Here is a 110,040-nt window from a genome sequence, read left to right on the forward strand (position 1 = left end):
ATCGCCAGATCGACGTCGTGGCGGGCGAAATCGACCACCTGAGATGTGCTGTGCACCCGCACGTCCATTTCCGGATGGCGCTTCTGGAAACGCATCAGCCGCGGTACCAGCCATTTCGACGCGAAGCTCGGCATGGTGGAAATGGTCAGGGTGCCGCTGCTGTCGGCGCGGATCAGCCGGTCGGTCGCCTGGGACAGGGTGTCCATCGCCTCGCGCACCGGCGGCAGATAATTCTGCCCGGCCTCGGTCAAGGCCAGCGCCCGGTTCATTCGGCGAAACAACGGTAATCCGAGCCATTCCTCCAGCGCCTTGATCTGGTGGCTGACGGCAGCCTGTGTCACATGCAGCTCGTCTGCGGCTTTTGTGAAGGAAAGATGGCGCGCGGCGGCTTCGAAGGCGCGCAGCGCATTCAGCGGGGGCAGGCGGCGGGACATGGGAGGGGCGGACCGGAGAGTGGCTTCGGATTAGTTCAGCTAATCGATTCTATGAGAAACCGTCGTTTGTCGGCAAGCGGCCTCTGCCCCATCCTCAACTCCACAAGCGAACACACGAACCGGAGCGGCGAGGCGGATGCCCCGCTCCCTTTCCCCGGAGGAGACCGGATCATGGCAAAGGCTACGCAGTCGTTCCTCTCCAGCACCGACCTGTCCCACCGCGCTCCCGTCCGGGAGGGCAAGGGGGCCGGTCAATGGATGATCAGCCTGTTCGACCGCTTCGCGACCTGGAGCGAACGGCGGCGCCAGCGTCGGGCGCTGGAGGCTCTGCCCGACCATCTGCTGTCCGACATCGGCATTTCCCGCGTCGATGCGGAGCAGGAAGCCCACAAGCCCTTCTGGCAGGGCTGACCCCATGGCCGGCACGTCGAACGTCATGACGGAGCAGGGCAGGGAGGAGGGTCGGGTCTGGACCGGCGGCTGCCTGTGCGGTGGCGTGCGCTATGCCATCGATGTCCGGCCGGAACCGATCTCCTTTTGCCACTGCGCCCAATGCCGCCGCCAGCACAGCCATGTGGGGGCCTATACCGGAGCGCCGCGTGCGGCGTTGCGCCTGCTCAACGACGCGACGCTGACGTGGTATGCCTCTTCCAGCCGGGCACGCCGTGGATTTTGCGCGTGTTGCGGTGCCGGGCTGTTCTGGGAGGCACTGGACCAGGATCCGGCGAACGGCGATCCGCGCATCACGGTGACCGCCGGCAGCCTCGACGATGCGACCGGCCTCCGGGTGGAGCGGCACATCTTCGTCGACCACAAGGGCGCCTATTACGACATCGGCGCTGACGGCGTCGAACAGCGGACCAGCACGGGAGAAATCGTGGCATGAGCGGCAGTGGGAACAAACGGGAAACGCTGTCCGGAGGCTGCCTGTGCGGTGGCGTACGCTTCCTGCTGGCCGAGCGGCCGGACGGTGTGGTCACCTGCCATTGTGGGCAGTGCCGACGCTTTCACGGCCATATCGGCGCCTACATCACCGTTCCGCGCGATACCGTCATCTTCGACGCCGACGAGACATTGACCTGGTACCGCTCGTCCGATTTCGCGGAGCGGGGCTTCTGCGGCCGTTGCGGCTCCTCCCTGTTCTGGAAGGGCGACGGCAAATCGGAGATCGAGATCGCCGCCGGCAGTCTGGACCAGCCGACCGGACTGACGACGCTCTGCCACGGCTATGTCGAGGACAAGGCCGATTACTACGAGATCACCGACGGGCTGAAGCAGTTTCCCGGCTCGTCCGAGGTCGAATAACGATACGTCGTCACGGGTGATCCGGTGAAGGGCGTGGGCGGCCGCATCCGCGAAGGATGCGCGTTTCCGTCGCAGGTGCGTTGCAGCATCCGCGGGAGCCTTTTGTTTGACCATTGGCGGGTGGGGTGAGAATGATTTTCATAAGCAACGCCCCTACCAGCCCCGAGGTCTTCCGCGAATGCGCCGTCCATCGCTGCTGTCCGCCGCCTGCGCCGCCCTTTGGGCAATCGGCCTGACCGGTGCCGTCCTGATCCCCGCCGGTCCCGCACGCGCCGACGACATGGTGACCATCGTCATCAAGGACCACAAATTCGATCCGGCGGAGGTGAAGATCCCCGCCAACAAGCGCGTGACCCTGCTGGTCGACAACCAGGACGCCACGTCCGAGGAGTTCGAAAGCAACGAGATGAAGGTCGAGAAGATCGTCGGCGGGCGCAAGCAGATCAAGGTGATGGTCGGCCCGCTGAAGCCCGGGCGCTATCCCTTCTTCGGCGAGTTCCACGAAGCGACGGCGCAGGGCGCCGTGATCGCCGAGTGACGCGGTCCTGACCGCCCGCCAGTTCCGGAGACGACCATGCTCGCCAGTCTGATCATTGTGTTCCGCGAGGTCCTGGAAGCGGGCCTCATCGTCGGCATCGTGTTGGCCGCGACCCAGGGGGTGGTCGGGCGCGGGCGCTGGATCGCGCTCGGCATCGTCGGCGGCATCGTCGGCTCCTGCATCGTCGCCGCCTTCGCCGATGCCATCAGCGCGTTGTTCGCCGACACCGGGCAGGAGCTGTTCAATGCCGGGGTCCTCCTGATCGCGGTGGTGATGCTCGCCTGGCACAATGCCTGGATGGCGCAGCATGGCCGCGAACTGGCGCGCGACATGAAAGCTGTCGGCCATGCGGTGCGGAGCGGCGAGAAGTCGCTGGCGGCGCTGGCAATTGTCATCGGTGTTGCGGTGCTGCGTGAGGGGTCGGAGGTCGTGCTGTTCCTGACCGGCATCCTGGCGTCGGAGGAGGGCGGCATCGCCACCGTCGCCGCCGGCGGGCTGGGCGGCATGGCGCTGGGCGCGCTGGTGTCCGTGCTTCTCTATGCCGGTCTGGTGCAGATCCCGACGCGCCATCTGTTCTCCACCACCACATGGCTGCTGACCCTGCTGGCCGCCGGCATGGCCGCCACGGCGGTCAATTTCCTGGCGCAAGCCGGCATCCTGATGGCCGGCGGCACCATCCTGTGGGACAGCTCCGGCATCCTGCGCGACAACAGCCTGATCGGGCAGGCCCTGCATGTTCTGGTCGGCTACACCGACCGTCCGACCGAGGCGCAACTGGTCGCCTACGTCGCGGTGGTCGCCGGAATCCTGCTGCTGACCCGCTGGGCTGCCCGCGGTTCCTCCCGTGTGGCCAGCCCTGTCCGGTGATTCAATAGACACAAGGTATAGCCGGGCTGACGGTGAAGCGTCTGGTGCCGGCCCTTGAAATCACGCCATAGTCCCCCGGTGACAGACGAACGGCGGGGGACATGGCGGAGCTGGTGACTTTGGTCGTGCTGCTGGCGGCGATGGTGGTCGCGGTGCCGGTGGCGAAAAGGTTCGGGTTCGGTGCACCGCTCGGCTATCTTGCCGCCGGTCTCGCGGTGGGTCCGGCGGGTCTGGGGCTGGTCACCAACGTGTCGGCCATCGCCCATGCCTCGGAACTCGGCGTCGTGATGCTGCTGTTCCTGATCGGGCTGGAACTGCGCCCGGCCCGCCTGTGGGTGATGCGCAAGTCGGTGCTTGGGCTGGGCGGCGCGCAGGTGGCGGTCACCGGTGCCGTCATTGCGGGATTGTGCGGCTGGATCCTGGGGCTGGCTTGGCCGACCGCGGTCGTCCTCGGCTTCGGCTTCGCCCTGTCCTCCACCGCTATGGCGCTGCCGATGATGGCGGAGCGCGGGCTGCTCGCCAACCAATCGGGACGCAATGCCTTTTCCGTCCTGCTTTTCCAGGATCTCGCCATCATTCCCGCCGTGGCCCTGCTGCCGCTGCTGGGCAACGGCGCCGTGCCGCAGGCCGACGGGGCGTGGCTGGCGGTCGGCAAGGCGGCGGTCGCCGTCGTCGTCGTGCTGATCGGTGGGCGCTATCTGCTGCGCCCGATCTTCCGCGCGGTCGACCGCGCCGGGGCGCCCGAGATATTCACCGCCACCGCCCTGCTGATCGTCATCGGCACCGCCGTGCTGATCCAGGAAGCCGGGCTGTCCATGTCGCTGGGCGCCTTCATGGCCGGCGTCCTGCTGTCCGACTCCGAATACCGGCACGAGGTGCAGGCCGATATCGAGCCGTTCGAAGGGCTTCTGCTCGGCCTGTTCTTCGTTTCGGTGGGGATGGGCGCCGATATCCCGGCCATGCTCCAGCATCCGATCCGCTTCCTCGGCCTCGCCCTGGCTCTACTGGTGGTAAAGGCGCTGGTGATGCTGGTGCTGGCCCGCATCGCCGGGGTGCCCTGGGCCGGCGCGATGCGGATGGCGACAGTGCTGAGCCAGGGCGGCGAGTTCGGCTTCGTGCTGTTCGGGCTGGCGGTCGCGGGCGGAGCCATGGCGGGGGAACAGGCGTCGGCGGCCATGCTGGTGGTCACCCTGTCCATGCTGGCCACCCCCTTCCTGTTCGCGGCGGAGGAGCGCTGGCTCGCGCCGCGGCTGATGACGGCGAAGCCAAAGCGGCCCTTCGACTCGCCGCCCGACGACAACCCGAGGGTCATCATTTGCGGCTTCGGCCGGGTGGGGCAGGTGGTCGGCCGCGTATTGCGGATGCGCGGCATTCCCTTCACCGCGCTGGAGCAGAGCGCCGCCCAGGTCGATTTCGTCCGCAAGTTCGGCAGCCAGGCCTATTACGGCGATCCGACCCGGGTGGAGCTTCTGCGTGCCGCCGGTGCGGACAAGGCCAGGATTCTCGTTGTGGCGCTGGACGACATGGAGCAGTCGCTGCGCGTGGTGGAGGTGGCGACGCGCCATTTCCCCAACCTGACCGTCTTCGCCCGCGCCCGCAACCGGCGCCATGTCCACCATCTGATGGACCGCGGCGTCACCCACATCGTACGCGAGACCTTCGATTCCAGCCTGCGCATGACCGGCGACGTTCTGCGTCAGATGGGGTTGGCGGAAGGGGAGGTGACGCGGACGCTCGACACCTTCCGCGCCCATGACGAACGCACCCTGATCCACCAGCATGCCGTCCACAATGACGAGACCAAGCTGATCCAGACCTCCCGCGACGCCGCGGCGGAGCTTCAGGCGCTGTTCGAGGCCGACCGGGAGGACGATGTTGACGGCAAAGCCCAGGTGACGGCCAAGGCCTAGCCGATCAGCAGGCTGTCGTCGCTGATCTCCGCGCCGCCGCGCTGCTTGGCGAACAGCGCCAGCAGGTGCGGGACGTCCAGGCCGGCGCGCTCGTCGCCGGCCACGTCCAGCACGACGCGGCCCTCGTGCAGCATCAGCGTGCGGTCGCCATAGTCCAGCGCCTGCCGCATGGAATGGGTGACCATCAGCGTTGTCAGCCGGTTGTCGCGGACGATGCGCCGGGTCAGGTCCAGCACGAAGTCGGCGGTGGCGGGATCGAGCGCGGCGGTGTGTTCGTCCAGCAGCAGGATCTTGGACCCGGCCAGCGTCGCCATCAGCAGGCTGACCGCCTGACGCTGGCCGCCCGACAGCAGCCCCATGCGGTCGTGCAGCCGGTTCTCCAGCCCGAGGCCGAGTGCGGCGATGCGGTCGCGGAAGCTCTTGCGCCGGTCACTGCCCAGCGCCAAACCCAGGCCGCGTCGGCGCCCGCGGGCGGCGGCGAGCGCCATGTTCTCCTCGATGGTCAGGGCGGCGCAGCTGCCGGCCATCGGGTCCTGGAAGACGCGGGCGACCAGCCCGGCGCGGCGCGGCGTGTCCCAGCGGGTGACGTCGGTGCCGTCGATGGAGATGCGCCCCTGCTCCGCCAGCACGTCGCCGGCCAGCGAGCCGAGGAAGGTCGACTTGCCGGCCCCGTTGGAACCGATGACGGTGACGAACTCGCCCTTCGGGATGGTCAGGTCGATGCCGCGCAGCGCATGCTTCTCCAGCGGCGTGCCGCGGCCGAAGGTGACGTGGATGTCCTCGACGACGATCATTTGGCGGCACTCGGATTGCGGGGCGCGCTGCGGGACGCCTTGGCCTTCAGGCGCGGCAGGATCAGGGCGACGGCGACCAGCACCGCGGTCACCAGATTGAGGTCGGAAGCCTGCAGGCCGATGCTGTCGGCCGACAATGCCACCTGCACCGCCAAGCGGTAGAGGATCGACCCGGCGACACAGCCGATCAGCGCCAGCGCCAGGGCGCGGGCGGGCAGCACCGTCTCGCCGACGATCACCGCGGCGAGGCCGACCACGATGGTACCGATGCCGGTGGTGACGTCGGCGAAGCCGTTGGTCTGGGCGAACAGCGCGCCGGCAAGGCCGGTCAGCCCGTTGGACAGGGCGATGCCGGCATAGACATGGGCGTCGGTGTCGACGCCCTGGGCACGCGCCATCCGGGCATTGACGCCGGTCGCCCGCATCGCCAGCCCGAACTCGCTGGACAGGAAGCGGGCCAGCAGCAGAACCACCACCGCGATGATGATGCCGACCACCAGCGGACGGACGATATGGTCCGGAATCCCGAGGCCGTAGAAGGGCGTCAGCACCGTCTCCTGCATCAGCAGCGCCACGTTCGGCCGCCCCATCACCCGCAGATTGACGGAGAACAGCGCGATCATCGTCAGGATGCTGGCGAGCAGATGCAGGATCTTGAAGCGTACGTTGAGCGTCGCCGTCACCAGCCCGGCCACCGCGCCGGCCAGCGCCGCGGCGAGGCTGGCAAGCCAGGGATTGACGCCGGCGATCAGCAGCACCGCGCAGACGGCCGCGCCCAATGGGAAGCTTCCGTCGACCGTCAGGTCGGGGAAGTCAAGGATGCGGAAGGACAGATAGACGCCGATGGCGACCAGCGCATAGACGAGGCCGATCTCGATGGCGCCGAAGAGGGCGATTTCGGTCATTGCGGTGCTTATGTTAGGTGCAGGCACTTGCCCCCACCCCGACCCTCCCCCGCTGGGCGGGGGAGGGGGCAGGATGCTTGTCGGCGTTCGGCGGAGTTCCCTCCCCTGCGAAGCGGGGGAGGGTTAGGGTGGGGGCGTTCGGAGCCGGCGGCCTTACTGCCCGACCACCTTCGTCGCGCGCTTCACCACCGCCTCGGGCAGGGTGACGCCCATGGCGGCGGCGGACTTGGGGTTGACGAACAGGTCGGTGCCCTTGGCCAGCGCCACCGGCAGGTCGCCGGGCTTCTCGCCCTTCAGGACACGGGCGACGATGGCGCCGGTCTGCTTGCCGACCTGGAAGTAATCGAAGCCGATGGAGGCCGCCGTGCCGCGGGACACGCTGTCGGTGTCGGCGGAGAAGATCGGCAGCTTGGCCTGATGGCCGACGGCGATCACGCTTTCCAGCGCCGAGACGACCGTGTTGTCGAGCGGGATGTAGACGGCATCGGCCTTGCCGACGAGGCTGCGCACCGCCGGCTGTGCATCGGAGGATTTCGGGACGGAGGCCTCGACCACGCTCAGCCCGGCCTTCGCCGCCTCGTCCTTCAGCGCCTTGACCAGCACGACGGAGTTCGGCTCACCGGGGTTGTAGAGCACGCCGATGCGCTTGGCCTGCGGAACGATCTCGCGGATCAGGGCGACATGCTCGGCCACCGGGGCCATGTCGGACAGGCCGGTGATGTTGGCGCCGGGCTTGTCCATCGACTTCACCATCTGGGCCGACAGCGGATCGGTCACCGCGGTGAAGACGACCGGGATGTCGCGGGTCGCCGCCGCCACCGCCTGGGCCGAGGGGGTGGAGATCGGAACGATCACGTCGGGGCGCGATCCGGCGAACTGGCGGGCGATCTGGGCGGCGGTGGCCGGGTTGCCCTGCGCGCTCTGATATTCGACCTTCAGGTTCTGACCCTGGACGAAGCCGGCCTCCTTCAGCGCCTCCACCACGCCGTCGCGCGTCGCGTCGAGCGCCGGGTGCTGGACGATGGCGGTGATGGCGACGGTCTTGCTCTGCGCCAGCGCCTCGACCGGGGCGGCGAACGGACCGACGAATGCGGCGAGTGCCGCGGCGGCGCACAACAGACGGGTGAAGGACATGGCTGCGGATCTCCTGGACACGGAAGGCCTTCCCCCTAGACCGCGCCGGCCCTGCCGTCAACTCAACAGCAGGGCGCGGGCGGCCGGGGATGGAACATTTGGAACGCTATGAAACACATTCCGCAGACTGTTCCACTGTTTCATAGGGTAGGCGATCCATCATGCCCCTCCACAGCCGCAACCGGTCTGTACCGTCATACCACGAGCCGGAAAGCTGGATAAGGACAGCCTGGAAAATGCGCTCCCGCCGCAATGGGGGGACTTGGCATGGCCGACCCGCCTGCAATCGGGGGTGTGGTTTGGCGGGCAAGAGGCTATATTGTCCGCAGCACGGAAGGAGTGGTCATGACCGTTGGAACCGAAGCGGCCCCGTCGAAGTTTCTCGCCTCCTTTCGCGGCCTGATCGGCTGCTGCCCCAACTGCGGGCAAGGCCGGCTGCTGCGGAACTTCCTGAAGCCGGTCGACCGCTGCTCCGCCTGCGGCGAGGCCTATGGGCATCTGCGCGCCGACGACGCTCCGCCCTGGATGACGATCCTGATCGTCGGGCACATCGTCATCCCGGCCCTGCTGTCGGTCGAACAGAGCTACGAGCCGCCGACCTGGGTGCATCTGGCGGTGTGGCCGCTGTTGACCCTGGTGCTGACGCTGATTCTGCTGCCGCGCTGCAAGGGTCTGGTGCTGGGGCTGCTGTGGAGCACCGGCGCACCGGGATCGGAACAGGCCTGACCACGGGCAGCGCTGCGGCTTGTAATGGACGGGTTGGAAATGGATAACGGCACCGCACGGTGTTGCGCAGTGCCGTTATTTTGACGTCCGGCTGGACCTCCGACCTGAACCTGCCGCCGGGCGGACGGATCGGCCGGGCGGATGGATCGGTCAGCGTGCGCTCGGGCTCAGCGCCGCCGGGCCATGGCCGGCACGGTCGCCGGACAGGGTGGCGCGCAGCTTGCCGAACAGCTCGCGCAGATACTCGGCGCGCATCCGGCGGGCGGCCAGCATGATTTCCTGGTGGCTGCGGGGATCGCGGACTTCGTTGAAAATCGTGTTCATGGCTCTGGGAATCTCCACGTGAGGTGAGAGACGTCCACTCCCTTGGAATTTGTTTGCCTTGTGAGGCTTAAGATAGGGCAGAGCCATTGCCCTAAGAAGCGCGGTACACGCAATGCCGCCCGACGTTTTCCGTATCAGCTTCCCCAATTAACGGAGGTGCGAACTATTGTCGCAGGCCATGGTCGGTCAGCCGTCGGCAACAGTTCGCCTTTCCCATTATTTGCGGTCCCTGGCTCCGTCGACGGCAACGTTCCGGTCGGAGACGATCCGGTCGTCGGGTGCCCCCTCCCTTTGGCCCTCCGCTTGCCCCATCGGGTGATCGGGCTGGCGCGGCGGCAGCGGGCCGGTGCCGAGACCGCTTGCCTCCTCGCTGCCGGGGATGCCGAAGTCCTCGTCGGGCTGGTCGATGGGACCGCCGGCGCCGGGGCCGATGACGCGCTGGAATCCCTCGATCTCTTCATCGATGTCCAGGTGATCGCGCGTTTCGGCAATGTCGAGCGGGATGGGACGTTCGTCGATGCCGCCGCTGTCGCTGGGACCGGTGGCATTGCCGACGTCTCTGTCGTCACGCGGCCTGTCATCACCGCGCCGGTCGTCGGCTTTGCGGCTGTCGCTGTTGCGGTCGTTGGAGGCCATGGGCGCTCTCCCGTCTGCTGTGTGAGGTCTCGGTCTTCCTCAACAGGGCGGAAGCGCGCTCGTCACCGCATGCAGGTCGAACCAGCCGCCGACGCTGTGGCGCAGGTCGAGCCGACGGTCCTGTTCCGGTGCCGGGGCGATGTCCCACAGCCAAGACATGTCGGGCGCGGGCAGGGGAAGGCCCCAGGTCGATTCCTCCACCTCCGTCACTGTGCCGCGGTGCAGCCAGGAACTGTCGACGTCCGTGAACAGCGCCGCCCTCTCGGCAATACCGGACAACCAGCACAGATGCCCCTGGACCATGCGCCGCGCGAAGGCCAGCCTATCCGCATCCTGTGTGTGCGGCGCGCGGCGCTCCACCGCCTCCAGCGGCAGAAGCGGAAGCTGGGACAGCAGGTTGCAGGACAGGGCGAAGCGGAAGTGAGCGCCGTCGATCGACGGCGGTTCGAAGCCGGTGGGCAGCGGCGCGCGGCGGTCGAGCGCCTCGGCGAGCGGGGCGAGGGCGCCGCTGACGTCCAGTTCCACCAGCCGAACATTCGGCAGACCCGCGGCGCGGCGGCGGACCGCCCGGCTGTGCAGCATGTCCACCAGCACCACCTGGTCGAATCGCGCGGTCAATATCTCCAGGGGGACTTCGATCAGCAGCCCCGATCCGGCGACCAAGGCCCGGCCGCCCGGCTCAACCCGCTGGATCGCCTGATCGACGAAGCGGTGGCAGGCGGCCACATGCGGGGCCCAGGCCCGCCGCTGCCGCCGGTAGCGGGCGCCGAGCGCCACCATTTCCGCCAGATAGCCGAAGCGGCGGGCCAACGGTTGGCAGGGCGTGGTCAGATATTCGATCGCTTCGCGCAGCATGGCCGGTCGCTTCTCCCCCTTGACCCGCGGCGATGGCAAGGTACCTATGGCGGCATGGTCGAGATCAAGAGGAAAGCGGTCCTGGTCACCGGGGCCGGCAAACGCATCGGGCGGGCCATCGCGCTCGATCTGGCAGGGCAGGGGTGGGACGTCGCCGTCCATTACCGAAGCTCCCGCGAGGAGGCCGATGCCGTCGTCGCCGAAATCGGTCGGGCGGGTGGCAGGGCCATGGCCTTCGCCGCCGACCTGGACCGCGAGGCGGAGGTGAAGGCGCTGGTGCCCGCGGTCACCGAGCAGCTCGGCCCGCTGACCCTGCTGGTCAACAACGCCTCCCGCTTCGAGCGCGACGAGGTCGCCGACGTCACCCGCGAATCGTGGGATGCGCATATGGAGGCGAACCTGCGGGCGCCCTTCGTGCTGTCGCAGGATTTCGCCTTACGGTTGCCGGAGGACGAACGCGGGCTGATCGTCAACATCATCGACCAGCGCGTGTGGAATCCCACTCCGCATTTCATCTCCTACACCCTGTCGAAGATGGGGCTGTGGGCGTTGACCCGCACGATGGCGATGGCGCTCGCCCCGCGCATCCGCGTGAACGGCATCGGCCCCGGTCCCATCCTGCGCAACGACCGCCAGACCGAGGAGGAGTTCTCCGCCCAGTGGGACTCGACCCCGCTCAGGCGTGGGAGCACCCCGGAGGAGATCTGTGCCGCCATCCGCTTCCTGATCGCCGCCCCGGCGGTGACCGGCCAGATGATCGCGCTGGACGGTGGGGAGCATCTGGGATGGGCGCAGCCGACGCATGGCTTCGTTCCCAGCGAATAGATGCCTGTTACAACTCGGAAACCGCACTGAGCCAAGCCGGGAAGGGCCGGATCGTCACCCCGGCGTTCCTGCCGCCAGGAAAATGACCGCGCGTTTTACACAGGTGCCCCACCCGGCGCAAGAGGCGCCTGCGACCCCGCGACAATTTTGTGTCCACGCGTCAATTCCCGCCCTTGACTCGGGCCTGACCTAAGGAAATCAATGGGTTGGCGAAAATGCCCAAAAAATAGGCGGATGCATGGCAGCCCTTGCTGCGCCTAGCTCCGGACGAGCTACCCCCTCCGTTATCGACAAACTTATCCACAGGTTTCGTGGATATTCTTCGGGAGGGGTGAGTCGCTCCATTTGTTCCCTGCCTGTGCCCAACGGTTGACCCGCGCCGGCCGGTCGACGACATTCTGGTCATGTCCGAAACGCAATCCTCCGCCCCCCAGGCTCCCGTCGCCACGGAACCGGCAGACGCCGCCGATGTCATGTCCGCTGCCGATGCGGCGGCCGGCGAAAGCGGTGCCGCACGGCCGAAGCGCCGCCCGGCCGACATCAACCGGGGCGTCGAGATCATTCGTGAGCATCTGAAGACCCTGCCGCAGACGCCGGGCGTCTACCGCATGCTGGCGGGCGACGGGGCGGTCCTGTATGTCGGCAAGGCGCGCAACCTGAAGCGCCGGGTGACCAACTACACCCAGGTCGGAAAGCTGCCGGTCAGGCTCCAGCGCATGGTCGCGGAGACCGAGACGATGGAGTTCGTCAACACCCACACCGAGGTGGAGGCGCTGCTTCTCGAATCGAACCTGATCAAGAAGCTGATGCCGCGCTACAACGTGTTGTTGCGGGACGACAAGACGTTTCCGCACATCATGATCACCAGGGACCACGATTATCCGCAGTTGACCAAGCACCGTGGCGCCCGCGGGCGCGACGCCGATTATTTCGGCCCCTTCGCCTCGGCGGGGGCGGTGAACCGCACCATCACGGCGCTGCAGCGCGCCTTCCTGCTGCGCAACTGCGCCGACACCGTGTTCGCCAGCCGCACGCGGCCCTGCCTGCAATACCAGATCAAGCGCTGCACCGCGCCCTGCGTGGAGCGTGTCAGCCCGGCGGAGTATCGGGCGCAGGTCGATCAGGCCCGCGCCTTCCTGGCCGGCAAGAGCCGCGACATCCAGACGGAGTTCGCCGACCGGATGATAGCCGCCTCCGACGCCATGGATTTCGAGACGGCGGCGCGCTACCGCGACCGTATCCGCGCGCTGACCGCGATCCAGGCCCACCAGGACATCAATGTCGAGGGGGTGGTGGAGGATGCCGACGTGATCGCCGCCTATGCCGAGGGCGGCGTGACCTGCATCCAGGTCTTCTTCTTCCGCGGCGGTCGCAACTACGGCAACCGCGCCTATTTCCCCAGTCACGACAAGGCGGCGGAGACGGAGGAGGTGCTGGCCGCCTTCATCGCCCAGTTCTATGAGAACAAGGCCGCGCCGCCGCTGGTGCTGGTCAGCCACGCCCTGCCGGAACTGGATCTGCTGAGCGAGGCGCTGGCGGTGCGCGCCGGCCACAAGGTGGAGCTGGCCGAGCCCAAGCGCGGCGAGAAGCGCCGGATCGTCGAGCACGCACTGACCAACGCGCGCGAGGCGCATGGGCGGCGTCTGGCCGAAAGCTCCAGCCAGGCGCGGCTGCTGGACGGGGTTGCCGCCGTCTTCGGCATGGATGCGCCGCCGGAGCGGGTCGAGGTCTACGACAACTCCCACATCCAGGGAGCCCATGCCATCGGTGCGATGATCGTCGCCGGGCCGGACGGCTTCATCAAGAACGCCTACCGCAAGTTCAACATCCGGAGCGAGGGTGCGGCCGGCGACGACTTCGCCATGATGCGCGAGGTGCTGACCCGCCGATTCGGCCGGGCGGTGAAGGAGGACCCGGAGCGCAGCCTGGGAAGCTGGCCCGATCTGGTGCTGATCGATGGCGGGCTGGGCCAGTTGAACGTGGCACTGGAGGTGTTCGCGGAACTGGGGATCGACGACGTGACTCTGGTCGGCATCGCCAAGGGGCCGGACCGCGATGCGGGCCGAGAGCATTTCTTCATGGAGAATCGCCCGCCCTTCCAGATGGAGCCGCGCGACCCGGTGCTGTATTTCCTGCAACGGCTGCGCGACGAGGCGCACCGCTTCGCCATCGGCACCCACCGGGCCAAGCGGACCAAGGCCATCGGAAAGTCGCCCATCGACGAAATTGCGGGCATCGGCCCCGCCCGGAAGAAGGCGCTGCTGCACCATTTCGGCAGCGGGGCGGCGGTCGCGCGGGCCGGGCTGGCCGATCTTGAAGAGGTGGAAGGGATCAATCGTGCCGTTGCGAAAAAGATATACGATCACTTCCATCCCGATGGTTAGAATGCGGGCACCTTCAAACGGGCGGCTTCCTCACGGGCGCCGTGCGGCGACATCCTCCAGCGGTTCGAGTTTTCCGTCATGCTGACCAGCCTGCCAAACCTGCTGACCCTGTCGCGCATCGCGGTGATCCCGGTGGTGGTCGGGCTGTTCTATGTGCCGGAAGCCTGGGCCGCCTATACTGCCTGCTCGCTCTATGCCGCGGCCTGCATCACCGACTGGTTCGACGGCTATCTCGCGCGCGCCTGGGCGCAGGAAAGCGTCATCGGCAAGTTCCTGGACCCCATCGCCGACAAGTTGCTGGTCGCGGCGACGCTGATCATGCTGGCGGGATTCCACCGGCTGACCGGCCTGTCGATCCTGCCGGCGGTGGTGATCCTGCTGCGCGAGGTGTTGGTGTCGGGCCTGCGCGAGTATCTGGCCGGCCTGCATGTCGGCGTTCCGGTGACCTGGCTGGCCAAATGGAAGACGACGATCCAGATGATCGCGCTGGGCTTCCTGATCGTCGGTGATTATGGTCCGGCCGAACTGCCGGTGACCATCATCGGCACGGTGGGTCTGTGGATCGCAGCGGCCCTCACCTTCTACACCGGGTGGGATTACATGCGTGCCGGACTGACCCACATGATGGCCGAACAGCCGGCGAAGCCCGGTTCCGCCCGTTCCGCCCGCAGCGCCGGTTGAGAGTTTCCAAAATGAAGATTTTCGGGCTGACCGGCTGGAGCGGCAGCGGCAAGACCTCGCTGATGGTGCGTCTGATCCCGGCGCTGACCGGGCGGGGCCTGCGCGTCTCGACGGTCAAGCATGCCCACAAGGGCTTCGACATCGACCATCCCGGCAAGGACAGCCACAACCACCGCGTCGCCGGCGCGACGGAGGTGGTGGTCAGCTCACCACGCCGCTGGGCGCTGATGCACGAGCTGCGCGACGGCGAACCCGAGCTGACGCTGGAGCAACTGATCGGCAAGGTCGCCCCGGTGGACCTGCTGCTGATCGAGGGCTTCAAGCGCGACCGGCACGAGAAGATCGAGGTCTGGCGCGCCGACGTGGACAAGCCCCTGATCGCGCCGGACGATCCCACCATCGTCGCGGTGGCGAGCGACGGCCCGGTGCCGGGATGCCCGGTGCCGGTGCTGGACCTGAACGACGAGGAAGCGGTTGCGGCGCTGATCGTGAAGCGGTGCGGTTTGGGGTGATCGAAGCGTCTGTTTGGCGTCCGCCGGATCGCCGCGGCAATCAACTCGCCATCTTCGACTTCGACGGCACCTTGGCCGACTCGTTTCCCTGGTTCATCGGCGTTCTGAACGATGTGGCCGACCGCTACGGCTTCAACCGGGTGCGGCCGGACGAGGTCGAGCAGCTGCGCGGTTACGATGCGCGGCAGATCATGCGGCACCTGCGCGTCCCGAACTGGAAGCTGCCCTTCATCGCCAACCATATGCGCCGCCTGATGGCGCGCGACATCGACGGCATCCGGCTGTTCGACGGGGTGCCGGACATGCTGCGCACGCTGAACGACCGGGGCGTGACCGTCGCCATCGTCAGTTCCAATTCGGTCGAGAACATCCGCACGATCCTGGGACCGGAGGCGGCGGGGCAGGTTGGCCATTACGGCTGCGGTGCCTCGCTGTTCGGCAAGGCGGCGAAGTTCCGCAAGATGCTGCGGACGACCGGCATTCCGGCCGGCCGGGCCGTCGGCATCGGTGACGAGGTGCGCGACATCGACGCGGCGCGCAAGGTGGGGATGGGCTGCGCGGCGGTCACCTGGGGCTATGCCCGCGGCGATGCCTTGGCGGCGCGGCGGCCGGATCGGCTGCTGAGCCGGGTGGAGGAGATCGCCGGGCTATTCGGCGGCTAAGTGCCACGCTCTGGAAAGCATGCCTTTTCCCTCTTCGCACCGGACGCCGCGACGGACTAGAGTGGCGGCTATGGTGCAACTCGACAATGATTGCTTCGCCTTCGGCGGGCCGATGATGGCGGTGGAGCCGGCGCTGGCGCTGCTGGCCGGACGGGTCGGGCCGGTGACGGCGACCGACACGGTTCCGCTGACCGATGCGCTGGGCCGGGTGCTGGCCGCCGATCTGATCGCGCCCTTCAATGTGCCGCCGCACGACAATGCCGCGGTTGACGGCTATGCCGTGTTCTTCGACGACCTCGCCGCCGATGGTCCAACGGTCCTGCCGGTCACGGCGCGGGTCGCTGCCGGGCAATGGCTCGGCCGGCCGGCGGTGCGGGGGGAGGCGGTGCGCATCTTTACCGGCGCGCCGATGCCGGCGGGGATGGACACCGTCTTCATGCAGGAGGATTGCCGCACGGATGGTTCCTCCGTCACGCTGCCTGCCGGCGGTCGCCGCGGCGTCAATCGGCGGCTGGCCGGCGAGGATGTGCGCGAGGGCTCGGTCGTGCTCTCTGCCGGGCGCCGCCTGCGGCCAGAGGACATCGCGCTCGCCGCGTCGCTCGGCCATGCGACGCTTCAGGTGCGCTGTAGATTGCGGGTGGCGGTGTTCTCCACCGGCGACGAGCTGCGCCAGCCGGGGCAGGCACTGGAGCCGGGCGCCGTCTATGACGCCAACCGCTACGCCCTGATCGCGCTGCTGTCCCGGCTGGGCTGCGCCGTTACCGACCTCGGCATCCTGCCCGACCGGTTCGAGGCGATCCGCGATGCGCTGGCGGAGGCCGCGGCCGGCCATGACGCGCTGATCACCTCCGGCGGCATGTCCACCGGCGAGGAGGATCACGTCAAGCCGGCGGTGGAGGCGAATGGGCGGCTGGATTTCTGGCGGCTGGCGATCAAGCCGGGGAGGCCGGTGGCGCTGGGCCGTGTCCGCGATTCTGTCTTCGTCGGGCTGCCCGGCAATCCGGTCGCGGTGGTGGTCACCTTCCTGCGCATCGCCCGGCCGATCCTGCTGCGGCTGATGGGGGCGGCGGATGAGACGCCGCGCCTCATCCCGGTGCGCGCCGCCTTCGCCCACAAGAAGAAGCCGGGCCGGCGCGAGTTCCTGCGCGGGTCGCTGACGCGGGGTGACGATGGCGCGCTTGCCGTTACCAAATACCCGCGTGACGGGGCGGGCGTCCTGTCGTCGCTGGTCGAGTCCGAAGGCCTGATCGAACTGCCGGAGGATCTTGCCCAGGTCGAACCCGGCATGATCGTCGACTTCGTGCCTTTCAAAGAATTCCTCTAGGGGACGCGTGATGAAGATTCTGTATTTCGCCTGGCTGCGCAGCAAGATCGGCGTGCCGACGGAAACGGTGGATTTGCCGGCGGAGGTCGCCACCGTCGGCGATCTCGTCGAGTGGCTGAAGACCCGCAGCCCCCGCCATGCCGAGGCTCTGGCCAACAGCAAGGTGGTCAAGGTGGCGGTGAACCAGGAGCATGTGCCCTACGACCACCCCATCGCGGCGACCGACGAAGTGGCCCTGTTCCCGCCGGTGACGGGGGGCTGACGCCATGGCGATCCGCGTCCAGGCCGAGGATTTCGATGTCGGTGCCGAATATGCCGCCTTCACCGCCGGCCGCACCAGCGTCGGCGGGGTGGCGATGTTCGTCGGGCTGGTGCGCGACATCGCCGGCGGCGAGGCGGTCAGCGCCATGACGCTGGAACACTATCCCGGCATGACTGAAAAGCAGCTGGAGGCGATCGAGGAGGAGGCGCGCAGGCGCTGGCCGCTGGACGACGTGCTGGTGATCCACCGCCATGGCCGGCTGGAGCCGGGCGACCGCATCGTCATGGTCGCCACCGCCTCGGCCCATCGCGACGCCGCCTTCGAATCCTGCCGCTTCCTGATGGACTGGCTGAAGACCAAGGCGCCGTTCTGGAAGCTGGAGGCCACGCCGGAGGGCGAGCGCTGGGTCGAGGCGAAGGACAGCGACGATGCCGCGGCGGCGCGGTGGAGCGAGTAGGGACCGGGGCGGGCGGGGCCGGTCAGGCGTGACCGGCTTCACCCGACAGCATGGAGACGCTGACGCCGAGCTTGCCGATGGCGCGTTCCCACTTGGCATCCAGGTCGGTGTCGAACAGAAGCTTTTCGTCGCAGGGCACGTTCAGCCAGCCGTTGGCCTGGAATTCCGCGTCCAGCTGGCCCGGCCCCCAGCCGGCATAGCCCAGCAGCAGGATGTTGCGGCGCGGGCCGCGGTCTTCGGAAATGGCGCGCAGGATGTCGATGGTTGCGGTCAGCGCCACGTCGTCGTTCACCACCAGCGTGCCGTCACGGACATAATCGGTGGAGTGCAGAACGAAACCGCGGCCCGATTCGACCGGCCCGCCGTAATGGACCGGCAGGTTGTTCATCGGCTGCGGAATGTTCATGTCGAGCTGTTCCAGCAGGTCTTCGAACGTGATCGACCCGAACAGCCGGTTCACCACCAGTCCCATCGCTCCATCTTCATTGTGGGCGCAGACATAGATGACCGTGCGCTGGAAACGCGGGTCCTCCATTCCGGGCATGGCGATCAGCAGCTGGCCGGTCAGCGATTCCGTCGTCTTGGAGTCCGGAGACTTGGTCAGGCGCGGCATGGTCGAATATCCTTGTCGTCGGTACGGTGCGGAAGACCGCCTCCGTCCGTACGGTCGGTTGTGGTTGGCGCTCTGGTGACGCTTTCACCGGAGTGTGACAGCACCGGTCGAGCTTTGTCACCTATATATGGGCTATCATATAGGGTGTCGGGGACGCGGTTGCGCCCCTTCCCGGGAAGAGAACAGTGCGCACCATGAAAAGACATGCCTCCCTCCTCTTGCTGCTGCTGGCCGTTCTGGCGGGCGGCGTCATTCCCGCCGCGGCACAGGATGGCGTCGGACCTTGGGTCAAGGCCGGGCAGGTCGAGGCGCGTCTCGTCTCCGCCGTGCGCGGCACCGGCACCCTGACGGCGCTGCCGCTGGGGCTGGAATTGCGGCTGGAGCCGGGATGGAAGACCTATTGGCGTTCCCCCGGCGATGCCGGATTCGCCCCGCGGCTGGACTGGAGCGGCTCCGGCAATCTGGCCGAGGCGACGCTGTCCTATCCGGCTCCGCACCGCTTCTCGGTTCTTGGATTCGAAACCGCAGGCTATGACACCGCGGTCCTGTTCCCGATCCAGGGCAAGCCCGCCGAGCCCGGCAAGCCGGTCGATCTGGCGCTGACCGCCGAACTGCTGGTCTGCTCGGACATCTGCGTACCGCAGACGCTGAAGCTCGCCCTTGCGTTGCCGGAAGGACCTGCCGACCCGAGCGACGCCGCGAATGACGTGGCGCGCGCCCAGGCGCTTGTCCCACGCGGGCCGAACGGCCTGCTGCGCATCGATGCGGTGCGCGCGACCGGCATTACGCTGGAGGTGGAGGCGACCGCCGCCGACGGCTTCGTCAGTCCGGACCTGTTCGTGGAGACCGAGCCGCCGCTGACCTTCTCCGCACCCAAGACCGTCTTTTCCGATAACGACCGCCATGTCCGCCTGACGCTGACGGTGACCGAACCCCAGCCGGGGCTGGAACTGGCGGGGCGTGCGCTGACCCTGACGCTGGTCGACGGCGAGAAGGCGGTGGAGGCGCCGGCGACAGCCTCGGCCGGCGGCGCCCTGTCGGTTCCCGCCGGCACCGGATTGGCGGCGATGCTGGGCGTGGCGCTGCTCGGCGGGTTGATCCTGAACCTGATGCCCTGCGTGCTGCCGGTGCTGTCGCTGAAGCTGATGTCGGTGGTCAAGCATGGCGGGCGGGCACCGGCCGCAGTGCGTGCCGGTTTCCTGGCGAGTGCCGCCGGCATCCTGACCTCCTTCCTGCTGATGGCGTCGGTGCTGGTCGGCGTGAAGGCGGCTGGCGGGGCGGTGGGCTGGGGCATCCAGTTCCAGCAGCCGCTGTTCCTGGTCTTCATGGTGGTGCTGGTCACCCTGTTCTCGGCCAACCTCTGGGGATTGTTCGAGGTGCCGCTGCCGCGCGTCCTGGCCGACCGGCTGGGCGGGGAGGGGCTGGCCGGTCCCTTCGCCACCGGCATGTTCGCCACCCTGCTGGCAACCCCCTGCTCAGCGCCGTTCCTGGGTACGGCGGTCGGCTTCGCGCTGTCCAAGGGGCCGGTGGAGGTCTATGCCATCTTCGCGGCGCTGGGAGTCGGGCTGGCTCTGCCCTATCTGGCTGTGGCGGCATGGCCCCGTGTGGCCGGCTGGCTGCCGCGGCCGGGGCGCTGGATGGCGACGCTGAAGATCGTGCTGGGCTTCGCGCTGATGCTGACGGCGGTCTGGCTGCTGACGGTTCTGACCGCGCAGATCGGCGAGGTGGCGTCCGCCACGGTCGGGCTGCTGATGGCGGGGCTGGTGCTGGCGCTGTGGATCGGGCGAAGCGCCCGCGGCGCGGCACGAACCGCCGGACCGGCGCTGGCCGGCTTGCTGGCGGTTGCCGCCTTCGCGATGCCGGCGGTAGTCGGCCCATCCGCCGGCGCAGCACCGGTAGTCAGCGACGCCAAGACACGCTGGGTGCCCTTCGTCGAATCCGCGATCCGCGAGCATGTGGCGGCCGGCCGTATCGTCTTCGTCGACGTCACCGCGGATTGGTGCATCACCTGCCAAGCCAACAAGAAGCTGGTGCTGGACCGCGACGAGGTCGCCAAGCGGATGGAGGACCCGTCGCTGGTGGCGATGCAGGCCGACTGGACCCGCCCGGACGCGACGATCGCCAAGTTCCTGGCCGACCACGGCCGGTACGGCATTCCCTTCAACATCGTCTATGGCCCCGGCGCGCCGTACGGCATCGCCCTGCCGGAACTGCTGAGCGACGGCGCGGTTCTGGAGGCACTGAACAAGGCGGCCGGACAGGGGACGGGCAAAGGAGTCTGACCAGCATCCGGAAAAGGCCTATGGCCGCTGCGGCTATTCTGCGGTAACAGGGCGCCTCCGGGAGGCACTCCCGCGCCATGAGGACGATGATGGACGATCAGATCAACTGCCCGCAGTGCAACTCCGAAAACGCCTACAATGACGGGAGCCTGTGGAACTGCCCCGATTGCGGGCACGAGTGGAACCCCGACACGGCCACGGCCGCTGCGGACGTTGAGGCCGGGCAGGGCGTCCGGGATGCCAACGGCAACCCCTTGGCCGACGGCGACAGCGTGACCGTCATCAAGGACTTGAAGGTCAAGGGATCGTCGCTGGTGGTGAAGGGCGGGACCAAGGTGAAGAACATCCGTCTGGTCGACGGTGCGGACGGGCACAACATCGCCTGCAAGATCGACGGCATCGGCGCCATGAACCTGAAGTCGGAGTTCGTGAAGAAGGCCTGATGCCGCCCGCGGGGCACGCGAACCCTACCTTGCGGCCATTGGCCGCGGGGGATAGAAGGATGCAGGGCCGGGCGCCGCCAGGAGGTTCCGGCCCGACCCAAAGGGACAAACCCAAGAACGGGAAGGGTTAGAGACGATGAGCATCCAGGTTGGCGATACCATTCCGTCCGTCACGCTGAAGTGGCTGACCGACAACGGCATGCAGGACGTGACCACCGACGAGCTGTTCAAGGGCAAGAAGGTCGTCCTGTTCTCCGTCCCCGGCGCCTTTACCCCGACCTGCTCGGCCAAGCATCTGCCGGGCTTCGTCCAGCAAGCCGACGCGCTGAAGGCCAAGGGCGTCGACAGCATCATCTGCCTCGCGGTCAACGACCCGTTCGTGATGCGCGCCTGGGGCGACAAGGGCGCTGTCGAAGACAAGGTCGTGATGCTGCCGGACGGCAACGCCACCTTCACCACGGCTCTCGGCCTGACCATGGACGGTTCGGGCTATGGCCTGGGCACCCGCGGCCAGCGCTTTGCCCTGGTGGCGGAGGACGGCAAGGTCACCCACGTCGCCGTCGAGGCCCCCGGCAAGTTCGAGGTGTCGTCGGCCGAGGCGGTGCTGGAAAAGCTCTGAGTGTTTTGACGCGCTGTGCGGGACTCAATCTCCCGCGCAGCGTTCTCTTTTGGCTGACCGATCAGATCGCCAGCTTCGCTTCGATGGTCGCCATCCGCCCGTCCAGTGTCGCCAGGACGCTGTCGAACTGGCTCATCACTTCGGTCTGGGCCAGCATCATGCTGCGGGTTGCCGCGTTCTGCTTCAGCCACGAGACGTCACTGCGCAAGGTGTTGATGTCGTCGTGGATGCGCCGCTGACCGGCGATAATCTCGTTGACGCGCTCCATCAACAGGCTGAGGTCGGCATTATCGGCCATGCTGCGGCATCCCAGGCATCAGGTCTTACCGTCACAACCATAGCGCACATTGGTGTGCGATTGCCAGCGCGAGTATCTGCGTTCAACTCCGCGCCCGCACGTCAGCCACCCCGCGCCGGGCCAGTTCGTCGGCGCGTTCGTTCTCCGGATGGCCGGCGTGGCCACGGACCCAGTGGAATTCGATCTGGTGCTGCCGCTTCGCCTCTTCCAGGCGTTGCCACAGGTCGACGTTCTTCACCGGCTTGCGGTCGGCGGTCATCCAGCCCTTGGCTTTCCAGCCATGGATCCACTTGGTGATGCCGTTCTTCACATATTCGCTGTCGGTGAAGAGCCGGACGGTCACCGGCTTCTTCAGCGCTTCCAGCGCCATGATGGCCGCCATCAGCTCCATGCGGTTGTTGGTGGTCGCCGGCTCGCCGCCATACAGCTCTTTCTCCACCTCGCCATAGCGCAGGATCGCGCCCCAGCCGCCGGGGCCGGGATTTCCGCTGCAGGCACCGTCGGTGAAGATGTCGACGGTCTTGCGGGCGGATTCGGTCGGGGGGCCGTCGTCGGTCATCGCCCGCCCGCTTCCGAGTCGTCGAGGAAATAGTCGCCCAGGCCGCGGACCGACTGGTGGAAGCGCAGCTTGCGCAGATATTCAAGCGGATCCTTCGGCCGCACGAAGGCGCCAGGCGGATGGTTCAGCCAGTCATAGAGCCGGGTCAGCAGGAAGCGCACCGCGCTGCCGCGGCAGAGCCAGGGCAGGGCGTCCAGCTCTTCGCGAGACAGAGGGCGGACCTTGCGGTAGTTGGACAGCAGCAGCCGCGCCTTGGTGGCGTTGAAGGACCCGTCGATCTCGAAGCACCAGGCGTTGATGCAGATCGCCACGTCGTAGACGAAGAAGTCGTTGCAGGCGAAATAGAAGTCGATCAGACCGGACAGGCTGTCGCCGCGGAAGAAGACGTTGTCCGGGAACAGGTCGGCATGGATGACGCCGGCCGGCAGGCCCACCGGCCAATTGGCCTCCAGCGCCGCCAGTTCCGCCTCCAGCGTCGCGCGCAGGCCGGGTGCCACCTCGTCGGCGCGCTCGGCGGACTTGGCGAACAGGTCTTTCCAACCGGGCAGAGCCAGCGCGTTCGGCCGTTCCATGCGGAAATCGCCGACCGCCAGATGCAGGCGGGCCAAGGCCTCGCCCAGCTGGGCGCAATGCTGCGGCGTGATCCGGCGCGGCCACATGCCGGCCAGGAAGGTGACGATCACCGCCGGACGGCCGCACAGCTCGCGCAGCGCCACGCCATCGCGTGCCGGCACCGGCAGCGGGCAGGCAATGCCCTTCTCCGCCAGATGCTCCATCAGGCCGAGGAAGAAGGGCAGATCCTCTTTCCGCGTGCGCTTCTCGTAGAGCGTCAGGATGTAGGGGCCGCGTTCGGTCACCAGCAGGAAGTTGGAATTCTCCACCCCCTCCGCGATGCCTTTGCACGACAGCACCGCGCCCAGATCGTACTGGGCGGCGAAGGTGCTGAGATCCTCGTCGGTGACTTCGGTGTATACGGCCATGATGTGCAGCGCCTTACCGGGTTTCCGGCTTGCGGTCAATTTCGGGCGTGATCGGCTCGTAATATTCCGGGCCGAAACCGGCGAGTTGGCGGCTGGTGACGTTGAAGGGGCGCTTCAATCCGCCGCGAAAATGGCGTCCGACCAGCTCCTGCCACAGGGCGACCGGCTCCGCCCCGCGCTCGGCGCAGAGATGGACGAACCAGCGGCGGCCGGCGGCGACATGGCCGATTTCCTCGTCATGGATGGTCTGCAGCAGGTCGGCGCTCTCCGCGTCGCCGAAATCGCGCAGGCGGCGCACCGTCTCGGGCGTCACGTCCAGCCCGCGCGCCTCCAGCACCATCGGCACCACCGCCAGCCGGGCGGCGAGGTCGTGGGCGGTCTCCGTCGCTGCCTGCCACAGCCCGTCATGGGCCGGAAGATCGCCGTAGGAGGAGCCCAGGGCGTTCAGCCGAGTCTCCAGCATCTGGAAATGCCGCGCCTCGTCGTCAGCCACCTGGACCCAGTCGTCGGTGAAGCCCTTCGGCATGCCGAGATGCGCGAATCGGGCGACGATGTCCCAGGCGAGGTCGATGGCGTTCAGTTCGATGTGCGCCAGCGCGTGCAGCAGGGCGATGCGGTTCTGCGCGCTGCCGCCGCGCCCGCGCTTGGGCATGTCGCGCGGAAGCTTCAACTCCGGCCGGTCGGGACGGGCAGGGCGGTCGGGCGGCGGCGTCGGCACGTCGGGCGACAGCAGGCCGTCGCGCCAAGCGGTGGCGTGAAGGCGGGTCAGGCGCACTTTCTCCAGCGGCGCCGCGGTGGTCAGCACCGCGGTCGCCGCCTCGCCCAGACACGTAACGGAAGAGGTCATTTCCAGCCGTAGGCGACGAAGTTCGGGTTACGGATGTCGTCCTTGCCATAGACGATCGGCGAGCCGTCCGGCTGCTCCACCCGGCCACCGGCGCCGATCAGCACGGCATGGCCGGCGGCGGTGTCCCACTCGCTGGTCGGTCCGAAGCGCGGATAGAGATCGGCCTTGCCGCTGGCGACCGTGCAGAACTTCAGCGAGCTGCCGCAGGACACCCGATCCTTGACGGTGAACTGGCCGAGGAACTCGTCCAAGGCCGACCCGCTGCCGTGCGAGCGGCTGGCGACGACGGTCAGCCCGTCGGGCGGCGGGTTGCGGACGGAGATGGCGTGGTCGTGCCTCCCTTCCGCGCAATGGACCGCGGTGCCGGGGCCGGCCGCGGTGTACATGTCGCCGGTGGCAGGCGCATAGACGACGCCCAGCACCGGCGCGCCATTCTCGATCAGCGCGATGTTCACCGTGAACTCGCCGTTGCGGGAGATGAACTCCTTGGTGCCGTCGAGCGGATCGACCAGCCAGAAGCGTCCGCCGGAGATGTCGGGCCGGTGGCCGGCGGCCACGGCCTCCTCCGCCACAACCGGCACGCCGGGCAAAAGGTGGTGCAGGGCCGGGATGATCACCGCCTCCGCCGCCTGATCGGCCTGCGTGACAGGGCTGCCGTCGACCTTGGTGGCGACGTCGATGCCGTCGTTGTAAAAGCGCAGGATGACCTGACCGGCCTCATGGGCGATGGTGCGGACCGTCGGCAGCAGGCTCGCCACAGCGGCATCGGGCATGGGGTGAACTCCCTTTGGTATGATCGGTCAGCATACCGTGCCCGCCAGCGGGCCGGAAGCTTTTGAACGGGTGTGGAACGGAGAAGGCGGATGACGGTGCAGGAGCGGTCGGAGGGTTGGCGGGTGGTCGGTGCAGGCGCATCGGCCCTATGGCGTGCTATGACGGCGTCCGATCTGGACCGGCTGCTTGCCATTGCGGACATCGTGCATCCGGCCTACCCGGAGGACCGCAGCGTGTTCGAAGAGAGGCTGGCGCTTTATCCCGCCGGTTGCCGCGTGGCGGAATGCCGCGGCGAGACCATCGGCTATGGCGTGATGCATCCGGGCAAGCTGGGCGTCCCGCCGCCCCTCGACACGCCGCTGGGGGAATTGCCGCCGGATGCGGACTGCCTTTACCTGCACGACATCGCGCTGCTGCCGGAGGCGCGCGGCACGGGGCTGGGCGCGGCGGTGCTGGCCTATGCGCACGGGCTGGCGGCACGGGAGGGCTGGAGGTGGCTGGCGCTGACCTCGACGCCGGGCGCGCGGAGCTATTGGGACCGGGTCGGATTCATGTCCTACCGGGACGGCGGACCGGCACTGGCGGCGAAGTTGGAGAGCTACGGCGGTGGGATGAGCTACATGACGGCGCCGGTGCGGTCTTAAGCCGCCAGCATCGACAGTTCCGGATCGGTCACCACCGCCTCGAAGGCCGGCTTGGCGAACAGATAGCCCTGCATCAGGGTGACGCCCAGATCGCGCAGGGTCTTCGCCTCGTCGGCCGTCTCGATGCCTTCGGCGATGGGGGTGATGGCGAGATCCTCGCACACCGACAGGATGGCCTTGACGATGCTGCGCCGTGCCCGCTCGGTGTCGATGCTGCGGGTCAGTTCCATGTCCAGCTTGATGATGTCGGGCTGGAATTCGGCCAGCAGGTTCAATCCGGAATAGCCGGAGCCGAAATCGTCGATGGCGGTCAGGAAGCCCTGGCGCTTGTATTCGTTGAAAATGCTTTTCAGGTGGTCGTGGTCCACCACCCGCTCGTTCTCCGTCACCTCGAAGACGATGCGGTCGGTGGGGAAGCCGGTGCGGCGGGCGGCGGCCAGGGTCGTGCGGATGCAGGCCTCCGCCTTGTAGACTGCATTCGGCAGGAAGTTGATCGACAGGCGGGCGCCGTTCATCGGCAGGGTCGAGGCCAGCTCGATTGCCTTGACGCGGCAGGACTGGTCGAAGGCATAGCGGGTGGCATCGGTCACCTGCCCCAGAACCCAGCCGGCACCCTGGCCGGCGGTGCCGCGGACCAGCGCCTCATGCGCCCAGACGGCACCACTGGAGACATCGACGATGGGCTGGAACGCCATCGTGAAGTCCATATCGAGCCTGTCCGCGCACTGTCCGCCACACCCGCCGTCCCCAAACACCATCGCCTTACCCTCGTCCGCCCAGTAACTACGCCGCATAGGTAAGCGACAATGCCACGGTTTTCATCAGACGGAGGTGCGGCAATTGCCACACCTTCCGACTGGTACTTGCCCTTATGCCCACAGCAGGGTGGTGAGAACGGCCTATTCCGCCGCCAAGCGCGTTTCGGCGCCGCGGATTGCCGTCCACACGGCTTCCGGCGTCGCCGGCATGTCGATGTGGGTGATGCCGAGGTCGGACAGCGCATCGACCACCGCATTGATGATCGCCGGCGGCGCGCCGATGGCCCCGGCCTCGCCCGCGCCCTTCATGCCCAGCATGTTGGTGGTGCTGGGAACGCTGTTCAGCTTCACCTCGATCGGCGGCATGTCGACCGCGCGCGGCATCTGGTAGTCCATGAAGGACCCGGACAGCAGCTGCCCACTGTCGGGATCGAACACCACCCGTTCCTGCAGGGCCTGACCCAGCCCCTGGGCGACGCCGCCGTGGATCTGGCCGATCACCAGCATCGGGTTGATGACCGTGCCGAAATCGTCGACGACGCTGTAGCGCACCACCTCGATCACGCCGGTGGCGGGATCGACCTCCACCTCCGCGACGTGGCAGCCGTTGGGGAAGGTGCTGGCCGGCGGAGTCCAGCGCGCCATCTCGGAAAAGGCGATGCCGGCGCCACCCTCGGCGGCCTTGGCCGCGACCTCCTTCAGCGACACCGCGCGGTCGGTGCCGACGACGGTGAAGCGGCCGTCGGCGAACGCGACGTCGACCTCGGCGGTCTCCAGCAGGTCGGCGGCGACGGCCGTGGCGGCCTTCACCACCTTGGCCGCCCCCTCCGCCAGCGCCGAACCGCCGACCGGGACCGAGCGCGAGCCGCCGGTGCCGGAGCCCCAGCTGACGCGGTCGGTGTCGCCCTGCACAACCTCGACATCCTCCGGCGGGACGCCCAGCCGGTCGGCGAGGATCTGCTTGTAGGCGGTCTCGTGGCCCTGGCCGTTGGTCTGGGTGCCGATCATCAGCACGACCTTGCCGTCGCCGTTGACCTGGACGGTCGCCTGCTCCGGCCCGCCGCCCGAGCAGGCCTCGATATAGGTGGCCAAGCCGGCGCCGCGCAGCTTGCCGCGGGCCTTGGCCGCCGCCTTGCGGGCGGGCAGGCCGGCCATGTCGGCGAGGATCAGCCCGTCCTCAAGATTCTGAGCGAAGTCGCCGGTGTCGTAGACCTGCCCCATCGGCGTGGCGTAGGGCATGGCACTGGGCGGGATGAAGTTGCGCCGCCGGATCTCCGCCGGGCCGAGGCCGGTGACCCGCCCGGCATGGTCGATCAGCCGTTCCAGCAGATAGGCGGCTTCCGGCCGCCCGGCGCCGCGATAGGCGTCGACCGGCTGGGTGTTGGTGAAGACGCCCTTCACCCGCACATAGACCGCCGGCGTGCGGTAGGAGCCCACCAGCATCGCCGATCCGGCATCGGTCGGGATGAAGGGGCCGTAGTTGGACAGGTAGGCGCCGAGATTGGCGACGGTGTCCACCCGCAGGCCCAGGAAGCGGCCGTCGGCGTCGAGCGCCAGACGCGCCTTGCTGACATGGTCGCGGCCGTGGTCGTCGCTGATGAAGCCCTCGATGCGGTCGGCGGCCCATTTCACCGCACGGTTCAGCTGGCGGGCGGCGAACAGGCAGGCGACATATTCCGGATAGTTGAACAGCTTCATGCCGAAGCCGCCGCCGACATCGGTTGTCAGCACGCGGATGCGGGAGTCCGGCTCGTTCAGGATCTTGGCGAACTGCTTCTGCAGGCCGTGGACGCCCTGGCTGGTGACATAGATCAGCAGCCGGCCGGGCGCGCCGTCGGCACCGGATTCGACCCCGGCGACGCAGGCGCGGCCCTCCATCGGGTTGGCGACGACGCGGTTGTTGACCAGTTCCAGCTCCACCACGCGGTGGGCGCCGGCGAGCGCCGCCTCCACCGCCGCCTCGTCGCCGGTGTCCCAGTCGAAGCAGAGGTTGTTCGGCGCCGCGTCCCACACCAGCGGACGGCCGGGCTCCAGCGCATCCAGCGTTCCGGTGACGGAATCGCGGTCCTCGTAATCGACCATCACCAGTTCGGCCGCCTCGCGCGCGGCCTCCAGCGTCTCCGCCACCACCATGGCGACCGGATCGCCGACATGGCGGACGAAGCCGCGGGCCAGCGCCGGGCGCGGCGTGCGGACATAGTTCGATCCGTCACGCTGCTTCAGCGCCGCCTGACAGGGGATCATGCCGACATTCTCGGCATCCAGGTCGGCGACGGTGTAGACCGCCAGCACTCCGGGCTGCGCCAGCGCGTCCGACGCATCGACCGATCCGATGGCGGCGAAGGCATGGGGGGAGCGGACGAAGGCCGCATAGGCCTGTCCGGGAAGAGACACGTCGTCGGTATAGCGGCCGCCGCCGGTCAGCAGCCGGGCGTCTTCGGTGCGCGGAACCGCCTGTCCGATGCCGAACTTCATGGGTGAACTCCCGCCTTCCGGTTCGATGCGATTGTTGTGCTCCGCGAAGATAGGCTGGCTAAAGCGTCAGGAAAACCCCCGGCGGTGGCCGGCAGCACTGCCATTGCGGACTGGCGCCGGCAATCCGCAGGGACCATATTCCCCCGCATGTGTGGACGCATGCTACTCACCACCCCGGTCAGCGAGGTCCAGCGCCTGTTCGGCGTGCCCGAACGGCCGAACTTGATGCCGCGCTGGAACATCGCCCCGACGCAGGACATCCCCGTGATCCGGCGCGAAGAGGACGGTCGTCATCTGTCGATGGTCCGCTGGGGGCTGGTGCCGCCCTGGGCCGACGATCCGTCCATCGGCGGACGGATGATCAACGCCCGCGGCGAATCGGTGGCGGATAAGCCGGCCTTCCGCGACGCCTTCCGCAAGCGCCGCTGCCTGATCCCGCTGGACGGATTCTATGAATGGACCAGCGTGGGGGAGGGGGCGAAGCCGCGCAAGCAGGGGCATGTCATCCGCCGCCGCGACCGCGGCCTGTTCGCGCTGGCCGGGCTGTGGGAACGCTGGCGCGGACCGAAGGGCGCGGCACCGCTGGACCCGCCGCTGGAAACCGCGACGGTGGTGACGACGGCGACCAACGCCGGCCTGTCCTTCCTGCACGACCGCATGCCGGTGGTGCTCGCCCCCGCCGACTGGGACGCATGGCTCGACCCGGCGACCCCGCTGCCGGTGGTGGAGGGGCTGATCCGTTCGGCGCCGGACGACTGGCTGGATGTGGTTCCGGTGGGGCCGCGGGTGAACAGCGTGCGCAACGACGACTGTTCCTGCCTGGATCCGCCGGAAGAGGCGGCGGCCGTCACGAAACCGGCCAAGGGGAAGCCTGACGATGATCAGCCGAGCCTGTTCTGAGGCGGTTCCGGTGAAGGGAATCGCCCCGTTCCTGCTCTGCGGTCTGGTTCTCGCCGGTCCTGCCATGGCCCAGACCAACCAGGCTGCCAAGGGGCGCGGCCCAATCGCCAACACGCCGGACCAGACCCTCAAGGGGTCCGCCATGGCGGTAGAGGGGGATCTGCTGACCGTCAATGGCACGGCGGTGCGGCTGATGGGCATCGACGCGCCCGATCCGGGGCAGAAATGCAAGAACCGCTACGGCCATGAACTCGACTGCTTCAAGGTCGCCACCGCCGTGCTCGCCAACATGGTGAAGGGCGAGGAGGTGATCTGCACCGTCACCGAACAGGACCGCACCGGCGAGAAAAAGGGCGAATGCCGGGTGCGCGGGGTCGATCTGGGGGCGGCGATGGTGTCGCGCGGCTGGGCCTTTCAATATGCCAGCCTGTCGCCCGTCTACCAGAAGGGCGAAGCCTATGCCCAGAGCAAGCGTATGGGGCTGTGGGCCGGGCAGGTGGAGAAGCCCTGGCAATGGCGCTCGCGCCAGCTGCGCGAGAAGGCGAAGTGAACGGATGGCCTTTCGGTCAACCGGAGTTTGCCGTTCGGTTCTGGCCCTGTGGCGCTGACCGTCGGGTTGTCGCCGTTCGTTTGCTTTGCGCACCCCCATTTCCCATTCGACCGCACCGATTGGCATGATAGGATTCGGCCAAGACGTATAACGACCTCCACAGGCCGGCAGGTATCCCCGGCGAACGATCGGAGCGGCTGAATCCCAAGAACGGCAACTCCCGGCAGGGAGCGGAGTCACGGGTATGCTCGTTTACGAATGTGAACTGTTCGAGGTGGTGCCGATCCTGCGCCGCTATGCGCGGGCGCTGACGGGTGCCACCGACCGTGGCGACGCGCTGGTGACCCGCTGTGTCGAAGCGGCGGTGATGGCACCGTCGCGGTTCGGCCTGGATCGCGGCGGCGATGGTTCGCGGCTGTCGATGTATGCGCTGCTGAACCTGCTGTTCGACCGTTCTCCGGAGGAATTCGGCCCGCCCGGCCGGCCGCTGCGGTCACCCCACCCCATCGAGCGCGCCCTGGCGGACCTGCCGGAGGCCGACCGCCGCCTGTATCTGCTGACCGCGCTGGAGGGGTTGAGCATCCGGCAGGCGGCGAAGGTTCTGCAGCTTCCGGCGGGTGAGTCCATCGACCGGCTGAAGGCCGCCCGCGCCCGCGTGCGCTCCGCGATGGTGCAACGGGTCATGGTGGTCGAGGACAACGCCCTGCTGGCGATGGAGCTGGGGGAACTGGTGGCCGACATGGGCCATGTCGTCTGCGGCACCGCCGGCAACGAGACGGAGGCGCTGGCCCTGCTGAAGGCGGAGAAGCCGACGCTGGCCCTGCTGGACGTCCGGCTGGCCGATGGCGGCAGCGGGATCGAGGTCGCCCGCCGGCTGAAGCGCGTGCGTGACCTGCGCACCATCTTCGTCACCGCCTTCGACGACGACATCCGCGCGTTGGACGCCCGCCATCTGGGGCAGATCGTGCGCAAACCCTTCACCAACGCGGGCATCCAGGCGGCGATTTCCCGCGCCATCTTCATGCCGCAGCCGGTGGCCCTGGCCTGAGCGCCGCCGACCGATCAAGCCCATGGAAAAAGGGACCGCCGGCGATCCGATGGTCCCTTTTTGCGTAAGGCGGCTTTCAGGCAAGCCGTCTCCGTCAATCGTCGCCCGTCATACCGTGTGCCGGCGGCCGGCGATCATGCGGTAGATGGCAAGGATGACGATCGCGCCGACGATGGCGCCGATGAATCCCGCTCCTTCACCCGGCCGGTACCAGCCGACGGCGGCGCCCAGATATGTCGCGACGAAGGCACCCGCGATGCCCAGCAGCGTGGTGATGATGAAGCCGCCCGGATCGCGACCCGGCATCAGGAACTTGGCGACGATGCCGGCGATGAAGCCGATGATGATCGTCCAGAGAATGCCCATGGTTGTTTTCCCTTCCGTTGCGGGACCGTCTTCCCATGCCCAATAACGGGCAACGAGGCGATTGGTTCTCTTTCCCGGCGGATCTTTTGGCACAATGCTCTTTTGGGCAGCCGGAATTTGACCACCGGCATTGCTGGCGGCAGCATGGCCAATCAGGGCAACACCGCCCGAATCCCGCCAGCGCCCACTGGTGCGGCCGAACTGTCAGGCCGAAAAAGGAAAAGCCCCGCACCGCTCCCCATGGGGGCGGCGCGGGGCCGTGCCTGTTCTCAGTCGCGGCTCAGCGCAGGGCGCTGATGTTGGCGGCATACCGGTCCGGACCGCCGGTGAAGGTGGCGGTACCGGCGACCAGGACATCGGCGCCGGCCTCGATCGCCAGACGGGCGGTTTCCGGGTTGATGCCGCCGTCGACCTCCAGGTCGATCTGCTTGCCCAGCGCGTCGATCCGGGCGCGCAGGTCGCGGATCTTCGGCAGCTGGCTCTTGATGAAGCTCTGGCCGCCGAAGCCGGGGTTGACCGTCATCACCAGCACGAGGTCGATGTCCTCCAGCACATGCTGGATGGCATCAACCGGGGTGGCCGGGTTCAGCGACACGCCGGCCTTCTTGCCCAGCGACTTGATCAGCTGGATGGTGCGGTGCAGGTGCGGCCCGGCTTCCGGATGGACGGTGATGATGTCGGCACCGGCCTTGGCGAAGTCCGGGATGAACAGATCCACCGGCGAGATCATCAGATGGACGTCGAAGACCTTGGCGGAATGCGGCCGCAACGCCTTCACCACGCCCGGCCCGATGGTGATGTTCGGGACGAAATGGCCGTCCATCACGTCGATGTGGATGTAGTCGGCGCCGGCGGCATCGACCGCGCGGACCTCCTCGCCCAGCCGGGCGAAGTCGGCGGAGAGAATCGAGGGGGAAATCTTCACGGCGCGCATGGGAAGTTCCTGAAGCAGAGGGAGGGCTGGGACCGGGTCCGATTCGCCGCACTTCCTATCACGGGCCGGCGCGGCAAGTCATGACATGATGTGAATTGCAGCGGACCTCTCCGCAGGGTCCCGCAAGCGCGAACCCGGGCGTTTGCGCTTTACCGCAACCGCGAAGCGCTGTATCCATCTGTATATAGGGTGGCCGTCAAGCATGGCAGGAGGTGGCGATGGTCGGTGTGCGTTCGATCCTGGGGCGGAGCGGGTTCAGGCTGGCGATATCGGCGGCGGTGTTGGGTTTCGGCCTGACCCTTGCGGCCCCGGCGGCGATGGCGCAGGACGTGCTGGTTCTGGCCGCCGCCTCCACCAAGAATGCGGTGGACAAGCTTGCGTCGCAGTTCAAGGCGAAGTCCGGCCTGTCGGTGACCTCGTCCTTCGCCGCGTCCTCGGCCCTTGCCAAGCAGATCGAGAATGGCGCGCCGGCCGACATCTTCATCTCGGCCGATCTCGACTGGATGGATTATCTGCAGCAGCGCAATCTGATCGTGGCCGACAGCCGCACCAACCTGCTGGGGAACGAGCTGGTGGTGGTGGTGCCGAAGGGGACCGCGCTGAAGCCGGACCTGTCGAAGGGCGGCAAGCTGGCGGAGCAGCTGGGCGACGGACGGCTGGCCACCGGCGACCCGTCGAACGTTCCGGTCGGGAAGTACGCCAAGGCGGCATTGGAGTCTCTCGGCCAGTGGAAAGCGGTCGAGCCGCGGCTGGCGCGGGCCGACAGCGTGCGGGCGGCGCTGGTGCTGGTCAGCCGGGGCGAGGTGCCGATGGGCATCGTCTATCGCACCGATGCCGCCATCGATCCGGGGGTGGAGGTCGCCGCCGTGTTCCCGCCGGACAGCTATCCGGCAATCATCTATCCGGCCGCGCTGGTGGCAGCGTCCAAGAGCCCCGGCGGCGCCGCTTTCCTCGACTATATGAAGTCGCCGGAGGGGATGGCGGTGTGGAAGGAATTCGGCTTCGTTCCGGCTCCCAAAGCACCGTAAGCTCTGCGGCATGGATATCCTGACGCCGATGGAGACCACCGCGTTGCTGCTGAGCCTGCGTGTCGCGGGCGTCGCCATCGCGTTGGGGTTGCCGGTTGCCGTGCTCGCCGCCTGGGTGCTCGGGCGCTATAGCTTTCCGGGCAAGACGCTGGTCGATGGGCTGGTCCATCTTCCGCTGGTCCTGCCGCCGGTGGTCACCGGCTATATCCTGCTGGTGACCATGGGGACCAAGGGGGTGGTCGGCGGCTGGCTGTATCAGACCTTCGGCATCAAGCTGATCTTCACGGCGGAAGGCGCCTCCCTGGCGGTCGCCGTGACGTCCTTCCCGCTGATGGTGCGCGCCATCCGCCTGTCGGTCGAGGCCATCGACGGCGGGCTGGAGGCGGCGGCGCGCACCCTGGGCGCCGGGCCGGTCGACCGCTTCTTCACCATCCTGCTGCCGCTGATGGCGCCGGGGCTGCTTTCGGGTGTCATCGTCGCCTTCGCCGCGGCGATGGGGGAGTTCGGGGCGGTCATCACCTTCGTCTCCAACATCCCCGGCCAGACGCAGACCCTGCCGCTGGCGATCTATGCCGCCACCCAGGAACCGGGCGGCGACGCGGTGGCGGCGCGGCTGGCGTCGATTTCCTTCGGCGTCGCCCTTGTCGCGCTGATGCTGTCGGAGTTCCTGGCGCACCGGGTCCGCCGGCTGATCGGGCAGACTTGACCATGATCGACCTTGCGATCCGCCAGACGCTTGGCGCCTTCACGCTCGACATCGCCTTCACCGCCGAGGAGCGCGGGGTGACGGCCCTGTTCGGCCGCTCCGGTTCCGGCAAGACCTCCGTCATCAACGCCATCGCCGGGCTGACGCGGCCCGATGCCGGGCGCATCCGCATCGGCGATACCGTGTTCTTCGACAGCGCGCGGCGCATCGACGTGCCGGTGGAAAAGCGGCGCATCGGCTATGTCTTCCAGGATGCGCGGCTGTTTCCGCACATGACGGTGCGCAGCAACCTGGAATTCGGCCTGCGCCGCGTGCCGGCCGCAGAGCGGCACATCGCCTTCGGTCCGGTCGTGGAGTTGCTGGGGTTGGGCCATCTGCTGGACCGCCGCCCGCGCGGGCTGTCCGGCGGCGAGAAGCAGCGCGTCGCCTTCGGGCGCGCCCTGCTGGCCCAGCCGCGCCTGCTGCTGATGGACGAGCCGATGGCCTCGCTCGACGCCGCTCGCAAGGCGGAGATCATGCCCTACATCGAGCGGCTGCGCGACGAGATGAACATCCCCATCGTCATGGTCAGCCACGCGCTGGACGAGGTCGTGCGGCTCGCCACCACCATGGTGCTGATCGGGGAGGGCAGGGTGCGGGCCGTGGGGCCGGTGGGCACGGTGATGGGCCGGCTCGACCTGTCGGCGGTAACCGGCGCGCAGGACGCCGGTGCCGTGCTGGACCTGACGGTGGAGCGCCATATCCCCGACGATGGGCTGACCGTGCTGGCCTTCGACGGCGGGCATCTGACCGTGCCGCGGGTGGAGCGTGCGCCGGGCGCCTCGGTGCGCCTGCACATCCATGCCCGCGACGTCATCGTCGCCCTGCAGCAGCCGGTCGGCGTCAGCGTACGGAATGCGCTGGCGGCGACGGTGGTGGAGGTCGCCGGGTCGGGACCGTCCTCCGCCGACGTGCGGCTGGCGGTGGGCGGCTCCTTCCTGATCGCGCGCATCACCCGCGCGGCCGTCCGGGAACTGGACCTGACGCCCGGCCGCCCCGTGGTGGCGCTGGTGAAGGGCATCGCCTTCGAACCGGGCAGCACCGGCGCGGCCGCGGAAGGGCGGCGGGTGGTCGATGTGTGACTAAGGTCCGGCCGTTGACAAAGCCCCTCTCCCCCTGCGGGAGAGGGGTTGGGGTGAGGGGTGGCATACCTCTGATTTTCAATGGATTTCAGCAGCCTGCACCCCTCATCCCAACCCTTCTCCCGCAAGGGGAGAAGGGCATTTGCTGACCGCCGGCTTACTGGCCGCCGGACGGGGTGGCCGAGCCGCCGGTGCTGGCGCCGCCACCGGCAGACCCGCCGGCCGTAGAGCCGCCCGGCACCGTGGTGGTGGCGCCGCTGGTCTCGTTCATCGAATTGCCGGAGGTACCGCCTTGAACCGGCACACCGGTGGAGGGCGGCGGGACCGTGGTGGAGTCGCTGCTGGACCCGCTGCTGGTGGTCGGGCTGGTCTCGTTCGCCGCGTTGGAGTTCTGGGCGTTCTGGTCGTCGCAGGCCGCCAGCCCCAGAAGCAGGGCGGGAAGGGCCGCGATCAGAAACTTGCTGCGCATGGAGTGCATCTCCTCAGCCATTGGGCGGCGCCGCTCTGCAAGCCGGCAACCGGGAGCGCTTTCACAAACCCCGGTACGGCTCCGGCAACGCCGTGTGTGGGTCGAAACACGCCACCGCCGGTTTCATTCCATTTCCCCTTGGCACTATACCGAGTGGGTGCCGTCCGGCCGCAGGGAAGGGCGCACCCGAGGGAGCGCCGGGCTTGTCCTGCCGGCGGGTAAGGAGAACTTTCACGGAACGTTCTGGCAACTTGTGGCGCGGGCGTGGTCGGTGCCCATTACTGGGTTGCGCAAAGAACACGACACTTTTGCGACTTGCCTGTTCCATCTTTTTCGTTTGACCGGTGGAAAGTCGCTGTGATTCCATCCTCCGACCATGACGATGATCGCCGACTTCACCGACACGCTCGCCCGCGCTGCCAAGAGCGCGATCCGCCAAGCCATCATGCCGGCGCTGTGCGCCTGCGTGGTCGCCTATTTCGCCTACTACGCGATCCATGGCGATCGCGGGCTGGTGGCGATGAAGCAGATCCAGGGGGAGATCGCCCAGGCCGAAGAGGTCCTGAACCAGCTCCGCACCGAACGGGAGGAGATGGAACGGCGCGCCCAGCTTCTGCGCGGCGACGGGCTGGACCGCGACATGCTGGAGGAGCGGGCTCGGCTGATGCTGAATTTTTCCAACCCGCGCGACGTCATCGTGAAGCTGCCCAAACTGGCCGACCCAGAAGGGGGTTCGGTGCAGAAGTAAGGGGAAATCAGCTGATTAACCGAAATTCGGTTAATCGAAAATAGCGCTGCAAAAACAGATATTTGCGCGGGCTGTAAAGCTCGTGTAGTGTGCGCGCCATATTCGCTTCCGGTGCGGGTTTTTCTCATGCCCGCAACGCGTGGCGGCAAGGGTTGTTCTAAGGCCCAATGCCGCTTGAACCCTGGGGAGGAATCATGGCCGCGTCCCGACGCCGTCCGACCAAGGCGCAGACCGACACCGCGCCCGCTCAAGCCGTCTCTTCCGAAGAGCTTCTTCATTATTACCGCGAGATGCTGCTGATCCGCCGCTTCGAAGAGAAGGCGGGCCAGCTGTACGGCATGGGCCTGATCGGCGGCTTCTGCCATCTGTATATCGGCCAGGAAGCCGTCGTGGTTGGCGTGCAGGCCGCCCTGAAGGATGGCGACACCGTCATCACCAGCTACCGCGACCACGGCCACATGCTGGCCTGCGGCATGGAGGCCAAGGGCGTGATGGCCGAGCTGACCGGCCGCATCGGGGGCTACTCCAAGGGCAAGGGCGGCTCGATGCACATGTTCAGCCGCGAGAAGAACTTCTACGGCGGCCACGGCATCGTCGGCGGCCAGGTTCCGCTCGGCACCGGTCTGGCCTTCGCGCACAAGTACCTCAATGACGGCGGCGTCTCCGCGGTCTATTGCGGCGACGGCGCCATCAACCAGGGCCAGGTGTACGAGAGCTTCAACATGGCGGCCCTCTGGAAGCTGCCGGTGCTGTTCGTCATCGAGAACAACAAATACGCCATGGGCACCTCGCAGGAGCGCGCCTCGGCCGGCGAGCTGCATCAGCGCGGCGCCGCCTACGGCATCCCCGGCTATCAGGTCAACGGGATGGACGTGCTCGAGGTGAAGGCCGCCGCCGACCAGTGGGTGAATTACATCCGCGAAGGCAACGGCCCGGTCATCCTGGAGATGAAGACCTACCGCTACCGCAGCCACTCCATGTCCGATCCGGCCAAGTACCGGACGAAGGAGGAGGTCGAGAAGATGCGGTCGGAGTCCGATCCCATCGACCAGCTGAAGTCGAAGCTGCTGGCCGGCGGCCATGCCGACGAGGACAAGCTGAAGGAGATCGACCGCGCGGTGAAGGCGATCGTCACCGAATCGGCCGAGTTCGCGCAGCAGAGCCCCGAGCCCGATCCGTCGGAACTGTGGACCGACATCCTGGTCGAGACCTGATCGTCGAATCCACCGTCTGGTCCTGACGTCAACGATAAGCAGGAGCGGCGCCGACCGGAACGGGTTGCCCCCATTTCAGGGAGCGGCAACCGGTTTCCCCGCGCCGCCGGAGGTTGAGGAATGCCGATCGAAGTGCTGATGCCGGCCCTGTCGCCCACCATGACCGAGGGCAAGCTGGCCAAATGGCTGAAGAAGGAAGGCGACGCGGTGAAGTCCGGCGACGTGCTCGCCGAGATCGAGACCGACAAGGCCACCATGGAAGTCGAAGCGGTCGATGAAGGCCGCATCGGCCGGATCCTGGTGCCGGAAGGCACCGACAACGTCGCGGTGAACACCCCCATCGCCGTGCTGCTGGAAGAGGGCGAGGACGAGAGCGCGCTGACCAAGGGCGGCAACGCCCCGGCCGTCGCCGGCCCGACCAACGCCGTCCCGGCTTCGGAAGAGACCAAGGCCGCCCCGTCGGCGGTGCAGGCCGCTGCCCCGGCCCCGGCGCCCACCGTGCCGGCCGCCCCGGTGTCGGTTCCGGATTCGGACGAGGACAGGTTCTTCGCCAAGACCGTGAAGAAGACGGTCCGCGAGGCTCTGCGCGACGCGATGGCCGAGGAAATGCGCCGTGACGAGAAGGTCTTCGTCATGGGCGAGGAGGTCGCGCAGTACCAGGGCGCCTACAAGGTGACCCAGGGCCTGCTGCAGGAATTCGGCGAGCGTCGCGTCATCGACACGCCCATCACCGAGATCGGCTTCGCCGGTCTGGGCGTCGGCGCCTCCTTCAAGGGGCTGAAGCCGATCGTCGAGTTCATGACCTTCAACTTCGCCATGCAGGCGATCGACCACATCATCAACTCCGCCGCCAAGACGCTCTACATGTCCGGCGGTCAGATGGGCAGCCCGATTGTCTTCCGCGGCCCGAACGGCGCCGCCGCCCGCGTCGCCGCCCAGCATTCGCAGTGCTATGCCTCCTGGTACGCCCACTGCCCGGGCCTGAAGGTGGTCTCGCCCTGGTCGGCGTCCGACGCCAAGGGCCTGCTGAAGGCGGCGATCCGCGACCCGAACCCGGTCGTCTTCCTGGAGAACGAGATTCTCTACGGCCAGAGCTTCGAGGTGCCGGAGGACGAGGAATTCGTCCTGCCCATCGGCAAGGCCAAGATCGAGCGCGCCGGCAAGGACGTGACGATCACCGCCTTCTCGATCATGGTCGGCCATGCGCTGGCCGCCGCCGAGGAGCTGGCGAAGGAAGGCATCGACGCGGAGGTCATCAACCTGCGCACGATCCGTCCGCTGGACACCGCCACCATCGTCAACAGCGTCAAGAAGACCAACCGCCTCGTTTCCGTCGAGGAAGGCTGGCCCTTCGCCGGCATCGGTTCGGAAATGTGCGCGCTGATGATGGAGCAGGCGTTCGACTATCTCGACGCGCCGGTGGCCCGCGTGGCCGGCCTGGACGTGCCGATGCCCTACGCCGCCAACCTGGAAAAGCTGGCGCTGCCGCAGGTCGCCGACATCGTCAAGGCCGCCAAGCAAGCCTGCTATCGTTGAGAGGAGGGCTGATAGGATGACCGTTCAGATTCTGATGCCCGCCCTCTCGCCCACGATGACCGAGGGCAACCTCGCCAAGTGGCTGAAGAAGGAAGGCGACACGGTGAAGTCCGGCGACGTGCTCGCCGAGATCGAGACCGACAAGGCCACCATGGAAGTCGAAGCGGTCGATGAAGGCCGCATCGGCAAGATCCTGATCCCGGCCGGCAGCCAGGGCGTGGCGGTGAACACCCCCATCGCCATCCTGCTGGAAGAGGGCGAGGACGAGAGCGCGCTGGCTTCGGCCGGATCCGCTCCGGCCGCTGCTCCTGCCCAGGCCGCTGCGCCTGCCGCGGCTCCCGCTCCGGCGGCTGCCCCGGCCGCCGCGGCTCCGGCCCCCGCCGCCGCTCCGGCTGCTGCCCCGGCGGCTTCGGGCGAGCGCGTGTTCGCCAGCCCGCTGGCGCGCCGCATCGCCGAACAGGCCGGCGTCGACCTGAAGACCGTCAAGGGCAGCGGCCCGCACGGCCGCATCGTCAAGGCCGACGTGGAGGCCGCCAAGGCCGCCGGTCCGGCCAAGGCCGCGGTCGCTCCGGCTGCCGCCCCGGCTCCGACCGCCGCCGCTCCGGTTCCCGCCGCGGCTCCGGCCCCGGCGCCCAAGGCCGAGGGTGTGGATGCCAAGGCGCTCGCCGACAAGCTGGGCATGGCCTACACCGCCGTTCCCAACAGCGGCATGCGCAAGACCATCGCCAAGCGCCTGGGCGAGGTGAAGCGCACCGTCCCCGACTATTTCCTGACGGTGGATGTCGAGATCGACGCGCTGATGAAGGTCCGCGCCGAGCTGAACGGGCGTTCCGACGCCTACAAGCTGTCGGTGAACGACTTCATCATCCGTGCCGTCGCGCTGGCGCTGAAGAAGGTCCCGGCGATCAACGCCGCCTGGACCGACGAGGCGATGCTGCAGTTCCAGCATGCCGACGTGTCGGTTGCCGTCGCCACCCCGACCGGGCTGATCACCCCGATCGTCAAGAAGGCGGAGACCAAGGGTCTGGCCGACATCTCCAACGAGATGAAGGCGCTGGCCAAGAAGGCGCGCGACAACGCGCTGAAGCCGGAAGAGTATCAGGGCGGCACCATCTCCATCTCCAACCTGGGCATGATGGGGATCAAGCAGTTCCAGGCGATCATCAACCCGCCGCAGGCCTGCATCCTGGCGGTCGGCGCCAGCGAGCAGCGCCCGGTGGTGAAGGACGGCGCTCTGGCCATCGCCACGGTGATGAGCCTGACCGGCACCTTCGACCACCGCGTGGCCGATGGCGCCGTCGGTGCGGAATTCCTTGCGGCGGTGAAGAAGCTGCTCGAGGATCCGCTCTCGATGCTGCTCTGACGGCTTGAAGGATCGGATCCATGTCGAAAAGCCTTGCCCCGCTCCGCGCCGAGATCGACGCCATCGACGACGAGATCGTCGCGCTGCTGGGCAAGCGCCTGTCCGTCGTCCACCGCGTCGCTGCGGTGAAGATGGCGGAGGGCCTGCCGGCCGTGCTGCCCGACCGCGTCGAAGCGGTCAAACGGCGGGCGGCCGAGGCGGGGCTTGCCTACGGCCTGGATCCGGACTTCATGGCCACCCTGTACCAGACGATCATCGACGAGGCGTGCCGGGTCGAGGAAGGCATCTTTGCCGCCGGCCGCGAGGATGCGCCTCGCTCCTGAATGGGGAGAACACCCTTGGCCGACATGAATTACGACGTCATCGTCATCGGCGGCGGGCCGGGCGGTTACGTGGCGGCGATCCGCGCCGCGCAGCTGGGACTGCACACCGCGGTCATCGAGCGTGAGAATCTGGGCGGCATCTGCCTGAACTGGGGCTGCATCCCGACCAAGGCGCTGCTGCGCTCGGCCGAGGTCCTGCATCTCGCCAAGCATGCCGCCGACTATGGCCTGGTCATCCAGAACCCGTCCTTCGACCTGGACAAGGTCGTCGCCCGCTCGCGCAAGGTCGCCGGCCAGCTGAACGGCGGCGTCAAGCATCTGCTGAAGAAGAACAAGGTCGCTGTGATCGAAGGCTCGGCCAAGCTGGCCGGCAAGGGCACGGTGGCGGTGACCAAGGGCGACGCCCCGGTCGGCACCTTCGGCGCCAAGCACATCATCATCGCCACCGGCGCCCGTGCCCGCACGCTGCCGGGCCTGGAGGATGACGGCAAGCTGGTCTGGACCTATCGCAAGGCGATGACTCCGGACACCATGCCGAAGTCGCTGCTGGTCATCGGGTCCGGTGCCATCGGAATCGAATTCGCCAGCTTCTACAATGCCTTGGGCGCGAAAGTTACAGTGGTCGAGGTGATGGACCGCATCCTTCCGGTAGAGGATGAGGAAATTTCCGCAATGGCCCGGAAGGCTTTCGAAAAGCAGGGCATGCGCATCATCACCGGCGGCAAGGCCGGCAACCTGCGCAAGGCCGCCGACAGCGTGACCGTGGCCGTCGAGGCCGGCGGCAAGACCGAGGACATCACGGTCGACCGCGTCATCGTTGCCGTCGGCATCAGCCCGAACACCGAGGGGCTGGGGCTGGAGAACACCAAGGTCAAGACCGACCGCGGCCACATCCAGACCAACGGCATGTGCGAGACCGATGAGCCGGGCGTGTACGCCATCGGGGACGTGACCGGCGCCCCCTGGCTCGCCCACAAGGCCAGCCACGAAGGCGTGATCGTGGCCGAGCACATCGCCGGCAAGCATCCGCATGCGCTGAACGTCCGCAACATCCCGGGCTGCACCTACTCGCATCCGCAGATCGCGTCGGTCGGCCTGACGGAGAAGAAGGCCAAGGAAGCCGGCTACGAGATCAAGGTCGGCCGCTTCCCCTTCGTCGGCAACGGCAAGGCCATCGCGCTCGGCGAGCCGGAAGGCCTGATCAAGACCATCTTCGACGCCAAGACCGGCGAGATGCTGGGCGCCCACATGATCGGCGCGGAAGTGACCGAGCTGATCCAGGGCTATGGCATCGCCAAGTCGTCGGAGCTGACCGAGGCCGAGCTGATGCACACGGTGTTCCCGCACCCGACCCTGTCGGAAATGATGCATGAGTCGGTCCTTGATGCCTATGGCCGGGCGATCCACTTTTAAATAAGATTTTCCGAGGTGACGTTTTTCCCGACCGGACGGAGCCATGGACCGCAGCAGCGCCGCGTATGACGAGGATTTCTACGCCTGGACCCAAGCCCAGGCGCAGGAGCTTCGCCGTGCGGGCGCCGAGCGGAACAACGCCCCGGTCGACTGGGAGAACGTCGCCGAGGAGATCGAGAGCATGGGCCGCAGCCAGAAGTCCGAGATCGACAGTCGCCTTGGCGTTCTGCTGGTCCATTTGCTGAAATGGTTGTTCTGTCCTGACCTTCGGGAACGGTGCGAGCGTGGCTGGCGCCTGACCGTCCGGGAGCAGCGCAAGAAGCTGCTCAAGGATATCAAGGACAGTCCCAGCCTCCGGCCCTACATCGCCGATGTCTTCGCCGAGGTTTACTCGGATGCCCGGCTGCGGGCCGCCGTCGAGGCGGATGTCCCCGATGGGCATTTCCCGGTCGAGCCGCCTTTCACGCTTGACCAGGCGCTCGATCCGGCCTATCCGGCCGAGCTGTTTCCGCCGGAATGGCGGGTTTGACACCCTCATCGCACCTATTGTCGGGGCCGGGGCATCGCGTCGGCCATCGGGAGCTTTAGACCATGACCCTCGTCGACCAGACCGAGAAGCTGCGCCACCCCGAGAAGGCCCATAAGCCCGACAATCCGATCCAGCGCAAACCGGCCTGGATCCGGGTCAAGGCGCCGATGAGCCAGGAATACAACGAGACCCGGCAGCTGATGCGCGGGCTGAAGCTGAACACCGTGTGCGAGGAGGCCGCCTGCCCGAACATCGGGGAGTGCTGGAAGCACAAGCACGCCACCTTCATGATCCTGGGCTCCATCTGCACGCGCGGCTGCGCCTTCTGCAATGTCGAGACCGGGCGTCCGGACCTGCTGGACCCGCATGAGCCGGACAATGTGGCCGAGGCTGTCGGCAGGCTGAAGCTCAGCCACGTCGTCATCACCTCCGTCGACCGCGACGATCTGGCCGACGGCGGTGCCGAGCATTTCGCCCGCACCATCCGCGCCGTCCGCGCCGCGTCGCCGACGACGACCATCGAAATCCTGACCCCCGACTTCCAGAAGAAGAAGGGCGCCGTCGAGGTGGTGGTGGAGGCCAAGCCCGACGTCTTCAACCACAATCTGGAGACGGTTCCGCGCCTGTACCCCAACATCCGTCCGGGTGCGCGCTATTTCGCCTCGCTGCAGCTGCTGGCGCGGGTGAAGGAGCTGGATCCGACGATCTTCACCAAGTCGGGCCTGATGGTCGGGCTGGGCGAGACGAAGGAGGAGATCGGGCAGGTGATGGACGATCTGCGCTCCGCCGATGTGGACTTTCTGACGATTGGGCAGTATCTCCAGCCAACGCCCAAGCATGCGGCGGTGGATCGCTTCGTGACTCCTGAGGAGTTCGACGGTTATTCCACTGTTGGCCGCGGCAAGGGCTTCCTGCTGGTGGCCTCGTCGCCGCTGACGCGCTCGTCCTATCATGCGGGTGCGGATTTCGAGAAGCTGCGCGAAGCCCGGCTGCGCAAGTTGGGGGCCGCGGCCGCCTGATGCAGGCGGTTCAATAACAAAGGAAATGGTACGGGCATGCCCACGCACGCGGAACAGAAGGTTCTTCCCTACACCCCCCGGCAGATGTACGACCTTGTCGCCGACGTGGAGAAGTATCCGGAGTTTCTGCCCTGGTGCCTGGCGGCCCGCATCCGCAAGCGCGAAGGAAACGTCATGTTCGCGGACCTGATCATCGGTTTCAAGATGGTCCGCGAACGCTTCACCTCGCGGGTGGAGCTGAACGAATCCGCTTGCCGCATCGACGTGCAGTACACCGACGGGCCGTTCCAGTACCTGAACAACCACTGGATCTTCAACGATCATCCCGGCGGCTGCTGCGTCGACTTTTTCGTCGATTTCGAATTCCGCTCGAAGATGCTGCAGAAGATCATGGGCCTGCTGTTCAACGAGGCGGTGCGCCGCATGGTGCAGGCCTTCGAGACGCGGGCAGCCCAGCTGTATGGGCCGGGCAGGGCGACGCAACCGGCGTGACGCCCTGCGGGCCTGGGTGAGGCAGGGGCGGGTCAGGTCTTGTCCGACCACAGCTCCCCGCCGCTGGCCCAATCGCTTTTCTTCACGTCCTGGAAGATGATGTCCACCGCCGAGGGCGAGCAGCCGAGAACCTTCACGGTCGCTTCGGTCAACGCCTTGGCGTATTCGCGCTTCTGCTCGACCGTGCGGCCTTCGAAAAGCTGGATGTTGATGGTCGGCATCGGGCTTTTTCCTCTGTGTGTGAAGTGCTTACAGGCGTTTTTTCAGCGCAGGCTTCCGGTCGGGCGGGCCAGCCGCAGCCGCTCCAGCGCCGCCTGGACGGTCGCCATGCGCACGGCGTCGCGGTCACCGGGGAAGGTGTATTCCTTGGCCTTGGCCGCACCGCCGCGCACCGCCGTGGCGACATAGACCCGACCGACCGGCTTGGTCTCGGTCGCCCCGCCTGGCCCGGCGATCCCCGTCACCGCCACCGTTACATCGGCCCGCGACTTCGCCAGCGCGCCCACCGCCATGGCGACCGCCACTTCGGGGCTGACAGCGCCATGCGCGTGCAGCAGGCTGGCCGGGACGCCGAGCAGTTCGGTCTTGGCGATGTTGGTGTAGGTGACGAATCCGCGGTCGACCACCTTGGACGATCCGGCGATGTCGGTCAGTGCGCCGGCGATCAGCCCGCCGGTGCAGGACTCGGCGGTCGCGATCATGTAGCCGGCAAGGCCGTATTCGGCCAGCGTCTGGGCGGCAAGGTCGCGGATGGTCTCGGGAAACATGCGGCCTCTCCCGGCTCGTGGTGTCGGGTTGGATCTTAGCCGGGAAGGCGGACGGTCGCCACCGCTTGCGCGGCGATTCCCTCGCGGCGGCCGGTGAAGCCCAGCTGCTCGGTGGTGGTGGCCTTGACGCTGACCCGTCCGACCTCGATGCCCAGAATTTGCGCAATCCGCTCGGCCATCGCGGCCCGGTGGGGGCCGACCTTGGGCCGCTCGCAGATGATGGTCACGTCGGCATGGGCGATGACGCCGCCGCGCTCCGCCACCAGATCGGCGGCATGGCGCAGGAATTTGGCGCTGTCGGCTCCGCGCCAGCGCGGATCGGTGGGGGGAAAGTGGCTGCCGATGTCGCCGGCGGCCAGCGCGCCGAGGATGGCGTCGGTCAGGGCATGCAGGCCGACATCGGCATCGGAATGCCCTTCCAGCCCATGGCTGTGCGGAATCTGCAGGCCGCAGAGCGTCACGAAGTCGCCGTCGGTGAAGCGATGGACGTCGAAACCGCTGCCGGTCCGCACGTCCCACAGGCTGCTCATGATCGCGCGGGTGGCGCGGGTCAGGTCATCGGGGGTGGTCACCTTGAAATTATCCTCCTTGGACGGCACCAGGGCGACGGCCAGCCCGGCGCGCTCCGCCACGGCGGCATCGTCGGTCAGCGACAGGCCGGCGGCGGCGCGATGCGCCTCCAGGATTGCGGGGAAGCGGAAGCCCTGCGGGGTCTGCGCCCGCCACAGCCCCTCGCGGTCGACCGTCGCGCCGATGCTGCCGTCATTGCCGCGCTTCAGCGTGTCGGCCACGGGCACCGCGGCGATGGCTCCAGGCTTGTCGGCCAGCGCTGCGATCACCGCGCCGATGGTGGCCTCGTCGATCAGCGGACGGGCGGCATCGTGGATCAGCACGAAATCGGGGATGCCATCGGCGGCCAGCGCCTCCAGCCCGTTGCGCACCGAGTCCTGCCGGCTGGCTCCGCCGGCCACCGGGTCGGGCAGGCCGAGCCCCGCGACCGCCGCGTCATAGGCGTCGCGCCAGGCCTGGTCGATGACGACGCGGACGCCGCCCACCTGTGGATGGCGCAGGAAGGCCTCCACCGTGCGGCGCAGCACCGGCTTGCCGGCAAGGTCGAGATATTGCTTCGGCCGTTCGGCGCCGAACCGCTGGCCGGATCCGCCGGCGACGATCAGTGCGATGCAGGTGGGCGCGATGCAGGTGGGCATGAGGCAAACCGTAAGATATGATAGCCACTTGACGGAAACGTCGCGGAGCCTAGCCTGTCGCCGTGGTTCCGCCAAGTGCCGAGCCTGCCTGTTTCATCGCCGGACGGCTTCCGGCGGGTCAATGGCCACAGATGGGGCCACATGACGGACGGGGCGGCATGTCGGGGCGGAAAGACGGGAGTGCGTTCGGGTCCATGTCGCAGAACATTCTCTTGAGCCTGACGGCGCTGGTGACCCTGGTGCCGGCCGCCTTCTATCCCTACCGGCGCATCGCGGGGCAAGGGGCGGAGGGGCGCGGCTGGTCCTTCTGGGGCGCTCTGGTGCTGGCCGCCGCCGGACCCGGCATGTGGGCGATCCTGCAGGTTGCGGGACAGTGGCAGACCGGCTTTTCCACCGCGCTGTGGGTGACCACTGCCGCCTGCATGGCGCTGTTCATCGGGCTCAGCCTGTTCCATGGCACGGCCTGGAGGCTGGCGCCGCTGCTGCTGCCCTATCTGCTGGTCGTCTGCCTGTTCGCCACCCTGACCGAGGACGCCCCGGCTCCGGTCATGCGCGGCAACGCTCCCGGCATTTGGATCGATCTTCACATCGGGGTGTCGGTCTTCACCTATGCCCTGCTGACGCTCAGCGCCGTGGCGTCGCTGGCCGCGGTGCTGCAGACGCGGGCCTTGAAGACCAAGCGGCCGACCCCGCTCAGCCGTTTCCTGCCGCCGGTGGCCGAGAGCGAACGTCTGCAGCTTCGCCTGCTGATCGCGTCGGAGGTGGTGCTGGGTGCCGGCCTCGCCACCGGCATGGCGGTTTTGTATTTCGAGCAGGGACAGCTGTTCCGCACCGATCACAAGAGCCTGCTGTCGCTGGCGACCTTCGTGGTGATCGGCATCCTGCTGCTGGCGGAATACCGCACCGGCGTGCGCGGGCGGACGGCGGCGCGGACGATGCTGATCGTCTATCTGCTGGCGACGCTCGCCTATCCCGGCGTCAAGTTCGTGTCCAACGTGCTGATCGGGCAATGGACCTGGTAAAAGGGCGGACCTGGTAAAAGGGCGCTCCGCAGCGGTCGCGGGCTTCGCCCTTGCACCGCGCCGTATCTGCATGATAACTTGCTTAAAATGTTGGCACTTTGTTGATTTGCCCATCAATCGGGCAGGTGAGAATGACCATACAAATCGGACCCATCACGCTCGCCGGACCGGTGATCCTGGCGCCCATGTCGGGTGTCTCCGACCTGCCGTTCCGCCGTCTGGTGAAGCGCGCGGGCTGCGGTCTCGTGGTGTCGGAGATGATCGCCAGTCAGGCGATGATCCGCGAGAACCGCCAGACCCTGCGTATGGTGGAGACCGAGCCCGAGGAGTTCCCGATGGCCGTCCAGCTCGCCGGCTGCGAGCCGGAGGTGATGGCCGAAGCGGCGAAGCTGAACCAGGACCGCGGCGCCGCGGTCGTCGACATCAATTTCGGCTGTCCGGTGAAGAAGGTGGTCAACGGCCATGCCGGCTCCTCCCTGATGCGGGACGAGGCCTTGGCCGGCCGCATCCTGGAGGCGGTGGTGAAGGCCGTCGGCATCCCGGTGACGCTGAAGATGCGGCTGGGCTGGGACGAGACCAACCGCAACGCCCCGAACCTCGCCCGCATCGCCGAGCAGTGCGGCATCAGGATGGTGACGGTCCATGGCCGCACCCGCATGCAGTTCTACACCGGCACCGCCGACTGGACCTATGTCCGCCATGTGAAGGACGCGGTGTCGATCCCCGTCGTGGTCAACGGCGACATCACCAGTTTCGAGGCGGTGGACCAAGCTTTGACCGAAAGCGGCGCCGACGGCGTGATGATCGGGCGCGGCAGCTACGGCCGCCCCTGGTTCCCGTCCCAGGTCATGCATTACCTGCGCACCGGCGAAAGGCTGCCCGATCCGCCGTTGCACGAGCAGATGAACACGCTGCTGGAGCATTTCGACAGCATGCTGAGCCATTACGGCAAGGACGGCGGCATCAAGGTCGCCCGCAAGCATGTGTCCTGGTATTCGACCGGCCTGCGCGACTCCAACGAGTTCCGGCAGGAGGTCAACCGGCTGGGCGATCCCGACGCGGTGCGTGACCGTATCCGTGCCTTTTACGAACCGGCAATCGAAAGGATGGCCGCCTGATGGACCCCGTACCGATGACCGCCCCGGGCAAGCGTGGCCGCAACCGGTCGGGTGCCGCACGGGCGCCGCGGCTGGACTCCCTGGTGGTGCTGAACAGCCTGCCCGATCCGGTTCTGGTGGTGGACGGCAACGGCGAGATCCGTTTCGTCAATCTGGAAGGACAGGAGTTCTTCGACCTGTCGGCCAACGCCATGGAGGGCATGCCGCTGCCCGATCTGCTGCCGCCGGACAGCCCGGTGATGGGGCTGATCGAGCAGGTGCGGCGCGGCAGCCGCCGGGTGTCGCAGGACGGCGTCGTCATCGACACGCCCCGCATCGGCCCGCACCATGTGACGGTGCAGGTGGCGGCCATGGGCGATCCGCCCGACCATGTGGTGCTGACCATCCATGAACGGTCGCTGGCCCGCAAGATCGACCATTCGCTGACCCATCGCCACGCCGCGCGCTCCGTCACCGCCATGGCGGCGATGCTGGCGCATGAGGTGAAGAACCCGCTGTCGGGCATCCGGGGCGCCGCCCAGCTGCTGGAGGAGAATGCCGGCGACCAGGACCGCGTACTGACCCGCCTGATCTGCGACGAGGCCGACCGCATCGTGGCGCTGGTCAACCGGATGGAGGTGTTCTCCGACGAACGGCCGCTGGAACGCGCCGCGGTGAACATCCACACCGTGCTGGAACATGTGCGCAAGGTCGCCCAGAGCGGGTTTGCCCGAAAAATACGCTTTGTCGAGCGTTACGACCCGTCACTGCCTCCCGTTTACGGCAATCGCGACCAACTTGTGCAGGTTTTCCTGAATCTGATCAAAAATGCGGCAGAGGCTGCACCGGAATCAGGCGGCGAGATCACGCTGACCACATCCTACCAGCATGGTGTGCGCATGGCCCTGCCGGGCGGCGACGTGCGCCGGCATCTGCCGCTGCTGGTCACGGTTCAGGATAATGGCGACGGCATTCCGGAAGACCTGCAGTCGAACCTGTTCGATCCCTTCGTGACCAGCAAGGTGAACGGGACTGGCCTTGGTCTTGCATTGGTGGCGAAACTCATAGGCGACCATGGCGGAACCATCGAGTTCGACAGCCAGCCTCGCCGGACAGTCTTCAAGGTGTCGCTGCCGATGTACGATGATTCGAAATACGAAGACTCGAAACTTTCCGGGAATTCGAAGATTTCTGACGCTGGCTCGCAGTCCAAGGGCGGCCGGGGGAGTCGTTGATGAGCGCGGCGACCATTCTCATCGCGGATGACGACCGCGCCATCCGCACCGTCCTGACGCAAGCCCTCGCCCGCCTGGGGCACGAGGTGCGCACCACCGGCAACGCCGCGACCCTGTGGCGCTGGGTTGCGGACGGACAGGGGGATCTGGTCATCACCGACGTGGTGATGCCGGACGAAAACGGCCTGGACCTGATCCCGCGCATCAAGAAACTGCGGCCGGAACTGCGCGTCGTCGTGATGAGCGCGCAGAACACGCTGATCACCGCGGTGAAGGCGGCGGAACGCGGGGCCTTCGAATATCTGCCCAAGCCCTTCGACCTGAAGGAGCTGGTTTCCGTCGTCGAGCGCGCGTTGAACGCCAACAACGCGCCGGCTCCCATGCCCGGCGGCGACCAGGAGAGCGAGGAACAGCTTCCCCTGATCGGCCGTTCGCCGGCCATGCAGGAAATCTACCGGGTGCTGGCGCGCCTGATGGGCACCGACCTGACGGTGATGATCACCGGCGAGTCCGGCACCGGCAAGGAGCTGGTGGCCCGCGCTCTGCACGATTACGGCAAGCGGCGCAACGGCGCCTTCGTCGCCATCAACATGGCGGCCATCCCGCGCGAACTGATCGAATCCGAACTGTTCGGGCATGAAAAGGGGGCCTTCACCGGCGCGACCAACCGGTCGACCGGCCGGTTCGAGCAGGCGCAGGGCGGCACCCTGTTCCTGGACGAGATCGGCGACATGCCGCTCGATGCCCAGACCCGCCTGCTGCGCGTGCTGCAGGAAGGGGAATACACCACGGTCGGCGGGCGCACCGCGATCAAGACCGACGTGCGCATCATCGCCGCCACCCACCGCGACCTGCGCACCCTGATCCGCCAGGGCCTGTTCCGCGAGGATCTGTTCTATCGCCTGTGCGTGGTGCCGATCCGCCTGCCGCCGCTGCGCGAGCGGACGGAGGACATTCCGCTGCTGGTTCGCCATTTCCTGAACATCGGCATCGCCCAAGGGCTTCCGGCCAAGAGCATCGACCAGGGGGCGATGGACCGGCTGAAGCGCTACCGCTGGCCGGGCAATGTCCGCGAACTGGAAAACCTCGTCCGCCGGCTGGCCGCCCTCTATTCGCAGGAGGTCATCGGCCTGGATGTGATCGAGGCGGAGCTTGCCGACGCCACCCCGGCCGCCCAACCGGTGGAGGAGCCGCAGAGCGAAGGGCTGTCGTCGGCGGTCGAACGCCATCTGAAGGACTATTTCGCCGCGCACAAGGACGGCATGCCGTCCAACGGTCTCTATGACCGCGTGTTGCGCGAGATCGAACGGCCGCTGATCTCGCTGAGCCTGTCGGCGACCCGCGGCAACCAGATCAAGGCTGCCCAACTGCTGGGGCTGAACCGCAACACCTTGCGCAAGAAGATCCGCGATCTCGACATTCAGGTGATGCGCGGGATCAAGTAACGGTCCCGCCACCCTGCCACAACCGGTCAGTGCCAAAATTGTGACACAGGCCCGGCGCGGACGGATGCGCATCTTACGGCCCGCATCCGTCCCCACAGCCCATATCGGCCGGCATATCGGCGCCCTGTCCGAAAGACAGAGCCATTGCATCTTGGCAGGGCCGCAACAGAGGTGTATCTTTCCGGCAACAGATTAGCGCCGGACCATGCCCCTGACTTCCGACAATCCTGCGGCCGGCCAGATGCCGGTTTGGCAGAAGCTCCTTCAATGGTCCCGGCGGGTCGGCCTGGGCAAGCGGCTGGCCTTTGCGCTGTCGCTGGCGGCGCTGGCCGCCGGCTTCGCCACCTATGCGGCGATGACCGAAAGCGCGCCCTTCGGACAGGCCAATCCGCGCACGGTCACGCTTCTGCTGACCCTCGACCTTGCGATCCTGCTGACTCTGGGCGTGCTGATCGCCCGGCGCATCGTGGCGATCCTGATCGGCCGGCGGCGCGGACTTGCCGGCTCGCGGCTGCACACCCGTCTGGTGCTGGTGTTCAGCGTGCTGGCGGTGGCGCCCGCCATCATCATGACCGTCTTCTCGACCTTGTTCTTCTATGTCGGGGTGCAGAGCTGGTTCAGCGACCGCGTGCGCACGGCGGTGAACGAATCCCTGGTGGTGGCCAGCGCCTATCTGCACGAGCACCAGCAGAACATCCGCGCCGACGCCCTGGCCATGGCCAACGACCTGTCGCAGGAGGCGCGCTTCTCCAGCGACCCGCAGCGGTTCGAGCAGGTTGTCGCCACCCAGGCGATGCTGCGCGCCCTGTCGGAGGCCATCGTCTTCAACGGCACCACCGGCGCCATCGTCGCCCGCATCGGTTACACCTTCACCCTGGAATTCGAGCCGATCCCGGAGGAGAAGCTCCAGCAGGCCCGCAATGGCGAGGTCGCGCTGATGGTCAAGGAATCCGACGACCGCGTGCGCGCGCTGGTCAGCCTGGACCGGATGTCCGACACCTTCCTCTATGTCGGCCGCATGGTGGAGCCGCGGGTCCTCCAGCACATGGCGGCGGCCGAGGGCGCGGTGAAGGAATACAGCGCGCTGGAGAACCAGCGCGGCAGCCTGCAGATCACCTTCACCCTGATCTTCCTGGTCGTTGCCATGCTGCTGCTGCTGGCGGCGGTGTGGGCTGGGCTGAATTTCGCCACCCGGCTGGTCCGCCCCATCAGCGCGCTGATCGGCGCCGCAGAGCGGGTGCGTGCCGGCGACCTGACCGTTCGCGTGTCGGAACCGCCGGGAGAGGACGAATTCGTCCTGCTGTCGCGCGCCTTCAACCGCATGACGACGGAGATCGAGGGGCAGCGGCGGGAACTGCTGTCGACCAACCGGCTGCTGGACGAACGCCGCCGCTTCACCGAGACAGTGCTGTCGGGCGTGTCGGCCGGCGTGCTGGGATTGGATGCCGACGGCGTCATCAACCTGCCGAACCTGTCCGCCGCGCGCCTGCTGGGCGAGGACGATCCGGAACGGCTGGTCGGCCTGCCGCTGGTCGAGCTGCTGCCGGACATGGGCGACCTGCTGGAAAACGCGCCGAAGAAGCCCGGCCGCGTCGTGCAGGACCAGATCCATGTCCGCCGTCCCGGCAAGCCGATGCTGACCCTGCTGGTCCGCATCGCCGCCGAGGTGCGTGACGGCAATGTCCGCGGCTATGTCGTCACCTTCGACGACATCACCGAACTGGTGTCGGCACAGCGCAAGGCGGCCTGGGCCGACGTGGCGCGCCGCATCGCGCACGAGATCAAGAACCCGCTGACGCCGATCCAGCTGTCTGCCGAACGGCTGCGCCGCAAGTACCTGAAGGAGATCTCCAGCGACACGGAGGTCTTCACCATGTGCACCGACACCATCGTCCGGCAGGTGGACGACATCCGCCGCATGGTGGACGAGTTCTCCGCCTTCGCGCGCATGCCGCAGCCGGTGATGAAGCCGGTCAACATCAACGATCTGGTCCGGCAGGCGGTGTTCCTGCAATCCAGTGCGCACAGCGGTAAGATCCGGTTCGAGACGCGGCTGCCGGCGGGACCACTGACGGTGGCCTGCGACAGCCGGCAGATCTCGCAGGCGCTGACCAACCTGCTGCAGAACGCGGCGGACGCCATCGAAGGGCGCGGCCAACCCGCCGACGGGTCGGAACTGCCGCCCGGCGAGGTCTCCATCGCGGTGGAGGACGACGGCGAGAAGGTCGTCGTCACCGTCGAGGACAACGGCAAGGGCCTGCCCGGCGGCGAGCAGCGCGACCGGCTGACCGAACCCTATGTGACGACGCGGGCCAAGGGCACCGGGCTGGGGCTCGCCATCGTCAAGAAGATCATGGAGGACCATGGCGGCGTGCTGACCCTGGAGGACCGTGAAGGCGGGACCGGGGCGCGCGTGACGCTGGTCGTTCCACACCCGGTTACGGCCGCGAACGACGCGGGCGGCCGTGACGTCAGGCCGGCGGAGACCGGCGGAGAGTTGAGGCACGAAGCCCATGGCGCATGACATTCTGATCGTCGACGACGAAGCTGATATCCGGATGCTGATTTCCGGCATCCTGAACGACGAAGGCATCAAGACCCGCGAGGCCGCCGACGCCGATCAGGCCTTCGCCCAGGTGGCGGCGCGCCGGCCGAGCCTCGTCGTGCTCGACATCTGGTTGCAGGGCAGCAGGCTGGACGGTCTGCAGATCCTCGAACAGCTGATGCGCGACCATGCCAACCTGCCGGTGATCATGATCTCCGGCCACGGCAACATCGAGACCGCGGTGCAGGCGATCAAGGTCGGCGCCTACGACTTCATCGAGAAGCCGTTCAAGGCCGACCGCCTGCTGCTGATGGTGGAGCGCGCCATCGAGGCGGCGCGGCTGAAGCGCGAGAACCAGGAACTGAAGCTGCGCGCCGGCGGCGATGTCGAACTCATCGGCCGCTCCTCGGCGGTCAATCAGGTGCGCCAGTCCATCGACAAGGTGGCGCCCACCGGCAGCCGCGTGCTGATCTCCGGCCCGGCGGGCGCCGGCAAGGAGGTGGTCGCGCGCCTGATCCACGCCCGGTCGCGCCGCGCCGGCGGTCCCTTCGTCGGGCTGAACTGCGCCACGATGCGGCCGGAACGGCTGGAGATGGAGCTGTTCGGCACCGAGGCCGGCGTCGACGGCCCTGGCCGCAAGATCGGCACCTTCGAGCAGGCCCATGGCGGCACGCTGCTGCTGGACGAGGTCGCCGACATGCCGCTGGAAACCCAGGGAAAAATCGTCCGCGCCCTGCAGGAGCAGGTGTTCGAGCGGGTAGGCGGCGGCCAGCGCGTCGAGGTCGACGTGCGCGTCATCGCCACCTCCAACCGCGACCTGCAGGCGGAGATCGAACAGGGCCGCTTCCGCCAGGACCTGTTCTACCGCCTGTCGGTGGTGCCGATCCGCGTGCCGTCGCTGGCCGAACGGCGGGAGGATATCCCGGTGCTGGCCCGCCACTTCATGCAGCGCTCCGCCGAGGCGTCCGGCCTGCCGATCCGCGAATTCGGCGAGGATGCGATGGCGGCGCTCCAGGCCTATGACTGGCCGGGCAACGTGCGGCAGCTGCGCAACGTGGTGGACTGGCTGCTGATCATGGCGCAGGGCGACCCGAAGGAGCCGATCCGCGCCGACACCCTTCCGCCGGAGATCGGCGCCATCACGCCCACCGTCCTGAAATGGGACAAGGGCGGCGAGATCATGGGCCTGCCGCTGCGCGAGGCGCGCGAGGTGTTCGAGCGCGAGTATCTGCTGGCCCAGGTCACCCGCTTCGGCGGCAACATCTCCCGCACCGCGTCCTTCGTCGGCATGGAACGCTCCGCCCTTCACCGCAAGCTGAAGTCGCTCGGCGTCCATGGCAGCGAGAAGGGGAAGATGTTCATCGAGTGAGCTCACTTGTATCGGAACGCCAAAATGGTCATATTGATTTGACCATTTTGGCGGAGGTTGCCGTGGGATTGCCGGTGGTGACGGTCAGCGTGACCGAGTTCAAGGCGAAATGCCTGTCGCTGTTCGACGATCTGGAGGATCACCGCGTCGCCAAGATCGTGGTGACGCGGCACGGCCGTCCTGTGGCCGAATTGAACCCTCCGGAGAGGACATTGTCGCCACTGTTCGGCGCCCATCCTGGTTCGGTCGAGGTGGTCGGCGACCATGACCTGACCCAGCCGACCTTCGACGACGACACCTTCGACGCCGAAAGCGGGATCCTTCACCGGTGACCGCCGAATGATCCTTCTCGACACCCATGCGATCCTGTGGCTCGACGCCGGGATCGAGCTTTCTGCCGATGCACGGGAGCGCATAGAGCAGGAAAGATCGACCGGCGGACTCCTGATCTCGACGGTCTCGGCCTGGGAAATCGGAACTCTGGTGCGCAAGGGCCGGATTCGTCTGGATCTTGAGCCGTCGGCATGGATGCAGCGTTTTCTTGCCGCGGCGGGGCTGCGCTGCCTGCCTCTATCGCTCGAAGCGGCGCTGGGGGCATCGAGCCTGCCGGAACCGCTCCATAACGATCCGGCCGACCGCATGCTGATCGCCACCGCCCGCGAGCTCGGGGTTCCTCTCATGACCCGGGACAGGCTGATCCACGAGTATGCAGCCACATCCGGGACCATTCGGGTGCACGCCTGCTGATCCAGGACCGCCCCTACCGACTTTGACCGGAGCTTCCCCTTGTCCGCCCCCATCACCCTGCCGCGCGCCGTCATCTATGACTGGGACAACACCCTGGTCAGCAATTGGGACACGGTGCGCGAGGCGTTGAACCACGCGCTGGTGTCCTTCGGTCTCGACCCCTGGAGTGCGGAGGAGGCGCGGGAGCGGATCAAGGCATCGCTGCGCGACAGCTTCCCCCGCATCTTCGGCGAGCGCTGGACCGAGGCGCGCGACCTCTTCTATGGCTATTTCGCCGCCCACCATCTGGACGGGCTGAAGCCGCTGCCCGGTGCGGAGACGCTGCTGGCCCATTTCCACGAGCGCGGGGTCTATCAGGCCGTCGTCTCCAACAAGAACGGCGGGTTCCTGCGGGCGGAGGCGGAAGCGCTGGGCTGGACCCGCTATTTCGGCAAGCTGGTCGGCGCCCAGGATGCGGAATTCGACAAGCCGCACCTCGCCCCGGTGCGGATGGCGCTGGAACCGGCGGGGATCGAACTGGGGCCCGATGTCTGGTTTCTCGGCGATGCCGACATCGACATGGAATGCGCCCATGGCGCCGGTCTCGTTCCGGTGCTAATAGGGCTTGGCGAGGGGAGCGGCTTCGACCGTTTTCCGCCCGCCCATCGCCACACCGACTGCACGGCGCTCCGGAGCGTCCTATGTGGCTTGGTGGATGGCAATGGTGATACCATATCCCTGCAAACGGCTGTCGAGACGGTACCTGCGCGCACCAAACCTACACCGTGAAACGGGGAGCGGACCGCCTTTAGACAAGGGGTCCCAAGAACATTGAAGAAGGGGGCATGAAAAATGTCTGAAAAAAGCCAGAACGTGCAGGATGTGTTTCTGAACCACGTCCGCAAGAACAAGACTCCCGTAACCGTCTTTCTCGTGAACGGCGTGAAACTCCAGGGCATCATTACTTGGTTCGACAACTTCTCGGTACTTCTGCGGCGCGACGCGCACTCCCAGCTCGTCTACAAGCACGCAATCTCGACGGTCATGCCGGCCCATCCCATTCAACTTTTCGAGCCGCCCAAGGAAGGTGAAAGCGTCTGATCCCTTGACCAATGGTAACGGCGCGGCCCCGGAAGGCGCCGCGCGGGCCATCGTGGTCCACCCCGTCCTCCGCAATGAGGCGGATGGGGACATGCGCCCTCCCGAATCACGGCTTGAGGAGGCGATCGGTCTTGCCCAGGCAATTCAGCTGGATGTCATCCATGCCGAATGCGCCAAGGTGAACCGGCCGCAGCCATCGACCCTGCTCGGCTCCGGCACGGTGGAGCATCTGGCAGAGGTGGTGGAGGAGAACGAGGCGACGCTGGTCATCCTCGACCATGCCCTGTCGCCGGTGCAGCAGCGCAACCTTGAACGGGCATTGAAGGCCAAGGTCATCGACCGGACCGGCCTGATCCTGGAGATCTTCGGCGCCCGCGCCCGCACGCGGGAAGGCATGCTGCAGGTCGAACTGGCGTCGCTGACCTACCAGAAGTCGCGGCTCGTGCGGTCGTGGACCCACCTGGAACGGCAGCGCGGCGGCTTCGGCTTCCTCGGCGGCCCCGGCGAATCCCAGCTCGAACTCGACCGCCGCCTGATCGGCGACCGGATCATCAAGATCAAGAAGGAACTGGAGGAGGTGCGGCGGACCCGCGGCCTGCACCGCAAGGCGCGCGCCAAGGTGCCGTACCCGGTGGTGGCGCTGGTCGGCTACACCAACGCCGGCAAATCGACGCTGTTCAACCGGCTGGCGAATGCCGACGTCTTCGCCCAGAATCTGCTGTTCGCCACGCTCGACCCCACCATGCGGCAGGTGACGCTGCCGTCGGGCCGCAAGGTCATCCTGTCGGACACCGTCGGCTTCATCTCCGACCTGCCGCACGGCCTCGTCGCCGCCTTCCGCGCCACGCTGGAGGAGGTGGATGCCGCCGACATCATCCTGCATGTCCGCGACATCGCCCACATCGACAGCGACGCCCAGAAGGCCGATGTCCATGAGGTGCTGTCCGACATGGGCATCGACCCGGAAACGGACGACCGGGTGATCGAGGTGCTGAACAAGATCGACGCGCTGGACGGCGAAAGCCGCGCGGCGATCCTGGCCCAGACCGGCCGCAACCCGCGCGCGGTTGCGGTGTCCGCCCTGTCCGGCGAGGGGATCGACGATCTCGACCGCCTGCTGGACCAGCGGATGAACGTCAACCGGCAGGTGGTCGACCTGTCGGTGGAGTTGGGCGACGGTGCGGCGCTGGCTTGGCTTTATGCCAAGGGCGAGGTCCTGGAACGCCGGGACGACGAGGAGCGGGCGCATCTGCACGTCTCCCTCGACCCGGCCGACCTCGCACGGTTCGAGAAGCGGTTCCAGCCGCAATCCCAGGCCTGACGGTTCGGCAAGGCCAATGCGGCCCTAGGCAACCTTAAGCGGTGCCTTGCCGCGCTGGCCAAACGGAAAGGGTGCAACGCCCGGCTATGACCTGTTGCACCCCACTCCGGTCTTACGACGAATGCGGCGTGGTCATTTCCCCGTTGGGGTCCGATTATGGGAATGGAGCAACGCGCTCCCCCAGGAGGAGGACTGCCAATGCGGTTGCAAACCGATCCGTCGTGTTTTTCGATCACGGCTTTCCTCGCCGATCAGGTGACTCTGGTGGCGCGTGAGGAGAAATTGCCGCCGGGCGCGGCGCTGCTGCGGTTGCAGGAGTTGTCGCGCACCCCCGAAGGACGTGCCAAGCTGATCCGCCTGCTCGACGCTGCCGCGCAGCGGGAGCCGAATGCCGATGAAGCCGCGAAGATCGCCGCGATCTGCCGCGAACTGTCGGCCTGGGGCTATGGCGAGGGACGGCGGTCCGCCGGCTTCCCCGAAGGAAACCACCGCGCCGCCGCATGATGGTGATTTGACACATGCTTGATGGATGACTGCGCGGGCGATGGCGGGCCATAATGGGCCGTTCGCCATCGCCGCGGTCTTGTCGTGCTCCGTTGCTCCCCCCGTTCCGTCCCGACCGGTGCCGGTCGCCTGCTGCCGGCCCTGCCGGTGCTTCTGGCGCTCGCCCTGCCGTCTGCGGCGCCGTTCGCGGCGGAACCCTTGCGCCCCGGAGCGCCTCTTCCGCCCGGCTATGTCGAAGAACCGGACAACCCACCGGAAGACCCGCTTCCGCCCCCGCCGCAGCCCCTTCCGGTGGCGCCCGCCGAACCGCTGGTCATCGCGCCGGACGCCGCCGAACTGCTGAAGGAGTGCAAGCAGCCGACTTTCACCGACTGTTTCCGCCTCTGGCAGCCGCCGCCGCCACCGCCGCCGGAGCCCGAGAAGGAAACCGCCGGCCCCCCGCCACCTCCGCCGCCGCCGCCGCAGATCGATCCCAATGCGCCGCGACAGCCGGCGCAGGGCGGTCCGGTGCCGCCGCCACCGCCCGATCAGGCCAAGGAAGCCGCGGCGGCAGCCGCCGACCGCGCCACGCTCGACGCGCTGTCGAAGGCGCTGAAGGACAGCGGACTGGACGGCAAGGTTCTGTTGAGCAATCCCGGCGGCGGCGATCCGACATTGAAGCTGGACAGCAATCCGGCCAAGCCCGCGGCGAAGCCGTGACCGCCCATAACCTCAACGCGAGCGAGAGCGCCCAACCATGACGGGTTTCCCGATCCCCGACATCGACCGCGTGTCCGACCTGATCCGCTCCGTCGCCCGGACGGAGATCATGCCCTATTTCCAGAAGCTGGACGCCTCCGGCATCCGGCAGAAGACCGGACCGACCGACCTCGTCACCCTGGCGGACGAGGCGGCGGAACGCGCGCTGGCCCCGGCCCTGTCGGCCCTGCTGCCGGGCAGCCGCGTGATCGGCGAGGAAGCGGCGTCGGAGGACGAGCGCGTGCTCGACCGCATCCATGGCGACGATCCGGTCTGGATCATCGATCCGGTGGACGGCACCATCAACTTCGCTCAGGGCCGGCCGATGTTCGCGGTGATCGTCGCGCTCGCCTGCAAGGGCGAGACGGTCGCCGGCTGGATCCACGACCCGGTGGACGGGCGGATGGCGACGGCGGTGAAGGGGCAGGGGGCATGGCTAGACGGCCGCCGGGTCCATGTCGCACCGGCGGTGCCGCTGCCGCAGATGGTCGGCGCGCTGTCCACCCGTTTCTGTGCCGAAGAAATGAGCCGGCAACTGGAGGAGCGCAGCGCGGGCCTCGGCGAGCGCGCCTGCCTGTCGAGCGCCGCGCAGGAGTATCTGCGGCTGCTGGAGGGCCGGGCGCATTACTCGCTCTATCACCGGCTGATGCCGTGGGACCATGCCGCCGGCGTGCTCCTGCATGCGGAAGCCGGCGGCCATTCGGCGCTGATCGACGGCACGCCCTATCGGCCGGGGCTGCTGCAGGGAAGCATCCTGCTGGCGCCGGACCGGGACAGCTGGCAGGCGCTGCACGGGCAGCTGTTCGGGTGAGTGGTGGGTCAGGGACCTTGCCCCCACCCTGACCCTCCCCCGCGTTCCGCGGGAGAGGGGATTGGATGCTTGTCAGCGTGATGTGGCCCAAGAGCGCAGTGGAGTTCCCTCTCCCGCAAAGCGGGGGAGGGCTAGGGAGGGGGAATATCGCCGCGACACCCCCCCCTTAATGCGTCATCAAGGCCGGTACGGACAGCCCCTCCAGAACCGTGCGGGTGGCGCCGCCCAGGACCAGTTCGCGCAGGCGGGAGTGGCCGTAGGACCCCATCACCAGCAGGTCGGCGCCCTGGTCGGCACAGCAGGACAGGATCATGTCGCCGACTTCGCCGCCGGAGGCGATGACCGCCTGCGGCCGGGCGGCGATGCCGTGGCGGTGCAGCCAGTCGCCCAGCGCCGCGGCTTCGTCGCTGTGATGGCCGGGCGGCTCCACCGTTAGGACGGTGACGCTCTCCGCCGCCTCCAGGAAGGGCATGGCGGCGCGGACGGCGCGGGCGGATTCGCGGCTGTTCTTCCAGGCGACCAGCACATGCCGGCCGATGGCGGCGGTCGCCGGCTGGCTGGGCGGCAGGACCAGCACCGGGGTGGCGGTCTCCAGGGGCAGGCGGTCGGGGATGTTGTGCAGGGAGACGCGCTCCCCCGCCCGCACGGCCGCCGATTGCGCCACCACGACCAGATCGGCGTAGGACGCCCGCCCGGCCAGCAGATCGACGTGATCGCCTTCCTCGACCGTCCAGTCATAGGACAGGCCGTTCAGCGCCTGCCGCACCTCCTGCTCGATCCGCTCGGCATTCTCGTGGGCGATGGCGGTGGCTTCCGCCATGAAGCCGTAGGAGGCGGCGCGGCCGGTGGCGCCCGCCGGCATCGACACCGGCGTGGCGATGTAGAGCGCATGGATATGGGCGGAGAATCTCTTGGCCAGCGCTGCGGCAACGGCCATCCGGCCGGCGTGGGCATCGTCGTTGGCCATGTGCAGCAGGATGGTCTTGATCGGCATACCCTTGCGTCTCCCGATTCTATGCCTCTGCCAATCATTGGCCGGCGGAGCGGTTTCCCTATAGATCGGATCGCGTAAAATCGGAATCGATTTGGAGCGTGAATCCGATCGCCAAACAGAAAGCTACAGCGTCGTGCGTTTCATAGTAAACGCACGACGCTGTAGGTAACGCGCCGCCGGCCCGGATGGCAATGTCGTCGGGTGGTCGGTTACTTCACCACCACCGCATACTGGTCGACCGGCGCCACCTTCTCGATCAGGCCGCGCGCCTTCAGGAACTCGGCGAAGCGGGTGTAGCGCTCGGCATCCAGGGCGGCCGGGCTGTGGGCGAAGCGCCGCAGCGTGTCGGCCCAGGCGCGGCGGTTCAGCTCGTCGTTCAGCTCCGGCCGGCCCTTGACGAAGACCGCCTGCGATTCCTCCGGATGGTTCAGGATATAGAGCGTCGCACGCTCCACCGCCGCCAGGAAGCGCTTGAAGCGCGGGTCGTTCGCCTTGGCCTTGTGGGCGACCAGGATCAGCTCGTCATAGGGCGGTACCCCTTCCTCTTCCGGGTAGAAGGCCCGGCCGGGATGCTTTTCGATGTCCAACTGGTTCAGTTCGAAGTTCCGGAAGGCGCCGACCACCGCATCGACCTGCCCCGACAGCAGCGACGGCGACAGCGAGAAGTTGACGTTGACCAGCTCCACATCCTTCAGGCTCAGCCCGTGCTTCTCCAGCATGGCACCGAGCAAGGCATCCTCGAAGCCGGCGATGGAGAAGCCGATCTTGCGGCCCTTCAGGTCCTTCAGCGTCTTCACCGGCCCGTCGCGCAGCACGACGACGGAGTTCAGCGGGGTGGAGACCAGCGTGCCGACACGGACCAGCGGCAGCCCCTCGGCCACCTGCAGGATCAACTGCGGCTGGTACGACACGGCGAGATCGGCGCCGCCGGCGGCGACCAGCTTCGGCGGGTCGTTGGGGTCGGCCGGGGCGGTCAGCGTCACCTCCAGCCCGGCCTCCTTGAAGAAGCCCTTCTCCTGCGCCACCACCAGCGGGGCATGGTCCGGGTTGACGAACCAGTCCAGCATCACGGACAGCTTGTCCTGGGCCAATGCCGGAAGCGACGTCATCAGGCTGGCGGCCATCAGGCCGGCGGCGAACAGGTGCTTCATCGGGTTTCTCTCCCCCTCATCAAGGATTGGCGTCTTCGGCCGGTTGGGAATCGGGTTGCCAGGGCAGGGCGCGGCGGGCCAGCGCGTCGACGGCGGCATAGAGCGTCACTGCGAACAGCCCCAGCACCAGCACGGCGGCGAACAGAAGGTCGATCTGCATGCGGGCGTTGGCGTGCAGCATCAGATAGCCGAGGCCGGAGGACGACCCCACCCATTCGCCGATCACCGCGCCGATGGGCGCCACCGCCGCGGCCACCCGCACGCCGGACCAGAAGGCGGGCAGCGCGGCGGGCAGGCGGATGTTCCACAGGATCGCGGCAGGCGAGGCGCCCATGGTGCGGGCAAGGTCGAGCCAGCCGGGATCGGTGCGGCGCAGCCCGTCGAACAGCGCGGTCGTCACCGGGAAATAGATGACCAGCACCGCCATGGCGATCTTGGACGCCATGCCGTAGCCCAGCCAAAGCACCAGCAGGGGAGCCAGCGCGAAGACCGGGATCGCCTGACTGACCAGCAACAGCGGCATCAGCCAGCGCCGCGCGGTGCGGAACCGCGCCAGCAGCAGCGCGCTCACGCTGCCCAGAGCCACGCCGGCCACCAGCCCGATCAGGATCTCGGTCAGCGTCGTCAGCCCATGGCTCCACAGCAGGGGCGCCTGCCGCCGCATTGCATCCGCCACCGCCAGTGGACCGGGCAGCAGGTAACGCGGCAGGCCGGTGGCCCAGACCAGCGCCTGCCAGCCGGCGACCAGCACGGCGAGGGTGACGGCGGCGCGCAGCAGCGCCCTCATTCCGCCAGCCTCCGCAACAGCTCCGCCTGCAGCGCCAGCAATCCGGGATCGTCGACCGGGCGCGGCACGGGGCCGGACGGTTCCAGCGCCGGCCCCATGACGGCGGGGCGGCCGGTCATCACATGCAGGCGGTCGCCGATGCGAAGTGCCTCCAGCGGGTCGTGGGTGACCATCAGGACGGTGCGGCCGGCCAGCGTTTCCGCCGCCGTCTCCTGCAGCCGCAGGCGGGTGATGGCGTCGAGCGCGGAGAAGGGCTCGTCCATCAGGACCAGCGGCTTGTCCTCCATCAGCGTGCGGGCGAGCGCGACCCGCTGGCGCTGCCCGCCGGACAGGGCGGCCGGTCGGTCGCGCTCGCGTCCCGCCAGACCGACGCGGTCGAGCAGCGCGCGGGCGCGTTCCACCCGCGCGGCATCGGGGCGGAGGTGGCGCAGCCGGTCGCCCAGCAGGACATTGTCCTGAACCGTCAGCCAGGGCAGCAGCAAATCCTGCTGCGCCATATAGGCGATACGGCCGGCCAGGGGCTGTCCGTCGCCGGTTGAGACGCAGGTCGGTGGCTCCGGCTCCGCCAGCCCGGCGAGGATGCGCAGCAGCGTGGTCTTGCCGACGCCGCTCGGCCCCAGCAGGCAGGTGGTCCGTCCCGCTTGCAGCTCCAGCGTCAGGTCGGAGAACAGCAGCGTGCCGCCATAGGTCAGCCGCGCACGCGAGACGGTCACCGAAAGCGGCGTGATCGCCATCATCGGGGCCATCATCGGGGCAGGCATGGCGGGAGTGCGGAGAGGAAGCGCTTGCGGTCCGGCATCACTGATCCCTACGCCGGCATGAACCGGATCAGGTTCCAGGGGTCGTCCCGCAACGGGACCTCTCAGCCGCCCATCGGCTCCCCCCAGTGAAGGCGGCGACTATAGGCGCGGACGATCCGTGACCGCAAGCATTGCCGGAAGCCCTTCCGGAGCGTGGAAGCGCGGGCGCCGCTTGACCGGAGCGCGTCACCGCCTAGTTTCTGGCGGGACCGATGGAGATCCTCCCCTGACCACGCCTCTCCGCACCCCGCTGTTCATCGGCGGCGAGATCTATCGCGGCTCGACCTATGGCCCGAAGCATCCGCTGGCGATCCCGCGCGTATCGACCGTGATCGACCTCAGCCGCGCCATGGGCTGGCTGCCCGACGACATCTATCTCGACACCCATGTGGCGAGCGAACGCGAACTGGCGCGCTTCCACACCGCGGACTACATCGCCGCACTGAAGCGGGCGGAGGCGGAGCAGCGGGTGGACGAGGCGACGGCGGCCCGCCACAATCTGGGCAAGCTGGAGAATCCGGTCTTCGCCGAGATGTTCCGGCGGCCGGCCCACAGCAGCGGGTCGGCCCTGCAGGCGGCGCGAATCCTGGGCGACCGTCCGGCCGGGCTGGTCTATGCGCCGGCCGCCGGCACCCACCATGCGCGCCGCGACCGGGCCAGCGGCTTCTGCTATTTCAACGCGCCGGTGCTGGGCATCCTGGAGCTGCTCGACCATGGGCTGGAGCGGGTGCTCTATGTCGATCTCGACGCCCACCATGGCGACGGGGTGGAGGAGGCCTTCGCCGACGACGACCGGGTGCTCACCATCTCCATCCACGAGGACGGGCGCTGGCCCTACACCGGCAAGGCGGAGGACCGGGCCGGCGGCATGGCCCGCAACCTGCCGGTCCCGCCCGGTTTCAACGACAGCGAGATGGAGCATGCGATGGAGGCGGCGGTGCTGCCGCTGGCCCGCGCCTTCCGTCCGCAGGCGATGGTGATCCAGACCGGCGCCGACGCCCTGGCCGAGGATCCCCTGAGCCGGCTGGAGCTGTCCAACCATGCGCTGTGGGAGGCGGTGGCCGCCCTGCTGCCGCTGGCGCCGCGGGTGCTGGTGGTCGGCGGCGGCGGTTACAATCCATGGTCGGTCGGGCGCTGCTGGACCGGCATCTGGGCGGTGATGAACGGCATCGACCCCGCCGTGCCACCGACGGCGGAGGCGGAGGGGGTGCTGCGCGCCCTGACCTGGAACCGCGCCGCCGGCCGCAACCCGCCGGAGCATTGGTTCACCACCCTGGCGGACGAGCGGCGGCCGGGACCGGTGCGCGACGCGGTGAAGCGGGTGGCGGAGATGGCGGCATCCTGACCCATTTTTGACGAATATCGAACGAAGCCGCGACGATTCGTTGACGGGTTTGGATTGTTCGTTGATCTTCGAAGATCCGCACCGGTGCAGACCGCGCCGATTCCGGCAGGTCGGTCGATGCGGATTTCCGGAGGAGAACGGGCGGGCGGATGTCGAACACGACGCTGTTCCTGATCGCCATCGTCATCATCATGCTGGCCGCCGTCCCGGTCGCCATGATGCTGAAGGATTTCCTGCCGAACATCCTGGAAAAGAGCAGCGGGCTGGAGCAGATCGAAAACCGCGTCTATGTGCTGCATGCCGAGGCGCATGAGCTTCAGAACCGCGTCAACAACCTGGTCCAGCGCCGCAACAGTCAGTCTTCCGAACGGCACCGGCTGGAAACCGATATCCGCAAGGCGGAAAAGCAGATCAGGGATCTGGCGGAACAGCCGCCGCTGTTCGTGCATGAGGTCGGCGATCCGCAGTCCGGCCTGATGAAGTTCGTCGCGACCGTCACGCAGGAAAAGGCGTCGGCCGCAGCGAGAGCCGCCGGCGACCGCGGACCGGTGAACCCCATCTGGCGCTGCGCCAATGTGGCGGAGGTGTGGGCCTCCAGCTTCGACGAGGCCAAGCAGATGGTCGACGTCGCCTTTCCCTTCAAACTGGGCTTCCAGAAGTCGTTCATGCGCGGCGACGCGCGGGGTGGCGGCGTGAAGGGCGGCGGCGGGAAGGGTGGGGCGCCCCAGCCCCCGGCGACGGCGCGCGCCAAGGCCAATTCCGCCACTTCCGATGCCGCCACTTCCGGTGCCGCCACATGATGATCAACTTCATCATCATCCTGGGCATCATCGCCATCGGCGCGTGGCTCGGCAACGTTCTGCTGTCGGTCGAGCAGCGGGTGTCGCAGGCCCGGCAGCGCGTCCGCGGCGTCCGCGGCACGCTGGACAAGCTGGACGCGACCATCCACCGCCTGCACCGGGAGGAGGAGAGCCTCCATGGCGAGATCGAGGAGCTGGTGCGCGACATGGTGGAGTTGCGCAAGAAGCAGGTCGAGGTGCAACAGCGCCTGACCGAGGCGCAGAGCCGCCGCCGCCCGCAAATCCTGATCCTGACCGACCGCCGCAACCCCGGCGACAAGGAATGGCTGGTCACCATGGTCAACCAGCAGATCGGCGAGATCGACGCCGCCCATCCGCTGGCCGTCGAATGGGCACGCGGACGCGACTATCTGGTCTGGGCGGAATCGGAGCGCGAGGCCGCCGAACGCGCCAGCCGCCGGTTCAGCGCAAGGCCCGGCTATCAGGTGAAGTCGGTGGCGGCGGTGAAGGAAGACCTCTACAGCGCGAGCGCCGCCCGCAACGCAGCGGCCTGATCCCGGACAAAAGGAAAAGCCCTTCTCCCGCGGGGGAAGAAGGGCTTCGGTCGACATCCCTGCGGACCTCAGCGCGCCTTGGTGGTCGCCGGGGTCTGGCGGAAGGCGTCGTGCAGATAGGGCGACAGCGCCTGACGCATGTTGCGCAGCCATTCATGGATGATGATCAGCGAGCGGGAGGCGACGGGCGGGGTCATGCCCAGCTTCACCAGATCCTCGCGGGTCATGGTCGCCACCTGATCGATCCGGTGCCCGGTCAGGCGGGCCCAGGCCGGGGCGGTGCAGGGCGACATGGAGATGACCTGCAGCCCCTCGCGCTCCACCATCTCCGCCTTGCGGCGGGCATACTGGCTGTCCTCCAGCTGCGAGAAGGGACCGGAGAAGCCGTTCTCCACCAGGACGCGCTTGGCCTTCGGCGCGATGGTCGCCACCCGCTCCAGCGTGGTCATGCCGGTGGACAGCGAGGCCAGATCGACGGTCACCGGCACCATGAAGGTCAGCCGCTCGCCGTCGCCGACATAATAGTCGAAGCCCGACACCTCGGCCCAGTTGAAGAACCACTGCGAGATGTTGCCGCCGAAATCATACAGCCGGCCGCCGCGCTGCAACTCCGGCCCGATCAGGTCCCAGAACTCGTAGAAGCCGTCGCCCGACCCCATCATGTTCATGAAGTCCTGGGTGATGCGGCGGTGTTCGACCACGTCCGGGCCGAACAGGCGGGCGAGACGCTCGTTCACCTCGTACTCGACGACCTTCAGCTGCAGGCCTTCCAGCATGGCGGTCGCCATCAGGTGATGGGACAGCAGCGTCTTGCCGACGCCGCCGCGGTCATTGAGGACGAAGATCGTGCCCAGCATGCGATCGCCTTTCCAGTGTACGTTTGTTGAGTCGTCTTGGTGCATCGGGGGAGACATCAAGGAGCCGGTGTTCTGCGCGGCCGCCGTGGACGTCGGTTGAGGAGCCGGCCGCAGGGCCGGTTCGGGTGTCGGTTCGGGTGCCGGCTCGGGTGTCGGTTCCGGGGCCTGCGCCTCTTCCGCCTTCACCTCACCGGCGCCGTCCGGTTCCGGCGCTTCGGACGCCGGCGCTTCGACCACCGGTTCCAGGGCCACCGGTTCCGGGGCCGCCGGTTCATCGTCGGCTTCCGTGGCCGCCGGAGCCAGCAGGTTCGGGACAGGGGTGACGGGGGCCTCGGAAGCCGGTTCGGAAGCGGGTTCGGAAGCCGGTTCGGAAGCGGAGACTGCCGGCTCCGCTTCGGCTTCGGGCGTCTCCACCGGTGGCGGGGCAGGAGAAGCGTCGGCGGACACCGCGACGGCCTCTTCGCCTTGATCGGAGGCGGTGGTCCCGCCGGTCTCCTCGTCTTCGCCGTCTTCGCCTTCCCCTTCGCCCTCGTCCGTCCTGCCGGCCGACAGCGCGGCCTTGTGGACGGCGGCCAGGGTTTCCGCCGACATGGCGGCGGCGGCACCGCCGTCGTCCCCGGCGGCCTCGCCGCGCCCCTCGTTCCCGACCAGGAAGAAGGCCGACCGCAGGGTGACCGGCGAGATCGGTTGGCTGTCGCGGGCAGTGATGCCCAGCTTCGCCAGCAGATCGGAAATTTCGGCCCAGGACAGACCGCGTTCGCGCATCAGCCCGATATCGGCATAGCTTTCGCGCACCGCCTGCATGGCGCTGCGGTTGCCAGCCGGGCGATCGGCAAGGAGCCGTTCAAGTTCCGAGCGGTCGATCGACACCGTATGGGATTCCGGCAAGATGAAATGGCGGGGGGGAGGCGCCCGGACGTTGGATCACAAGGAATCCATTCCCCTGGGGCCGAAAAAATAGTACAAGCGGCCATCACGCGCAAACGGTTTCCAAACGACATCAACGGCGCTAAACATCGCTCTCCGACCGGGGGCGCCGGCCGTGACGTGCGGCAACTTCGCCGACGTTCCGGCGGACAGCGCCATGACGTCGGCTTTTGGAACCGCCGTCCGGTTGCGCGGTTTGCAATACGGACGTCGGCTGTTTTCGTTGCGACGTGCGTTTTCACTGGGCTGGGCTTGGAACCGGGGTTGGGCAGGATGCCTCACGATTTTGGTTCGTCACGGGACCGGCGATCCGCATCCGCGCTGGGGGCGGGAATCGGCTTCCACGAGTTGCGGCAGGCCTGCGAGATCTCTGCCCTGCGCGAGGATCTGGAGCGGTTGGCCCACGAGGCTGGCGCGTTGCGTGACGGCGTCGAACAGGCGGTCGAGGATGTGCGCGACCGATTCGCCGCCCTGAGTGCGGAGGAAATGGCCGATCCCATGGTTCTGGCCCCGCTTCTGCAACTCGCGGTTACCACCTTGCTGGAGATCCGCGAGCAGGCGCGGCAACTCGATACCCGCACCGGACCGCTTGCCGACGACGAGCGTCCCTCCTGGCTGGGCGCCGCGGAGGCACCACGCCTGCGCCCATCCACGCCGCCGCCCGCCCCGGACGGGGCTTGGGAAGAGGAAGCGCCGCCGTCGCGGCCGCAACCCATGGCCCCCCTCCCGCCATCCGAACATACCGCACCAGCGCCGGCCGACATGCCGGCCCGGCCGGGACAGAGGGCATTGGCGGCACCGACCACGCCGGCTCCGGCGGTCGAGCCGTTCCGCCCGGCTGCGGACCTGCACGCATCTGCCGCCGCCACCACCGCCACTGCCGACACCCAGGCCGCCTGGCTCGCCGGCGAACCGGCTCCCCCACCGCCGCCGTCGAGGGCGGCGGCGATGCGCAACACTGGAACCGGCAGGCCGCGTCCGCCCGGTGGCATCGACTGGCTCGGCCCGGCCGGCCGCTGATTCGGGCGTTGATCCGGGCGTTGATCCGGTCTAGGGCATGGTTGCTGCCGTGCGATTCTCTCCGACTCGAGGTGATGTCTTTCCGCACCGGTGGACGAAAAAGGTCAGATCCTGAACGATTGAACTTGCAAAATCGGGGTGGCGTAGTACAAACGGTGTAGTGGTAAACGCAATTTTACCAAAATACGCCGCTTGTCGCTCAACGCCGTAAGCTCCGGAGGTCGGTCGCATGCTCAGGATCGACGCCATCGCCAAACCCCAGTCAACCTATCGTACCCGCGCACCCGGGCAACCGTTGCGCGTGATGGTGGTGGAGCATGACGAGGCCACCGTCGGCGCCCTGTCGGTGGTGGTCAGCGATCTTGGCCATACCGTCTGCGGCGTCGCCCGGACCGAGGCGGAAGCAGCGGATCTCGCTCTGCGCGAACGGCCGGATCTGGCGCTGCTCGATGTTCGGCTCGGCGGCGGTGACGGCATAGCGGCGGCCCGGCGGCTGAATCTGGACCATGGCCTGCGCTGCATCTTCCTGTCCGGCAACAGCGACCACGGCACCATGGCTCGCATCACCGAGACCTATCCGCTCGGTGTCGTCCACCGGCCCTTTTCCCATGCCCAGCTGAAAGTGGCCCTGGATCTGGCGGCGCGGCGTCTGCGCTGACCGGAAACCGGCGCTACTTCGAAGGAAACGGTTTTCCGGCGCCTGCTGCTCTGCTATATTTGTTCATGGAGTGTTCTGGTCCGGAACGGCAGGGCGAGTGCGCCGGTCCGGGGATCGCCAGGGCATTTCCGACGGCGGTTGACCGGCGTCGGTCCCTCGTGCTTCGTTGCGCGGGACCGGGGGGATGGTCGCGATTGTGAACAGCCGGCCCTGCGAATGGGAACCCTCGGCATCTGGGTGCCTCCGCCGGGCATCCTGACGGGTCGGCATGGATGCTGGGACACTCGCGCTTAGGAGCAACGAGCGATGAATGTTTGGACGTTTACGGGACGCTTGGGCGCGGACGGCGAATTGCGCACGACCCAGAGCGGCGAGAAGGTGCTGGGTTTCCGCGTCGCCAATGACGTCGGCTTCGGCGATCGCAAGACGACCCAATGGGTCGATTGCTCCATCTGGGGCCGCCGCGCCGAGTCGCTCGCTCCGCACCTGACCAAGGGCAAGAGCGTCGTCGTGTCGGGCGAGGTGACCCTGCGCGAATACGAGAAGCGCGACGGCACCCGCGGTGCCGGCCTGTCGGTCCGCGTGGCTGAAATCGACTTCACCGGCGGCGCCCGTGAAGAAGGCGGCGGCGGCAGCTATGGCGGCGGTGGCGGCGGCTACGAATCGCGTGGCGGTGGCAGCGGCGGCGGAAGCGGCGGCGGCTATGGTGGCGGCAGCGGCGGCGGCAACTACGGCGGCGGTTCGTCGGGCGGCCGCAGCGGCGGCGGCGCTCCGCCCCGTCACGAGGACCTCGACGACGAAATCCCGTTCTGAGGCCGAACGCCCCAACGCTACGCCCCATCGGCCGGATGCCCGTCATCCGGCCGATGTCGTTTTCGGCGATATCGTTTCCGCGATGTCGTTTTCCGGAACGGGAACTGTCCCGCGGTCACTCCGCCAGCATGGATCGCAGGCGCGGTGTCATGTGGTCCAGGAAGGCGCGGACACGGCGCGGGGCACGGTCGCGGCCGGTGTAGACGGCGTGAATGTCCTCCATGTCCACCAGCACATCGTCCAGCACCGCCACCAGCCGCCCGTCGCGCAGATCCTCGCGGACGTGATAGTCGGCCAGCCGCGCCAGCCCCAGGCCCAGCAGCGCCATGTGCCGCACCGTCTCGCCATTGTTCGCCAGGATGCGCGTCGGCACCTCGCGGTCGACCAGCCGCCCCCCGGACTTCAGCGGCCAGACCGCGGCCGCACGGCGGAAATTGAAGCCCAGGCAGTCGTGCGCCTCCAGGTCGGCCGCGCTCTGCGGCACGCCCCGCCGCTCCAGATAGGCGGGGGAGGCGACGATCCGCCGGCGCACCACGCCGATCCGCTGGGCCAGAAGCGCCGAATCGCTCAGGGGACCGGCGCGGAAGGCAACGTCCACCCGAGCGGCATAGAGGTCCACCACCTCGTCCGTCATCGTCACGTCCATCGTGATGCCGGGATGATCGCTTAGAAAGTCCGGCAGCAGCGGCAGCAGGCAATGCTGTCCGAAGGGGACGGAGGCGTTGACCCGGATCAGTCCGGTCGGCGCGCGGGCTCCGCCGGCGATCTCGGCGTCGAGCGCGTCCATCTCCCCCAGCAACGCCTCCGCCCGCTCGCGGTACAGCTCACCTTCCGCAGTCAGTCGCAGCTTCCGGGTCGACCGCTCCACCAGCCGCACGCCCAGACGCTCCTCCAGCCGCGTCATCAGCTTGGCGGTGGAGGAGGGCGTCATGCCGACGTCGCGCCCGGCGGCGCTGAAACTGCCATGGGCGGCCACCCGCAGGAACACCCGCATTTCCCAGGCACGAGGATCGCTCACGGGGTCATCCTTCCATCAACCTTGTCACTGGATGACAAAATCATGGGAATGCGGCGGGCATTCCCGTTCCGAACCTTATGGCGCACATGGTCTCCCCGGAACAGTCCTTCCGGAAATGGAGATCTTTGAAATGCCTCTCGCACTGCTGGCGTTGGCGATCAGCGCCTATGCGATCGGGACGACCGAGTTCGTCGTCGTCGGCCTTCTGCCCACGGTGGCGAACGACCTGAACGTCAGCCTGCCGCTGGCGGGGATGGTGGTCAGCGTCTATGCCCTGGGCGTCACCTTCGGTGCGCCGGTCCTGACCGCCCTGACCGGCGGGGTCCGGCGCAAGCCGCTGCTGCTCGGTCTGATGGGCGTCTTCGTCGCCGGCAACCTGCTGGCCGGCGTCAGCCCGAACTATGAGACGCTGCTGGTGGCGCGGGTGCTGAGCGCCTTCGCCCATGGCGTCTTCTTCTCCGTCGGGTCGACCATCGCCGCCGATCTGGTGCCGGAGGACAAGCGCGCCTCGGCCATCGCCATGATGTTCTCCGGCCTGACCATCGCCATCGTCACCGGCGTGCCGCTCGGCACCTGGATCGGCCAGACTTTCGGCTGGCGCGCCACCTTCCTGGCGGTCTCGGCGCTGGGTATCGTCGGCGGCCTGGGTGTCGCCGCGCTGGTGCCGGCCCGTCTCAGCCAGCCGCCGGCCTCCGGGCTGGGCGCACAGCTGGGGGTGCTGGCGAAGCCGCGGCTTCTGCTGGCCTTCGCCATCACAGCGCTGGGTTATGGCGGCACCTTCGTCGCCTTCACCTTCCTGGCGCCGATCCTGGAGACGATCACCGGATTCTCCAGCGCCACCGTCAGCCTCGTGCTGGTTCTGTATGGCGCGGCCATCGCCGTCGGAAACGTCGTCGGCGGCAGGCTCGCCAACCGCCGGCCGGTGCGGGCGCTGGCCCGGCTGTTCGCCCTGCAGGCGCTGGTGCTGATCGTCTTCACCTTCACCGCCGACGCCAAGATCCCGGCGCTGATCACGCTGGCCGGCATGGGTGCGCTGGCCTTCGCCAACGTCCCCGGGCTCCAGCTCTATGTCGTGCAACTGGCACAGCGCCACGCACCGGGTGCGGTGGATGTGGCATCCGCGATGAATATCGCCGCCTTCAACCTCGGCATTGCCGCGGGTGCCTTCTTCGGCGGGCAAGTGGTGTCCTCACCGCTCGGCCTCGGCGCCACGCCCTGGGTCGGCGGACTGTTCGTGCTGGGCGGGCTGGTCCTGACGCTGGCGAGCGGCGCGCTCGACCGGCGGGAACGGGCAGAGCCGGCTGTCTGCTGAACGTGCAGGCCGGCGTTCACAAATTTTAAAAGGGAGGAAAGTTGGCTGGGGCGCCAGGATTCGAACCTGGGAATGGCGGTACCAAAAACCGCTGCCTTACCGCTTGGCGACGCCCCAACCGGCGCGGCGATCAACTCGTATCGCCGGAAGGAGCGGCACCATAATCGGAAGCCCGGCCGAACGCAACAGGCTGTTTTCGAAAAATTTTCGCAGCGAAATCAGCCTCGCTACAGGTCAGCGTCCCTCCCGGCGCCACGCCATCAGCAGGCCGCCCAGCACCAGGGCCAGAACCGCACCGACCGGCAGCAGCGGCACTTCCGTCACGCCGGTCACCGTATAGTCGCCGTTGGCACGCAGGCCGATCCAGCCGGAACCGCTCTGGCTGCGGTCGGCCTGGGTCCGGCGCACCTCGATGCCGGGATTGGGACCGCTGTCGGTGTCGGTGACCCAGTGGATGCCGCCGCCGGTCGCCTCGGCCACCGGCTGCATCCGGTCGCCGGTGGACCGCACGTCGGCCAGTTCGGGCGTGTTGACCGCCCCCACCACGGCCAGCGTCGTCCGCTCCCCGTCGGAGATGCGGTAGATGCCGGGCGCGCTGGCCGTCACCGTGGCGATGGCCCGGCCGGTCTTGTCGTCGGCCAGTTGCAGCGTGCTGGTCTGGTCGGACGGGTCGGTGAGCGTGACCGAGCGAGGATCCGGGGTGAGGGAGCGGCGTTCCACCGTGATGCGGTTGCCGTCCACACGGGCGCGCAGATCGTTCTCCTCCAGCTCCGGTTCCTTCATCAGCCAATGGGCAAGGCGGCGCAGAAGCTCCGCCTGCGGACCTCCTCCTTCGAAGCCGCGGCTCCACAGCCAGATCTGGTCGGAGGCCAACTGCGCCACGCGGCCCTTGCCGACGCGGTCCAGCAGCAGAAGCGGGCGGTTGTCGGCGCCCTGCATCACCACGGTGCCGCCGTTGGGGGCGACATCGACCTGATGGAACCAGCGGCCCCAGGTCGGCGGCGCATCGATGCGGTCGCCGGGCAAGCCGGCGGTCACCGGATGGCGGCGTCCGATTTCGGTGACGGTCGGCAGGAAGGGGCGGTCCACCGTCTGCCCACTGGGGACGGCGGGAAGGATAGCGCCCAGGGGCGTGCGGTAGAGCGACAGCGGCGAGGCATAGCCCTGACCCGATGCCTCCAGCAGGGCGCCGCCCTTGCGGACATAGTCGGCAATGTTCTCCAGATACATCTGGGGCAGCACGCCGCGGCGGCGGTAGCGGTCGAAGATGATCAGGTCGAACTCGTCGAGCTTCACCTCGAACAGCTCGCGGATCGGGAAGGCGATCAGCGACAGCTCACGGATCGGCGTGCCGTCCTGCTTTTCTGGCGGGCGCAGGATGGTGAAATGGACCAGATCGACCGCCGGGTCGGCCTTCAGCAGGTTGCGCCAGGTGCGCTCGCCGGCATGGGGCTCGCCGGACACCAGCAGGACGCGCAGCCGGTCGCGCACGCCGTTCACCACCACCGCGGCGCGGTTGTTGGCGAGCGTCAGCTCCTGCTTGGCCGCCTCCACCTCCAGCTCCAGGACATTCTGCCCGCCATGGGTGACCGGCAGGTCGACCCGCACGTCGCGGCCCACAGGGACGCGGATGGTGCCGGGCGCGCCGCCGTCCTGGCGCAGCGTTACCGCGGCGTCGGGCGACTGGCGTCCGGGCATGTCGTCGACGCGGATGGTCAACTCCACCGACTTGCCGACAAGGCCGTAGTTGGGCGCCTGCACGATGGCGATGCGGCGGTCGCCCTCATTGCGGTCGCCGGTCAGCAGGGTGTGGACGGGGCCGATGTCGGCCAGCTTGCCCGGCACTTGCGGGACGTCATGCACCTGACCGTCGGTGATGAAGACGGCGCCGGCCATGCGGCGGCGCGGAACGTCGGCCATCGCGCGGTTCAACGCGTCGAACAGATGCGTCTCGTTGATCGTGCCGCCGGTCTCGGCTCCGTCGCCGGTGCGCGCCACGCGAACCTCGAGGTCGTCGAAGCGCTTCAGCCGCTCGGTCAGCTGTTCCACCGCCCGGTCGGTGCGGGCGCGGCGGTCGCCGATGGCCTGGCTCGGCGAATCATCGACCACGACCACCGCCACATCCTTGATCGGGTCGCGCTTCTCCTGCACGAGCGACGGGTTGATCAGGGCCAGCGCCAGCACGATCACGGCAAGCAGGCGAAGCAGCGTGCCGCGCGCCCGGCGCAGGGCGGCGACCAGCACCACCAGCAGGGCAAAGCCGATCAGGGCGCCCAGCACCGGCCAGGGCAGCAGCGGCGCCAGAGCCACCGAAAGTCCGGAGAGCAGATCGACGGGCATTACTGGCCGAACCTTTCCAGGATGGCGGGCACATGGACCTGATCGGCCTTGTAGTTGCCGGTCAGGGCGTACATCACGACATTCACGCCGAAGCGATAGGCCATCTCGCGCTGGCGCTCGCCGCCGGGAATGACCGCGTAGATCGGCTGGCCGTTGCGGCCGACCGCCCAGGCGGAGGCCCAGTCGTTGCCGCCGATCACGACGGAGGAGACGCCGTCATTCGCCGGCCCCTCCCGCGCTTCGATCCACAGCTGGCCGCCGGCGTGGCGTCCGGGGAAGTCGGTCAGCAGGTAGAAGGACTTGCGCAGCACATGGTCCTGCGGCACCGGGGCCAGCGGCGGAATGTCCAGCCCCTCGACCAGACGCTGCAGGGTTCCGGAACCGCCGCCCGGCGCTTGATCGCGCGTGTCGAACAGGATGGTGCCGCCGCTGCGCATGTACTCGTTGACCCGCTGGCGCGCCCGGTCCGACAGCGGCCTCTGCCGGTCGGAGACGGGCCAGTAGAGCAGGGGGTAGAAGGCCAGTTCGTCCCGCTCCGGATCGACGCCGACCGCTCCCGCCGCCTCCACCGCCGTGCGCAGGCTCAGCACGCTGACCAGCCCCTCCAGCCCGGCGCGGGAGGTGTCGTCGACGCCGCTGTCGCCGGTCTGGACATAGGCGAGATAGGTCTCGGCCGTCACCTTCACCGCATTGTCCTGATCCTGCGCCCGGACCGGCTGCGGAGCGGCGGCAAGCGCGACCGCCAGCAGCAGCCCGGCCGCCGCTCCGCCCGCTCCACGGCGCAGGCGGGGCGCGCGCAGCAGGCCGCGAAGCGCCAGAGCGATCAGCAGGTCGATGGACAACAGCGCGAGCGCCGCGGCCAGCAGCGATGGCTTCAGCGGAACCTCGCCCCGGCCGCCATAGCCGTCGCGGCCGACGCCGGCCGGCATCGGCGGCAGCGGATCGATGGCGGTTACGGCGGAGGACAGGTTCAGGGCGCGGCGGGCATCGTCGGTCCCGTAGAAGCCCGGCGGGTGGCGCGGGCCGATCACGTCGGCGCCGGCATTGCCCGGAATCGGGAAGGCGGTGGGCGGCGGCGGAATGAGCCGCCCGGTACCGTCCAGCACCTCGACCGGGTCGAGCGAGGTGGTCGCCGCCGTGCCCGTCACGCCGCCGCTGAGCGCCACCAGCCGGCGCAGCATGTCGACATACAGGCCCGACAGCGGCAGGTTCGACCAGTCCGGATTGGCGGTGGTGTGGACCAGCACGATCCAGCCGTCCCCGCGCTTCTGCGAGGTCACCAGCGGTGTGCCGTCGGCCAGACGTGCCCAGGTGCGGTCGGCCAGATCCAGCGCCGGTTCGGCCAGAACCTGCCGGTTGACCTGGACATCGGCGGGGATCGTCAGCCCTTCGAACGGCGACTTGGCGGGGAAGGGCTGCAGCCGCGCCGGCTCCGACCAGGACAGGGCGCCGCCGAGCGCGCGGTCGCCGATGCGCAGCCGCACCGGCACCAGCGTGTCGGCATGCTGGGCCAGACGCGGCCCGGCGAAGCGCAGCAGCACGCCGCCCTTCTTCACCCAATCCTCGATGTCCTGCACCTCGCTGCCGGTCAGGGCGCCGATGTCGGACAGGATCAGCACGGCCAGATCGCGCTTCAGCAGGTCCAGCGTGTCGCCGCGCCGGACCTCGTTGTAGGGCGACAGGGCGCGTTCAAGGTAATAGAGGTCGGACAGCAGCGGCTGGCTTTCCCCTTCCGACCGGCCGGAGACCAGCCCGACCGGGCGGCGGCGCCAACGCTCGTCCAGCAGCACGGTGGCGCCGGCGGTGGTGTCGCCCTCCACCCGCAGGGCGGCAGCGTCGTTGCGCAGCTCGGTGGGCACGTCCAGCCGCACTTCGCGAATCTTCTGGCCGGGCTCGAAGGCCACGGTCTGGCGGGTCAGCAAGCGGCCGTCAGCGGCGGTGAGGCGGACGGTCACCGGCTCCGGCCGCGACGGGTCGGCGCGGACGATGCGGGCGGTCAGCACCGTGCCCTCGCTCGACGGCGGAAGCAGCAGGTGAGGGGGGCGCTCGGCCGAATCGTCGAGCACATCGGCGGAGCCCAGCCGCTGCAGCCCGGCCGCCAGCGCCGCAGCCCGGCCGTCGCCGACACCGTCGCTGAGCCAGACCGCATGGATGGAGCCGCCGCCATTCGTCTGGGCGGCAACCGGCTTCAAGGCCTCAAGCGCCGCGGCGCGGTCGGTCGGCCAGGGCAGGGGCGCCAGCGCCTGGGCGAGACGGCGAGCCTCGGCGGCGGGCAGGACGGCACTGGCATGGATCGGCTGTCCGTCGGCCGGCGGGGCGGTCGGCAGCAGGATGACCGGGCGCTGCTGGCGCTCGGCCTGGGCGATCATCTCGTCCATCGTGCGCTTGCGCGTCGGCCAGTCGCGGCCGGAGGCCCAGCCATTGTCGACGACCAGCAGCAGCGGTCCTCCGCCGGGCAGCGCCGCCCGCGGGTTCAGCAGCGGCCCGGCCAGCGCCAGGATAATCAGCGCCGCCACGATCAGGCGCAGAAGCAGGAGCCACCAGGGGGTGCGGGCCGGCGTCTCCTCCCGCGCGGTAAGGTCGCGCAGCAGGCGGATGGCGGGAAACTGTACGGCGCGCGGCGCCGGCGGCGTGACGCGCAACAGCCACCACAGGACCGGCAAGGCGGCCAGTGCGGTCAAGACCCAGGGGGCGGCGAAGGCGATCGGTCCGAGACCCAGCATTGGCGCGTCTTCAAGAGGGGGAAGGGATCGGCCGCGCAAGCCACAAGTGCCTGCGGCCGTAAGCGACCGTCATCCCCGCGCAGGCGGGGATCCAGACCTTGGGCTGCGTGGTGCCGAGGGCAAGCCTGGATCCCCGCCTGCGCGGGGAGGATGAGGAGTGCGGGACTGGGTTCGCCGGCCGCCGCTTCACACCGCCTCCATCGCCATCGCACCCCAGAGGGTGAGCAGCGCCGATTGCGGAGAACGGTCGGTGCGGTGGACGGCGAAGCTCCATCCTGCGGTGCGGGCCAGCGCAGCCAGACCGTCCTGCTGCGCCTTCAGGCGTTCGCGGTAAGCCTCGCGCACCGCCTCCACCCGCGGAACAAGCAGGTTCTGCTCGCCCTCCATCCCATGGAAATCGACGCGGCCGTCATAGGGCAGCGTCTCTTCCGCCGGATCGAGGATCTGGACCAGATGGCCGCGCAGGCCGCGCCCGGTCAGCCCGGCGACGGTCGCATGGATTTCCACCAGGGGTGACAGCAGATCGCCGAACAGAACGGTCTGGGCATGGCGGGGCAGGGGCTCCACCCGCGGCAGGGGATCCGGCGACGCGGCGGCGCGCGGGTCGGTCATCAGCCGGGCGATGCGGTCGATGGCGGTCTTGCCATGGTCGGGGCGCACGCCGCTGTTCAGCAACGCCACCCGCTCGCCACCGCGCGCCAGCAGGACGGCGGTGGCGAGCGTCAGCAGGTCGGCCCGCTCGCGCTTGGTCGGCAGGCCGGCTGCGGAGCGGAAATCCATGGAGGGCGAGCGGTCGCGCCACAGCCAGACGCTCTGCGCCGCCTCCCATTCATTCTCGCGCACATAGACCGGCTGGGTCTTGGCCGACTGGCGCCAGTCGATCATCGACGGCGCGTCGCCGGGCTGGTAGCGGCGGAACTGCCAGAAGGTCTCGCCCAGCCCGACGCGGCGCCGGCCGTGCACGCCCTGGGCGACGGTGGCGGCCACCCGCTCCGCCGCGACCAGGAGCGGGGGCAGGGCGGAGGCAAGCTCCTCCGCGCGATGCCGGGCAAGCAGCGTCGTCGCCGCCGGGGTCTTCTGCTGAGGGCTACGCGGCATCGCGGCTCCGCTGAGGGGTCACATCAAGGGGGCGCAGAGGCGGTCGATGACGTCGTCCAGCGTCACCCCGTCGGCCCGTGCGGCGAAGTTCAGCGCCATGCGGTGCTTCAGGATCGGCTTGGCGAGCGCCACCACATCGTCCAGCGAGGGCGACAGCCGGCCGTCCAGAACCGCGCGGGCGCGGGCGGCGAGCATCAGCGACTGGCTGGCGCGCGGGCCGGGACCCCAGGCGACATGCTGGCGCACCTCCATCAGCTCCGACATTTCCGGCCGGCCGCGGCGCACGAGATCGAGAATGCCGTCGACCACCCCTTCGCCCACCGGAACGCGGCGCACAAGACGCTGAGCCGCCTGCAGGTCGGCGGCGGACAGCACCGTCACCGCGCGCTCGTCGGCGGAGCCGGTGGTGGCGATCATCATCCGGCGCTCCGCCTCGCGGTCCGGATATTCGACGTCGATCTGCATCAGGAAGCGGTCGAGCTGGGCTTCCGGCAGCGGATAGGTGCCTTCCTGCTCCAGCGGGTTCTGGGTCGCCAGGACGTGGAAGGGCTGGGGCAGGGGATGGTACTGGCCGGCGACCGACACGCGATGCTCCTGCATCGCCTGCAGCAGCGCAGACTGGGTGCGCGGGCTGGCGCGGTTGATCTCGTCGGCCATCAGCAATTGGCTGAACACCGGGCCGGGCAGGAAGCGGAAGGACCGGCGGCCGTTGTCGCCCTCCTCCAGCACTTCGGAGCCCAGGATGTCGGCAGGCATCAGGTCGGGCGTGCACTGGATGCGCTTCTCGGCGAGGCCCAGCACGATGCCCAGCGTTTCCACCAGCCGCGTCTTGGCAAGGCCGGGAACGCCGATCAGCAGCACATGGCCGCCCGCCAGCAGCGTGACCAGCGTGCGGTCGATCACCTCCTGCTGGCCGAAGATCACGCGGCCGATGCGGTCGCGAACGGACGCCAGACGATCGCCCAGCGCCTCGATCTCCTCCATCAGCCGTTGCGGGTCCTCCGGCACGGGTGGCTGCCCCCTCAGGATGTCCTGTGCGCTCAAGGTCTGCTGCTCCCCCGATGATGGGCTGGCCCGTCGATGGGCCGGTTCGGCGTGGCAGTCGCGGTCGTCCGCGACGGGAAACACGGGATCCGCATGGTTGGCCCTGTTCCTGCGCGTTGTCGACACCCATTTTCCGGATCCCGCCGACGGAGCGGGTAGGGCCGGCGGACCATTGGTGTGGACCTAACGGTCGAGTGTGGCGAAAATACGCATGTCCGGGGACAAAATGGTTCCCAATCCCATGAAGGTCGGTAACGCGATGGCGAAAGACAAGCGCGCAGATGGGCCAACCGTTCAGGAAACGCCGCCGGACTTGCCGGCAGCCCTGGGCCGGACGCCGACGCTGGAGCAATACGACATCCGCATTGCGCGCGACGGCACCTGGTTCCACAATGGCGATCCGATCCGCCGGATCGAACTGGCGAAGCTGTTCTCAACCGTCCTTCGCCGTGAGGACGACGGCGATTACTGGCTGGTCACGCCGGTCGAGCGCGGCCGGATCGTGGTGGAGGATGCGCCGTTCGTGGCGGTGGAGATGACGGTTGCGGGCAGCGGGGCCGATCAGGTCCTGTCCTTCCGCACCAACCTCGACCATCGGGTCGAAGCCGGCCCCGAACACCCGATCCGTGTGGCCGTAAACCCTGAAACCGGGGAGCCGGCACCCTACATCCAGATCAGAAGCCGGTTGGAGGCGCGTATCCTGCGGCCCGTGTTTTACGACATGGTGGAGCGCAGCGAGACGCGCCGCACCGAAACCGGCGAGTCCGAGGTGGGTCTATGGAGCAACAAGGTCTTCTTCGCGCTGGGCAGGCTGCCTGGCGACTGAGCCTGGAGGAGGTCCGCCGGCGCTTCCCGGCGATGAGCGCCGATGGGACGCCCGGTGAGATGCCCGTTGAGATGATTGACGCGGCGGTGGAGAACGCGGTCCGGTCCAACCGGATGGCGCCGAAACACGCGGCCAAAATCCGCGGCGACCACGACCTGAATCCGGAGTTCGGACTGCCGACGACCCTGCGCGAGGCGGCGGTGCTGGTCCCCCTGGTCGACCGGCCGGAGGAACTGACCGTCATCTTCACCCAGCGCACCGCGACGCTCAGCGCGCATGCCGGCCAGATCAGCTTCCCCGGCGGCCGGATGGAGCCGGAGGACGACGGTCCCGAGGATACCGCGCTGCGCGAAACGGCGGAGGAAATCGGGCTGGAGCGCGGACGGATCGAAATCGTCGGCCGGCTGGACACCTATGTCACCCGCACCGGGTTCCGGGTGACGCCGGTGGTGGGGGTGGTGTCGCCGCCCTTCATCCTGACTCCCGACCCGACCGAGGTGGCGGAGGTGTTCGAGGTGCCGCTGTCCTTCATCCTCGATCCCTCCAATCCGCAGCGCCACAGCCGCGAATTCCTGGGAAAGCCGCGCTGGTTCTACGCCTTCCCCTATCCGCAGCGCTACATCTGGGGCGCGACCGCCGGCATGCTGGTGAACCTGCGTGACGTGCTGGGTGCTGCCGCACGCGAGGCCGGGGAGGGCGGGGCGTCCTCCGGTCCGCTCTGATGTCCGCGGCGACGGCGGTGGAAGAAGCATTGGGAATGGGGTAGCGTCGCCGCGTCATGACCGTCGCCGCACGCCTGTCCCCCCAACCCTGGATGACCGCGCCCGAAAGCCGGGCGGTGTTCGCCGCCCTCGATGCCGGCGGCGCCGATGCGCGCTTCGTCGGCGGCTGCGTGCGGGATGCGTGGCTCGGCCGGCCGGTGAAGGACATCGACATCGCCACCCATGCGCCGCCGGAACGGGTGATGGACCTGCTGGAGGCCGCCGGGATCCGCGTCATCCCGACCGGAATCGCCCATGGCACCGTCACCGCGCTGTGCGGCGGCAAACCCTACGAGATCACCACGCTGCGGCGCGATGTCGAGACGGATGGCCGCCATGCGCGCGTCGAGTTCACCGACGATTGGGTGGAGGACGCCGCCCGCCGCGACCTGACCATGAACGCGCTGAGCTGCACGCCGGACGGCGCGATGTTCGACCCGTTCGGCGGTCTGGCCGACCTTGCCGCCGGGCGCGTTCGCTTCGTCGGCGAGGCGCGGCGGCGGATCGAGGAGGATGTGCTGCGCCTGCTGCGCTTCTTCCGTTTCCACGCCCATTACGGCCGCGGCGAGCCCGATGCCGAGGCACTGGCCGCCTGCCGCGAACTGGCGCCGCGCCTGCCGACCTTGTCCGGCGAACGGGTGCGGGGGGAGCTGTTTCGCCTGCTGACCGCGCCCTGCGCGGCGGCGGTCTGGCGGCTGATGATGGGGCAGGGGATCATGGCCCATCTGCTGCCGGAGGCGATGGACACCGGCCGGCTGGACCGGCTGATCGCCGTCGAGCGCGACCTCGGCATCACGCCCGATCCCACCCGCCGGCTGGCCGCGGTGCTCGACAGCGACCGACCGGGAGCGTTGCTCGCAGCCGAAGCGCTCCGGCTGTCCAACCATGAGCGCGACCGGCTGCTGGCGCTCGTCGAGCCGCCGGTCGCGCTGGCGCCGACCGACGACCGCAAGGCGTTGCGCCAGGGACTGTACCGCATCGGCGACGGCGAGCTGTTCGGCGACCTGCTCCTGATTGCCGCCGCCATCCATGACGGCCCGCTCGACCTCACCGCGTTGCGTGCGGCGATGTCCGTGGCCGGCGACCTGCCGAACCTGCGCCTGCCGATTGCCGGCCGCGACCTGTTGGAGCTCGGCATCCCGCGCGGCCCGGCCGTCGGCGAGATGCTGAAGCGCATCGAAGGCTGGTGGATCGCCGAGGATTTCCAGCCCGGCCGCGACGCCTGCCTGGAGGTGGCGCGCGGCCTGATCGGAGAGCGGCCATCCTGACCCTGGCCAAAAGGGGTGTGAAAAACACATAAGGATGATTATGGAAATTTTGCCGCCATCCGGACCGAGCAGGGCAGTTCCGACCTTGCGAATTCGAAAGCAAGAACCGGATAGCCGGCCATGGCCCAGCTTCGCGAATTTCGGGCCGTTCATCGCAACGGAGGATGGCCATGGGACAACTGGCTGGAAAAATTGCAATCGTCACGGGCGCGAGTTCGGGGATTGGCCGCGAAGCGGCGCTGCTGTTCGCCGAACACGACGCCAAGCTCGTGCTGGTGGCGCGACGGATCGGCGAACTGGAACGCCTAGCGCAGGACATCCGGGACATTGGCGCCGAAGCCGCCGTGGTTGCCGGCGACGTCAAGGACGCCGATGTCGCGCGCGAAGCCGTCGCGGTCGCGATGCGGCGCTTCGGAGGACTGGATATCGCCTTCAACAATGCCGGCACCACCGGCGCCCAGAGCTCGATTCCCGACATGACGGCAGAAAATTGGCAGGACGTGGTCGACACCAACCTGACCAGCGCCTTTCACGCCGCCAAGCACCAGATTCCGGCGATGCTCGCCCGCGGCGGCGGGTCGTTGATCTTCACCTCGACCTTCGTCGGCCATACCGTCGGCTTTCCAGGCATGGGCGCCTATGCGGCCAGCAAGGCCGGGCTGATCGGGTTGATGCGGGTGATCGCCGCCGAATATGGACCCCTTGGCATCCGTGCCAACGCACTGCTGCCCGGCGGCACCGACACGCCGATGGGCCGGGCGGTGTCCAACACGCCGGAGGCCTTGGCCTTCGTCCAGGGGCTTCACGCGCTGAAACGCCTCGCCACGCCGCGCGAGATCGCCCAGTCGGCGCTCTATCTGGCGTCGGACGCCTCCAACTTCACGACCGGGACGGCCCTGCTGGTCGACGGCGGCGTTTCCATAACCAGAACCTGACGGACCAGGGCCGCCCGCCAACCAGCGGAGGGCGGCCCGATCCGCATGCTTGTCCGCCCTACTCCGCCGCCTGCGGCCGCAGCGGCTGCACCACGTCGCCCTTCACGTTCATCGCCTTGGCCAGCGCGTCGATGCGGCGCTGAACCGCTTCACCGGACGGCACACTGCCATCGTCGGGAAGGGTCAGCACAATGCGGCCGTCACCGACCTTCAGGCTGGTCCGCTCCAGCAGAGCCGTGGCGCCACCCGACAGCGTGTGGGCGAGGCGGAGTGCCAAGCCCAGCACCAGCGCCTTCATCCCCTGCCCTTCCGTCACCAGGGTCCGCACCGGCGCGGTCAGCGGCACATCGATGGTCCCCGAATAGCGGGCATGGGCGGCGAGCGCCAGGAAGGCGCGCTCGTCATGGTCCAGTGCCGGGAACGGGTAGCGCAGAACGCGCAGGAAGGCGTGCTCGGCCCGGTAATCGGGGTGGTCGGCCCAGCCGACATCGCTCAGCAGGCAGGCGGCATGGCGCAGGCGGATGGCATTGTCGTCCTCGCCAGCGAACAGCCCGGCGGTCCAGGACATCAGCAGAGCCGGGTCGCCCATCCGCACGAAGCGCCTTGCCCAATCAGCGGCCGAGGCCATCAGCGGGTCCTCCCGCTGCCCCTCCGGCGACAGCAGCGAATAGAGGTGGCCTTCGCGCAGGCCGTAGGCGGAAAACACCAGCTTCGACGGCTGGGCGATGCGCAGCAGCCGCTCCAGCACCAGCCCGGCGAAGGGCAGCGTGTCGAGCCGGCGGCGCGACCCCGCCATCTTCTCCAGCGACGAGCGGCTCTGCCGGCCGATCAGGGCGGTGAACTCCCGCGCGTCGGCGGCGGGGATCGTGTAGTGGTGGATGATGTGCAGCGGATGGCCGGACTGCTCCATATGCAGCTTGGCGATGGCGCGCCAGCTTCCGCCCACCGGGTAGAAGGGCCGGCCCTTCATCGCCGATAGCCAGGGCAGCGATTCCAGCTGCTGGTCGATCAGCTTGACCGGCCCGCCCTTGGAAGCACCGACCTCCATCAGCCGCAAGGGCCCGAGCGGCAACGTCACCTGCTTGCCGATCACGCCCTGGTCGAGCGTCACCAGTTCCAGGCTGCCGCCGCCGAGGTCGCCGACGAGGCCGTCGGCGCCGGGGGTGCCGGACAGCACGCCCATGGCGGACAGCCGCGCCTCCTCCTCCCCGCTGATGACGCGGACGGTCAGGCCGGCACGGCGGCGGATGGCATCGACGAAGGCGGCGCCGTCTTGGGCGTCGCGCACCGCGGCGGTGGCGATCACGTCCAGCCGGCCGACGCGCATGCCCTGGGCCAGCGTGGCGAAGCGTTCCAGCGCGGCAAGCCCCTGGCCGACGCCATCGGGGTTCAGCAGGCCCGATTTCTCCACGCCGCGGCCAAGGCCGCACAGCACCTTCTCGTTGAACAGGGCGAGTGGCGAGCGGGTCAGCCCGTCATAGACGACGAGTCGAATCGAGTTGGACCCGATATCGATCACGCCGACGCGCTCCGCCGTCCCCCCGGCCGACGTATTCCATGCTGCGGAAACGTCGCCCGGAACGGCGGCCGCGCGATTGTCCTTGCTCATACTCAGACTCCCGTCACCCGTCCTCAGGACACCGCGTGCAGCATGAGCCGCGGCGGCGTGCGCTTGCTGCTGAGCGCGCTGCCCCGGCCCGACAGGCTGGGGTTGGTCATGAAGTAATTATGGGCACTGAACGCGTCGGGGCCAGCCTTGACCCGATGGTACACGCCGTCGGGACCGAGCTTCCAGGTGCTTGCGTCGTCCTTCATGTTGGCGACCATGATCTGGTCCAGCACCTGTTCATGCACCGTCGGGTTCTCGATGGGCACCAGCGTCTCGATCCGGCGATCCAGGTTACGGGTCATCCAGTCGGCCGAGGAGATGAAGATCTTGGCCTGGTTGCTGGGCATGGGATGGCCGTTGCCGAAGCAGATGACGCGGCCATGCTCCAGGAAGCGGCCGACGATGCTGCGCACCCGGATGTTCTCCGACAGCCCCTTCACCCCCGGCCGCAGGCAGCAGATGCCGCGGATGATCATGTCGATCTGCACCCCGGCCTGGGATGCCTTGTACAGCTTGTCGATGATGACCGGATCGACCAGGGAGTTCAGCTTCACCCAGATCGAGGCCGGACGGCCGGCGGCGGCGTGGGCGATCTCCCCCTCGATCAGGTCGGACAGGCGCTGGCGCAGGGTGATCGGCGCGATGGCGATCTTCTCCAGAACCTTGGGCGTGGCATAACCGGTCATGAAGTTGAACATGACGGCGGCGTCATGGCACAGCGCCGGGTCGCAGGTGAAGAAGGACAGGTCGGTGTAGATCTTCGCGGTGATCGGGTGATAGTTGCCGGTCCCGAAATGGACGTAGCTGCGCAGCGCCTTCTTCTCGCGCCGCACCACCAGCGATACCTTCGCATGCGTCTTCAGATCGACGAAGCCGTAGACCACCTGGGCGCCGGCGCGTTCCAGGTCGCGCGCCCAGCGGATGTTGGCCTCCTCGTCGAAGCGCGCCTTCAGTTCGACCAGCGCGGTCACCGACTTGCCGGCCTCCGCCGCCTCGATCAGGGCGGCGACGATGGGGCTGTCCTTGCTGGTGCGGTAGAGCGTCTGCTTGATCGCCACCACCTGCGGGTCGCGCGCCGCCTGACGGATGAACTGCACCACCACGTCGAAGGATTCGTAGGGGTGGTGGACGACGATGTCCTTGTGGCGGATCGCCGCGAAGCAATCGCCGCCGAAATCGCGGATCCGCTCGGGGAAGCGGGCGTTGAAGGGGCGGAAGACCAGATCGGGGCGCTCGTCGACGATCAGCTGCTTGGTGTCGGTCAGGCCGATCAGCCCGTCGAGGATGAAGACGTCGTCCGACGCCACGTTCAGCTCATGGCGCAGGAAATCGCGCAGGTCGGCCGCCATGCCGCTGTCGGTCGCCAGCCGGATGACGCTGCCGCGGCGGCGGCGCTTCAGCGCGCTCTCGAAGGTGCGGACCAGATCCTCCGCCTCTTCCTCGATCTCGATCTCGCTGTCGCGCAGGACGCGGAAGACGCCGTGCGCCTTGACCTGGAACGGAGGGAACAGGCGGTCGATGAACTGCATCACCACCTTTTCCAGCTGGATGAAACGGATGTCCGACCCCGGCAGGCGCATGAACCGTTCCAGCTGCGTGGGCAGCGGCACCAGCGCGTCGATATGCCGGCCCTTGACCGGATCGTGCAGCTGCAGCGCCAGCGAGAATCCCAGGTTCGGCAGGAACGGGAAGGGGTGGGCCGGGTCGACCGCGATGGGCGTCAGAATCGGGAAGATGTCGTCGAGGAACCTGGCCTCCAGCCAGTCCATCTCGCCTTCGCTGAGGTCGCTGGGATCGACGACGGAGATCCCGGCCTCGCGCAGCTCGCCCTTCAGGGTGCGCCACATCGTCTGCTGGCTGTCCATCAATGCGGCGATGCGCTGCTTGACCGCGGTCAGCTGCTGGGCCGGCGTGAGATTCTCGGGGCTGGGCGCCTTGACCCCGGCGGCCACCTGCCCTTTCAGGCCGGCGACGCGGACCATGTAGAATTCGTCGAGGTTGCTGGCGGAAATCGACAGGAAGCGCAGCCGCTCCAGCAGCGGATGGTTCGGATTGGCGGCTTCGTCCAGGACGCGCTGGTTGAATGCCAGCCACGACAACTCTCGATTGATGAAGCGTTCGGGAGCGTTGGGCTCGATGCCGACCGACTCGAGTTCCTGGAGATGCGTCACGTCAACCTCTGAAATCTTGGGGCCCCGTCTGCCCTGGGCCGCGATGCGAGGCCTTGGGCAACCGTCATATGGTGGGAAGACACAGTATCTCATATGCGTTACGGTTTCAGGACTCCCATTTGGCGATGTTTCGAGCCATATCCCACCCCTCCCCCGCCTCACGGCCTGTCCAATACGACCGAACCCCGCCATGAAGACGCTGTTCCTGCTGCGCCATGCCAAATCCTCCTGGGACGATCCGTCGCTGGGGGATCACGACCGGCCCCTGAACGCCCGTGGGGAGAAGGCGGCGTCGCTGGTCGGCGGCCATCTCGCCAGGCATCACGCCCACATCGACCTCGTCCTGTGCTCGACCGCGGTCCGGGCGGTGGAAACGCGCAAGCGGGTCATGACGGCCATGGGCGCGCCCTACCCGCCGGTGGAACATGAACGCGGCCTGTATCTCTGCGGTGCCCGCACGTTGCTGGAGCGGCTGCGCGACGTGCCGGACAAGGTGACCGGCGTGATGCTGGTGGCCCACAATCCGGATTTGCACGAACTGGCGAACGCACTGGCCGGCAGCGGCGATCATAACCTGCGCCACGATCTGGCCGACAAGTTTCCGACCGGCGCCTGCGCCGTCCTGGTCTTCGAAACCCTGCATTGGGCGGAGCTGGAGCTTGGCGCCGGCCGGCTGGCCGATTTTGTGCAGCCGCGTAAACTCTCTTAACCTGCGGCGGCGGTTGGAGTATCCACGGAGCCACCTGTTCAATTCCAGGCCGCATTGGCCACCGGGCCATTTTGGCCGCCAGGCCATCTCGGCCGGATTCGGGAGGATGCCGACCCTTGCCACCCGCCATTCCGCCCGCCAACCCGTCCACCGCCCCCGATGCGCAGCCCTCCGCCCCCGCCTTCCGCGAGGTGGAGCTGAAACTCCATGCGGCCTCGGCGGATCTGGCGCGGGTCGCCTCGCTGCCGGCTCTGCTGGCGCTGGCCGACGGGCCGGCGACGACCCGGCGCCTGCGCACCGCCTATTTCGACACGCCGGACCTGAAGCTGGCGGCCAACGGCGTGGCGCTGCGCGTGCGGCAGGAGGGCGACCGCTTCGTCCAGACGCTGAAGACGGTCAACAGCGCCAGCCCCGGCGATTCCGCCGCGGTCGCGGTGCGGCGGGAGTGGGACTGGATCGTCGCGGGCGAAGCGGTGGACCGCGGCGTGCTGACCGATCCCGGCGTCGCCGGTCTGGTGCCGGCGGCGGCACTCGACGAGCTGGACTGCCTGTTCATCACCGATTTCCAACGCACCACCCTGCTGCTCCGTCCCGATCCGCTGACGGCGGTCGAGATGGCGGTCGACGACGGGCGGGTTTATGCCGGCGGCAAATCGCTGCCGATCAGCGAGGTGGAACTGGAGCTGAAAGCCGGAAAGGTCGCCAGCCTGTTCGATCTGGCGCTGACCCTGCAGGCCGCCATCCCCATGCGGATCGGCAATGACAGCAAGGCGGAGGCCGGGCTTCGGCTGGTCACCGGCAAGGCGCCCGGACCGGTGGAGGCCGAGCCGCTGGGCCTGTCCCCCCTGACCACGGTGGCCGAGGCCTATCGCCACATCCTGCGCCAGGCCCTGCGCCAGTTCCTCGCCAACGAGGCCTGCGCGCTCGGCGGCAGCGATGTGGAGGGGCTGCACCGGATGAGAATCGCGCTGCGCCGGCTGCGCACCGCACACCGCCTCTTCGCGCCGCTGATCGCCTCCCCCGAAGCCGACCGGCTGGTGGAGGAGAGCCGGGCGCTGGCGAAGCGGCTTGGGCCGGCGCGGGGCTGGGACGTGCTGATGTCCGGCGTCGTCGATCCGCTTCTCGCCGACTCCACCGCGCTGCCGGGCATCGACCGCGCGGCGCTGGAGCGGCTGGCTTCCCTCGCCCGCTCGTCCGGGGCCGGTCCGGCGCGGGAAGCCATGGCGGCGATCCTGGCGCCCGGCTGCACCACCATGGTGCTGGCGCTCGGCGCGTGGCTGGAGCATGGCCGCTGGATGTCGGAGGCCGAGGGCGACCGCCGCGCCATGCTGTCGGCGCCGGTCGCCTCGCTTGCCGGCGGCTGGCTGTCCGACCGCATGGCGAAGCTCGGCAAGACGGCCAAGCCGCCGGAGGACGCCAAAGGCCGCGACAAGCTGCGCCGCCGGCTGCGCAGCCTGCGCTACACCGCCGATTTCTTCCGCGGCCTGTATCCGGAGGCCGCCGCCCTGCCCTTCTTCGCGGCGCTGGAACCGCTGCAGGCGGCGCTGGACGCCGAACAGGACGCCGTCACCGGCGCCCGCATGCTGGGCGAACTGAAGGGTGCCGACCCGCAGACCGCCGCCGCCGTCGCCGCCTGGATCGAGCGTCAAGCCGAAAAGCGGCGCAAGGCCCTGCCCGAGCTGTGGAAGCGCTTCCGCGCCGTGCCGCCCTTCTGGTCATGACCGACCTGCGCTGGGCACCCGTGGCAATGGCGCGCCCGGCGCATATATCGTCAGCCGGCCGACGGGCAGCGATGCCGCAGCGGTCAGCGCAAGGGCCGCCGCGGGGGCGGTCCGTTTTTCGTCATGCGGCACGGCTGCTTGCCACTTTCCATCCGGATGGGCTTCGGGTAAAAGAACACTCCATGAACAAGTACATCAGCGTCCGCGGCGCGCGGGAACATAACCTGAAGAACGTCGATGTGGATCTGCCGCGCGACGAGCTGATCGTCATCACCGGCCTGTCGGGATCGGGCAAGTCGTCGCTCGCCTTCGACACGATCTATGCCGAGGGGCAGCGGCGCTACGTGGAAAGCCTGTCGGCCTACGCGCGCCAGTTCCTGGAGCTGATGCAGAAGCCGGACGTCGATTCGATCGAGGGGCTGTCGCCGGCCATCTCCATCGAACAGAAGACGACGTCGAAGAACCCGCGCTCCACCGTCGGCACGGTGACGGAGATCTACGACTACATGCGCCTGTTGTGGGCGCGCGTCGGCATCCCCTATTCGCCGGCCACCGGCCTGCCCATCGAAAGCCAGACGGTCAGCCAGATGGTCGACCGCATCATGGCGATGCCGGAGGGCACGCGCCTGCTGCTGCTGGCGCCCTTCGTGCGCGGCCGCAAGGGCGAGTACAAGAAGGAAATCCAGGACCTGCGCAAGCGCGGCTTCCAGCGCGTGCGGGTCGACGGCACCATGTACGAGATCGACGAGGTGCCGGCGCTCAACAAGAAGCTGAAGCACGACATCGAGGTGGTGGTCGACCGCATCGTCGTGCGCGAGGGGCTGGGCAACCGTCTGGCCGATTCGCTGGAGACCGCGCTGGGGCTGGCCGACGGCATCGTCTGGGTCGAGAATGCCGAGACCAACGAGATGACCGTCTTCTCGCAGAAATTCGCCTGCCCGGTCAGCGGCTTCACCATTCCGGAGATCGAGCCGCGGCTGTTTTCCTTCAACAACCCGTTCGGCGCCTGCCCGGCCTGCGACGGCTTGGGCAGCAAGATCTATTTCGATCCGATGCTGGTGGTGCCGGACGAACGGCTGTCTCTGGCGAAGGGCGCCATCGCGCCGTGGGCCGGCTCGACCTCCAAATACTACGACCAGACGCTGGAAAGCATAGCTGAGCATTTCGGCGCGTCGATGACCACCCCCTGGCAGGATCTGCCGGAGAAGGTGCGCCAGACCATCCTGTTCGGCTCGGACGGGTCGCCGATCACCATGACCTATGACGACGGTCTGCGGCGCTACCAGACCAACAAGGCGTTCGAGGGCATCGTCAACAATCTGGAGCGTCGCTACCGCGAGACGGACAGCGCCTGGACCCGTGACGAGCTGTCCAAATACCAGTCCTCCCAGCCCTGCGAGGTCTGCAAGGGCGCGCGGCTGAAGCCGGAAGCGCTGGCGGTCAAGATCAGGGGCCGCAGCATCTCCGAGGCGGCGGAACTGTCCATCGCCGGTGCCGGTGCGTGGTTCAGCGAGTTGAACGAGCATCTGCGCCCCAAGGACCGCGAGATCGCCTACCGCATCCTGAAGGAGATCAACGAGCGGCTCGGCTTCCTCAACGCCGTCGGGCTGGAATACCTGACTCTCAGCCGCGGGTCCGGCACCCTGTCCGGCGGCGAGAGCCAGCGGATCCGGCTGGCGTCGCAGATCGGCTCCGGCCTGACCGGCGTGCTCTATGTGCTGGACGAGCCGTCCATCGGCCTGCACCAGCGCGACAACGACCGGCTGCTGGAAACGCTGAAGCGGCTGCGCGACATCGGCAACACCGTCATCGTCGTCGAGCATGACGAGGACGCCATCCGCAGCGCCGACTATCTGGTCGACATGGGTCCCGGCGCCGGCCAGCATGGCGGCACCGTCATCGCCCAGGGCCGGCCGGAGGAGGTTCAGAAGAACCCCGACAGCATCACCGCCCAGTACCTGAACGGCACCCGCTTCGTCCCGGTGCCGGAAACCCGCCGGCCCGGCCATCCCGGCCAGTTCCTGGAGGTGCAGGGCGCCCGCGCCAACAACCTGCAGAACGTCTCGACCAAGATCCCGCTCGGCACCTTCACCTGCGTGACCGGCGTGTCGGGCGGCGGCAAGTCGACGCTGATCATCGAGACGCTCTACAAGGCGGTGGCGCGCAAGCTGATGGGCGCGCGCGAGCATCCGGCGGACCATGACGCGGTGCTGGGACTGGAGCATCTCGACAAGGTCATCGACATCGACCAGTCGCCGATCGGCCGCACCCCGCGCTCCAACCCCGCGACCTACACCGGCGCCTTCACCCCGATCCGCGACTGGTTCGCCGGCCTGCCGGAATCGAAGGCGCGCGGCTACGGTCCCGGCCGCTTCTCGTTCAACGTCAAGGGCGGGCGCTGCGAGGCCTGCCAGGGCGACGGCGTCATCAAGATCGAGATGCACTTCCTGCCCGACGTCTACGTCACCTGCGACGTCTGCCACGGCAAGCGCTACAACCGCGAGACGCTGGAGGTCACCTACCGCGACAAGACCATCGCCGACGTGCTGGACATGACGGTCGAGGAGGGCAAGGAGTTCTTCAAGGCGGTGCCCGGCATCCGCGACAAGATGGACACGCTGGAACGGGTCGGCCTCGGCTACATCCACATCGGGCAGGCGGCGACCACCCTGTCTGGCGGCGAGGCGCAGCGCGTCAAGCTGTCCAAGGAACTCAGCCGCCGCGCCACCGGCCGCACGCTCTACATCCTCGACGAACCGACCACCGGCCTGCATTTCGCCGACGTCGAAAAGCTGATGGAGGTGCTGCATGCGCTGGTCGACCAGGGCAACACGGTGCTGGTGATCGAACACAATCTGGAGGTCATCAAGACCGCCGACTGGATCATCGACCTGGGGCCGGAGGGCGGCACCGGCGGCGGCGAGATCGTCGCCGAAGGCACGCCGGAGGATGTCGCGAAGGTGGAACGCAGCTATACCGGCCGCTACCTCGCCCCCTACCTGAAGGCGAAGCCGGCGGTGCGGAAATCGGCAACCCGAAAGAGGGCATGAACAAACGCAAGCTGAGCCGTGTTCTCCCCTGCAGAGTTCGCACTGCATGGGAGAACACGGCGCATGAAGACGATTCTGACCGGTGTGGGCACCGCCCTGGGAGCCGCGCTGCTGCTGGCCGCCTGCGGCTCCGACGGTTCCACCACCAGCACGACGACCACCACGACCACCACGCCGAGCTACGGTTCGACCACCGTGCCCCCGGCCCCGTCCGGTGCCACCACCATCGAACGCAGCACGACGACCGAGAGCGAGTGAGCCTCCGCTCGACGTAACGGTTCTGGCCAGATGTTCTGGCCAGATGTTCCGGTTGCCTCCTGATCGACTTGCGGCCGGCCTTCCCTGTGGAGGCCGGCCGATCTGTGTTGGCATGCCGCCGTTTGAGGACTGTCGTTTTGGCAGCAGACAGCCTAGATTGCGCGCGAATCATCCGCAGTCTTTTGTCTGGAAACTCGTCTCAATGACCGACACCCTTCGCCCCGTCCACGTCATAGGCGGCGGTCTCGCCGGATCGGAAGCCGCCTGGCAGCTCGCCTCGCGCGGCGTGCCCGTCGTGCTGCACGAGATGCGCCCGGTCCGCAAGACCGAGGCCCACGATACCGACAAGCTGGCGGAGCTGGTCTGCTCCAACTCCTTCCGGTCGGACGATGCCGAATACAACGCGGTGGGGCTGCTGCATGAGGAGATGCGGCGCTGCGGCTCGCTGATCCTGCGCTGCGCCGACGCGCACAAGGTGCCGGCCGGCGGTGCGCTCGCCATGGACCGCGACGGCTTCGCCGATGCGGTGACGGAGGCTATCGCCAGCCACCCGCTCATCACCCTCCAGCGCGAGGAGGTCGCCGGCCTGCCGCCGGAGGAGTGGGACAGCGTCATCGTCGCCACCGGCCCCCTCACCTCCCCCGCCCTGGCGGAGGCCGTGCGCGACCACACCGGCGAGGAATCGCTGGCCTTCTTCGACGCCATCGCCCCCATCGTCTATCTGGAGAGCATCGACCTGTCGAAGGCGTGGTTCCAGTCGCGCTACGACAAGCCCGGCCCCGGCGGCACCGGCAAGGACTACATCAACTGCGCCTTCGAGAAGGACGAGTACCGCGCCTTCATCGCCGCCCTGATCGAGGGCGAGAAGCTCGACTTCAAGGAGTGGGAGAAGAACACCCCCTATTTCGAAGGCTGCCTGCCGATCGAGGTGATGGCGGAGCGCGGCGTCGATACCCTGCGCTACGGCCCGATGAAGCCGGTCGGCCTGACCAACCCGCACAAGCCGGAACGCCGCCCCTATGCGGTGGTCCAGCTGCGCCAGGACAATGCGCTGGGCACGCTCTACAACCTCGTCGGTTTCCAGACCAAGCTGCGCCACGCCGAACAGGCACGCATCTTCCGCATGATCCCCGGCCTGGAGAATGCCGAGTTCGCCCGGCTGGGCGGCATGCACCGCAACACCTTCCTGAACAGCCCGCGCCTGCTCGACGACGCCCTGCGGCTGAAGTCGCTGCCCCGCCTGCGCTTCGCCGGGCAGGTCACGGGCTGCGAAGGCTATGTGGAGAGCGCGGCCGTCGGTCTGCTCGCCGGCCGTTTCGCCGCGGCGGAACGTCTGGGCCAGGAAATCAGCAGGCCGCCGGTCACCACGGCGCTCGGCGCCATCCTCGGCCACATCACCGGCGGCGCGGAGGCCGAGACCTACCAGCCGATGAATGTCAATTTCGGCCTGTTCCCGCCGGTGGACGACAAGATCCGTGGCCGCGACCGCAAGCTGGCCTACACCCGCCGGGCGCTGGGCGACCTCGACGGCTGGCTGAAGGGCTGACCGTTCGGACGGAGCGCGGGAGTCAGTAGCGCCCGCGCATCGCCGCCCAGCCCAGCTTCAACTGCCGGAACGGGTTGGGCAGCAGCACGCGCGGGGCGAACACGTCGTTGCCTTCCCGCGCGATCACGCCCAGATGCAGGTCGGCCAGCGTGGCCGGCAGCAGCGCCGGAACCGCCGCTTTGGGCACGTCCCGGCGCAGGGCGCGTGACTCGGCCAGATGCCGGCGCGCCACGTCGGCGATCTCGCCCACCACCGACCGCAGTTCCGCGGTGGAGCGGCCGGCGAACAGATCCTCGCTCTTGGCGCCATGGCGCTGCATCAGGTCTTCCGGCAGGCGCTGCCGGTGCTGGCGGGCCAGGAAGGGGGCCGCGCGCAGGATGCCGGCGAGGGCATAGGCGATGCCGACATGGCGCCCGGCCGCCATCGCCGCCTCGTCCCGCACGCCCAGGATTTCCAGCGCAAGCTGGACCAGCGGCGCCCCGGTCACCTCGGCATAATTGACGAGGCAGGCCAGATCGGCCGGCGGCGTGTCGTCCAGGTCGGCCTCCCGCGCGTCGATCAGCCGGTCGAACAGGGTGCGGCTCAGCCCCAGCCCGCGGGCGGCCTCCGCCAGAGGATCCATCACGCCATGACGGGGTACGGGTCCATCCTCATAGACGGCCTCCATGCCGTCGCGCCAGAATTGAAGCCTCATCTGGCCCAGGATCGGTTCGCTGACGACCTCTCGGGTCTTCGCGATCTCCAGGTTGAAGGCGTAGAGTGCGAACATCGCCTCGCGCCTGTCGGCGGGAACGAACAGACCTGCCAGAAAGTGGTCGTTGTCATATTTCCGAACCTCCCGTCCGCAATAGGACAGGTCGGTCGCAGCCTTAACCATGGGATGCCTGATTGGAAAAAGAGGGGGAGGATCGACGGAAGGACGGGCCAAAGCCTGTTGCCACGCCTATATGAAGCACACAAGGTCGCATCGCCAGCCCCGACGCGCAGCAGGCAGGGATCCCATGACGGATTTCAACATCGCCCCGACGAAGCCCCGCAAGACCGGCCCGGTCGCCCGCAAGGACGAGACGGGGGAGAATTTCCCGGTCGCCTCCCGCCTGATTCCGAAACATCTGCGCCCGCATGTGATCGCCTTCTACCGCTTCGTGCGGCTGGCCGACGACATCGCCGACGATCCCGATCTCGAACCGGAGACCAAGCTGGCCTATCTGGAGGCGCTTGAACGCACGCTGACCTCCGGCCAGGCCAAGCACGCCTATCTGAAGCCGGCGACCGAGCTGCGCGAGAGCCTGCAGAAGACCGGCGTCAGCGACCGCCATGCCCGGCAGGTGCTGCGCGCCTTCCGCCGCGACGCGGTCGGCGCCCGCTGCCACAGCTGGAGCGACCTGCTGCTGTATTGCCGCTTCTCCGCCAATCCGGTCGGCCGCTATCTGCTGGAGCTGCATGGCGAGGGGGTGGCGGCCGGACCGGCTTCCGACGCGCTCTGCTCCGCCTTGCAGGTGCTGAACCATCTGCAGGACGCGCGCGAGGATTGGACCCAGCTCGGCCGCTGCTACATCCCGCTGGTCTGGTTCGACGATGCCGGCATCAGCGTCGAGCGTCTGGTGGAGGGCGAGAGCGACGTCCGCATGCGCGCCATCTTCGATCAGGCGCTGGAGCATACCGACCGGCTGCTCGAACGCGCCGCCGCCCTGCCCGGCCTGATCCAGCACCGCGGTCTGCGGATGGAAGCGGCGGTGATCCTCAGCCTCGCCGAATCGCTGTCGAAGCGGCTGAAGGCGCGCGATCCGATGAAGGCGAAGGTCACGCTGCGCGCGCACCACAAGCTGGCGGCGGTGGCGCGGGGACTGGCGCGGAGCTTCTCCGCCGCATAAACTCCCGGGCCACACGTCACGACGTGCACCGCCAGGCACGTCCCCACGTGCAATGCCCAGGATGCGACAGATGACCCCTCCGCCGCTGGAGACGGCCCCGCTGGAACCGATATCCACGACGTTGCCGGACAAGAAGACACCCGATACGGCGTCGCCCGCCACAGCCAAATCGGTCACCGCCAAGTCGGGAAGCACCTTCTACTGGCCGATGCGCCTGCTGCCCGCATCCAAGCGGGCGGCGATGTTCGCCATCTATGCCTTCTGCCGCCGCATCGACGACATCGCCGACGAACCGGGGGAGCCGGCGGCCAAGCGTGCGGCGCTCGACGTCTGGCGCCGGGACATCCGCGACTTGTATGTCGGCGGCGCCCCCAGCGGTTCGCTCACCGCCGCGCTGAGGGGCGCCATCGAGCGCTACGGCCTGCCGAGGGCGGAGTTCGAGGCGCTGATCGACGGCATGGCGATGGATGTCGCCGGCGAGGAAGCCGGCGGCATGTGCGCCCCCGACCTCGACACCCTGCGCCTCTATTGCCGCCGCGTCGCCGGTGCAGTCGGCATGCTGGCGATCCGCGTCTTCGACCGCGCCGATCCCGCCACCGAACGGTTCGCCCTGGCGCTGGGCGAGGCGCTGCAGCTGACCAACATCCTGCGCGATCTGGCCGAGGACGCAGAGCTCGACCGCCTCTACCTGCCGCGCGAGCTTCTGCTGGCCGCCGGCATCACCAGCGACCGTCCGGCGGAGGTGCTGGCGCACCCCGCCCTGCCGCAGGCCTGCGAGGCGCTGGCGGACCTCGCCGAGACCCGCTTTGCCGAGGCACGGGCGGCCATCGGCGGACAGGCGCGGGGCTCGCTGTGGGCGGCGACGGCGATGATGGTGCTCTATCACCGGCTGCTGCGCCGCCTGCGCGAAGCGGGCTGGCGCGACCTGAACGCCCGTGTCCGGGTCGGGCGGCGGGAAAGTGCCTGGGTCGCGGTGCGCTGCATGCTCGGCCTTCCGCCGGCCACTTGAATGACTGCACCCCAGATTGTCCCCCAGACCGTACATGTAATCGGCGCCGGGCTGGCCGGGCTGGCCGCCGCCGTCCGGCTGGTGGAGGCCGGCAGGCGGGTTGCGGTCTACGAGCAGGCTCCGCAGGCCGGCGGACGCTGCCGCAGCTTCCACGACGCCACGCTTGGCCGCTCCATCGACAATGGCAGCCATATGGTGCTCAGCGGCAACCGGGATCTCCTCGACTATGCCCGCCGCACCGGCGGTGCCGATGCCCTGGAGGAGGTCCGCCCGGCCGCCTTCCCCTTCCTCGACCTGCGCACCGGTGCCGCCTGGACCTTGCGGCCCGGCGGGCTGTGGCTGTTCGATCCGGCGCGGCGGGTTCCGGGTAGCCGACCGCTCGATTACCTCGCCGCCTTGCACTGCCTGACCGCCGGCGAGGATCACTCCGTCGCCGACCGGCTGCGGCCCGATGGCCGGCTGTTCGAGCCGCTGTGGCGCCCGCTGGCGGTCTCCGCCCTCAACGGCCCGGTGAAGCGCGTCTCCGCCCGCCTGTTCGGCGCGGTGTTGCGCGAGACGCTGCTGCGCGGCGAGGCCGCCTGCCGCCCGATCCTGACGCCGCGCGGCCTGTCCGCCGCCTTCGTCGATCCGGCGCTTGCCCGCCTGCATGCGGCCGGAGCGGCCGTGCATCCCGGCACGCGGGTGGATGGGTTGAGTTTCGACGGCGACCGCGTGACCGGCTTCTCCGCCGGCGGCAGTGCCGTGACGCTCGGCCCGGCGGACGAGGTGATCGTCGCCGCCCCGGCCTGGGCGGCGGAACGGCTGGTGCCGGGACTGACGGTGCCGCCGCCGGGTGCGGCCATCGTCAACCTGCATGTCCGGCTGGACGGCCCGGTGCGTCTGCCCGGCGGCCTGCCCTTCCTGGGGCTGGTCGGCGGGACGGCGGAATGGCTGTTCGCCCGCGACGACCTGCTGTCCGTCACCGTCAGCGACGCCGACACGCTGGCCGAACTCCCGGCCGAGACGGTCGCCGCGACGCTGTGGGCGGAAATCGCGCGGCACCTTGGCCTGGACCAGCGACTCGGACCCCCGATTCGGCCCTATCGGGTCGTCAAGGAGCGGCGGGCGACGCCCGACCAGTCGCCCGAATCGGTCGCACGCCGGCCGGGACCGCAAACCCGCTGGCGCAACCTGACGCTGGCCGGAGACTGGACGGAAACGCGGCTTCCAGCCACGTTGGAGGCTGCCGTACGCTCTGGCAACCGGGCGGCGGAGGCCGCTTTGGCGAACGGAAATAACCCCATACGACGTTCGGGACTGTTTCCGGCCTTCACAAGCTTCCGTCATGGGCCTATTTGGTCGGACGGAGGTGCCGTGCTCGCAAGGCCCGGCCCGGAAGGACAATCAAAGAAGAGAGGGTGAATTAAAATGGCGTTCGAACTTCCGCCGCTTCCGTATGCGTACGATGCCCTGGCTCCGTACATCTCGTCGGAGACGCTGCACCTGCACCACGACAAGCACCACCAGACCTATGTCACCAACCTGAACAACCTGACCAAGGACACCCCGCTGGCCGACGCCAGCCTGGAGGAGGTCATCAAGGCTTCGGTCGGCGACGCTTCGAAGGTCGGCATCTTCAACAACGCCGCCCAGGTGTGGAACCACACCTTCTTCTGGCAGTGCCTGAAGAAGGACGGCGGCAAGATGCCGGCGGCCCTGGAGCAGCGCATCGTCGCCGACTTCGGCAGCGTCGAGAAGTTCAAGGAAGAGCTGACCCAGGCCGCCCTGACCCAGTTCGGTTCCGGCTGGGCCTGGCTCTACCTGGACGGCGACAAGCTGAAGATCGGCAAGACCGGCAACGCCGACACCCCGCTGGCGCACGGCCACAAGCCGCTGTTCACCATCGACGTGTGGGAGCATGCCTATTACGTCGACTTCCAGAACCGCCGCGCCGACTTCGTGAAGGCCGTCATCGACAACCTCGCCAACTGGGACTTCGCCGCCGAGCAGATGGCTGCGTGATCCTTCCCATCGAAGGTTGAGAAACGCAAAGGCGCCCGAAAGGGCGCCTTTGTCGTATCTGCCATCAGCTGTCCCTGCCGGCTTTCAGCATTTCGGCAAGATGCCCGCCAACCTGCGCGCTGATCGCCCGACGATCACTGTCAACAAGCGAACCAAGCAGTTCGGCGTCACGCGCATCGATCACAGCGACTTTGGCCGTGCGCACGACCGATGGGACCGGCAACCCGGCCGTATCGATGTCACTGACAGGTACATCCGAAGGCCACCCCCTGTTCTCGGCGCTGGTAATCATCAACACCCAGATCAGGCTGTGGCTTGTTTCGAGCATGTCAGCTGCAACGACCAATGCCGGTCGGCGCTGCCTGACCGGGCGATCGGCGTAAGGGAACGGAACCTTGACGACGTTCCAGGTTTCAAAGATCGGCATAGGCCCGCCGGTCGACTTCGCTGTCCCATTCCGTGAAGCAATGGAAGGGGTCGTCGACAGGAACCGGCGCGACCCGTGTCAGGATGACGCGGCCGTCTTCAATGCGGTAGGCGATCTCGTCGCCCTCATGAAGGCCCAGCGCAGTCCGCACTGCCTGCGGAATCGTCGTCTGAGCTTTACTGGTCAGTTTGCTGGTGATCATGGCACACCCGCAGTAAGGAATATCCTTACTGTAGCGGCCGGGTCTTCTCGATTCAACAGCACCTACACCGGCAGCATCGCAGCCGCCACCCGCCGCCCTTCGGCCAGCAGGACGTTGTAGGTCCGGCACACCGCGCGGCTGTCCATAGGCTCCACCACCACGCCCTGTTCGCGCAGGCTCTGGCGAAGCGCCTTCGGAATCATCGTCATGGTCGGGCCAGTGCCGAGCAGCAGGATCTCCACCTTCGGCTCGGCCGCCAGCACCATGGCGAAATCCTCCAGGGTCAGGGAAGCGGCATCGGTCACCCCCCAGGCCTGGGTGTGGTCGGGCAGCACGACGACCGCGCCGACGCGCCATTGACCGGACACGCAAAACTGTCCCGGACCATAGCCGTCGATGACCTGACGGTCGGACGGGATCATCGGCATGATGTCGGCCATGCTGCCCTCTCCCTATTGTTGTCGCCCAGCGTTACGGCGTGGTCGCCGGGGTGTTGCCCGGCGCCGCATCGGTCGGGGTGCCGCGGCGCAGGCGGTTCTCGCCGAGGAACAGCAAGATGGGTGCCGCGATGAACACGGACGAGCTGGTCGCAAGGATAACGCCGAAGATCAGCACGATGCCGAAGTCCTGCAGCGCCTCGCCGCCGAACAGGGCCAGCGGGATGATCGACAGCAGCGTACAGACCGAGGTGCCGACCGTGCGGTTCAGCGTCTCGTTGATCGACAGGTCGATCAGGTCGCGCAGCGGCATCTTCTTGTAGATGCGTAGATTCTCGCGCATGCGGTCATAGACCACCACCTTGTCGTTCACCGAATAGCCCATGACCGTCAGGATCGCCGCCACCGCCGTCAGATTGAACTGCATGTCGGTGATGGCGTAGAAGCCGATGATCTTGGTGATGTCCAGCAGCAGTGTCACCACCGCGCCGAAGCCGAACTGCCATTCGAAGCGGAACCAGATGTAGACCAGCATCGCCACCATGGCGAGGCCGAGCGCCAGCATGCCGTTGGCGAACAGCTCGCCGCTGACCGACGCGCCGACGGCCTCGACGCGGCGCACCTGGGTGCCGGGAACGGCCTCGGCCAGAGTGCTCCGCACCTTATCGGCGGCGACCTGCTGGGCGGCGTCGTCGCCGGGCTGGCGTTCCAGGCGGATCAGCACGTCCTGGGGCGACCCGAACTCCTGCAGAGCCACCTGCCCCATGCCAAGGCCGGACAGCGTGTGGCGGAGCGAGCCGAAGTCGGCGGCCTGCGGCGTCCGCGCTTCGATGACGATGCCGCCGCGGAAATCGATGCCGTAGTTCAGGCCGGGGTGGAAGAACAGGATGACCGACGCGATGGACAGGATCGCCGACACGACGAGGCCGGCGATGCGGCCATTCATGAAGGGGATCTTGGTGTTGTCGGGGACGAGGCGGAGATGGAACATCGGAAGACCTCTCAGACCGGCAACACGGCCGGACGCGTCCGGCGCAGCCACGTCACCATCATCAGGCGCACCAGCACCGTGGCGGTGAACATGGAGATGAGGATGCCGAAGGTGATGGTGACGGCGAAGCCCTTGATCGCGCCGGTGCCGAAGATGAACAGCAGCGCCATCTTGATGGCCGTCGTCAGGTTGGAGTCGACGATCGTGCTGTAGGCGCGGCTGAAGCCGGCCTCCATCGACGCGAAGACGCCGCGGCCCTTCTTCGTCTCCTCGCGGATACGCTCGTTGATCAGGATGTTGGCGTCGACCGCCAGGCCCAGCGACAGCAGGATGCCGGCGATGCCCGGCAGCGTCAGCGTGGCCTGCAGCAGCGACAGCGCGGCCAACGTCAGCACGATGTTCACGAACAGCGCGAAGCAGGCGAAGGCGCCGAACAGCCCGTAGCTGGCGATCATGTAGACGCAGACCATGGCGAAGCCGACGGCGACGGAGGTCAGGCCGGCGCGGATCGAATCGGCACCCAGGTCAGGGCCGACGGTTCGCTCCTCGATCACCTTCAGCGGAGCCGGCAGGGCGCCGGCGCGCAGCAGGACGGCGAGGTCGTTGGCATTGGCGGCGTTGAAGTTGCCGCTGATCTGGCCGCGTCCGCCGGTGATCGGCTCGCGGATGACGGGGGCGCTGATCACCTTGTTGTCGAGCACGATGGCGAAGGGCCGGCCGACATTCTGCTTGGTCACTTCGGCGAAGCGGTTGGCACCCGCCGTGTTGAACTCGAAGTTCACCACCCATTCGCCGGTCTGGGGGTTGGTGCCGGCCGACGCATTCTGCAGCGTGGCACCATCGACCTCGACCTTCTTGCGGATGACGTATTTCGACTGGAAGCGGTCACCCTCGGCCGACGGCAGGATCTCCGATCCCGGAGGGGCGCGGCCGGTGTTGGGATCGGCATTCACGTCGACCAGTCGGAAGGTCATCTTGGCCGTGGTGCCGAGCAGGCGCTTGATCCGGTCGGGATCCTCCACGCCGGGCAGCTGGACCAGGATGCGGTCCGTGCCCTGGCGGGCGATCGTCGGCTCGTTCACGCCGGTCTCGTCGATGCGGCGGCGGACGATCTCGATCGACTGCTCGATGGCCTGGGTGGCGCGGTCGCGCAGAGCGACCTCGCTCAGCGCCACGGTCACCGTGCCGCCGTCGACCGACACGTTCAGGTCGGGCTGCCCGCCGCCCAGAGCCGTGCCGCCCACCGGGCTGGCCAGCTGGCGCAGCGCCTTCACCGCGTCGTCGGCCTGTGCCGGGTCGCGCAGCTGAACGGTCACGGCGCGGTCGCCGGCATTCAGCGCGGTGTAGCCGACATTGGCGGTGCGCAGCTGCTGACGGGCGCCGTCGACCAGCCCCTCCACCCGGTCACGGATGACGGTGGCCATGTCGACCTCGAGCAACAGATGCGATCCGCCGCGCAGATCGAGGCCCAGCGACACCTTGCTGTGCGCGTACCAGGACGGCAGCGCCGCCAGAGTATCGCGGCCCAGGAAGTTGGGCAGCATCATGATGAAGCCGGCGATGCAGGTCGCCAGGATCAGGTAAATCTTCCAGCGCGAAAAATAGAGCATGCGTCACTCGAATCCGATCAGACACCCGCACCGGTGGGACCGGTCCGCCGCGGATGAGCGGCGGCCGGCCTGTCCGGACGGGAAGCGCCTTCGGGCTGGCCCGCGTGAGAGGAACCCGGCTGCGGCTTACTTGCGGCCGAACAGCTTGCCGATGCCGCCGGCGGCGGGGGTGTCGGCCGGCTTGGCCTCGCCTTCCGCGGTCGCGGCGGGGGTGGCGTCGCCACCGGACTTGCCGGCCGGCTCGGTCTTGGCGAGCACCAGATTCACGGTGGAGCGCAGGCAGCGCACCCGCACGTTCTCGGCGATCTCGACGGTCAGTTCGTCGTCGGAGCCGACCTTGGTGACGACGCCGATGATGCCGCCGCCGGTCACGACGCGGTCGCCGCGGCGGATCGCCGACAGCATGGCCTTATGCTCCTTCATCTTCTTCTGCTGCGGACGGATGAGCAGGAAGTAGAAGACGACAAAGATCAGGATCAGCGGCAGAAACTGGACGAGCATGTCACCGCCGCCGCCAGCCGGCGCCGCCGTCTGTGCATAAGCCGTCGAAACGAACATCTGGAAGCTCCTTACAGGTTTGGTCTCGGCACCGGATCGGCGTTCCGCCGGGACGCCGCGACTATAAACGCCCATGACCGGGATGCAATGGTGATGCGCCACAATCCGCAGGCGCCCCACGGCTTGTGTGCTTGCCCTGCTGTGTTACGGTGCGAAGGCGTCGGAAAGATGGCTGCGCAGGCGCCCACTTTCCATGGAACATCCAGAAAAAATATCCGGAGAATTATGTCGCAATCCATCGCTGGCTCCGGTGCTGGCCCCTCCGGTGCCGATCAGGCCCTGATTCCGCTGCTGACCCGCATTGCAGAGGCGCTGGAACGGCTGGCCCCGCCGCCGGACCGCCCGCTGGACTTCACCGCCGCCGACGCCTTCGTCTGGCACCCCGATCCCGACCGGCTGGAGCCGGTTCCGGTGGTCAACCGCGTCGACATCATGCTTCTGCAGGGCATCGAACGGCAGCGGGAGATCCTGCTGGACAACACGCGGCGTTTCGCCGCCGGCCTGCCCGCCAACAACGCCCTGCTGTGGGGGGCGCGCGGCACCGGCAAGAGCTCGCTGGTCAAGGCGGCCCACGCCGCCATCTGCGGGGAGCGGCCGGGCGAACTGGCGCTGGTGGAAATCCACCGCGAGGACATTCCAACCCTGCCCCGCCTGCTGGCCCGGCTGAAGGGCGAGCCGCGCCGCTTCATCCTGTTCTGCGACGATCTGTCCTTCGACCATGACGACGCGCATTACAAGTCGCTGAAGGCGGTGCTGGACGGCGGGATCGAGGGGCGGCCGGACAATGTGGTGTTCTACGCCACCTCCAACCGCCGCCACCTGATGCCGCGCGACATGATCGAGAACGAGCGGTCGACCGCCATCAACCCGGCCGAGGCGGTGGAGGAGAAGGTGTCGCTGTCCGACCGGTTCGGGCTGTGGTTGGGCTTCCACAACTGCGACCAGGACACCTATTTCGCCATGATCGAAGGCTATGCCGGCCATTTCGGCCTGGACATCCCGGTCGACCGGCTGCGCGCGGAGGCCGTGGAATGGTCGGTCACGCGCGGAAGCCGGTCGGGCCGGGTGGCCTGGCAGTTCATCCAGGACCTGGCCGGTCGTCTCGGGCAGCCCCTTCGCTGACCTTGCGGTCCATCTGATCGCTCGGGTCGACGGCCTGGCTGCCCTTGCGCAGCTCGAAATGGAGCTGGGGCGAGGAAACGCCGCCGGTCTGGCCGACCCGGGCGATCAGCTGACCCCGCTTCACCGTGGCGCCGCGCTCCACCTCGATCTTGTCGAGATGGGCGTAGGCGGTGATCCAGCCGTCGGCATGCTTCAGCAGCAGCAGGTTGCCGAAGCCGCGCAGTTCGTTGCCGGCATAGGCGACCACGCCGTTGTCGGCGGCGACCACCGCGGTGCCCTTCGGCGCCGCGATGTTCAGGCCGTCATTGTGCAGCCCGTCCGGCTTCGGCCCGAATCCGGAAATCAGCTTGCCCTTCACCGGCCACAGGAAGCGGGCGCCGCCACGCGGAGGGGTCGCGGCTTCCGCCTTCGGCTCCGGCTTGGGCGGCGGAGCGGCTGCCACCTCCTGCTGCGGGGCGGGCGCCGGTGCGGCGGAAGGCGCCGGAATCGGGGTCGGCGCCGGCTTGGCTCCGGGCGGGCGCAGCATGGTCGGCGCCTGTCCCGGCTGATAGGCGCTGTCGCCCGCGGGAGTCTGCGCCGTCTGGGTGGGCGCGGGTTCGGCAGCACTGCCCGGCTTCGGCGGCGGCGTCAGCGGCGTGGCGGATATGCCGCCGGACGAGGACGCCGCACCCGGCGGCGGCAGTTCCGACGTTTGGACGGAGCCGCGCCCGGCAGGCGTTCCGGATGGCGCCCCTTGCGGCGTCAGCGGCACGGCGCCGCCGGAAGCGACCCCCGAGGCCACCATGGTGCCGCTGCCCTCGTTCGCCCCCGGCAGGCGCAGGGGCTGTCCGGCCTGCACCGCATAGGGCGGCGACAGGTTGTTCAGCCGCGTCAGTTCGCTGACATCCACATTGTGCATCCGCGAGATGCTGTAGAGGCTGTCGCCCTTCTGCACGATGTACTGGCGCGAGGTCGGCAGGACCAGCCGCTGCCCGACGTCCAGACGGTAGGGCGGCGCCAGCTTGTTGGCCTCGATCAGGTCGCGCAGCGGCACATTGTAGCGACGGGACAGGCTGTAGGCGCTGTCACCCTTCTGCACGGTGATGGCTCCGCCGGCCGAATCCGGTACTTCCGAGACATGGGTGAAGGGTGCCAGCCCGCCCACCCGTTCGCAGGCACCGAGTGCCAGGACGGCGGTGGACAGGACCAGGGCCGGCAGAAGGCGAGCGGACATGGCGGGTCTCATGCGGAACGGACCGGTTGTGGCGGGTCGGACAGCAGCGGAACGAAACGGACGGGCCACAGGTCCTCCCGGATAAGGCCAGCTTCGGAACGCCGGAAACGTACCACCCTTTGGTCGCGGTGATCGGTCCCCAGCGGAATGACCATGACACCACCAACGGCGAGTTGATCCGTCAAGTCTTTTGGCGGCTCCGGTCCACCGGCGGCTGTGACCAGTATGCGGGCGAAGGGCGCCACCTCCGGCCAGCCGCGCGTCCCGTCGCCGAGACGCGTGGTGATGTTGCCGATGTCCAGCGCCTTGAACCGGGCTTCCGCCTCGCGCAGCAGCGGTTTCAGCCGCTCGATGGTGAACACCCGGCGGCACAGCCGCGACAGCACCGCCGCCTGATAGCCGGACCCTGTGCCGACCTCCAGCACAAGGTGCCGCGGGTGCAGGTCCAGCGCCTGGGTCATCAGCCCAACCACCAGCGGCTGGCTGATGGTCTGGCCGAGGTCGATGGGCAGGGCAACATCCTCCCACGCCCGGTCCTGGAATGCGTCCGGAACGAACAGCTCGCGCGGGATCCGCTCGATGGCCGCCAACACCCGGGTGTCGGTGACGCCGGCCCCGCGAAGGGCCATCAGCAAGCGGATCTTGCGCGGGTTGTAGGTCACACGAAAGCCTGCCTCAACGTCTGCAGCGTCGGGGTGTGGGTCAGGTCGAGATAGATCGGCGTCACCGAGATGCCGCCGTTGAACACGACATGGATGTCGGTGTCGTCGGAGACGTCGGCCTCGCCGCGTAGCGTGCCGATCCAGATATAGGGCTTGCCGCGCGGATCCACGCGCTCGAACAGCTCGTCGCCGATCTTGCGCTTGCCGTGGCGAACCACCTGGATGCCCGTCACCTCCTCGGCCGGGCGGGCCGGAAAGTTGACGTTCAGCAGCACGTTCCGCGGCCAGGCCACCGTCACCGCCTTGCGCACCACCTCCGCCCCATGGGCGGCGGCGGCGGACCAGTCGATGGGCTGGCCCGGCTCGTAATGCTGGCTCATGGCGATGGCCGGGACGTTCAGCAGCGTCGCCTCCATCGCCGCGGCGATGGTGCCGGAGTAGGTCACGTCCTCGCCGATGTTGGAGCCCTGGTTGACGCCTGACAGCACCAGCGTCGGTCGGGAGTCCCGCATCACATGGTTGACGGCCAGCAGGACGCAGTCGGTCGGCGTGCCGTCCACGGTATAGCGGCGCTCGTCCAGCTTGCGCAGGCGGAGCGGCCGGTTGATGGTCAGCGAATGGCTGGCCGCCGACTGCTCCGTCTCCGGCGCCACCACCCAGACGTCGTCGGACAGCTCGCGCGCGATGGCTTCCAGGACCTTCAATCCCTGCGCATGGATGCCGTCGTCGTTGGTGACGAGGATGCGCGTCCGGGACAGGTCGAGCGGCAGGTTGAACATCAGATGGAAATCCTCTCCACTCCGCGCATGTAGGGGCGGAGCGCTTCCGGGATCAGAATGGAACCGTCGGGCTGCTGGTAGTTCTCCAGCACCGCGATCAGGCAGCGCCCGACCGCCACACCCGATCCGTTGAGGGTGTGCACGAATTGAGTTTGCTTCTCGCCCTTGGCACGGCAACGGGCCTTCATCCGCCGCGCCTGGAAATCCCCGCAATTGGACACGCTGGAGATCTCGCGGTAGGCGTTCTGGCCCGGCAGCCAGACCTCGACGTCATAGGTCTTGCGCGAGGAGAAGCCCATGTCGCCGGTGCACAGCACGATGGTGCGGTAGGGCAGGCCCAGCCGCTCCAGAATCGTCTCTGCGCAGCGGGTCATGCGCTGGTGCTCGTCCTCCGACTGTTCCGGCGTGGTGATGGCGACCATCTCCACCTTCCAGAACTGGTGCTGGCGGATCATGCCGCGGGTGTCGCGCCCGGCCGAGCCGGCTTCCGCGCGGAAGCAGGGGGTCAGCGCGGTGTAGCGCAGCGGCAGTTCCTCCGCCGCCACGATCTGGTCGTTGACCAGATTGGTCAGCGGCACCTCGCTGGTCGGGATCAGGTAGTGGTCGCTGGAGGTGGTCTTGAACAGATCCTCCTCGAACTTCGGCAGTTGGCCGGTGCCGAACAGGGCGTTGTCGCGCACCATCAGCGGCGGCGCGATCTCGGTGAAGCCGTGCTCCGACGTGTGGATGTCCAGCATGAAGTCGGCGAGCGCGCGCTCAAGCCGGGCGAGCCCGCCCTTCAGCACGGTGAAGCGGGCGCCGGACATGCGGGCCGCCGCCTCGAAATCCATCAGGCCCAGCGCCTCGCCCAGCTCGTAATGCTGCTTGGGGTTGGCGATGTCGGCGGGGGTGCCCCAGCGGCGGACCTCGACATTGGCGGTCTCGTCCGACCCGTCCGGCACGTCGTCGGCAGGGATGTTGGGCAGGCCCGCCAGGATGGCGTCGAGTTCGGCGCCGAGCGCGCGTTCCTCCTCCTCCACCTGGGGCAGGCGGTCCTTCAGGGCCGCCATCTCGTCAAGGATTGGCTGGGCGTCACGGCCTTCGCGCTTGGCGAGGCCGACTTCCTTCGCCGCCTCGTTCCGGCGGGCCTGCATCTCCTGCATCTGGGTCTGCGCGGCGCGGCGGCGACCGTCGAGGTCGAGCAGGGAGGACGACATCGGCGCCAATCCGCGGCGGCCGAGACCGCGGTCGAAGGCTTCGGGATTCTCACGGATGGCGCGAAGGTCGTGCATGGCTCGAACAATCAACGAATTGTGTGGGGCACTGGTTATACGGCGCGGCCCGGCCAAGGTCCAGTGCAAGGCCGCTGCGGCACAGGGCAATCGGGTGAAGGAGTGCGTGACAACGGGTCGGAGTTCTGAGTCGATGCGGCGGCCCGGCATCGACACAGGCGGGCACGATGGACGCGACCGGGCACTGGGCGAGGCGATTGTTTTTCTGGATCATTTCCGTTCTCTGCCGGACCATCGGCAACAGGGTCAGGCGATCTACCCGTTGGACGAGGTGCTGCCGCTGTGTCTGCTGGCTGTGCTGGCTGGAGCCGAGA

The 110,040-nt window shown here is 68.0% G+C and carries 114 protein-coding genes, 1 tRNA gene and 1 riboswitch (2 of these 116 only partly in view); of the genes, 70 read left to right on the forward strand and 45 right to left on the reverse strand.

Features of this window, described 5'->3' with window-relative positions:
• Positions 1-434: the beginning of a transcriptional regulator GcvA gene (locus AZOLI_RS05550; RefSeq protein ID WP_014247613.1), read on the reverse strand. It extends 454 nt beyond the left edge of the window; 434 of the gene's 888 nt are visible here — the first part of the coding sequence; it begins with the start codon at positions 432-434; the stop codon falls past the left edge of the window.
• Between the two features lie 171 nt (positions 435-605).
• Here AZOLI_RS05550 and AZOLI_RS05555 point away from each other — a divergent pair, with 171 nt between their 5' ends.
• The 6 genes from AZOLI_RS05555 (at position 606) to AZOLI_RS05580 (ending at position 5,054) form a co-directional block, all read left to right on the forward strand.
• Positions 606-845, forward strand: a complete 240-nt coding sequence (locus AZOLI_RS05555; protein WP_014247614.1) for a DUF1127 domain-containing protein — start codon at positions 606-608, stop codon at positions 843-845.
• Between the two features lie 4 nt (positions 846-849).
• A complete protein-coding gene (locus AZOLI_RS05560) occupies positions 850-1,320 on the forward strand; it encodes a GFA family protein (protein ID WP_014247615.1) in 471 nt (156 codons plus the stop codon).
• Positions 1,317-1,739, forward strand: coding sequence for a GFA family protein (locus AZOLI_RS05565; RefSeq protein WP_014247616.1), 423 nt, complete (start codon positions 1,317-1,319; stop codon positions 1,737-1,739). Before AZOLI_RS05560 ends, AZOLI_RS05565 begins: the two co-directional genes overlap by 4 nt.
• A 178-nt stretch (positions 1,740-1,917) precedes the next feature.
• Entirely contained in the window at positions 1,918-2,277 is a 360-nt protein-coding gene (locus AZOLI_RS05570) for a cupredoxin domain-containing protein (protein ID WP_014247617.1), read from the forward strand.
• Positions 2,278-2,313: 36 nt separating this feature from the next.
• Positions 2,314-3,144 carry an FTR1 family iron permease gene (locus tag AZOLI_RS05575; protein ID WP_014247618.1) on the forward strand — a complete coding sequence of 277 codons (831 nt, stop codon included), beginning with the start codon at positions 2,314-2,316 and terminating at the stop codon, positions 3,142-3,144.
• Between the two features lie 101 nt (positions 3,145-3,245).
• Entirely contained in the window at positions 3,246-5,054 is a 1,809-nt protein-coding gene (locus AZOLI_RS05580; RefSeq protein ID WP_014247619.1) for a monovalent cation:proton antiporter-2 (CPA2) family protein, read from the forward strand.
• Here the strand turns inward: AZOLI_RS05580 and AZOLI_RS05585 are convergent.
• From AZOLI_RS05585 to AZOLI_RS05595, 3 genes are all read right to left on the reverse strand, one after another.
• Positions 5,051-5,848 (reverse strand): ABC transporter ATP-binding protein, encoded by a 798-nt coding sequence (locus tag AZOLI_RS05585; protein ID WP_014247620.1) that lies wholly within the window; start codon positions 5,846-5,848, stop codon positions 5,051-5,053. The two genes, AZOLI_RS05580 and AZOLI_RS05585, sit on opposite strands and share 4 nt — an antisense overlap.
• Complete coding sequence (locus tag AZOLI_RS05590) at positions 5,845-6,753, reverse strand: ABC transporter permease (RefSeq protein WP_014247621.1); 909 nt, start codon at positions 6,751-6,753, stop codon at positions 5,845-5,847. The genes AZOLI_RS05585 and AZOLI_RS05590 overlap by 4 nt, the downstream gene beginning before the upstream one ends.
• 153 nt (positions 6,754-6,906) lie before the next feature.
• Entirely contained in the window at positions 6,907-7,887 is a 981-nt protein-coding gene (locus AZOLI_RS05595) for an ABC transporter substrate-binding protein (RefSeq protein WP_014247622.1), read from the reverse strand.
• 345 nt (positions 7,888-8,232) lie between these two features.
• On the opposite strand from AZOLI_RS05595, the gene AZOLI_RS05600 reads away from it, so the two are divergent.
• Positions 8,233-8,613, forward strand: coding sequence for a DUF983 domain-containing protein (locus AZOLI_RS05600; protein WP_014247623.1), 381 nt, complete (start codon positions 8,233-8,235; stop codon positions 8,611-8,613).
• 150 nt (positions 8,614-8,763) lie between these two features.
• Here AZOLI_RS05600 and AZOLI_RS32325 read toward each other — a convergent pair whose 3' ends face one another.
• The 3 genes from AZOLI_RS32325 to AZOLI_RS05610 all read right to left on the reverse strand — a co-directional run bounded on the left by AZOLI_RS32325 (position 8,764) and on the right by AZOLI_RS05610 (position 10,428).
• A complete protein-coding gene (locus AZOLI_RS32325) occupies positions 8,764-8,937 on the reverse strand; it encodes an RSP_7527 family protein (RefSeq protein WP_014247624.1) in 174 nt (57 codons plus the stop codon).
• Positions 8,938-9,153: 216 nt separating this feature from the next.
• Complete coding sequence (locus AZOLI_RS05605) at positions 9,154-9,573, reverse strand: hypothetical protein (RefSeq protein ID WP_014247625.1); 420 nt, start codon at positions 9,571-9,573, stop codon at positions 9,154-9,156.
• Positions 9,574-9,612: 39 nt separating this feature from the next.
• Positions 9,613-10,428 (reverse strand): hypothetical protein, encoded by an 816-nt coding sequence (locus AZOLI_RS05610; protein ID WP_014247626.1) that lies wholly within the window; start codon positions 10,426-10,428, stop codon positions 9,613-9,615.
• A gap of 54 nt (positions 10,429-10,482) precedes the next feature.
• Between AZOLI_RS05610 and AZOLI_RS05615 the strand changes: the two genes are divergently transcribed.
• The 8 genes from AZOLI_RS05615 (at position 10,483) to moaE (ending at position 17,535) form a co-directional block, all read left to right on the forward strand.
• The gene (locus AZOLI_RS05615) at positions 10,483-11,253 is read left to right on the forward strand and encodes an SDR family oxidoreductase (RefSeq protein ID WP_014247627.1); all 771 of its coding nucleotides are present in this window, start codon (positions 10,483-10,485) and stop codon (positions 11,251-11,253) included.
• Positions 11,254-11,657: 404 nt separating this feature from the next.
• Positions 11,658-13,637: an excinuclease ABC subunit UvrC gene (uvrC, locus tag AZOLI_RS05620; RefSeq protein WP_014247628.1), complete on the forward strand. Its 1,980-nt coding sequence runs from the start codon at positions 11,658-11,660 to the stop codon at positions 13,635-13,637.
• A 78-nt stretch (positions 13,638-13,715) separates the two neighbouring features.
• Positions 13,716-14,318 (forward strand): CDP-diacylglycerol--glycerol-3-phosphate 3-phosphatidyltransferase, encoded by a 603-nt coding sequence (gene pgsA / locus AZOLI_RS05625; protein WP_014247629.1) that lies wholly within the window; start codon positions 13,716-13,718, stop codon positions 14,316-14,318.
• Positions 14,319-14,329: 11 nt separating this feature from the next.
• The gene (gene mobB, locus AZOLI_RS05630) at positions 14,330-14,830 is read left to right on the forward strand and encodes a molybdopterin-guanine dinucleotide biosynthesis protein B (RefSeq protein WP_014247630.1); all 501 of its coding nucleotides are present in this window, start codon (positions 14,330-14,332) and stop codon (positions 14,828-14,830) included.
• Positions 14,827-15,492 carry an HAD hydrolase-like protein gene (locus tag AZOLI_RS05635; protein WP_014247631.1) on the forward strand — a complete coding sequence of 222 codons (666 nt, stop codon included), beginning with the start codon at positions 14,827-14,829 and terminating at the stop codon, positions 15,490-15,492. Before mobB ends, AZOLI_RS05635 begins: the two co-directional genes overlap by 4 nt.
• Before the next feature lie 70 nt (positions 15,493-15,562).
• Positions 15,563-16,816, forward strand: coding sequence for a molybdopterin molybdotransferase MoeA (gene moeA, locus AZOLI_RS05640; RefSeq protein WP_014247632.1), 1,254 nt, complete (start codon positions 15,563-15,565; stop codon positions 16,814-16,816).
• 10 nt (positions 16,817-16,826) lie between these two features.
• The gene (moaD, locus tag AZOLI_RS05645) at positions 16,827-17,078 is read left to right on the forward strand and encodes a molybdopterin converting factor subunit 1 (RefSeq protein ID WP_014247633.1); all 252 of its coding nucleotides are present in this window, start codon (positions 16,827-16,829) and stop codon (positions 17,076-17,078) included.
• A gap of 4 nt (positions 17,079-17,082) precedes the next feature.
• Positions 17,083-17,535: a molybdopterin synthase catalytic subunit MoaE gene (moaE, locus tag AZOLI_RS05650; protein ID WP_014247634.1), complete on the forward strand. Its 453-nt coding sequence runs from the start codon at positions 17,083-17,085 to the stop codon at positions 17,533-17,535.
• A 22-nt stretch (positions 17,536-17,557) separates the two neighbouring features.
• On the opposite strand, the gene AZOLI_RS05655 is transcribed toward moaE, so the two are convergent.
• Complete coding sequence (locus AZOLI_RS05655) at positions 17,558-18,148, reverse strand: YqgE/AlgH family protein (protein ID WP_014247635.1); 591 nt, start codon at positions 18,146-18,148, stop codon at positions 17,558-17,560.
• A 194-nt stretch (positions 18,149-18,342) separates the two neighbouring features.
• On the opposite strand from AZOLI_RS05655, the gene AZOLI_RS05660 reads away from it, so the two are divergent.
• From AZOLI_RS05660 to AZOLI_RS05670, 3 genes are all read left to right on the forward strand, one after another.
• Positions 18,343-20,430, forward strand: coding sequence for a protein-disulfide reductase DsbD family protein (locus AZOLI_RS05660; RefSeq protein ID WP_014247636.1), 2,088 nt, complete (start codon positions 18,343-18,345; stop codon positions 20,428-20,430).
• Positions 20,431-20,519: 89 nt separating this feature from the next.
• Positions 20,520-20,873, forward strand: coding sequence for a zinc ribbon domain-containing protein YjdM (locus AZOLI_RS05665; RefSeq protein WP_044550539.1), 354 nt, complete (start codon positions 20,520-20,522; stop codon positions 20,871-20,873).
• A 136-nt stretch (positions 20,874-21,009) separates the two neighbouring features.
• Positions 21,010-21,492, forward strand: coding sequence for a peroxiredoxin (locus AZOLI_RS05670; RefSeq protein ID WP_014247638.1), 483 nt, complete (start codon positions 21,010-21,012; stop codon positions 21,490-21,492).
• Between the two features lie 61 nt (positions 21,493-21,553).
• Here AZOLI_RS05670 and AZOLI_RS05675 read toward each other — a convergent pair whose 3' ends face one another.
• The 5 genes from AZOLI_RS05675 to cysQ all read right to left on the reverse strand — a co-directional run bounded on the left by AZOLI_RS05675 (position 21,554) and on the right by cysQ (position 24,949).
• Complete coding sequence (locus tag AZOLI_RS05675; RefSeq protein ID WP_014247639.1) at positions 21,554-21,790, reverse strand: hypothetical protein; 237 nt, start codon at positions 21,788-21,790, stop codon at positions 21,554-21,556.
• 82 nt (positions 21,791-21,872) lie between these two features.
• Positions 21,873-22,349 (reverse strand): ribonuclease HI, encoded by a 477-nt coding sequence (rnhA, locus tag AZOLI_RS05680; protein ID WP_014247640.1) that lies wholly within the window; start codon positions 22,347-22,349, stop codon positions 21,873-21,875.
• The gene (locus tag AZOLI_RS05685; RefSeq protein WP_014247641.1) at positions 22,346-23,329 is read right to left on the reverse strand and encodes a homoserine kinase; all 984 of its coding nucleotides are present in this window, start codon (positions 23,327-23,329) and stop codon (positions 22,346-22,348) included. The genes rnhA and AZOLI_RS05685 overlap by 4 nt, the downstream gene beginning before the upstream one ends.
• Positions 23,330-23,342: 13 nt before the next feature.
• Positions 23,343-24,176, reverse strand: coding sequence for a ferritin-like domain-containing protein (locus tag AZOLI_RS05690; protein WP_014247642.1), 834 nt, complete (start codon positions 24,174-24,176; stop codon positions 23,343-23,345).
• Positions 24,173-24,949 (reverse strand): 3'(2'),5'-bisphosphate nucleotidase CysQ, encoded by a 777-nt coding sequence (gene cysQ, locus AZOLI_RS05695; RefSeq protein WP_014247643.1) that lies wholly within the window; start codon positions 24,947-24,949, stop codon positions 24,173-24,175. Before cysQ ends, AZOLI_RS05690 begins: the two co-directional genes overlap by 4 nt.
• Positions 24,950-25,039: 90 nt before the next feature.
• On the opposite strand from cysQ, the gene AZOLI_RS05700 reads away from it, so the two are divergent.
• Positions 25,040-25,594 carry a GNAT family N-acetyltransferase gene (locus AZOLI_RS05700; protein WP_014247644.1) on the forward strand — a complete coding sequence of 185 codons (555 nt, stop codon included), beginning with the start codon at positions 25,040-25,042 and terminating at the stop codon, positions 25,592-25,594.
• On the opposite strand, the gene AZOLI_RS05705 is transcribed toward AZOLI_RS05700, so the two are convergent.
• Positions 25,591-26,301, reverse strand: coding sequence for an EAL domain-containing protein (locus AZOLI_RS05705; RefSeq protein ID WP_014247645.1), 711 nt, complete (start codon positions 26,299-26,301; stop codon positions 25,591-25,593). The two genes, AZOLI_RS05700 and AZOLI_RS05705, sit on opposite strands and share 4 nt — an antisense overlap.
• Before the next feature lie 192 nt (positions 26,302-26,493).
• A complete protein-coding gene (locus tag AZOLI_RS05710) occupies positions 26,494-28,827 on the reverse strand; it encodes a xanthine dehydrogenase family protein molybdopterin-binding subunit (RefSeq protein WP_014247646.1) in 2,334 nt (777 codons plus the stop codon).
• A gap of 159 nt (positions 28,828-28,986) precedes the next feature.
• Between AZOLI_RS05710 and AZOLI_RS05715 the strand changes: the two genes are divergently transcribed.
• The 3 genes from AZOLI_RS05715 (at position 28,987) to AZOLI_RS05725 (ending at position 31,325) form a co-directional block, all read left to right on the forward strand.
• Entirely contained in the window at positions 28,987-29,727 is a 741-nt protein-coding gene (locus AZOLI_RS05715) for an SOS response-associated peptidase (RefSeq protein ID WP_014247647.1), read from the forward strand.
• 10 nt (positions 29,728-29,737) lie between these two features.
• Positions 29,738-30,277, forward strand: a complete 540-nt coding sequence (locus AZOLI_RS05720) for a thermonuclease family protein (RefSeq protein WP_244442531.1) — start codon at positions 29,738-29,740, stop codon at positions 30,275-30,277.
• A 244-nt stretch (positions 30,278-30,521) separates the two neighbouring features.
• Positions 30,522-31,325, forward strand: coding sequence for a response regulator (locus AZOLI_RS05725; protein ID WP_014247650.1), 804 nt, complete (start codon positions 30,522-30,524; stop codon positions 31,323-31,325).
• Between the two features lie 108 nt (positions 31,326-31,433).
• On the opposite strand, the gene AZOLI_RS05730 is transcribed toward AZOLI_RS05725, so the two are convergent.
• Together AZOLI_RS05730 and rpe are read right to left on the reverse strand one after the other, a co-directional pair.
• Entirely contained in the window at positions 31,434-31,691 is a 258-nt protein-coding gene (locus AZOLI_RS05730) for a GlsB/YeaQ/YmgE family stress response membrane protein (protein ID WP_014247651.1), read from the reverse strand.
• Positions 31,692-31,971: 280 nt separating this feature from the next.
• Entirely contained in the window at positions 31,972-32,625 is a 654-nt protein-coding gene (gene rpe, locus AZOLI_RS05735; RefSeq protein ID WP_014247652.1) for a ribulose-phosphate 3-epimerase, read from the reverse strand.
• Positions 32,626-32,843: 218 nt separating this feature from the next.
• On the opposite strand from rpe, the gene modA reads away from it, so the two are divergent.
• Genes modA through modC form a run of 3 tightly spaced genes read left to right on the forward strand, consistent with a single transcriptional unit; the run spans position 32,844 to position 35,480 of the window.
• On the forward strand, positions 32,844-33,653 hold the full coding sequence (modA, locus tag AZOLI_RS05740; protein WP_014247653.1) for a molybdate ABC transporter substrate-binding protein: 810 nt from the start codon (positions 32,844-32,846) through the stop codon (positions 33,651-33,653).
• 10 nt (positions 33,654-33,663) lie between these two features.
• Positions 33,664-34,359 carry a molybdate ABC transporter permease subunit gene (gene modB / locus AZOLI_RS05745; RefSeq protein WP_014247654.1) on the forward strand — a complete coding sequence of 232 codons (696 nt, stop codon included), beginning with the start codon at positions 33,664-33,666 and terminating at the stop codon, positions 34,357-34,359.
• Positions 34,360-34,361: 2 nt separating this feature from the next.
• The gene (gene modC / locus AZOLI_RS05750) at positions 34,362-35,480 is read left to right on the forward strand and encodes a molybdenum ABC transporter ATP-binding protein (RefSeq protein WP_044549778.1); all 1,119 of its coding nucleotides are present in this window, start codon (positions 34,362-34,364) and stop codon (positions 35,478-35,480) included.
• A gap of 157 nt (positions 35,481-35,637) precedes the next feature.
• On the opposite strand, the gene AZOLI_RS05755 is transcribed toward modC, so the two are convergent.
• Positions 35,638-35,949, reverse strand: coding sequence for a hypothetical protein (locus AZOLI_RS05755; RefSeq protein ID WP_014247656.1), 312 nt, complete (start codon positions 35,947-35,949; stop codon positions 35,638-35,640).
• A 376-nt stretch (positions 35,950-36,325) separates the two neighbouring features.
• On the opposite strand from AZOLI_RS05755, the gene AZOLI_RS05760 reads away from it, so the two are divergent.
• From AZOLI_RS05760 to AZOLI_RS05800, 9 genes are all read left to right on the forward strand, one after another.
• The gene (locus tag AZOLI_RS05760) at positions 36,326-36,697 is read left to right on the forward strand and encodes an FtsB family cell division protein (RefSeq protein WP_014247657.1); all 372 of its coding nucleotides are present in this window, start codon (positions 36,326-36,328) and stop codon (positions 36,695-36,697) included.
• A gap of 194 nt (positions 36,698-36,891) precedes the next feature.
• On the forward strand, positions 36,892-37,911 hold the full coding sequence (gene pdhA, locus AZOLI_RS05765; RefSeq protein WP_014247658.1) for a pyruvate dehydrogenase (acetyl-transferring) E1 component subunit alpha: 1,020 nt from the start codon (positions 36,892-36,894) through the stop codon (positions 37,909-37,911).
• Between the two features lie 120 nt (positions 37,912-38,031).
• A complete protein-coding gene (locus AZOLI_RS05770; protein ID WP_014247659.1) occupies positions 38,032-39,447 on the forward strand; it encodes a pyruvate dehydrogenase complex E1 component subunit beta in 1,416 nt (471 codons plus the stop codon).
• A gap of 16 nt (positions 39,448-39,463) precedes the next feature.
• A complete protein-coding gene (locus AZOLI_RS05775; protein WP_014247660.1) occupies positions 39,464-40,810 on the forward strand; it encodes a pyruvate dehydrogenase complex dihydrolipoamide acetyltransferase in 1,347 nt (448 codons plus the stop codon).
• Positions 40,811-40,830: 20 nt separating this feature from the next.
• A complete protein-coding gene (locus AZOLI_RS05780; RefSeq protein WP_014247661.1) occupies positions 40,831-41,133 on the forward strand; it encodes a chorismate mutase in 303 nt (100 codons plus the stop codon).
• A gap of 15 nt (positions 41,134-41,148) precedes the next feature.
• On the forward strand, positions 41,149-42,546 hold the full coding sequence (lpdA, locus tag AZOLI_RS05785) for a dihydrolipoyl dehydrogenase (protein ID WP_014247662.1): 1,398 nt from the start codon (positions 41,149-41,151) through the stop codon (positions 42,544-42,546).
• Positions 42,547-42,589: 43 nt separating this feature from the next.
• Entirely contained in the window at positions 42,590-43,075 is a 486-nt protein-coding gene (locus tag AZOLI_RS05790) for a DUF29 domain-containing protein (RefSeq protein WP_014247663.1), read from the forward strand.
• A gap of 62 nt (positions 43,076-43,137) precedes the next feature.
• Positions 43,138-44,094: a lipoyl synthase gene (gene lipA, locus AZOLI_RS05795; protein ID WP_014247664.1), complete on the forward strand. Its 957-nt coding sequence runs from the start codon at positions 43,138-43,140 to the stop codon at positions 44,092-44,094.
• A 36-nt stretch (positions 44,095-44,130) separates the two neighbouring features.
• Positions 44,131-44,586 carry a type II toxin-antitoxin system RatA family toxin gene (locus tag AZOLI_RS05800; RefSeq protein WP_014247665.1) on the forward strand — a complete coding sequence of 152 codons (456 nt, stop codon included), beginning with the start codon at positions 44,131-44,133 and terminating at the stop codon, positions 44,584-44,586.
• A gap of 32 nt (positions 44,587-44,618) precedes the next feature.
• Here AZOLI_RS05800 and AZOLI_RS05805 read toward each other — a convergent pair whose 3' ends face one another.
• From AZOLI_RS05805 to AZOLI_RS05815, 3 genes are read right to left on the reverse strand one after another with little or no spacing between them, the layout of a single operon-like run.
• Positions 44,619-44,807 (reverse strand): 4-oxalocrotonate tautomerase, encoded by a 189-nt coding sequence (locus tag AZOLI_RS05805; protein ID WP_014247666.1) that lies wholly within the window; start codon positions 44,805-44,807, stop codon positions 44,619-44,621.
• 42 nt (positions 44,808-44,849) lie between these two features.
• On the reverse strand, positions 44,850-45,353 hold the full coding sequence (locus tag AZOLI_RS05810) for a CinA family protein (protein ID WP_014247667.1): 504 nt from the start codon (positions 45,351-45,353) through the stop codon (positions 44,850-44,852).
• A 35-nt stretch (positions 45,354-45,388) separates the two neighbouring features.
• Entirely contained in the window at positions 45,389-46,561 is a 1,173-nt protein-coding gene (locus AZOLI_RS05815; RefSeq protein WP_014247668.1) for a bifunctional 2-C-methyl-D-erythritol 4-phosphate cytidylyltransferase/2-C-methyl-D-erythritol 2,4-cyclodiphosphate synthase, read from the reverse strand.
• Between the two features lie 194 nt (positions 46,562-46,755).
• On the opposite strand from AZOLI_RS05815, the gene AZOLI_RS05820 reads away from it, so the two are divergent.
• The 14 genes from AZOLI_RS05820 to AZOLI_RS05885 all read left to right on the forward strand — a co-directional run bounded on the left by AZOLI_RS05820 (position 46,756) and on the right by AZOLI_RS05885 (position 60,475).
• Entirely contained in the window at positions 46,756-47,583 is an 828-nt protein-coding gene (locus tag AZOLI_RS05820; protein WP_014247669.1) for a cytochrome C assembly family protein, read from the forward strand.
• A gap of 131 nt (positions 47,584-47,714) precedes the next feature.
• A complete protein-coding gene (gene dusB, locus AZOLI_RS05825) occupies positions 47,715-48,701 on the forward strand; it encodes a tRNA dihydrouridine synthase DusB (protein ID WP_014247670.1) in 987 nt (328 codons plus the stop codon).
• The gene (locus tag AZOLI_RS05830) at positions 48,701-49,915 is read left to right on the forward strand and encodes a two-component system sensor histidine kinase NtrB (RefSeq protein ID WP_197541525.1); all 1,215 of its coding nucleotides are present in this window, start codon (positions 48,701-48,703) and stop codon (positions 49,913-49,915) included. The genes dusB and AZOLI_RS05830 overlap by 1 nt, the downstream gene beginning before the upstream one ends.
• Positions 49,915-51,360: a nitrogen regulation protein NR(I) gene (ntrC, locus tag AZOLI_RS05835; RefSeq protein ID WP_014247672.1), complete on the forward strand. Its 1,446-nt coding sequence runs from the start codon at positions 49,915-49,917 to the stop codon at positions 51,358-51,360. The genes AZOLI_RS05830 and ntrC overlap by 1 nt, the downstream gene beginning before the upstream one ends.
• A 205-nt stretch (positions 51,361-51,565) precedes the next feature.
• Positions 51,566-53,884: a sensor histidine kinase NtrY-like gene (locus AZOLI_RS05840; RefSeq protein ID WP_014247673.1), complete on the forward strand. Its 2,319-nt coding sequence runs from the start codon at positions 51,566-51,568 to the stop codon at positions 53,882-53,884.
• On the forward strand, positions 53,874-55,274 hold the full coding sequence (locus AZOLI_RS05845) for a nitrogen assimilation response regulator NtrX (protein ID WP_014247674.1): 1,401 nt from the start codon (positions 53,874-53,876) through the stop codon (positions 55,272-55,274). Before AZOLI_RS05840 ends, AZOLI_RS05845 begins: the two co-directional genes overlap by 11 nt.
• Positions 55,275-55,336: 62 nt before the next feature.
• Entirely contained in the window at positions 55,337-55,606 is a 270-nt protein-coding gene (locus AZOLI_RS05850) for a type II toxin-antitoxin system Phd/YefM family antitoxin (RefSeq protein WP_014247675.1), read from the forward strand.
• Between the two features lie 7 nt (positions 55,607-55,613).
• Positions 55,614-56,021, forward strand: a complete 408-nt coding sequence (locus AZOLI_RS05855; RefSeq protein ID WP_014247676.1) for a type II toxin-antitoxin system VapC family toxin — start codon at positions 55,614-55,616, stop codon at positions 56,019-56,021.
• Positions 56,022-56,060: 39 nt separating this feature from the next.
• Positions 56,061-56,789 carry an HAD family hydrolase gene (locus AZOLI_RS05860; protein ID WP_014247677.1) on the forward strand — a complete coding sequence of 243 codons (729 nt, stop codon included), beginning with the start codon at positions 56,061-56,063 and terminating at the stop codon, positions 56,787-56,789.
• 63 nt (positions 56,790-56,852) lie between these two features.
• Positions 56,853-57,101, forward strand: a complete 249-nt coding sequence (gene hfq / locus AZOLI_RS05865) for an RNA chaperone Hfq (protein WP_012974114.1) — start codon at positions 56,853-56,855, stop codon at positions 57,099-57,101.
• A 91-nt stretch (positions 57,102-57,192) separates the two neighbouring features.
• A complete protein-coding gene (gene hflX, locus AZOLI_RS05870) occupies positions 57,193-58,422 on the forward strand; it encodes a GTPase HflX (protein ID WP_014247678.1) in 1,230 nt (409 codons plus the stop codon).
• A 198-nt stretch (positions 58,423-58,620) separates the two neighbouring features.
• Positions 58,621-58,926: a hypothetical protein gene (locus tag AZOLI_RS05875; protein WP_014247679.1), complete on the forward strand. Its 306-nt coding sequence runs from the start codon at positions 58,621-58,623 to the stop codon at positions 58,924-58,926.
• 84 nt (positions 58,927-59,010) lie between these two features.
• Positions 59,011-59,625, forward strand: coding sequence for a hypothetical protein (locus tag AZOLI_RS05880; RefSeq protein ID WP_014247680.1), 615 nt, complete (start codon positions 59,011-59,013; stop codon positions 59,623-59,625).
• Between the two features lie 37 nt (positions 59,626-59,662).
• Positions 59,663-60,475, forward strand: a complete 813-nt coding sequence (locus AZOLI_RS05885; protein WP_014247681.1) for an inositol monophosphatase family protein — start codon at positions 59,663-59,665, stop codon at positions 60,473-60,475.
• A gap of 166 nt (positions 60,476-60,641) precedes the next feature.
• On the opposite strand, the gene AZOLI_RS05890 is transcribed toward AZOLI_RS05885, so the two are convergent.
• The 4 genes from AZOLI_RS05890 to AZOLI_RS05905 form a co-directional block, all read right to left on the reverse strand.
• Positions 60,642-61,469: a universal stress protein gene (locus AZOLI_RS05890; RefSeq protein ID WP_014247682.1), complete on the reverse strand. Its 828-nt coding sequence runs from the start codon at positions 61,467-61,469 to the stop codon at positions 60,642-60,644.
• 209 nt (positions 61,470-61,678) lie between these two features.
• A complete protein-coding gene (locus AZOLI_RS05895) occupies positions 61,679-62,620 on the reverse strand; it encodes an ABC transporter substrate-binding protein (protein WP_014247683.1) in 942 nt (313 codons plus the stop codon).
• A 19-nt stretch (positions 62,621-62,639) separates the two neighbouring features.
• Entirely contained in the window at positions 62,640-63,407 is a 768-nt protein-coding gene (locus tag AZOLI_RS05900) for an ABC transporter permease (protein WP_014247684.1), read from the reverse strand.
• Positions 63,404-64,168, reverse strand: a complete 765-nt coding sequence (locus AZOLI_RS05905) for an ABC transporter ATP-binding protein (protein ID WP_014247685.1) — start codon at positions 64,166-64,168, stop codon at positions 63,404-63,406. Before AZOLI_RS05905 ends, AZOLI_RS05900 begins: the two co-directional genes overlap by 4 nt.
• 26 nt (positions 64,169-64,194) lie before the next feature.
• Positions 64,195-64,301: riboswitch (TPP riboswitch) on the reverse strand.
• 78 nt (positions 64,302-64,379) lie between these two features.
• Between AZOLI_RS05905 and AZOLI_RS05910 the strand changes: the two genes are divergently transcribed.
• The 3 genes from AZOLI_RS05910 to AZOLI_RS05920 all read left to right on the forward strand — a co-directional run bounded on the left by AZOLI_RS05910 (position 64,380) and on the right by AZOLI_RS05920 (position 66,906).
• Positions 64,380-65,552, forward strand: coding sequence for an acetoin utilization protein AcuC (locus AZOLI_RS05910; protein ID WP_014247686.1), 1,173 nt, complete (start codon positions 64,380-64,382; stop codon positions 65,550-65,552).
• A 149-nt stretch (positions 65,553-65,701) separates the two neighbouring features.
• A complete protein-coding gene (locus AZOLI_RS05915; protein WP_014247687.1) occupies positions 65,702-66,352 on the forward strand; it encodes a hypothetical protein in 651 nt (216 codons plus the stop codon).
• Entirely contained in the window at positions 66,349-66,906 is a 558-nt protein-coding gene (locus AZOLI_RS05920; protein ID WP_014247688.1) for a hypothetical protein, read from the forward strand. Before AZOLI_RS05915 ends, AZOLI_RS05920 begins: the two co-directional genes overlap by 4 nt.
• A gap of 68 nt (positions 66,907-66,974) precedes the next feature.
• On the opposite strand, the gene AZOLI_RS05925 is transcribed toward AZOLI_RS05920, so the two are convergent.
• Complete coding sequence (locus AZOLI_RS05925) at positions 66,975-68,633, reverse strand: hypothetical protein (protein ID WP_014247689.1); 1,659 nt, start codon at positions 68,631-68,633, stop codon at positions 66,975-66,977.
• A 330-nt stretch (positions 68,634-68,963) separates the two neighbouring features.
• Between AZOLI_RS05925 and AZOLI_RS05930 the strand changes: the two genes are divergently transcribed.
• From AZOLI_RS05930 to AZOLI_RS05940, 3 genes are all read left to right on the forward strand, one after another.
• Positions 68,964-69,710, forward strand: a complete 747-nt coding sequence (locus AZOLI_RS05930; RefSeq protein WP_065814224.1) for a hypothetical protein — start codon at positions 68,964-68,966, stop codon at positions 69,708-69,710.
• Between the two features lie 229 nt (positions 69,711-69,939).
• Positions 69,940-70,368, forward strand: a complete 429-nt coding sequence (locus AZOLI_RS05935; RefSeq protein WP_014247691.1) for a response regulator — start codon at positions 69,940-69,942, stop codon at positions 70,366-70,368.
• A 351-nt stretch (positions 70,369-70,719) separates the two neighbouring features.
• Positions 70,720-71,181, forward strand: coding sequence for a single-stranded DNA-binding protein (locus tag AZOLI_RS05940; RefSeq protein ID WP_244442532.1), 462 nt, complete (start codon positions 70,720-70,722; stop codon positions 71,179-71,181).
• A 115-nt stretch (positions 71,182-71,296) separates the two neighbouring features.
• On the opposite strand, the gene AZOLI_RS05945 is transcribed toward AZOLI_RS05940, so the two are convergent.
• Complete coding sequence (locus AZOLI_RS05945) at positions 71,297-72,199, reverse strand: LysR substrate-binding domain-containing protein (RefSeq protein ID WP_014247693.1); 903 nt, start codon at positions 72,197-72,199, stop codon at positions 71,297-71,299.
• 130 nt (positions 72,200-72,329) lie between these two features.
• On the opposite strand from AZOLI_RS05945, the gene AZOLI_RS05950 reads away from it, so the two are divergent.
• Positions 72,330-73,511, forward strand: coding sequence for an MFS transporter (locus AZOLI_RS05950; RefSeq protein ID WP_014247695.1), 1,182 nt, complete (start codon positions 72,330-72,332; stop codon positions 73,509-73,511).
• A gap of 42 nt (positions 73,512-73,553) precedes the next feature.
• On the opposite strand, the gene AZOLI_RS05955 is transcribed toward AZOLI_RS05950, so the two are convergent.
• The 5 genes from AZOLI_RS05955 to AZOLI_RS05975 all read right to left on the reverse strand — a co-directional run bounded on the left by AZOLI_RS05955 (position 73,554) and on the right by AZOLI_RS05975 (position 80,656).
• Positions 73,554-73,628, reverse strand: a tRNA-Gln gene (locus tag AZOLI_RS05955).
• 117 nt (positions 73,629-73,745) lie between these two features.
• Positions 73,746-75,851, reverse strand: coding sequence for a glutamine amidotransferase (locus AZOLI_RS05960; RefSeq protein ID WP_014247696.1), 2,106 nt, complete (start codon positions 75,849-75,851; stop codon positions 73,746-73,748).
• On the reverse strand, positions 75,851-78,574 hold the full coding sequence (locus AZOLI_RS05965) for a DUF4159 domain-containing protein (RefSeq protein ID WP_014247697.1): 2,724 nt from the start codon (positions 78,572-78,574) through the stop codon (positions 75,851-75,853). Before AZOLI_RS05965 ends, AZOLI_RS05960 begins: the two co-directional genes overlap by 1 nt.
• 186 nt (positions 78,575-78,760) lie before the next feature.
• The gene (locus tag AZOLI_RS05970) at positions 78,761-79,672 is read right to left on the reverse strand and encodes a DUF58 domain-containing protein (protein ID WP_014247698.1); all 912 of its coding nucleotides are present in this window, start codon (positions 79,670-79,672) and stop codon (positions 78,761-78,763) included.
• 18 nt (positions 79,673-79,690) lie between these two features.
• Complete coding sequence (locus tag AZOLI_RS05975) at positions 79,691-80,656, reverse strand: AAA family ATPase (RefSeq protein WP_044549782.1); 966 nt, start codon at positions 80,654-80,656, stop codon at positions 79,691-79,693.
• Positions 80,657-80,927: 271 nt separating this feature from the next.
• On the opposite strand from AZOLI_RS05975, the gene AZOLI_RS05980 reads away from it, so the two are divergent.
• The 4 genes from AZOLI_RS05980 (at position 80,928) to AZOLI_RS05995 (ending at position 84,506) form a co-directional block, all read left to right on the forward strand.
• The gene (locus tag AZOLI_RS05980; RefSeq protein WP_244442533.1) at positions 80,928-81,542 is read left to right on the forward strand and encodes a DUF1285 domain-containing protein; all 615 of its coding nucleotides are present in this window, start codon (positions 80,928-80,930) and stop codon (positions 81,540-81,542) included.
• Between the two features lie 32 nt (positions 81,543-81,574).
• Positions 81,575-82,264 (forward strand): CoA pyrophosphatase, encoded by a 690-nt coding sequence (locus tag AZOLI_RS05985; RefSeq protein WP_014247701.1) that lies wholly within the window; start codon positions 81,575-81,577, stop codon positions 82,262-82,264.
• 56 nt (positions 82,265-82,320) lie between these two features.
• Positions 82,321-83,571, forward strand: a complete 1,251-nt coding sequence (locus tag AZOLI_RS05990; RefSeq protein ID WP_014247702.1) for a CCA tRNA nucleotidyltransferase — start codon at positions 82,321-82,323, stop codon at positions 83,569-83,571.
• Positions 83,572-83,741: 170 nt separating this feature from the next.
• A complete protein-coding gene (locus AZOLI_RS05995) occupies positions 83,742-84,506 on the forward strand; it encodes an SDR family oxidoreductase (protein WP_014247703.1) in 765 nt (254 codons plus the stop codon).
• Between the two features lie 58 nt (positions 84,507-84,564).
• Here AZOLI_RS05995 and AZOLI_RS06000 read toward each other — a convergent pair whose 3' ends face one another.
• Together AZOLI_RS06000 and AZOLI_RS06005 are read right to left on the reverse strand one after the other, a co-directional pair.
• Positions 84,565-86,115 (reverse strand): Ppx/GppA family phosphatase, encoded by a 1,551-nt coding sequence (locus tag AZOLI_RS06000; protein WP_014247704.1) that lies wholly within the window; start codon positions 86,113-86,115, stop codon positions 84,565-84,567.
• Between the two features lie 23 nt (positions 86,116-86,138).
• Entirely contained in the window at positions 86,139-88,286 is a 2,148-nt protein-coding gene (locus AZOLI_RS06005; RefSeq protein ID WP_014247705.1) for an RNA degradosome polyphosphate kinase, read from the reverse strand.
• 190 nt (positions 88,287-88,476) lie between these two features.
• Between AZOLI_RS06005 and AZOLI_RS06010 the strand changes: the two genes are divergently transcribed.
• The 5 genes from AZOLI_RS06010 (at position 88,477) to trmFO (ending at position 95,570) form a co-directional block, all read left to right on the forward strand.
• Complete coding sequence (locus AZOLI_RS06010; RefSeq protein ID WP_014247706.1) at positions 88,477-88,995, forward strand: SixA phosphatase family protein; 519 nt, start codon at positions 88,477-88,479, stop codon at positions 88,993-88,995.
• Positions 88,996-89,111: 116 nt separating this feature from the next.
• Complete coding sequence (locus AZOLI_RS06015; RefSeq protein WP_014247707.1) at positions 89,112-90,716, forward strand: CYTH and CHAD domain-containing protein; 1,605 nt, start codon at positions 89,112-89,114, stop codon at positions 90,714-90,716.
• 182 nt (positions 90,717-90,898) lie between these two features.
• Positions 90,899-93,766: an excinuclease ABC subunit UvrA gene (uvrA, locus tag AZOLI_RS06020; RefSeq protein ID WP_014247708.1), complete on the forward strand. Its 2,868-nt coding sequence runs from the start codon at positions 90,899-90,901 to the stop codon at positions 93,764-93,766.
• A gap of 63 nt (positions 93,767-93,829) precedes the next feature.
• Positions 93,830-94,024, forward strand: coding sequence for a hypothetical protein (locus AZOLI_RS06025; protein ID WP_014247709.1), 195 nt, complete (start codon positions 93,830-93,832; stop codon positions 94,022-94,024).
• A 202-nt stretch (positions 94,025-94,226) separates the two neighbouring features.
• Positions 94,227-95,570: a methylenetetrahydrofolate--tRNA-(uracil(54)-C(5))-methyltransferase (FADH(2)-oxidizing) TrmFO gene (trmFO, locus tag AZOLI_RS06030; protein WP_014247710.1), complete on the forward strand. Its 1,344-nt coding sequence runs from the start codon at positions 94,227-94,229 to the stop codon at positions 95,568-95,570.
• Between the two features lie 22 nt (positions 95,571-95,592).
• On the opposite strand, the gene AZOLI_RS06035 is transcribed toward trmFO, so the two are convergent.
• A complete protein-coding gene (locus AZOLI_RS06035; RefSeq protein ID WP_014247711.1) occupies positions 95,593-96,447 on the reverse strand; it encodes a phytoene/squalene synthase family protein in 855 nt (284 codons plus the stop codon).
• 124 nt (positions 96,448-96,571) lie between these two features.
• Between AZOLI_RS06035 and AZOLI_RS06040 the strand changes: the two genes are divergently transcribed.
• The 4 genes from AZOLI_RS06040 to AZOLI_RS06055 all read left to right on the forward strand — a co-directional run bounded on the left by AZOLI_RS06040 (position 96,572) and on the right by AZOLI_RS06055 (position 100,454).
• Positions 96,572-97,444 (forward strand): squalene/phytoene synthase family protein, encoded by an 873-nt coding sequence (locus AZOLI_RS06040; RefSeq protein ID WP_014247712.1) that lies wholly within the window; start codon positions 96,572-96,574, stop codon positions 97,442-97,444.
• 70 nt (positions 97,445-97,514) lie between these two features.
• A complete protein-coding gene (gene hpnD, locus AZOLI_RS06045) occupies positions 97,515-98,453 on the forward strand; it encodes a presqualene diphosphate synthase HpnD (RefSeq protein ID WP_014247713.1) in 939 nt (312 codons plus the stop codon).
• A complete protein-coding gene (hpnE, locus tag AZOLI_RS06050; protein ID WP_014247714.1) occupies positions 98,454-99,854 on the forward strand; it encodes a hydroxysqualene dehydroxylase HpnE in 1,401 nt (466 codons plus the stop codon).
• Positions 99,855-99,860: 6 nt separating this feature from the next.
• Positions 99,861-100,454: a superoxide dismutase gene (locus AZOLI_RS06055; protein ID WP_014247715.1), complete on the forward strand. Its 594-nt coding sequence runs from the start codon at positions 99,861-99,863 to the stop codon at positions 100,452-100,454.
• Positions 100,455-100,518: 64 nt separating this feature from the next.
• On the opposite strand, the gene AZOLI_RS06060 is transcribed toward AZOLI_RS06055, so the two are convergent.
• The 6 genes from AZOLI_RS06060 to yajC form a co-directional block, all read right to left on the reverse strand.
• Complete coding sequence (locus AZOLI_RS06060) at positions 100,519-100,881, reverse strand: type II toxin-antitoxin system PemK/MazF family toxin (RefSeq protein ID WP_044549784.1); 363 nt, start codon at positions 100,879-100,881, stop codon at positions 100,519-100,521.
• Complete coding sequence (locus tag AZOLI_RS06065) at positions 100,868-101,083, reverse strand: AbrB/MazE/SpoVT family DNA-binding domain-containing protein (RefSeq protein WP_014247717.1); 216 nt, start codon at positions 101,081-101,083, stop codon at positions 100,868-100,870. The genes AZOLI_RS06060 and AZOLI_RS06065 overlap by 14 nt, the downstream gene beginning before the upstream one ends.
• Before the next feature lie 62 nt (positions 101,084-101,145).
• The gene (locus AZOLI_RS06070) at positions 101,146-101,523 is read right to left on the reverse strand and encodes an Mth938-like domain-containing protein (RefSeq protein ID WP_014247718.1); all 378 of its coding nucleotides are present in this window, start codon (positions 101,521-101,523) and stop codon (positions 101,146-101,148) included.
• A 31-nt stretch (positions 101,524-101,554) separates the two neighbouring features.
• On the reverse strand, positions 101,555-102,511 hold the full coding sequence (gene secF, locus AZOLI_RS06075; protein ID WP_014247719.1) for a protein translocase subunit SecF: 957 nt from the start codon (positions 102,509-102,511) through the stop codon (positions 101,555-101,557).
• Positions 102,512-102,522: 11 nt separating this feature from the next.
• Positions 102,523-104,121 carry a protein translocase subunit SecD gene (secD, locus tag AZOLI_RS06080; RefSeq protein WP_014247720.1) on the reverse strand — a complete coding sequence of 533 codons (1,599 nt, stop codon included), beginning with the start codon at positions 104,119-104,121 and terminating at the stop codon, positions 102,523-102,525.
• Between the two features lie 126 nt (positions 104,122-104,247).
• Entirely contained in the window at positions 104,248-104,679 is a 432-nt protein-coding gene (yajC, locus tag AZOLI_RS06085; protein ID WP_014247721.1) for a preprotein translocase subunit YajC, read from the reverse strand.
• Between the two features lie 225 nt (positions 104,680-104,904).
• On the opposite strand from yajC, the gene AZOLI_RS06090 reads away from it, so the two are divergent.
• Positions 104,905-105,801: an ATP-binding protein gene (locus AZOLI_RS06090; RefSeq protein ID WP_014247722.1), complete on the forward strand. Its 897-nt coding sequence runs from the start codon at positions 104,905-104,907 to the stop codon at positions 105,799-105,801.
• Here AZOLI_RS06090 and AZOLI_RS06095 read toward each other — a convergent pair.
• Genes AZOLI_RS06095 through serS form a run of 4 tightly spaced genes read right to left on the reverse strand, consistent with a single transcriptional unit; the run spans position 105,758 to position 109,726 of the window.
• Positions 105,758-107,014 (reverse strand): LysM peptidoglycan-binding domain-containing M23 family metallopeptidase, encoded by a 1,257-nt coding sequence (locus AZOLI_RS06095; protein ID WP_244442535.1) that lies wholly within the window; start codon positions 107,012-107,014, stop codon positions 105,758-105,760. The genes AZOLI_RS06090 and AZOLI_RS06095 overlap by 44 nt on opposite strands.
• An 8-nt stretch (positions 107,015-107,022) precedes the next feature.
• A complete protein-coding gene (locus AZOLI_RS06100; protein WP_014247724.1) occupies positions 107,023-107,676 on the reverse strand; it encodes a protein-L-isoaspartate(D-aspartate) O-methyltransferase in 654 nt (217 codons plus the stop codon).
• On the reverse strand, positions 107,673-108,455 hold the full coding sequence (surE, locus tag AZOLI_RS06105; RefSeq protein WP_014247725.1) for a 5'/3'-nucleotidase SurE: 783 nt from the start codon (positions 108,453-108,455) through the stop codon (positions 107,673-107,675). The genes AZOLI_RS06100 and surE overlap by 4 nt, the downstream gene beginning before the upstream one ends.
• Positions 108,455-109,726, reverse strand: coding sequence for a serine--tRNA ligase (gene serS, locus AZOLI_RS06110; protein ID WP_014247726.1), 1,272 nt, complete (start codon positions 109,724-109,726; stop codon positions 108,455-108,457). Before serS ends, surE begins: the two co-directional genes overlap by 1 nt.
• Positions 109,727-109,859: 133 nt before the next feature.
• Between serS and AZOLI_RS32330 the strand changes: the two genes are divergently transcribed.
• On the forward strand, positions 109,860-110,040 hold the start of the coding sequence (locus tag AZOLI_RS32330) for a transposase family protein (RefSeq protein WP_048816477.1). The gene runs 311 nt beyond the window's last position; the window shows 181 of its 492 coding nt (coding positions 1-181); the start codon lies at positions 109,860-109,862; the stop codon falls past the right edge of the window.

Source organism: Azospirillum lipoferum 4B, from assembly GCF_000283655.1.
Lineage (GTDB): Bacteria > Pseudomonadota > Alphaproteobacteria > Azospirillales > Azospirillaceae > Azospirillum > Azospirillum lipoferum_C.

Excerpts from the sequence above, each read along its gene's own strand:
- AZOLI_RS06090 (WP_014247722.1), top strand. The coding sequence starts at position 104,905 with ATGTCGCAATCCATCGCTGGCTCCGGTGCTGGCCCCTCCGGTGCCGAT.
- AZOLI_RS05905 (WP_014247685.1), bottom strand. The coding sequence starts at position 64,168 with ATGCCTGCCCCGATGATGGCCCCGATGATGGCGATCACGCCGCTTTCG.
- AZOLI_RS05770 (WP_014247659.1), top strand. The coding sequence starts at position 38,032 with ATGCCGATCGAAGTGCTGATGCCGGCCCTGTCGCCCACCATGACCGAG.
- AZOLI_RS05590 (WP_014247621.1), bottom strand. The coding sequence starts at position 6,753 with ATGACCGAAATCGCCCTCTTCGGCGCCATCGAGATCGGCCTCGTCTAT.
- AZOLI_RS05885 (WP_014247681.1), top strand. The coding sequence starts at position 59,663 with ATGACGGGTTTCCCGATCCCCGACATCGACCGCGTGTCCGACCTGATC.
- AZOLI_RS05595 (WP_014247622.1), bottom strand. The coding sequence starts at position 7,887 with ATGTCCTTCACCCGTCTGTTGTGCGCCGCCGCGGCACTCGCCGCATTC.
- AZOLI_RS05580 (WP_014247619.1), top strand. The coding sequence starts at position 3,246 with ATGGCGGAGCTGGTGACTTTGGTCGTGCTGCTGGCGGCGATGGTGGTC.
- AZOLI_RS05685 (WP_014247641.1), bottom strand. The coding sequence starts at position 23,329 with ATGGCCGTATACACCGAAGTCACCGACGAGGATCTCAGCACCTTCGCC.
- AZOLI_RS05845 (WP_014247674.1), top strand. The coding sequence starts at position 53,874 with ATGGCGCATGACATTCTGATCGTCGACGACGAAGCTGATATCCGGATG.
- serS (WP_014247726.1), bottom strand. The coding sequence starts at position 109,726 with ATGCACGACCTTCGCGCCATCCGTGAGAATCCCGAAGCCTTCGACCGC.
- AZOLI_RS05655 (WP_014247635.1), bottom strand. The coding sequence starts at position 18,148 with ATGCCGCGCCTGACCAAGTCTCCGGACTCCAAGACGACGGAATCGCTG.
- AZOLI_RS05700 (WP_014247644.1), top strand. The coding sequence starts at position 25,040 with ATGACGGTGCAGGAGCGGTCGGAGGGTTGGCGGGTGGTCGGTGCAGGC.
- hpnE (WP_014247714.1), top strand. The coding sequence starts at position 98,454 with ATGACTGCACCCCAGATTGTCCCCCAGACCGTACATGTAATCGGCGCC.
- modC (WP_044549778.1), top strand. The coding sequence starts at position 34,362 with ATGATCGACCTTGCGATCCGCCAGACGCTTGGCGCCTTCACGCTCGAC.
- AZOLI_RS05665 (WP_044550539.1), top strand. The coding sequence starts at position 20,520 with ATGGACGATCAGATCAACTGCCCGCAGTGCAACTCCGAAAACGCCTAC.
- AZOLI_RS05775 (WP_014247660.1), top strand. The coding sequence starts at position 39,464 with ATGACCGTTCAGATTCTGATGCCCGCCCTCTCGCCCACGATGACCGAG.
- lipA (WP_014247664.1), top strand. The coding sequence starts at position 43,138 with ATGACCCTCGTCGACCAGACCGAGAAGCTGCGCCACCCCGAGAAGGCC.
- rpe (WP_014247652.1), bottom strand. The coding sequence starts at position 32,625 with ATGCGCGCCGTGAAGATTTCCCCCTCGATTCTCTCCGCCGACTTCGCC.
- surE (WP_014247725.1), bottom strand. The coding sequence starts at position 108,455 with ATGTTCAACCTGCCGCTCGACCTGTCCCGGACGCGCATCCTCGTCACC.
- AZOLI_RS05895 (WP_014247683.1), bottom strand. The coding sequence starts at position 62,620 with ATGAAGCACCTGTTCGCCGCCGGCCTGATGGCCGCCAGCCTGATGACG.
- AZOLI_RS06040 (WP_014247712.1), top strand. The coding sequence starts at position 96,572 with ATGACGGATTTCAACATCGCCCCGACGAAGCCCCGCAAGACCGGCCCG.
- AZOLI_RS05930 (WP_065814224.1), top strand. The coding sequence starts at position 68,964 with ATGCCTCACGATTTTGGTTCGTCACGGGACCGGCGATCCGCATCCGCG.
- AZOLI_RS05555 (WP_014247614.1), top strand. The coding sequence starts at position 606 with ATGGCAAAGGCTACGCAGTCGTTCCTCTCCAGCACCGACCTGTCCCAC.
- AZOLI_RS05855 (WP_014247676.1), top strand. The coding sequence starts at position 55,614 with ATGATCCTTCTCGACACCCATGCGATCCTGTGGCTCGACGCCGGGATC.
- secD (WP_014247720.1), bottom strand. The coding sequence starts at position 104,121 with ATGCTCTATTTTTCGCGCTGGAAGATTTACCTGATCCTGGCGACCTGC.
- moeA (WP_014247632.1), top strand. The coding sequence starts at position 15,563 with ATGGTGCAACTCGACAATGATTGCTTCGCCTTCGGCGGGCCGATGATG.
- AZOLI_RS05705 (WP_014247645.1), bottom strand. The coding sequence starts at position 26,301 with ATGGACTTCACGATGGCGTTCCAGCCCATCGTCGATGTCTCCAGTGGT.
- AZOLI_RS06060 (WP_044549784.1), bottom strand. The coding sequence starts at position 100,881 with ATGCCGATCTTTGAAACCTGGAACGTCGTCAAGGTTCCGTTCCCTTAC.
- pgsA (WP_014247629.1), top strand. The coding sequence starts at position 13,716 with ATGCTGACCAGCCTGCCAAACCTGCTGACCCTGTCGCGCATCGCGGTG.
- AZOLI_RS05690 (WP_014247642.1), bottom strand. The coding sequence starts at position 24,176 with ATGACCTCTTCCGTTACGTGTCTGGGCGAGGCGGCGACCGCGGTGCTG.
- AZOLI_RS05760 (WP_014247657.1), top strand. The coding sequence starts at position 36,326 with ATGACGATGATCGCCGACTTCACCGACACGCTCGCCCGCGCTGCCAAG.
- ntrC (WP_014247672.1), top strand. The coding sequence starts at position 49,915 with ATGAGCGCGGCGACCATTCTCATCGCGGATGACGACCGCGCCATCCGC.
- uvrA (WP_014247708.1), top strand. The coding sequence starts at position 90,899 with ATGAACAAGTACATCAGCGTCCGCGGCGCGCGGGAACATAACCTGAAG.
- AZOLI_RS05810 (WP_014247667.1), bottom strand. The coding sequence starts at position 45,353 with ATGTTTCCCGAGACCATCCGCGACCTTGCCGCCCAGACGCTGGCCGAA.
- AZOLI_RS05755 (WP_014247656.1), bottom strand. The coding sequence starts at position 35,949 with ATGCGCAGCAAGTTTCTGATCGCGGCCCTTCCCGCCCTGCTTCTGGGG.
- AZOLI_RS05975 (WP_044549782.1), bottom strand. The coding sequence starts at position 80,656 with ATGGAGGAGATCGAGGCGCTGGGCGATCGTCTGGCGTCCGTTCGCGAC.
- AZOLI_RS05585 (WP_014247620.1), bottom strand. The coding sequence starts at position 5,848 with ATGATCGTCGTCGAGGACATCCACGTCACCTTCGGCCGCGGCACGCCG.
- dusB (WP_014247670.1), top strand. The coding sequence starts at position 47,715 with ATGACCATACAAATCGGACCCATCACGCTCGCCGGACCGGTGATCCTG.
- AZOLI_RS05960 (WP_014247696.1), bottom strand. The coding sequence starts at position 75,851 with ATGCCCGTCGATCTGCTCTCCGGACTTTCGGTGGCTCTGGCGCCGCTG.
- AZOLI_RS05670 (WP_014247638.1), top strand. The coding sequence starts at position 21,010 with ATGAGCATCCAGGTTGGCGATACCATTCCGTCCGTCACGCTGAAGTGG.
- AZOLI_RS06000 (WP_014247704.1), bottom strand. The coding sequence starts at position 86,115 with ATGAGCAAGGACAATCGCGCGGCCGCCGTTCCGGGCGACGTTTCCGCA.
- AZOLI_RS05990 (WP_014247702.1), top strand. The coding sequence starts at position 82,321 with ATGACCGTCGCCGCACGCCTGTCCCCCCAACCCTGGATGACCGCGCCC.
- secF (WP_014247719.1), bottom strand. The coding sequence starts at position 102,511 with ATGTTCCATCTCCGCCTCGTCCCCGACAACACCAAGATCCCCTTCATG.
- AZOLI_RS05915 (WP_014247687.1), top strand. The coding sequence starts at position 65,702 with ATGTCGAACACGACGCTGTTCCTGATCGCCATCGTCATCATCATGCTG.
- moaE (WP_014247634.1), top strand. The coding sequence starts at position 17,083 with ATGGCGATCCGCGTCCAGGCCGAGGATTTCGATGTCGGTGCCGAATAT.
- AZOLI_RS05790 (WP_014247663.1), top strand. The coding sequence starts at position 42,590 with ATGGACCGCAGCAGCGCCGCGTATGACGAGGATTTCTACGCCTGGACC.
- AZOLI_RS05890 (WP_014247682.1), bottom strand. The coding sequence starts at position 61,469 with ATGCCGATCAAGACCATCCTGCTGCACATGGCCAACGACGATGCCCAC.
- AZOLI_RS06095 (WP_244442535.1), bottom strand. The coding sequence starts at position 107,014 with ATGTCCGCTCGCCTTCTGCCGGCCCTGGTCCTGTCCACCGCCGTCCTG.
- AZOLI_RS05970 (WP_014247698.1), bottom strand. The coding sequence starts at position 79,672 with ATGCCGCGTAGCCCTCAGCAGAAGACCCCGGCGGCGACGACGCTGCTT.
- AZOLI_RS05900 (WP_014247684.1), bottom strand. The coding sequence starts at position 63,407 with ATGAGGGCGCTGCTGCGCGCCGCCGTCACCCTCGCCGTGCTGGTCGCC.
- AZOLI_RS05710 (WP_014247646.1), bottom strand. The coding sequence starts at position 28,827 with ATGAAGTTCGGCATCGGACAGGCGGTTCCGCGCACCGAAGACGCCCGG.
- AZOLI_RS05615 (WP_014247627.1), top strand. The coding sequence starts at position 10,483 with ATGGTCGAGATCAAGAGGAAAGCGGTCCTGGTCACCGGGGCCGGCAAA.
- AZOLI_RS05570 (WP_014247617.1), top strand. The coding sequence starts at position 1,918 with ATGCGCCGTCCATCGCTGCTGTCCGCCGCCTGCGCCGCCCTTTGGGCA.
- AZOLI_RS06065 (WP_014247717.1), bottom strand. The coding sequence starts at position 101,083 with ATGATCACCAGCAAACTGACCAGTAAAGCTCAGACGACGATTCCGCAG.
- yajC (WP_014247721.1), bottom strand. The coding sequence starts at position 104,679 with ATGTTCGTTTCGACGGCTTATGCACAGACGGCGGCGCCGGCTGGCGGC.
- AZOLI_RS05805 (WP_014247666.1), bottom strand. The coding sequence starts at position 44,807 with ATGCCGACCATCAACATCCAGCTTTTCGAAGGCCGCACGGTCGAGCAG.
- hpnD (WP_014247713.1), top strand. The coding sequence starts at position 97,515 with ATGACCCCTCCGCCGCTGGAGACGGCCCCGCTGGAACCGATATCCACG.
- modA (WP_014247653.1), top strand. The coding sequence starts at position 32,844 with ATGGTCGGTGTGCGTTCGATCCTGGGGCGGAGCGGGTTCAGGCTGGCG.
- AZOLI_RS05980 (WP_244442533.1), top strand. The coding sequence starts at position 80,928 with ATGTCCGGGGACAAAATGGTTCCCAATCCCATGAAGGTCGGTAACGCG.
- AZOLI_RS05995 (WP_014247703.1), top strand. The coding sequence starts at position 83,742 with ATGGGACAACTGGCTGGAAAAATTGCAATCGTCACGGGCGCGAGTTCG.
- cysQ (WP_014247643.1), bottom strand. The coding sequence starts at position 24,949 with ATGCCCGATGCCGCTGTGGCGAGCCTGCTGCCGACGGTCCGCACCATC.
- AZOLI_RS06035 (WP_014247711.1), bottom strand. The coding sequence starts at position 96,447 with ATGGTTAAGGCTGCGACCGACCTGTCCTATTGCGGACGGGAGGTTCGG.
- AZOLI_RS05800 (WP_014247665.1), top strand. The coding sequence starts at position 44,131 with ATGCCCACGCACGCGGAACAGAAGGTTCTTCCCTACACCCCCCGGCAG.
- AZOLI_RS05565 (WP_014247616.1), top strand. The coding sequence starts at position 1,317 with ATGAGCGGCAGTGGGAACAAACGGGAAACGCTGTCCGGAGGCTGCCTG.
- mobB (WP_014247630.1), top strand. The coding sequence starts at position 14,330 with ATGAAGATTTTCGGGCTGACCGGCTGGAGCGGCAGCGGCAAGACCTCG.
- AZOLI_RS05965 (WP_014247697.1), bottom strand. The coding sequence starts at position 78,574 with ATGCTGGGTCTCGGACCGATCGCCTTCGCCGCCCCCTGGGTCTTGACC.
- AZOLI_RS05610 (WP_014247626.1), bottom strand. The coding sequence starts at position 10,428 with ATGCTGCGCGAAGCGATCGAATATCTGACCACGCCCTGCCAACCGTTG.
- AZOLI_RS05715 (WP_014247647.1), top strand. The coding sequence starts at position 28,987 with ATGCTACTCACCACCCCGGTCAGCGAGGTCCAGCGCCTGTTCGGCGTG.
- AZOLI_RS05600 (WP_014247623.1), top strand. The coding sequence starts at position 8,233 with ATGACCGTTGGAACCGAAGCGGCCCCGTCGAAGTTTCTCGCCTCCTTT.
- pdhA (WP_014247658.1), top strand. The coding sequence starts at position 36,892 with ATGGCCGCGTCCCGACGCCGTCCGACCAAGGCGCAGACCGACACCGCG.
- AZOLI_RS05660 (WP_014247636.1), top strand. The coding sequence starts at position 18,343 with ATGAAAAGACATGCCTCCCTCCTCTTGCTGCTGCTGGCCGTTCTGGCG.
- AZOLI_RS32325 (WP_014247624.1), bottom strand. The coding sequence starts at position 8,937 with ATGAACACGATTTTCAACGAAGTCCGCGATCCCCGCAGCCACCAGGAA.
- AZOLI_RS05575 (WP_014247618.1), top strand. The coding sequence starts at position 2,314 with ATGCTCGCCAGTCTGATCATTGTGTTCCGCGAGGTCCTGGAAGCGGGC.
- AZOLI_RS05950 (WP_014247695.1), top strand. The coding sequence starts at position 72,330 with ATGCCTCTCGCACTGCTGGCGTTGGCGATCAGCGCCTATGCGATCGGG.
- AZOLI_RS05675 (WP_014247639.1), bottom strand. The coding sequence starts at position 21,790 with ATGGCCGATAATGCCGACCTCAGCCTGTTGATGGAGCGCGTCAACGAG.
- AZOLI_RS05875 (WP_014247679.1), top strand. The coding sequence starts at position 58,621 with ATGCGGTTGCAAACCGATCCGTCGTGTTTTTCGATCACGGCTTTCCTC.
- AZOLI_RS05780 (WP_014247661.1), top strand. The coding sequence starts at position 40,831 with ATGTCGAAAAGCCTTGCCCCGCTCCGCGCCGAGATCGACGCCATCGAC.
- AZOLI_RS06055 (WP_014247715.1), top strand. The coding sequence starts at position 99,861 with ATGGCGTTCGAACTTCCGCCGCTTCCGTATGCGTACGATGCCCTGGCT.
- AZOLI_RS05730 (WP_014247651.1), bottom strand. The coding sequence starts at position 31,691 with ATGGGCATTCTCTGGACGATCATCATCGGCTTCATCGCCGGCATCGTC.
- AZOLI_RS05935 (WP_014247691.1), top strand. The coding sequence starts at position 69,940 with ATGCTCAGGATCGACGCCATCGCCAAACCCCAGTCAACCTATCGTACC.
- AZOLI_RS05725 (WP_014247650.1), top strand. The coding sequence starts at position 30,522 with ATGCTCGTTTACGAATGTGAACTGTTCGAGGTGGTGCCGATCCTGCGC.
- AZOLI_RS06010 (WP_014247706.1), top strand. The coding sequence starts at position 88,477 with ATGAAGACGCTGTTCCTGCTGCGCCATGCCAAATCCTCCTGGGACGAT.
- uvrC (WP_014247628.1), top strand. The coding sequence starts at position 11,658 with ATGTCCGAAACGCAATCCTCCGCCCCCCAGGCTCCCGTCGCCACGGAA.
- hfq (WP_012974114.1), top strand. The coding sequence starts at position 56,853 with ATGTCTGAAAAAAGCCAGAACGTGCAGGATGTGTTTCTGAACCACGTC.
- AZOLI_RS05985 (WP_014247701.1), top strand. The coding sequence starts at position 81,575 with ATGAGCGCCGATGGGACGCCCGGTGAGATGCCCGTTGAGATGATTGAC.
- modB (WP_014247654.1), top strand. The coding sequence starts at position 33,664 with ATGGATATCCTGACGCCGATGGAGACCACCGCGTTGCTGCTGAGCCTG.
- AZOLI_RS05820 (WP_014247669.1), top strand. The coding sequence starts at position 46,756 with ATGTCGCAGAACATTCTCTTGAGCCTGACGGCGCTGGTGACCCTGGTG.
- AZOLI_RS05830 (WP_197541525.1), top strand. The coding sequence starts at position 48,701 with ATGGACCCCGTACCGATGACCGCCCCGGGCAAGCGTGGCCGCAACCGG.
- AZOLI_RS06070 (WP_014247718.1), bottom strand. The coding sequence starts at position 101,523 with ATGGCCGACATCATGCCGATGATCCCGTCCGACCGTCAGGTCATCGAC.
- trmFO (WP_014247710.1), top strand. The coding sequence starts at position 94,227 with ATGACCGACACCCTTCGCCCCGTCCACGTCATAGGCGGCGGTCTCGCC.
- hflX (WP_014247678.1), top strand. The coding sequence starts at position 57,193 with ATGCGCCCTCCCGAATCACGGCTTGAGGAGGCGATCGGTCTTGCCCAG.
- AZOLI_RS05605 (WP_014247625.1), bottom strand. The coding sequence starts at position 9,573 with ATGGCCTCCAACGACCGCAACAGCGACAGCCGCAAAGCCGACGACCGG.
- moaD (WP_014247633.1), top strand. The coding sequence starts at position 16,827 with ATGAAGATTCTGTATTTCGCCTGGCTGCGCAGCAAGATCGGCGTGCCG.
- rnhA (WP_014247640.1), bottom strand. The coding sequence starts at position 22,349 with ATGACCGACGACGGCCCCCCGACCGAATCCGCCCGCAAGACCGTCGAC.
- AZOLI_RS05920 (WP_014247688.1), top strand. The coding sequence starts at position 66,349 with ATGATGATCAACTTCATCATCATCCTGGGCATCATCGCCATCGGCGCG.
- AZOLI_RS05560 (WP_014247615.1), top strand. The coding sequence starts at position 850 with ATGGCCGGCACGTCGAACGTCATGACGGAGCAGGGCAGGGAGGAGGGT.
- AZOLI_RS05815 (WP_014247668.1), bottom strand. The coding sequence starts at position 46,561 with ATGCCCACCTGCATCGCGCCCACCTGCATCGCACTGATCGTCGCCGGC.
- AZOLI_RS06025 (WP_014247709.1), top strand. The coding sequence starts at position 93,830 with ATGAAGACGATTCTGACCGGTGTGGGCACCGCCCTGGGAGCCGCGCTG.
- AZOLI_RS05840 (WP_014247673.1), top strand. The coding sequence starts at position 51,566 with ATGCCCCTGACTTCCGACAATCCTGCGGCCGGCCAGATGCCGGTTTGG.